Annotated in this window: 87 protein-coding genes and 5 pseudogenes; 64 read left to right on the forward strand and 28 right to left on the reverse strand. The window is 63.6% G+C overall.

The features are described 5' to 3' along the window. Positions 1 to 8: 8 nt before the first annotated feature. Positions 9 to 617 (reverse strand): hypothetical protein, encoded by a 609-nt coding sequence (locus tag HV796_RS06765; protein ID WP_175225696.1) that lies wholly within the window; start codon positions 615 to 617, stop codon positions 9 to 11. Positions 618 to 723: 106 nt separating this feature from the next. Next, entirely contained in the window at positions 724 to 2,475 is a 1,752-nt protein-coding gene (locus HV796_RS06770; RefSeq protein WP_246355723.1) for a cholesterol oxidase substrate-binding domain-containing protein, read from the reverse strand. A gap of 366 nt (positions 2,476 to 2,841) precedes the next feature. Between HV796_RS06770 and HV796_RS06775 the strand changes: the two genes are divergently transcribed. After that, positions 2,842 to 3,339, forward strand: coding sequence for a nuclear transport factor 2 family protein (locus tag HV796_RS06775; protein WP_175225697.1), 498 nt, complete (start codon positions 2,842 to 2,844; stop codon positions 3,337 to 3,339). A gap of 46 nt (positions 3,340 to 3,385) precedes the next feature. Here HV796_RS06775 and HV796_RS06780 read toward each other — a convergent pair whose 3' ends face one another. Continuing rightward, entirely contained in the window at positions 3,386 to 3,955 is a 570-nt protein-coding gene (locus HV796_RS06780) for a cytochrome b (protein WP_175225698.1), read from the reverse strand. A gap of 461 nt (positions 3,956 to 4,416) precedes the next feature. On the opposite strand from HV796_RS06780, the gene budA reads away from it, so the two are divergent. From budA to HV796_RS06795, 4 genes and pseudogenes are all read left to right on the forward strand, one after another. Beyond that, positions 4,417 to 5,166 carry an acetolactate decarboxylase gene (gene budA, locus HV796_RS06785; protein ID WP_175225699.1) on the forward strand — a complete coding sequence of 250 codons (750 nt, stop codon included), beginning with the start codon at positions 4,417 to 4,419 and terminating at the stop codon, positions 5,164 to 5,166. A gap of 13 nt (positions 5,167 to 5,179) precedes the next feature. Continuing rightward, positions 5,180 to 6,442: pseudogene (gene alsS / locus HV796_RS06790) on the forward strand (acetolactate synthase AlsS); the annotation flags it as partial. After that, positions 6,373 to 6,855 (forward strand): thiamine pyrophosphate-dependent enzyme, encoded by a 483-nt coding sequence (locus HV796_RS44030; protein ID WP_246355724.1) that lies wholly within the window; start codon positions 6,373 to 6,375, stop codon positions 6,853 to 6,855. The pseudogene alsS and the gene HV796_RS44030, both read left to right, overlap by 70 nt. 302 nt (positions 6,856 to 7,157) lie before the next feature. Beyond that, on the forward strand, positions 7,158 to 8,177 hold the full coding sequence (locus tag HV796_RS06795; RefSeq protein ID WP_175225700.1) for an AraC family transcriptional regulator: 1,020 nt from the start codon (positions 7,158 to 7,160) through the stop codon (positions 8,175 to 8,177). Positions 8,178 to 8,293: 116 nt separating this feature from the next. On the opposite strand, the gene HV796_RS06800 is transcribed toward HV796_RS06795, so the two are convergent. Continuing rightward, entirely contained in the window at positions 8,294 to 10,114 is a 1,821-nt protein-coding gene (locus HV796_RS06800; RefSeq protein WP_175225701.1) for a sensor histidine kinase, read from the reverse strand. Positions 10,115 to 10,651: 537 nt separating this feature from the next. On the opposite strand from HV796_RS06800, the gene HV796_RS06805 reads away from it, so the two are divergent. After that, entirely contained in the window at positions 10,652 to 11,317 is a 666-nt protein-coding gene (locus HV796_RS06805) for a response regulator transcription factor (protein WP_217477854.1), read from the forward strand. Between the two features lie 81 nt (positions 11,318 to 11,398). Here HV796_RS06805 and HV796_RS06810 read toward each other — a convergent pair whose 3' ends face one another. The 3 genes from HV796_RS06810 to HV796_RS06820 all read right to left on the reverse strand — a co-directional run bounded on the left by HV796_RS06810 (position 11,399) and on the right by HV796_RS06820 (position 16,711). Then, entirely contained in the window at positions 11,399 to 12,286 is an 888-nt protein-coding gene (locus tag HV796_RS06810; RefSeq protein WP_175225702.1) for a LysR family transcriptional regulator, read from the reverse strand. 265 nt (positions 12,287 to 12,551) lie between these two features. Beyond that, positions 12,552 to 14,285, reverse strand: coding sequence for a ubiquinone-dependent pyruvate dehydrogenase (poxB, locus tag HV796_RS06815; protein WP_175225703.1), 1,734 nt, complete (start codon positions 14,283 to 14,285; stop codon positions 12,552 to 12,554). Positions 14,286 to 14,770: 485 nt separating this feature from the next. Next, on the reverse strand, positions 14,771 to 16,711 hold the full coding sequence (locus tag HV796_RS06820) for a sensor histidine kinase (RefSeq protein WP_175225704.1): 1,941 nt from the start codon (positions 16,709 to 16,711) through the stop codon (positions 14,771 to 14,773). A gap of 267 nt (positions 16,712 to 16,978) precedes the next feature. Between HV796_RS06820 and HV796_RS06825 the strand changes: the two genes are divergently transcribed. The 5 genes from HV796_RS06825 to HV796_RS06845 all read left to right on the forward strand — a co-directional run bounded on the left by HV796_RS06825 (position 16,979) and on the right by HV796_RS06845 (position 23,006). Continuing rightward, a complete protein-coding gene (locus HV796_RS06825) occupies positions 16,979 to 17,962 on the forward strand; it encodes a substrate-binding domain-containing protein (RefSeq protein WP_175225705.1) in 984 nt (327 codons plus the stop codon). 551 nt (positions 17,963 to 18,513) lie between these two features. After that, positions 18,514 to 18,828: an H-NS family nucleoid-associated regulatory protein gene (locus HV796_RS06830; RefSeq protein ID WP_175225706.1), complete on the forward strand. Its 315-nt coding sequence runs from the start codon at positions 18,514 to 18,516 to the stop codon at positions 18,826 to 18,828. 188 nt (positions 18,829 to 19,016) lie between these two features. After that, the gene (locus tag HV796_RS06835) at positions 19,017 to 20,147 is read left to right on the forward strand and encodes an ATP-binding protein (RefSeq protein WP_175225707.1); all 1,131 of its coding nucleotides are present in this window, start codon (positions 19,017 to 19,019) and stop codon (positions 20,145 to 20,147) included. 286 nt (positions 20,148 to 20,433) lie between these two features. Beyond that, complete coding sequence (locus tag HV796_RS06840; RefSeq protein WP_175225708.1) at positions 20,434 to 22,182, forward strand: IlvD/Edd family dehydratase; 1,749 nt, start codon at positions 20,434 to 20,436, stop codon at positions 22,180 to 22,182. Between the two features lie 14 nt (positions 22,183 to 22,196). Then, complete coding sequence (locus HV796_RS06845) at positions 22,197 to 23,006, forward strand: GntR family transcriptional regulator (RefSeq protein ID WP_175225709.1); 810 nt, start codon at positions 22,197 to 22,199, stop codon at positions 23,004 to 23,006. Between the two features lie 36 nt (positions 23,007 to 23,042). On the opposite strand, the gene HV796_RS06850 is transcribed toward HV796_RS06845, so the two are convergent. Then, complete coding sequence (locus HV796_RS06850) at positions 23,043 to 23,936, reverse strand: LysR family transcriptional regulator (RefSeq protein ID WP_175225710.1); 894 nt, start codon at positions 23,934 to 23,936, stop codon at positions 23,043 to 23,045. A gap of 140 nt (positions 23,937 to 24,076) precedes the next feature. Between HV796_RS06850 and HV796_RS06855 the strand changes: the two genes are divergently transcribed. Together HV796_RS06855 and HV796_RS06860 are read left to right on the forward strand one after the other, a co-directional pair. After that, positions 24,077 to 24,514, forward strand: coding sequence for a VOC family protein (locus HV796_RS06855; protein WP_175225711.1), 438 nt, complete (start codon positions 24,077 to 24,079; stop codon positions 24,512 to 24,514). A gap of 30 nt (positions 24,515 to 24,544) precedes the next feature. Further along, positions 24,545 to 24,943 carry a hypothetical protein gene (locus HV796_RS06860; RefSeq protein WP_175225712.1) on the forward strand — a complete coding sequence of 133 codons (399 nt, stop codon included), beginning with the start codon at positions 24,545 to 24,547 and terminating at the stop codon, positions 24,941 to 24,943. Positions 24,944 to 25,017: 74 nt separating this feature from the next. Here the strand turns inward: HV796_RS06860 and HV796_RS06865 are convergent. Continuing rightward, positions 25,018 to 25,907: pseudogene (locus tag HV796_RS06865) on the reverse strand (alpha/beta fold hydrolase). A gap of 239 nt (positions 25,908 to 26,146) precedes the next feature. Here HV796_RS06865 and HV796_RS06870 point away from each other — a divergent pair. From HV796_RS06870 to HV796_RS06885, 4 genes are read left to right on the forward strand one after another with little or no spacing between them, the layout of a single operon-like run. After that, positions 26,147 to 26,782, forward strand: a complete 636-nt coding sequence (locus HV796_RS06870) for a hypothetical protein (protein WP_175225713.1) — start codon at positions 26,147 to 26,149, stop codon at positions 26,780 to 26,782. After that, the gene (locus HV796_RS06875; RefSeq protein ID WP_175225714.1) at positions 26,779 to 28,785 is read left to right on the forward strand and encodes an integrase; all 2,007 of its coding nucleotides are present in this window, start codon (positions 26,779 to 26,781) and stop codon (positions 28,783 to 28,785) included. The genes HV796_RS06870 and HV796_RS06875 overlap by 4 nt, the downstream gene beginning before the upstream one ends. Before the next feature lie 28 nt (positions 28,786 to 28,813). After that, entirely contained in the window at positions 28,814 to 29,794 is a 981-nt protein-coding gene (locus HV796_RS06880) for an AAA family ATPase (protein WP_175225715.1), read from the forward strand. Beyond that, on the forward strand, positions 29,760 to 30,410 hold the full coding sequence (locus tag HV796_RS06885; protein ID WP_175225716.1) for a TniQ family protein: 651 nt from the start codon (positions 29,760 to 29,762) through the stop codon (positions 30,408 to 30,410). The genes HV796_RS06880 and HV796_RS06885 overlap by 35 nt, the downstream gene beginning before the upstream one ends. A gap of 47 nt (positions 30,411 to 30,457) precedes the next feature. Here HV796_RS06885 and HV796_RS06890 read toward each other — a convergent pair whose 3' ends face one another. Further along, positions 30,458 to 32,155: a phage integrase family protein gene (locus tag HV796_RS06890; RefSeq protein WP_175225717.1), complete on the reverse strand. Its 1,698-nt coding sequence runs from the start codon at positions 32,153 to 32,155 to the stop codon at positions 30,458 to 30,460. A 491-nt stretch (positions 32,156 to 32,646) separates the two neighbouring features. On the opposite strand from HV796_RS06890, the pseudogene HV796_RS06895 reads away from it, so the two are divergent. Further along, a pseudogene (locus tag HV796_RS06895) lies at positions 32,647 to 32,775 on the forward strand (transposase); the annotation flags it as partial. Positions 32,776 to 32,909: 134 nt separating this feature from the next. Here the strand turns inward: HV796_RS06895 and HV796_RS06900 are convergent. Together HV796_RS06900 and HV796_RS44035 are read right to left on the reverse strand one after the other, a co-directional pair. Continuing rightward, the gene (locus tag HV796_RS06900) at positions 32,910 to 33,698 is read right to left on the reverse strand and encodes a hypothetical protein (protein ID WP_175225718.1); all 789 of its coding nucleotides are present in this window, start codon (positions 33,696 to 33,698) and stop codon (positions 32,910 to 32,912) included. Continuing rightward, positions 33,659 to 33,899, reverse strand: a pseudogene (locus HV796_RS44035) (hypothetical protein); the annotation flags it as partial. The gene HV796_RS06900 and the pseudogene HV796_RS44035, both read right to left, overlap by 40 nt. 974 nt (positions 33,900 to 34,873) lie before the next feature. On the opposite strand from HV796_RS44035, the gene HV796_RS06910 reads away from it, so the two are divergent. Further along, positions 34,874 to 35,278 (forward strand): hypothetical protein, encoded by a 405-nt coding sequence (locus HV796_RS06910; RefSeq protein ID WP_175225719.1) that lies wholly within the window; start codon positions 34,874 to 34,876, stop codon positions 35,276 to 35,278. Here the strand turns inward: HV796_RS06910 and HV796_RS06915 are convergent. Together HV796_RS06915 and HV796_RS06920 are read right to left on the reverse strand one after the other, a co-directional pair. Continuing rightward, entirely contained in the window at positions 35,251 to 36,642 is a 1,392-nt protein-coding gene (locus HV796_RS06915; RefSeq protein ID WP_175225720.1) for an FAD-binding oxidoreductase, read from the reverse strand. The two genes, HV796_RS06910 and HV796_RS06915, sit on opposite strands and share 28 nt — an antisense overlap. A gap of 374 nt (positions 36,643 to 37,016) precedes the next feature. Continuing rightward, positions 37,017 to 37,253, reverse strand: a pseudogene (locus tag HV796_RS06920) (flagellin); the annotation flags it as partial. A gap of 337 nt (positions 37,254 to 37,590) precedes the next feature. Here HV796_RS06920 and HV796_RS06925 point away from each other — a divergent pair. The 4 genes from HV796_RS06925 (at position 37,591) to HV796_RS06940 (ending at position 41,634) form a co-directional block, all read left to right on the forward strand. Next, positions 37,591 to 38,196: an AEC family transporter gene (locus tag HV796_RS06925; RefSeq protein ID WP_175225721.1), complete on the forward strand. Its 606-nt coding sequence runs from the start codon at positions 37,591 to 37,593 to the stop codon at positions 38,194 to 38,196. Position 38,197: 1 nt separating this feature from the next. Continuing rightward, a complete protein-coding gene (locus HV796_RS06930; protein ID WP_175225722.1) occupies positions 38,198 to 38,947 on the forward strand; it encodes a class I SAM-dependent methyltransferase in 750 nt (249 codons plus the stop codon). Positions 38,948 to 39,258: 311 nt separating this feature from the next. Next, positions 39,259 to 40,107: an SMP-30/gluconolactonase/LRE family protein gene (locus HV796_RS06935; protein ID WP_246355726.1), complete on the forward strand. Its 849-nt coding sequence runs from the start codon at positions 39,259 to 39,261 to the stop codon at positions 40,105 to 40,107. A gap of 1,224 nt (positions 40,108 to 41,331) precedes the next feature. After that, positions 41,332 to 41,634, forward strand: a complete 303-nt coding sequence (locus HV796_RS06940) for a DUF4148 domain-containing protein (RefSeq protein ID WP_175225723.1) — start codon at positions 41,332 to 41,334, stop codon at positions 41,632 to 41,634. 34 nt (positions 41,635 to 41,668) lie between these two features. Here HV796_RS06940 and HV796_RS06945 read toward each other — a convergent pair whose 3' ends face one another. From HV796_RS06945 to HV796_RS06975, 7 genes are all read right to left on the reverse strand, one after another. Further along, positions 41,669 to 43,768, reverse strand: coding sequence for an FUSC family protein (locus HV796_RS06945; RefSeq protein ID WP_175225724.1), 2,100 nt, complete (start codon positions 43,766 to 43,768; stop codon positions 41,669 to 41,671). A gap of 232 nt (positions 43,769 to 44,000) precedes the next feature. Continuing rightward, positions 44,001 to 44,876: an ABC transporter permease subunit gene (locus tag HV796_RS06950; RefSeq protein WP_175225725.1), complete on the reverse strand. Its 876-nt coding sequence runs from the start codon at positions 44,874 to 44,876 to the stop codon at positions 44,001 to 44,003. Then, entirely contained in the window at positions 44,863 to 45,660 is a 798-nt protein-coding gene (locus HV796_RS06955) for a taurine ABC transporter ATP-binding protein (protein WP_175225726.1), read from the reverse strand. Before HV796_RS06955 ends, HV796_RS06950 begins: the two co-directional genes overlap by 14 nt. A gap of 39 nt (positions 45,661 to 45,699) precedes the next feature. Beyond that, complete coding sequence (tauA, locus tag HV796_RS06960; protein ID WP_175225727.1) at positions 45,700 to 46,710, reverse strand: taurine ABC transporter substrate-binding protein; 1,011 nt, start codon at positions 46,708 to 46,710, stop codon at positions 45,700 to 45,702. Positions 46,711 to 46,779: 69 nt separating this feature from the next. Continuing rightward, on the reverse strand, positions 46,780 to 47,580 hold the full coding sequence (locus tag HV796_RS06965; protein WP_175225728.1) for an ABC transporter ATP-binding protein: 801 nt from the start codon (positions 47,578 to 47,580) through the stop codon (positions 46,780 to 46,782). Further along, entirely contained in the window at positions 47,577 to 48,497 is a 921-nt protein-coding gene (locus HV796_RS06970; RefSeq protein ID WP_175225729.1) for an ABC transporter permease, read from the reverse strand. Before HV796_RS06970 ends, HV796_RS06965 begins: the two co-directional genes overlap by 4 nt. Before the next feature lie 9 nt (positions 48,498 to 48,506). After that, entirely contained in the window at positions 48,507 to 49,532 is a 1,026-nt protein-coding gene (locus HV796_RS06975; RefSeq protein ID WP_175225730.1) for an aliphatic sulfonate ABC transporter substrate-binding protein, read from the reverse strand. 306 nt (positions 49,533 to 49,838) lie between these two features. On the opposite strand from HV796_RS06975, the gene HV796_RS06980 reads away from it, so the two are divergent. The 8 genes from HV796_RS06980 to tagH (HV796_RS07015) all read left to right on the forward strand — a co-directional run bounded on the left by HV796_RS06980 (position 49,839) and on the right by tagH (HV796_RS07015) (position 56,817). Continuing rightward, on the forward strand, positions 49,839 to 50,657 hold the full coding sequence (locus tag HV796_RS06980) for an ABC transporter substrate-binding protein (RefSeq protein ID WP_175225731.1): 819 nt from the start codon (positions 49,839 to 49,841) through the stop codon (positions 50,655 to 50,657). 108 nt (positions 50,658 to 50,765) lie between these two features. Then, positions 50,766 to 51,491, forward strand: a complete 726-nt coding sequence (locus HV796_RS06985) for an amino acid ABC transporter permease (RefSeq protein WP_175225732.1) — start codon at positions 50,766 to 50,768, stop codon at positions 51,489 to 51,491. Positions 51,492 to 51,493: 2 nt separating this feature from the next. Next, positions 51,494 to 52,231, forward strand: coding sequence for an amino acid ABC transporter permease (locus HV796_RS06990; RefSeq protein ID WP_175225733.1), 738 nt, complete (start codon positions 51,494 to 51,496; stop codon positions 52,229 to 52,231). Between the two features lie 259 nt (positions 52,232 to 52,490). Then, the gene (locus HV796_RS06995; protein ID WP_175225734.1) at positions 52,491 to 53,723 is read left to right on the forward strand and encodes a SpoIIE family protein phosphatase; all 1,233 of its coding nucleotides are present in this window, start codon (positions 52,491 to 52,493) and stop codon (positions 53,721 to 53,723) included. Between the two features lie 11 nt (positions 53,724 to 53,734). Continuing rightward, on the forward strand, positions 53,735 to 54,298 hold the full coding sequence (locus tag HV796_RS07000; RefSeq protein WP_175225800.1) for a SiaB family protein kinase: 564 nt from the start codon (positions 53,735 to 53,737) through the stop codon (positions 54,296 to 54,298). 19 nt (positions 54,299 to 54,317) lie between these two features. Continuing rightward, positions 54,318 to 54,710 (forward strand): DUF1987 domain-containing protein, encoded by a 393-nt coding sequence (locus tag HV796_RS07005; protein ID WP_175225735.1) that lies wholly within the window; start codon positions 54,318 to 54,320, stop codon positions 54,708 to 54,710. A 5-nt stretch (positions 54,711 to 54,715) separates the two neighbouring features. Then, positions 54,716 to 55,441, forward strand: a complete 726-nt coding sequence (locus HV796_RS07010; RefSeq protein WP_175225736.1) for a GGDEF domain-containing protein — start codon at positions 54,716 to 54,718, stop codon at positions 55,439 to 55,441. Positions 55,442 to 55,560: 119 nt separating this feature from the next. Then, on the forward strand, positions 55,561 to 56,817 hold the full coding sequence (tagH, locus tag HV796_RS07015; RefSeq protein ID WP_175225737.1) for a type VI secretion system-associated FHA domain protein TagH: 1,257 nt from the start codon (positions 55,561 to 55,563) through the stop codon (positions 56,815 to 56,817). Between the two features lie 98 nt (positions 56,818 to 56,915). Here tagH (HV796_RS07015) and HV796_RS07020 read toward each other — a convergent pair whose 3' ends face one another. Genes HV796_RS07020 through HV796_RS07030 form a run of 3 tightly spaced genes read right to left on the reverse strand, consistent with a single transcriptional unit; the run spans position 56,916 to position 60,218 of the window. Continuing rightward, complete coding sequence (locus tag HV796_RS07020) at positions 56,916 to 58,379, reverse strand: serine/threonine-protein kinase (protein ID WP_175225738.1); 1,464 nt, start codon at positions 58,377 to 58,379, stop codon at positions 56,916 to 56,918. Between the two features lie 25 nt (positions 58,380 to 58,404). Then, positions 58,405 to 59,295 (reverse strand): c-type heme family protein, encoded by an 891-nt coding sequence (locus HV796_RS07025; RefSeq protein ID WP_175225739.1) that lies wholly within the window; start codon positions 59,293 to 59,295, stop codon positions 58,405 to 58,407. Continuing rightward, a complete protein-coding gene (locus HV796_RS07030) occupies positions 59,292 to 60,218 on the reverse strand; it encodes a hypothetical protein (RefSeq protein ID WP_175225740.1) in 927 nt (308 codons plus the stop codon). Before HV796_RS07030 ends, HV796_RS07025 begins: the two co-directional genes overlap by 4 nt. A gap of 676 nt (positions 60,219 to 60,894) precedes the next feature. On the opposite strand from HV796_RS07030, the gene tssB reads away from it, so the two are divergent. The 20 genes from tssB to HV796_RS07130 all read left to right on the forward strand — a co-directional run bounded on the left by tssB (position 60,895) and on the right by HV796_RS07130 (position 90,261). Further along, positions 60,895 to 61,416 carry a type VI secretion system contractile sheath small subunit gene (tssB, locus tag HV796_RS07035; protein WP_175225741.1) on the forward strand — a complete coding sequence of 174 codons (522 nt, stop codon included), beginning with the start codon at positions 60,895 to 60,897 and terminating at the stop codon, positions 61,414 to 61,416. An 8-nt stretch (positions 61,417 to 61,424) separates the two neighbouring features. Then, positions 61,425 to 62,927 carry a type VI secretion system contractile sheath large subunit gene (tssC, locus tag HV796_RS07040; protein ID WP_175225742.1) on the forward strand — a complete coding sequence of 501 codons (1,503 nt, stop codon included), beginning with the start codon at positions 61,425 to 61,427 and terminating at the stop codon, positions 62,925 to 62,927. Between the two features lie 113 nt (positions 62,928 to 63,040). Further along, positions 63,041 to 63,544 (forward strand): Hcp family type VI secretion system effector, encoded by a 504-nt coding sequence (locus HV796_RS07045; protein ID WP_175225743.1) that lies wholly within the window; start codon positions 63,041 to 63,043, stop codon positions 63,542 to 63,544. Between the two features lie 142 nt (positions 63,545 to 63,686). Continuing rightward, on the forward strand, positions 63,687 to 64,499 hold the full coding sequence (locus tag HV796_RS07050; RefSeq protein ID WP_246355727.1) for a type VI secretion system accessory protein TagJ: 813 nt from the start codon (positions 63,687 to 63,689) through the stop codon (positions 64,497 to 64,499). 13 nt (positions 64,500 to 64,512) lie between these two features. Next, positions 64,513 to 65,019, forward strand: coding sequence for a type VI secretion system baseplate subunit TssE (tssE, locus tag HV796_RS07055; RefSeq protein WP_175225744.1), 507 nt, complete (start codon positions 64,513 to 64,515; stop codon positions 65,017 to 65,019). A gap of 5 nt (positions 65,020 to 65,024) precedes the next feature. Continuing rightward, complete coding sequence (gene tssF, locus HV796_RS07060; RefSeq protein ID WP_175225745.1) at positions 65,025 to 66,911, forward strand: type VI secretion system baseplate subunit TssF; 1,887 nt, start codon at positions 65,025 to 65,027, stop codon at positions 66,909 to 66,911. Continuing rightward, positions 66,875 to 67,891 (forward strand): type VI secretion system baseplate subunit TssG, encoded by a 1,017-nt coding sequence (gene tssG / locus HV796_RS07065; RefSeq protein WP_175225746.1) that lies wholly within the window; start codon positions 66,875 to 66,877, stop codon positions 67,889 to 67,891. The genes tssF and tssG overlap by 37 nt, the downstream gene beginning before the upstream one ends. 51 nt (positions 67,892 to 67,942) lie before the next feature. Beyond that, positions 67,943 to 70,684, forward strand: coding sequence for a type VI secretion system ATPase TssH (gene tssH / locus HV796_RS07070; RefSeq protein ID WP_175225747.1), 2,742 nt, complete (start codon positions 67,943 to 67,945; stop codon positions 70,682 to 70,684). 105 nt (positions 70,685 to 70,789) lie between these two features. Further along, a complete protein-coding gene (locus tag HV796_RS07075; protein ID WP_175225748.1) occupies positions 70,790 to 72,376 on the forward strand; it encodes a hypothetical protein in 1,587 nt (528 codons plus the stop codon). A 54-nt stretch (positions 72,377 to 72,430) separates the two neighbouring features. Next, on the forward strand, positions 72,431 to 73,774 hold the full coding sequence (locus HV796_RS07080; RefSeq protein WP_175225749.1) for a tetratricopeptide repeat protein: 1,344 nt from the start codon (positions 72,431 to 72,433) through the stop codon (positions 73,772 to 73,774). 214 nt (positions 73,775 to 73,988) lie between these two features. After that, positions 73,989 to 75,875, forward strand: a complete 1,887-nt coding sequence (gene tssI, locus HV796_RS07085; protein WP_175225750.1) for a type VI secretion system tip protein TssI/VgrG — start codon at positions 73,989 to 73,991, stop codon at positions 75,873 to 75,875. A gap of 11 nt (positions 75,876 to 75,886) precedes the next feature. After that, a complete protein-coding gene (locus HV796_RS07090) occupies positions 75,887 to 76,429 on the forward strand; it encodes a DUF6931 family protein (RefSeq protein ID WP_175225802.1) in 543 nt (180 codons plus the stop codon). Between the two features lies 1 nt (position 76,430). Continuing rightward, positions 76,431 to 78,125 (forward strand): type VI secretion system-associated FHA domain protein TagH, encoded by a 1,695-nt coding sequence (gene tagH, locus HV796_RS07095; RefSeq protein WP_175225751.1) that lies wholly within the window; start codon positions 76,431 to 76,433, stop codon positions 78,123 to 78,125. Positions 78,126 to 78,179: 54 nt separating this feature from the next. Further along, positions 78,180 to 79,535: a type VI secretion system baseplate subunit TssK gene (gene tssK, locus HV796_RS07100; protein WP_246355728.1), complete on the forward strand. Its 1,356-nt coding sequence runs from the start codon at positions 78,180 to 78,182 to the stop codon at positions 79,533 to 79,535. Next, complete coding sequence (gene icmH / locus HV796_RS07105) at positions 79,532 to 80,929, forward strand: type IVB secretion system protein IcmH/DotU (protein WP_175225752.1); 1,398 nt, start codon at positions 79,532 to 79,534, stop codon at positions 80,927 to 80,929. The genes tssK and icmH overlap by 4 nt, the downstream gene beginning before the upstream one ends. A gap of 4 nt (positions 80,930 to 80,933) precedes the next feature. Next, a complete protein-coding gene (gene tssM, locus HV796_RS07110) occupies positions 80,934 to 84,518 on the forward strand; it encodes a type VI secretion system membrane subunit TssM (protein WP_175225753.1) in 3,585 nt (1,194 codons plus the stop codon). Continuing rightward, positions 84,515 to 86,161, forward strand: a complete 1,647-nt coding sequence (tagF, locus tag HV796_RS07115; protein ID WP_175225754.1) for a type VI secretion system-associated protein TagF — start codon at positions 84,515 to 84,517, stop codon at positions 86,159 to 86,161. The genes tssM and tagF overlap by 4 nt, the downstream gene beginning before the upstream one ends. Continuing rightward, the gene (locus tag HV796_RS07120) at positions 86,158 to 86,907 is read left to right on the forward strand and encodes a PP2C family protein-serine/threonine phosphatase (protein ID WP_175225755.1); all 750 of its coding nucleotides are present in this window, start codon (positions 86,158 to 86,160) and stop codon (positions 86,905 to 86,907) included. The genes tagF and HV796_RS07120 overlap by 4 nt, the downstream gene beginning before the upstream one ends. A 10-nt stretch (positions 86,908 to 86,917) precedes the next feature. Beyond that, positions 86,918 to 89,962: a serine/threonine-protein kinase gene (locus HV796_RS44040; RefSeq protein WP_246355729.1), complete on the forward strand. Its 3,045-nt coding sequence runs from the start codon at positions 86,918 to 86,920 to the stop codon at positions 89,960 to 89,962. Then, entirely contained in the window at positions 89,959 to 90,261 is a 303-nt protein-coding gene (locus HV796_RS07130) for a hypothetical protein (RefSeq protein ID WP_175225756.1), read from the forward strand. The genes HV796_RS44040 and HV796_RS07130 overlap by 4 nt, the downstream gene beginning before the upstream one ends. Positions 90,262 to 90,292: 31 nt before the next feature. Here the strand turns inward: HV796_RS07130 and tssA are convergent, their stop codons facing one another. Together tssA and HV796_RS07140 are read right to left on the reverse strand one after the other, a co-directional pair. Further along, a complete protein-coding gene (tssA, locus tag HV796_RS07135; protein ID WP_175225757.1) occupies positions 90,293 to 91,336 on the reverse strand; it encodes a type VI secretion system protein TssA in 1,044 nt (347 codons plus the stop codon). Positions 91,337 to 91,510: 174 nt separating this feature from the next. Continuing rightward, positions 91,511 to 93,493: an APC family permease gene (locus HV796_RS07140; RefSeq protein ID WP_246355730.1), complete on the reverse strand. Its 1,983-nt coding sequence runs from the start codon at positions 93,491 to 93,493 to the stop codon at positions 91,511 to 91,513. Between the two features lie 288 nt (positions 93,494 to 93,781). On the opposite strand from HV796_RS07140, the gene HV796_RS07145 reads away from it, so the two are divergent. The 11 genes from HV796_RS07145 to HV796_RS07195 all read left to right on the forward strand — a co-directional run bounded on the left by HV796_RS07145 (position 93,782) and on the right by HV796_RS07195 (position 110,137). Then, entirely contained in the window at positions 93,782 to 94,144 is a 363-nt protein-coding gene (locus HV796_RS07145; protein ID WP_175225758.1) for a hypothetical protein, read from the forward strand. A gap of 111 nt (positions 94,145 to 94,255) precedes the next feature. Next, entirely contained in the window at positions 94,256 to 95,560 is a 1,305-nt protein-coding gene (locus HV796_RS07150) for a TolC family protein (RefSeq protein ID WP_175225759.1), read from the forward strand. A gap of 8 nt (positions 95,561 to 95,568) precedes the next feature. Further along, the gene (locus HV796_RS07155) at positions 95,569 to 97,122 is read left to right on the forward strand and encodes an efflux RND transporter periplasmic adaptor subunit (protein WP_175225760.1); all 1,554 of its coding nucleotides are present in this window, start codon (positions 95,569 to 95,571) and stop codon (positions 97,120 to 97,122) included. Next, positions 97,119 to 100,352: an efflux RND transporter permease subunit gene (locus HV796_RS07160; protein ID WP_175225761.1), complete on the forward strand. Its 3,234-nt coding sequence runs from the start codon at positions 97,119 to 97,121 to the stop codon at positions 100,350 to 100,352. The genes HV796_RS07155 and HV796_RS07160 overlap by 4 nt, the downstream gene beginning before the upstream one ends. Beyond that, the gene (locus tag HV796_RS07165; RefSeq protein ID WP_377693446.1) at positions 100,349 to 100,702 is read left to right on the forward strand and encodes a copper-binding protein; all 354 of its coding nucleotides are present in this window, start codon (positions 100,349 to 100,351) and stop codon (positions 100,700 to 100,702) included. Before HV796_RS07160 ends, HV796_RS07165 begins: the two co-directional genes overlap by 4 nt. 384 nt (positions 100,703 to 101,086) lie before the next feature. Beyond that, entirely contained in the window at positions 101,087 to 102,238 is a 1,152-nt protein-coding gene (locus HV796_RS07170; RefSeq protein WP_175225762.1) for a hypothetical protein, read from the forward strand. 374 nt (positions 102,239 to 102,612) lie between these two features. Then, positions 102,613 to 102,708 carry a K(+)-transporting ATPase subunit F gene (gene kdpF, locus HV796_RS07175; RefSeq protein ID WP_175225763.1) on the forward strand — a complete coding sequence of 32 codons (96 nt, stop codon included), beginning with the start codon at positions 102,613 to 102,615 and terminating at the stop codon, positions 102,706 to 102,708. Then, positions 102,705 to 104,513, forward strand: a complete 1,809-nt coding sequence (gene kdpA, locus HV796_RS07180) for a potassium-transporting ATPase subunit KdpA (RefSeq protein WP_175225764.1) — start codon at positions 102,705 to 102,707, stop codon at positions 104,511 to 104,513. The genes kdpF and kdpA overlap by 4 nt, the downstream gene beginning before the upstream one ends. Positions 104,514 to 104,598: 85 nt before the next feature. Then, the gene (kdpB, locus tag HV796_RS07185; protein ID WP_175225806.1) at positions 104,599 to 106,659 is read left to right on the forward strand and encodes a potassium-transporting ATPase subunit KdpB; all 2,061 of its coding nucleotides are present in this window, start codon (positions 104,599 to 104,601) and stop codon (positions 106,657 to 106,659) included. Positions 106,660 to 106,662: 3 nt separating this feature from the next. Continuing rightward, positions 106,663 to 107,244 carry a potassium-transporting ATPase subunit KdpC gene (kdpC, locus tag HV796_RS07190; RefSeq protein ID WP_175225765.1) on the forward strand — a complete coding sequence of 194 codons (582 nt, stop codon included), beginning with the start codon at positions 106,663 to 106,665 and terminating at the stop codon, positions 107,242 to 107,244. Positions 107,245 to 107,323: 79 nt separating this feature from the next. Further along, positions 107,324 to 110,137, forward strand: coding sequence for a sensor histidine kinase (locus HV796_RS07195; RefSeq protein ID WP_175225766.1), 2,814 nt, complete (start codon positions 107,324 to 107,326; stop codon positions 110,135 to 110,137). A gap of 93 nt (positions 110,138 to 110,230) precedes the next feature. Here the strand turns inward: HV796_RS07195 and HV796_RS07200 are convergent, their stop codons facing one another. Further along, positions 110,231 to 111,196: an AraC family transcriptional regulator gene (locus HV796_RS07200; protein WP_377693442.1), complete on the reverse strand. Its 966-nt coding sequence runs from the start codon at positions 111,194 to 111,196 to the stop codon at positions 110,231 to 110,233. Between the two features lie 100 nt (positions 111,197 to 111,296). Between HV796_RS07200 and HV796_RS07205 the strand changes: the two genes are divergently transcribed. Beyond that, positions 111,297 to 112,130 carry an oxidoreductase gene (locus HV796_RS07205; RefSeq protein ID WP_175225767.1) on the forward strand — a complete coding sequence of 278 codons (834 nt, stop codon included), beginning with the start codon at positions 111,297 to 111,299 and terminating at the stop codon, positions 112,128 to 112,130. A 181-nt stretch (positions 112,131 to 112,311) separates the two neighbouring features. After that, entirely contained in the window at positions 112,312 to 114,687 is a 2,376-nt protein-coding gene (locus HV796_RS07210; protein WP_175225768.1) for a DNA polymerase II, read from the forward strand. A 178-nt stretch (positions 114,688 to 114,865) separates the two neighbouring features. On the opposite strand, the gene HV796_RS07215 is transcribed toward HV796_RS07210, so the two are convergent. After that, positions 114,866 to 115,198 (reverse strand): hypothetical protein, encoded by a 333-nt coding sequence (locus tag HV796_RS07215; protein ID WP_175225769.1) that lies wholly within the window; start codon positions 115,196 to 115,198, stop codon positions 114,866 to 114,868. Between the last annotated feature and the right edge of the window lie 145 nt (positions 115,199 to 115,343).

The raw sequence follows: 115,343 nt of genomic DNA on the forward strand, positions 1-115,343 counted from the left end.
GTCGCCGGTCAGTCGCGAATGTCGACGCTGAACCTGCGTTCGCTGACCCCGTCGCTCACGTCGGCAAAGCGATGCAAGTCGATCGGACGGCTCGCCAGCGCAAGCTGTGTGGCGATACGCCGATCCGGGACGCTGTCATCGAAGCGATCGATACCGTACCCAGCCGGTGTGGAGACGCTGCGGGCGGACGTCCGCTGCACGCTCGACGTCGTGGCATGCATCGCCCCGTCGTTCGATGCGTCGAGGGTCTTCGACGGGGGCCAGGGGTGGCGACCCTTCAGACTCAGTCCGTTACCGTCGCCGGTTGGTTTGCCGTTATCAAGCCCTAGCCATTCATGCTCGAAATGAGTGTGGACTGCGCCCTTCTCGCCGAGCATATGGGCGAACCCTTCACCCATCTTCGACAGGATGTGACCGCCCATATCCGGTATGACATGAGCGATGGGCCCAACAATGGGCACATGGTTGAGAGCCTGCCCGAACGAGGAAAGAAAGGGGCCGTTCAGCGCGTCGTTGAACTTGTTGATGCCCTTGATCATCGGTCCATCGGACGAGTCGTCATCGCCGTAGTGGGTGCCGGAACTTGCGCGTTGACTATTCGAGAGTGCGGAAATCACGATCGTGTCCTTGTCATGGATTGCGCCAGATAGCCCGTCTGGCCGGGTAGGGCGGGCCGGCGACCGCGGCCTGCCAATTACGTTGCGCCGGGTTGTGCGGCGAGCGTCAGGGCAACAACCGGTCGAGCAGCGCAGACGAAAAGATGCGCTGCGGGTCGTACCGGTTCAATATCGTGCGCGCCGCATCCCACCTGCCGGCAGGCGGCTCACCGTCGCTCAGCAACGCCGGAATCGTCGAGCCGATCATCGCCGCGTCCTGCCACGCGGCGCCGTCGGTATACGCCCAGCCTTTCGACCACTCCGGCCGCACGGTCGCATACGAGCCCGCATAGTTCGACAGCATCCATTGCTCGATTTCACGGTAAAAGCGATTGGCGGCGGGCGTTCCCGGCATCGTCAGGATGTCGAAGTAAATTGCGATGTCCCAGTCCGGCCGGTCGGCGCGCGGCCTGAGCGGCGACAGCAACGGCACGGCGGCGCCGTTGCCTGCATCGGCCGGCTGGTCGAGGCCGGTCACGCGAATCTCGACCGGTCCGTTCATCGGGTACTCGCCGCGTGCGCGGTACACGTCGACGCGGTTCTGATAGAACTGCACGAACTCCGCGACGGCCCGCTGCACGTCGGCGCGCCGCGTGACCACCGCATAGCCATTGGCGGTCACGCGCAACGTCGACGGACGGATGTATTGCAGCAGATTGCGCGACCAGCCCCAGAGATCGGACGACAGCGTCAGTGCGAGCCCCGCGGTGACGATGGACATCTGCATCTGACCGAAGAGCGGCGTCAGGTTGCACTCGCCGCGCGTCACGATGCGCTTGACGAGCTCCGACAGCGGCTGCGGTATCGAATCAGAAAACGGGTAGTTGAATGGCTGCGTCACCGTGCGTGCAAAAATCGGCTTGACGGGTTGGACGGTCCACACCTTGAGCCACGGGCAGTTCGTGAACGGAAACCAGATCGCTTCCATGCGGCCCGACTGGTCGAGAAACGACGCGATCGTGCGCCCGCGCGACCCGCTCGACGCGAACAGTTCCGACGCGGGAATGTCGACGAAGCTCTGGCAGCGCAGCCGCTGGTTCGCACCGGCCGCGAGCGTCACCTCGACGATCAGAGCACGGCCGACATGCACCAGAAACGCGCCGATTTCCGGGTCGCTGCGCGTGAATGTGCGCAGTACGTATTGCTGCTTGCCCGCGTCGAACACCACGGCGGTCAGCGACAGGATCAGATTGCTGAGCGAACCGTATGTATGCCCCAGCAGCGGTGTTTCGCGCGCGGCGGGAATCGCGGTGCCGTGCGCGCCGATCGCAAGCGCGCCACCAAGCGTGATGTCGCCTGGCGCCGGACATGCGGTGACGCCGAGTCCGTAGGTCTCGAGCGTGGCGAGCAGCGTTTCGAGCGACACGCCGGTCTGCGCGGTCACGCGCGCGGGCCGCGCCGCCGCGTCGACCCACACCTTCGTTAGCGACCTCGTCATGTCGAGCAGCACGACCTGTGGCGCGGCGCCGCCCGGTTCGACCGTCAGTGGCGACCAGTTGTGCATATAGCCGCGCGGGCGCACGCGATAACCGGTCGCGCGTGCCCAGTTGACGATCGCGACGATATCCGCGGGCGTGGCGGGCGCCGCGGTCCAGACGTTCGCGATGGCGATCTCGCCGCTCCAGTTCTGGAACGCTTGCCGGTACAGTGCGATCCCCGACGGAAAGCCAGATGGCGTCGCGCCTGCACCTTGCGCGTGAGCGGCGATCTGGCCGATCGGCGTCCATCCGCTCACGACGCCCGCCGCGGCGAGCCGGGCCATGTCGGCGATAAAGGCGCGGCGCGGCGGCGCGGCATCGGTTGGGTGGTGTTGGGTCATTTTTCTTCGAATTCCGTTGGTTCGAATCAGTGAAGCGGTGCCAGCCGGCGCACCTTGGCGGTGCGCCGCGACGCGTTTCGCTCGATGTGCGTCGCGAATACATGCTAGGTATCGGTGCGCATTGATGGTGATGACTATGTATTGCGACGGCTTCGACGCATCGCCTGCGAGCACGGTGCCAAGCATGGGCGCGGCGTTCTGGAATAGCGTTCACGCTTCGCGTGTTTTGATAACGGAGGCACTTTGCGGTACGAGCGGGCGGTTAAGCTGCGCGGCTAGGCCCGCTCGCGCCTCCTCGGCGATCACGCAGCGCGGTGCACATGATGTGTACCGGCGTGGCGATGCGAAAGAGAGGAGGAGCAAACGATGATCGATCGGCAGGCATCCTGTGCCAACGGCGCGAGACGTGTCGACAGCGTCGATTCGATCCTGTCGCGCCGCGCGACAACGGAAACGGATGAGGATCGGCGCCAGTATGCCCTCGACCTCGTCGGCCTGGTCCTGCAGGAAGAGCATGCGCAGCGCCTCGACGAATGCTTGCGGCTTTACGCGTTCGACGCGGTCTGGGAAGCGCCGTTACGCAATGTCAGTTACAGCGGCGCGGTGGCGATCAGGGCGAACTATCTGCGGTTCTTTCACAACGTGCGCGACCTGCGCTTCAAATCGCTCGAGCAGTTCGCGACCGCCGAGCGCGTGTTCGTCGATTCGCTGGTGCGCTTCACGATCGCGGGCGACGCGCTGGACAATTGTCCGCTGCCGGTTGGCGCGCACGCGCGCGTGCGGCGTTTGAATACCTTCCACATCGGCGACGGACTGATCCGTCGCGCGACGGGCTATGAAATATGGGAACGGGACGACGCGTGATGCGCACGACGCGCATCACGATTAACGCATCGCCGCTATGCGTCGGTCACTGGTTCCGCGTGACGCGCAGCATGCGTACCAGCGTCGCATCCTTGAACACGGTGTGATGCACGATTGCAGCGAGCGCATGCAAGCCGATCAGCCAGAACGCCACATTGCCGATCAGAAAATGCGCGTCGTGCAGAAACTGATGCGCGAGCGGGTCCTTTGCGAAGAAGCGCAATTGCACGCTGGTGCCGGCCAGATGCACCGCGCTACCGCTGGTATTGATCATCGCAATGCCTAACAGCGGTTGAACCAGCACCAGCAGATACAGCGCAAGATGCGCGAGGCGCGCAAGAAACAGCTGGATGCGACTGTGCGGCAACTCGCGCGGCGTGCCATGCCACAACGTCCACAGCACGCGTAGCACCGACAGGCACAGCACGACGGTGCCGGCCCACACATGCACCGCGGTCCAGAATACGCGACTGTCGGACCCTTTGGGTCCGCGGATTTCGATCGCGAAGAGGCCCACTGCGATGGCGAGCGCGGTCGCCCAATGAAAGAAAATCGCGAGCCGCGACCATGAAGTGGCTGCGGAAGCGGAAGACGAACGGGTTTGGGATATATCCATAGGTATCTTATCGAAAGAGAACGAGGGTGCCGGCTCGCAGCAGCAACGCTGTGATGACGGTGATTGAAACGCAGCGGCGCCGGCTGTTATTCCCACGCGCTGTGCGGATAGCTGAACTGTTTTGTAATGGAATGTGTTGGCGTACTTCGCAATGGCATACACCCGCATCGCACGCGTCGCATGTTCTTCCCGCCAGGCCTTGGCGTACGGCACTGCGTGACGTACGCCAAGCCGTAACGTTCTGAAAACCCGGTGCCGTTCCGGTGCTTCGTGCCGCATTGAAATTTTCGTGCACGACGAAAAGCCCATCGTATTTCGCGAAGGCACACTTGCCCGCAATGCGGCCTGCAATCTTGCCGCATCTGTGGCTGCCCGCCCCGCATGAGATTCCGGTAAGCGTTGCGCTTCCTCTTCGTGCCAGCGGCGTGCGGCGTCCCTCTATTCGCAAGCATGAGGATGCAATGAGTCAAGCTATTGCGGACCGGGAGCCGCCGGCCGAACCTCCCGTTCATACGCTGTTCCAGGTATCGACGTCCGGCGCGCTCGTGTCCGGCCTGTTTGGCGGTGTAGTCAGCGCCGCAGTGATCTTGCAGCACGGCGACTTCGGTCTGGGCACGTTCGCGGGACTCGACGGCGAAATGATCATTCTCGAAGGACGCGTCTATCAGGCGAAAGGCGACGGCGAAGTGCTCGAAGCCGGTCCTGATGCGCAGGCGCCGTTCGCGGTTGTCACGCATTTCGATCCTGAGATCGACACCACGCTGGCCGCGGCGCCGACGCTCAAGCGGCTGTACGAGTTGTGCGATGCGCAGCGTGCGTCGAGCAATCTCTTTTTCGCGGTGCGGCTCGATGGCCGCTTCGATTCGGTGCGCACACGCGCGGTGTCGCCTGCGAAAAAGCACAGCCGGCTCGTCGATGCCGCGAAACAACAGCATGAGTTCATGTTCAACGATGTTGAAGGCACGCTGATCGGCATCTGGTCGCCGGGATTTTCGAGCGCGTTCAGCGTGCCCGGCTATCACTTCCATTTTCTGTCGGACGACCGGACCCAAGGTGGCCATCTGCTCGAATGCGCGAGCCGTGAACTGCGTTTGCGGGTCGAAAAGCTGACCGACTTCCATCTCGCGCTGCCATCGACGGAGCCGTTTCTGAAAGCGGACCTGAGCCGCAACGCGGCGGCCGAACTCGCCTACGCCGAACAATCTCACTGAGGAATCCGTCGTCATGTCAGATCAATCCAGACCGCAGCCGAAGACCGGCGCCGAAGTGGTCGTCAGAACGCTCGAGGAGCGCGGCGTGAAGCATGTGTTCGGCGTGCCAGGCGCGAAGATCGATGCGGTATTCAACGCGCTCGTCGATTCGTCGATCCAGACCGTCGTATGCCGTCACGAGCAGAACGCCGCGTTTATCGCCGGAGGAATCGGCCGGATGACCGGCAAGGCCGGGGTGGCGATCGCAACGTCGGGACCGGGCGTGTCGAACCTCGTCACCGGCCTTGCAACCGCCAGTTCGGAAGGCGACCCGGTGGTCGCGCTCGGCGGCGCGGTCGCTACGGCCGAGACGTTAAAGCAGATTCATCAGACGATGGATTCCGTGTCGATCTGCAAGCCCGTCACGAAGTTCAGCGCCGCGGTGGGCTCGCCGGAGAGCGTCGCCGAAGTGGTGTCGAACGCGTTTCGCGCAGCCGAATCGGGCCGGCCCGGTTCCGCATTCGTCAGTCTTCCGAAAGACATCATGGGAGCGCCGGCACAGGGGCGCCTGTTGACGCCGCCATCGTTTGCCGGTGCCGGCGTCGCCGATGGCGCCGCGATGCGCGAAGCGGCGCGCCTGATCAGCGCGGCGCGCACGCCGGTGGTGCTGCTTGGGCTGCTCGCCAGCCGGCCGGACCACGCGGAGGCGGTGCGTGCGTTTATCGCGCACAACAATCTTCCGGTGGTCGGCACGTTCCAGTCGATCGGCGCGGTCGGCGCGCATCTGATGGCGAACTTCGGCGGCCGGGTCGGCCAGCTCGCGAACCAGCCCGCCGACCGGCTGCTCGAAGCCGCCGACGTCGTGATCACGATCGGCTATGACCCGGTCGAGTACGATCCGTCGATCTGGAACAGCACATCGAAACGGCCGGTCATTCACATCGACGCGCTGCCCGCGGATCTCGACAACTGCTATTGTCCGGCGGTCGAACTGACGGGAGACATCGGACAGACGCTCGCGGCGCTGTCGCCGCGGGTGGACCGGCACGCGCGCCCGGCGATCGCGTCGAGCATGCTGGACGCGATCGACAAAGAACGCCGGCATCTGGCCGATGCGGCGGCGTCGAAAAGCGGTGCGCCGGTGCATCCGCTGCGGTTCGTCGCGGCATTGCAGCCGATGCTTGGCGACGACGTGACGTTGTGCCTCGACATCGGTTCGTTCCATTTGTGGCTTGCGCGGCATCTGTACAGCTTCCGTGCGCGCCAGGTGCTGATCTCGAACGGCCAGCAGACGCTCGGTGTCGCGCTGCCATGGGCGATCGCAGCGACGCTCGTGCGTCCGCACGAAAAAGTGTGTCGATTTCCGGCGATGGCGGCTTCCTGTTTTCGGCCATGGAACTCGAAACCGCCGTGCGGCTGAAGTCGAACCTCGTGCATATGATCTGGATCGACGGCTCGTACGACATGGTGCGCGTGCAGGAAATCATCAAGTACGGGCGCGGCTCCGGTGTCGATCTCGGGCCATACGATCCGGTTCTCTATGCGCAGGCATTCGGCGTGACCGGCCTGATGATCCGGACCGCGGACGACATCGTGCCCGTGCTCAAAAAAGCGTTTGATACGCCGGGGCCGGTGATTGTCGGCGTACACGTCGACTATAGTGATAACCATAAGCTCTTCGAGATGGTCGACGAAACCGGCATTCATTGAACGCGTCACGCACGCCGCGGTGATTGTTGCATGCGTTGAAGAACGACCAGGCGCGCGGTGCGGCGCTTGCGGCAGCCATACTGCGGCCGTTACGCTTTTGCGGACGGCCGCTTGCCGCGTTTGGCGCGGACCTTACACAGGTCTAACGGATAGACATGATTTGCGCATCGCGCTGTGTCGACTAGCATCGAAAGCCAGTGCTCGAGGTCATGCGACTGCGCTCGTGCAGGCTCACGCGGCGCAGTATCCGATGCCGCGTCCGCGGTTTCGCGTGGCTTCGATGCGTCGTCACGGAGGCCATCATGAACAACGAAGAACACCGCATCGGTATCGACACCGCCACGCAGATGCCCGCGTGCGTCGTCCAGCACGACGCGCGAGGCGAAGTCACCGCGCCGCCGCGCGAGCTGGTCGCGCTGGAGGATCGCTGGCGTGTGCCGCCGCCGCAGCATGCGGCGCCGGACGCGCGCGATGCCGACGCGCACGGCGCGCGCCGCGATTATGTGATCGCGTCGCGCTGGACGCAGCAGCACGTGGATGGCGTCGAACATCGATGCACGAGCGGAGCGGACCGGCATACGGTCGGCATCGTGCTGAAACCGACTACTGCGCGGTTTCGCTCGGGTTCGCTGCTGTTCGACGGACAGCTCGCGCCGGGTTCGATGCATGTGACAGGCCCTGGCGAGAGCGCCGAGGCGGTTTTTCGCGCCGCATGCGACGTGATTCATCTGTTCATTCCACAGACTCTGCTGGAGCGTCATTACGAAGAGGCGTTTGGGCGTCCGCACGCGGGCGAACTGGCGCTCGGCGTATCGCAGATCACGCGCGACACCTCGCTCGAACGCCTGAGCCGGGCACTCGCTGATATTCAATACGCCGATGCGACGTTCGCTTCGCTGTACGTCGACAGCATCTGCATTGCGATCGTCGCGCGTCTGCTCGAGCGGCACTTTACGCGACGCGCGCCGCCAGCGGCCGCGCGCGCGACACCGCTGCCGCAATGGCGGCTGCGCCGTGCGTTCGACTTTATCGATGCGCACCTCGCCGACCCGGTCCGCCTTAACGACATCGCGGCGAGCGTCGGTCTCACGCGCATGCACTTTGCCGCGCAGTTTCGCTGCTCGACCGGCTATACGCCGCACACGTATCTGCTGCGGCGGCGTGTCGAGCAGGCGCAGCGTCTACTGCAGCGGTCGGAGAAAACGCTGCTCGACGTCGCACTGGATTGCGGCTTTCGCAGCCAGGCGCACTTCACGACGGTATTCAGACGGCTCGTCGGTGATACGCCAAACCGGTGGCGCATCAAGGCGCGGCTCGACTGAACGCGCGCGTGTGCGGGCGCGGATTGACGCGCCGGGTGTGCGGCGAGGGCTGCGGGGGGCTCGATTCGCACGCTCGCGGCGCCGTTCGCGCCGCCACGACGCGACGTGACGGCGAATCACCGCGACTGTCCGTGCAGCTGACCGACCGGGATTGAATCGATCGGAATCAGCATCGTGTTGCGCTGCGCATGCGCGAACGGCAGCCGCAGATGCAACGTGGCGCCTTGTTTGCCGCGGCCCGGGTCCTCGCGATTGGTGGCCCACAACAGGCCGCCGTGCGCCTCGATAATCGAGCGGCAGATCGCGAGACCCATGCCCATGCCGTCCTGCTTGGTTGTGAAGAACGGCTGGAAGATGTGGTTTGTGTCGTCGAGGCCGGGCCCGTGGTCACGGATCTCGATCAGCAGATGATCGATGCCGTCGCGTGTCGAGCGGATCACAAGCCGCCGGCGGTGAACGGCGACGTGCCTGAGCGCGTCGATCGCGTTGTCAACCAGATTGAAGAGCGTCTGCTGGATCTGCAGACGGTCCGCGTTCAGCGCCGGCAGCGCTGCATCCAGATCGAGTTCGAGCGCGATCTGATGGTGCCGCAGTTCGCGGTGCATCAGCCCGAGCACTTCGTGAATGGTCGCGTTGATATCGAACGGCCCGATGATCGGCTGCGCCTGACGGAATAGCGCGCGAATGCGGCGGATCACCTCCGCGGCGGTGGTGCCGTCGCGTACGATCCGCTCGGCCGCGGTCGCGGCGCGCTCCAGATTCGGTTGCTTCGCGCGCAGCCAGTTGAGGCATGCGTGGCCATTCGTGACCATCGCGGCAAGCGGCTGGTTGACCTCGTGCGCAATCGACGCGGAGAGTTCGGCGACCGTCGCGATCTGCGAGGCGCGCGACAACTGTGCTTGCGTGTCACGCAACGCGTGCGCGGTCGTCATGCTTTCGTGCACGTCCATGTGCACGCCATACCAGCGCACGATGCGTCCTTGTGCATCGTGCAACGGCTGCATGCGCGTTTCGATCCAGCGGTATTCGCCATCGTGGCGGCGCAGCCGGTAGGTCGTGGTCAGCGCAATGCCCGTCTCATGCGAGCGGCGCCGCCCGGCGATCACGCGCGATGCGTCGTCGGCATGCAGCAGGTGCGTGCAGCCGCTGTCGATCAGTTCGCTTGCCTCTTTGCCGACGAACTGCAGCACTTGCCGGTTCGCGTACTGCAGACGCCCTTCGGCATCGGTGATGACGACCATGCAAGGAAAGCTGTCGATTGCGTTGCGCAACGCCTCTTCGCTCGTGTCCTGCACCTGCGCGGGCGGGTGGTGCACGCCGCTGTACGGGCCAGGCGCGGCGCCGGCGTCGCCCCGGGTGCTCGTGCTGGACGCTAGCACCGTCGTCGCAGGGATGGGGCCGGGCGACTGCGCGACGTTTTCGCGGGCGAACCCTCCGGCCCGATTGCCGACCGGGTCGCCGAACAGCGTGACCCGGTCGACGCGCGCGACACGCGTGAACTCGTCAGCGACACTAAACGTTGCTGGACCCGTGCGCGCTCGATCAGTCCATGGTGCGGCGGCGGACGTACCGGGCGCCTGCGAAGCCCGTTCGTGCAGTGCGCTGCGTGCCTTGCGCCGGGACGTGACCAGATCGTTGACGATCACACAGACGATCACGAACACAATCAGCCGGGGAATCTCACCTGCCGCGAGCACATTCGCGGGTGGCAGTGCGATCAGAAATATAAAACAGACGAGCGATGACGCAAGCGTGACGAGGCCCGCCGCGCGGCCGCCGTAGAGCGAACTCATGATCACGGCGAGCAGATAGCACGACGCATGGGCCTTCGTGAACCACGCGAGCAACGTCGCACCTGCGGTCAACAGCAGAGCGACGGCGTAGTGCCGCAATCCGGTTGTCGCAGCGGAGTACGAGTACGTGGGATGAGCAACCATGTTTGACCTCGCGAGATCGCGCTTCTGCTAACGGACCGATGCGCAAACATACGCAGTCTTTGCACGTCTGTGATGAGTGCAAGGCATTTGTCGGTAAAGGCGGCGTCGCCGGACCAAGGGGAAGGGCATCCCTATTATGAGGCAACTTACTGATGCCTGGTATTACGCCTGCGCCCATGCATGCGGGCTTGCGTGTGGCTCATTGAATATAAACGCGGCACTCACGCGCTCAAGCGCGCGATGATCGGGCGACCGACCGCCACGGATCGTTTCAGCGCTTGAAATACGCACGTCGTTACAGTGTGCTTTCATCGTTGCGGTTTTGGTAAAACACTTAGTAGCGCTAGCTTCACGCCGCTTCGTTACGCCGCGCGAACGGATTTCCATGGCTCGCGTTGCACGGCTTGAAACAATGGCCGTCGCGTAGCGGTCCGCGATGATTACCGCATCGTCCGCGATGAAAATTTTCAACGATGCGATTTGCCAATCTGCTCTACAGTGTCGCTTTCGATGCGATTTTGCTACTTGACGCACGCAATGGACATCAGTTGTGAAGAGGCGGTGGCTTATGTGGTCGACGACGACTCGCGCATTCGTGAATCGATCAGCGAACTGCTCGGGTCAGAGGGAGTTGCAACAATCGGGTTTGATTCGATCGCGCGCTACCGTGCGTTCGAACGTCCTCCGAAGAATGCGTGCCTGATTCTCGACATGCGCTTGCCCGACGGCACCGGGCTCAATCTGCAGACGCAACTCGCGGGCAGTGATCATCCGCCGATCGTGTTTATTTCCGGGTACGCGGATGTTGCATCGTCGGTGCGCGCGATCAAGGCGGGCGCAATCGATTTTCTGATCAAGCCGTTTGGCCATCACGAACTGATGCAAGCGGTCAGAACGGCGTTCGAACAGGACCGCAATGCCCGCGCGATGCGCGCCGAACATGCGCGGCTTCTGGGGCGGTTTTCGTTACTGACGCCGCGCGAACGCGAAGTGCTGCCGCTCATCGCATCAGGCTTCCTGAACAAGCAGGCCGCGGCAATACTCGGTATCAGCGAGGTCACGCTGCAGATTCATCGCGGGCACGTGATGCGCAAGATGGCCGCCAGGTCATTGCCGCATCTGGTGCGGATGGCCGACCGTTTGCGCGTATCGGGCGAGTTGCCCGCGCGCGAGCCGGACCGCGCGTCAGGTAATGCGGGTTAGGGGTGCGGGCCAGGCGTGCGAGGGCAGGTGCGGCATGCCGCGCCTTCTGCTGTGGGAGGCGCCGCGCGCAGCCGGCGCTGTTTACGCGAGGGCTTCGGAAATCGCCACGTCGTCGAACGCCTGGATCTGCTCGAGACTCATATCGACGAAGCGCAGCACTTTCGGTGACACATGCTTGCGGGTCGGATAAGCCACTTGCACATCGATGGACGGCAGTTTCGCTTGGTGCAGCACTTGCGCGAGCTGGCCTGCGGCGAGTTCATCGGCGACCGCGTAGGCCGGCAAAATCGCAATGCCGATGCCCTCGCGCACCAGTAGTTTGAGTGCCGCAACGCTCGAACTCACATGCAGCCTGGTACAGCCCGCGGCGCTCAGATGCCGCGCGAAGCCCTTGATACACAGGATGCGATGCTCGCGCACGTCGTCGAATGAAAGCAGTTCGCGCCCTTGCAACCAGGATGGCGTGCAACAGGCGATAAATTGGCAGCGGTTCGCGTCATGCGTCGTGACGTCGTCGGACAGCAGCATGTTTTCGTTGACGACTGCGACGTCGAAGCCTTCCTCGACCAGATCGATCGGGCGGTCGACCAGTGTCAGTTCGATCGATACGTCCGGATATCGCTTGCAGTAGGCGGCGACCAGCGGTGAAGCGAGCGCGATGGCGAGCGCACACGGCATCGCAATGCGCAATTCACCGGACGGCGTCGCGCCTGCGTTTCCCGCGCACGCTTCGGCCTCGGCAGTGGCGGCGAGAATCTCGTGGCAGCGTTGGGCGAACTCATAACCGATCGCGGTCGGCGTGACCTTGCGCGAACTACGCTGCAGCAGCCGTGCATTCAGGTGGGCTTCGAGCTGGGCGACCGCGCGCGTGACCATCGGCCTCGACAGCCCGAGGGTGCGCGCCGCCGACGCGAAGCTGCCGCAATCGGCAACCTGTAGAAACACGCGCATCGTAAAGAGGCGATCCAACCGGAACCTCGCGATCGATCCATGCAAAGGCGCTCTGCCCGGCAATACGCGCGGCAGGCGGACTGTCGCGGCGCAGTGGGGTGGCGGCAAGCGGCCCTGCCGCAGGACGTTTCAGCGTTCCTCGAGCATCAGCGTGATCGTAGTCGTTCGGCGAGGTCGCCCGCTTGTGCTAACGCACGGAAATTTGCATGACTGCCGGTGCGTATTCGCTGACGGGTCTTCGTGTAAGTGCGTTGAATTCACCTGGATGGAACACGGCCTCGCGCTATCGCCACAGGTTGGTTTGCGCGAGATCGATCACCTCGTCGGTATTGCCGTTCAGAATCGCCCTCAGCATATAGAGCGAGAAGCCCTTCGCCATTTCGAGGTTGATCGATGGCGGCATCGCGAGTTCCATCCGGTTGACCACTGCATCGATCAGGACCGGTCCATCATGCTTGAACGCTGCCGCAATACCCGCTTCGACCTCGGACGGCTTCTCGAGCCGGATCCCCTTGATGCCGATCGCTTCGGCCATGGCGGCGAAGTTCGGATTGTGCAGGTCGGTGCCGAATGGAATGAATGACGTGGACTTCTGTTCGAGTTCGATAAAGCCGAGCGCACCGTTGTTGAACACGCAGACTTTGACCGGCAGACCGAGTTGCGCGAGGCTCAGGAAATCGCCCATCAGCATCGCGAAGCCGCCGTCGCCCGACATCGAGATCACCTGGCGGCCCGCAAACGCGGACTGTGCGCCGATCGCCTGGCCCATCGCGTTGGCCATCGAGCCGTGCCAGAACGAACCGATCAGGCGCCGCTTGCCGGTCATCGTGATGTAGCGCGCGCCCCACACGGTGGGCAGGCCGACATCGCACGTGAAGATTGCGTCGTCACTCGCCTGATCGCTCAATGCCTTCGCAATCTGCTGCGGGTGGATCAGCGACGCGCGCGAACTCTCGATCGCGAGCGCGTCGAGCTCTTTGCGGGCCTTTTTGTAGTGCTGCTGCGCCTTTTCCAGATGCGCGCGGCTGGTTTTCTTCACGAGCCTCGGCAGCAACGCGCGCAGCGTTGCCTGCACATCGCCGACGATGCCAAGGTCAAGCGAGGCGCGGCGCCCGAGGTTGCCGGGCTGGTGATCGATCTGTGCGATCTTCGCATCGTACTTCGATGGATAGAACTGCATGTACGGAAAGTCGGTGCCGACCATCAGCAGCAGGTCGCAATCACGCATCGCATAGTAGCCCGATGAAAAGCCGATCAGGCCGGTCATGCCGACGTCGTACGGATTGTTCGCTTCGACATGCTCCTTGCCGCGCAGCGAATGCACGATCGGCGACTGCAGGGCTTCCGCAAGCGCCATCACTTCGTGATGCGAGCCTTCGCAGCCGGAACCGCACAGCAGCGTGACGCGTTCGTTATCGTTGAGCAGATCGGCGAGCGCGTCGAGGTCGTCGTCGGACGGCGTGAGCACCGCGCGCGGCGGGATGAGTCCGGCCGAGGTTACGATCGGCGCCTCGACCGCCTCCTGCAGCGCGACGTCGCCCGGAATCACAATCACGGATACGCCGCGCTTGCCGATCGCTTCGCGAATCGCGATTTCGAGCGTGCGTGGCATCTGGCCTGGAATCGACACCAGCTCGCAGTAGTGGCTGCATTCCTTGAAGAGCGCTTGCGGATGCGTTTCCTGAAAGTAGTTGCTGCCGATCTCGCGCGACGGGATATGCGCGGCGATGGCGAGGACCGGCACACGGTTGCGATGGCAATCGAACAGGCCGTTGATCAGATGCAGGTTACCCGGCCCGCAACTGCCCGCACACACCGCAAGGCTGCCGGTCAGATGCGCGTCTGCGCCGGCGGCGAACGCGGCGACCTCTTCATGACGCACGTGAATCCACTCGATCCCATCGGTTTTGCGGATCACGTCGGTCAGTCCGTTCAGACTGTCTCCGACGATGCCATAGACACGCTTCACGCCTGCGGCGAGCAAAACATCCACGAACTGGTCGGCTACGATCGTCATTGCTGTTCTCCGGTTTAACTCATTGAATCGGCACACGGCTTCGGTGCGGGTGAAGGCTGGGGTACTGGAAGGCAAGTGCAAGCAATCCGTCCGTTGACGTGGCGTCGTTTGGCGGCAGCGCATGTGCAACGGTACAAGCTGGCGTTGTAGACGATGGCCGCCACGTTTGCAAGGCAGCGGGGCGCGTGGCCGCCAGACCTGGCGCACTGGGTTTCGATGCCTATGACATGTTTACGTTATAGGCCTGCCTGACTGCCATTTTCCCGTGCGAAGTTGCAAGCGTACGAAGTTTTGCGGAAACGCGGACCTGCCCTCTGAGGCAGAGTGAGCGCGGCGAAACGGCACCGGACCGGTGACGCGACGCTCGACAAAAGTGATCTGCCAACGCGCCGGGATCGAGCCCGCGCGGCACTTAAGGAGAATGGGTGATGGGTACGACGACGGCTTTTTCCGCAAAGCATTTCAAAATGGCCGCGCGCGGCGTTCTATGCGCTGGCCGGCAGCGTGAACGTAAAGCGTGCGCCGCCCAGCGTCGACACGTTATCGGCGGCGATGCGCCCGCCATGGGCTTCGATAATGGTCCGGCAGATCGCGAGGCCCATGCCCATGCCGCCTTCACTAGTCGTGAAGAACCGCTCGAATAGCAGCGCAAGACTATCCTGCCGGATACCCGGGCCGTTGTCTTCAATCACGCAACAGACCATGCCGGGCGCCGGCACGACCACCGTCAGCGCGATCTTGCCGTTGCCTGCGCCAAGCGGCGCGAGCGCCTGCATCGCATTGACCGTCAGATTGACGACCACCTGTTGCAATTGCGTGCGGTCCGCCATGATGCGCGGTGCGGCTGGCGCTGGCCGATGGAAAATCTCCACGCCCTTCACCTGGATTTCGTGGCTGAGCAACAGCAACGCTTCGTCGATCACCTCGTCGAGGTGCAGCGGATCGCGGCGCGGCTTGCCTTTCGCCGCCATTGCCCGGGTGCGCACGATGATGTCGCTCGCGCGGCGTGCCGACGCGAGCGTTAGCGCGGTCAGTTCGCGCACCTCGTGAAGCGGCGGCTCCGGACGATTCAGCCAGTTCTGGATTGCCTGCGCGCTCGCGGCGACCGCGCCCAGCGGCTGATTGATTTCGTGCGCAATCGACGCCATCAGTTCGCCGAGCAGCGAAATACGACCGGCATGCGCAAGGTCTGTTTCGAGCTGCTGCAGCTTGTCACGCACGCGCACGCGCTCGGTGATGTCGATCAGGCCGAGCAGAGTCGGCGTGTGGCTGCCGATCGGTTGCGGCCGCGAGATCGTGCACAGCACGTCGATCACGCGGCCGTCGAGCGTCGCCACTTTCATTTCTTCGTCGAAACGGGTCTCACCGTGATAGCGGCTTTCGAACGCGCGACGCAGCGTACCGGGGCTTTCGGTCCAAAGGCGGCCGGCCGGGCCGACCAGTTGCGCGGCGTTGCGCGCGCGCAATAGTTCGACCGAGCGTGCGTTGACTTCGTCGATCGCGATCGCGCTCGTCAGACGGCGCAGCACGTCCGGATTCGCATCGAAATAGGCGTTCAGATCGGTGACGCCCGCTTCATGCAGCGCGGGGAAGATATCGAAGTTGCCGTGCATCTGCATCAGTGCGATCGGCATATCGTGGAACAGATGCCGATAACGCTGTTCGGCTTCTCGTAGCGCTTCTTCCTTGCGGATGCGCATCGCGACATCCTGCTCGAGCGCGTCGTTGGCGGCCCGCTGGTTGCGATACGAGAGTTGCAGGCTCGCACACAGATCGTTGAACGACATCACGACCTGATCGAGCTCGTCGGGCACCGGGGGCGGCCGGCGTTTCAGCGCGAGCGCGGCAGTGGGCCGATGGAAGTCGTAAACGCGCATGAATTGCGCGATCGTCGCGAGATGACGCGTGACGAGCCGCGAGAAGATGAAAAGGATGAACAGCGAAACGAGAAAGGTTTTTGCGCCCTGACTGACGAGAATGACGAGCGCTTCGCCCATCAGCCGCCGATAGACATCGGTGAGCGCCGCCTCGATGTAGAGCGTGCCGATCTGCTTGAGCTGGCCTTCGACAACGCGGTTGATCGGCAGCTCGCGGGTGAGCACCGGTGTGCTCTGCCGGCGCCGCGCCATGATCACGAGCGGATGGCCGGTGCCGGTTTCGCGTACGGTGACGGCCTGGATGTCGGGCAGCTTGAGGATGCTTTCCACCTCGATACGCAGCTGCTCGCGGTCCAGATGCCACAGGCTTTCGCCGATGATGTCCGGATAACCTTCGCCGATTTCGTTCAGGCGGTGCTCGATCAGACCGACATCGTAGCGGTAGTCCAGGTACAGCTGCACGGCGGTCATGATCAGTGTGATCACGGAACTGAAGATCAGTACGCCGATCAGAAGGCGCATGCCGACGCCGCGGCGCATGCCTGCCATGGTTTGCCATGGCTCGCGGGTCGCGCTGGGCGGCACGGTCGGCCGCCATCCTTCAGTGCGGTCCGCACCCGCCGCGGACGCGCAACCGGGTCCAGTCGCGTCACGCCGGAACGTGGTTTTTGCTCGCCGTGGCAAGTCGCCCCCCAGTTCGAATTCAGCCTACTAGTATAGTAAGTACGGCTGTGGGTAGCAGCGAGGGCATGCACGCTAAACATATGAAGCAAGCGGCTCACGCGGATATCACGGTGTCACGGAAGAGGTGCTGCGATGAGCTGCGAACGGGTGCGGCGCAGGTGGCTTCAGGTGGCGGCTGGTTTGATCGGTGTGCTTGGCCTGACCGGCCTCGCGTGCCTGACCGGTGCGAGCGGTATCGCGCGTGCCGCGGGTTACGGCGCGGTGCTGGCCGGCTCGCAAAGCGAATTCTGGAAGGCGATGGAGGACGGCATTACGCAGGCCGCCTCGGAGCAAAAGGTGCAGGTCGTGGTGCGCAGTCCGGTCGACGATGATCCGCAAACCACGTCGCAGAATCTGCAGCTGAAAATGGTGCAATGGATGATCGACTCCGGCGTGAAGTCGATCATCCTCGCGCCGATTCCGGTCAGCGGCGTGAAGACGCCGGTTCAATTGCCGGTGCCGGTGGTGTTCGTCGACAGGCCGAGCAACGACTATCGGTCGCTTGCAACCATCTCGACAGACAATTACGCAGCCGGGCGGGCGGCCGCGCATACATTGCAGGACGCGCTGCCGCGCGGCGCGAAAGTCGGCGTGCTGCGGCTTGCGCGCGACGTCGTGTCGACCAGCGCGCGCGAACAGGGTTTTATCGACGCAGCCAAAGAGATGGGCTTCGATATCGCTGTCGACGCGTATATCGGGCACGGCATCCACGAGCCTGAACTGGCCGCGGTCGATGCGATCAAGGCGTATGGCCACCCGCTCGATGCGATCTTCACACCGACCGACTTCACGACCCTCGCCGCCGTGCGCGCGCTCGAAGACCTTGCGCCGAAGCAGCGTCCGAAGCTGGTCGGCTTCGACTATCGGCCCATCTTCCGGCAATACCTGCAAACGGGCGTGCTCTATGCGGTGATTGCGCAGGACGCGTATCAGATGGGCTACGTCGCGATGCAGACGTTGCTGAAGGCGGAAGCGGGCGAGCCGGTGCCGCCGCGGATCAGCATCGACGTGCTGTCGCTGACCGCGACCAACATCGGCGATCCGACGATCAGCATGAAGCTGCGTCAGTACCGGTAGCGTCGCGCAACGCAGTGGCCGCGCAAGCGGCTCGCGACGGGGGGCTCGTGATGCGTGGCTCGCGTTGCGCGCGGCGGCCCACCCTTCAGCCAATCCGGCCCGGCATGTGGCCGCACTATCCGCCGCCGGTATGCGGCGGCATCAGCGAATGGCGGCGTATTGCGGTCGCGGCGACCGGAGTCGGCGCGACGATGCGTCCTCAATGGTTTCACGACCTGCATGTGCATCGGGTCGCGTCGACGGAAAATGCGCGCCAAGTCGAATTTTTTCCGGTTCGGCAACTTGAATTCGCCGATGGGATGTTGAAAGTGCCGACGGGGCAGGGTTGGGGTTCGGGTTCGATGAAGCAGCGCTGGAACGGTATGCGATCGATGCGTGGAGTTGATCCAGGCCGCGCGCCGCGCAAGTGCGGGGTCGGGACTCGCCGTGGTCGTTAGATAAGGCACCGGTGCGTTGAAACGGGCATGTTTTGCGATTCGTGAGCATCGCGGCAGGCCGTGGGTACGTTCAGCCCGTTATACTCAGGCGGAAATAACCACGATGTTGCGCACATGAACAAAAGAATTGCCGACGGCGAGGCTCGCGACCGCCTGATCATCTGGATCCGCCGTCGAATGGAAGAATTCGGCATCACGATCGACGCGCTGGCCGCATCGATCGAGCACGATCGACGTCATCCTCCGCTGTACCGGGACGCGCGCGGCAACGAGTGGAACGGCCAGGGGCCGATGCCCGGCTGGCTGCAGGCCGCGAAACACGCGGGCGTCGACCCGGATTTTTTCCGTATCGCAGCGAAGCCCGCTGCGCAGGACGCCGGCACGCAGGAAGCCACTGCGGCTTCCCGCCAGATGGACCTGTTTACCTAGCATTTCCGCTCGCCGTCCATGGGTGCGCGAGGCACGCCCGCGGTGCCGGTTCCTGATTCGTTTCGTTGAGCCGCCGGCGCGCACGAGCGTGATATTCAGCGCCGGTGCCCGTCCGTTTACCTGGGCTTCCGGCGCCGGTATCATCCGGTATCATCGATTTTGAAACTTCTCATGTTTGATGAAACTTCATGAAACTCGATGAAACTCTTCAACCGGATCCGTGGCATTTCGTCAGGCCCGAGCTGGCCGATGCCTATCTTGACGCGTTCGACCTGAAGCTGTCGTCAGCCCGAGGCCTGTTTGCTCGAAGGCGCATGGGCAAAACGGAATTCCTGCGGCGTGATCTGCTGCCGGCGGCGCAGGAGCGCGGCTATCTTGCGGCTTATACGAACTTCTGGGACAGCCGTTCGTCACCCGCGCCGTCACTCGTGTCGGCACTTGCCGACGCACTCGAGCCGCACGGCCTCAGGGCCGTCCTTGCGAAGCTGGGCAATCCGGTCCGCAAGATCAAGGCCAGTGCGAAAATTCCGGGTGGCGTCGAGGGTGCGCTCGAGGCGGAACTGTCGGCGCCAGAAGCCAACTCCGGCGTGGCGCTGCGTGAAGTGCTCAGGCAGCTGGATCGGCAGAAAAAGCCGTTGCTGCTGGTGATCGACGAGGCGCAGGTGCTCGCGCGCGCGGAGCACACCGAGTTCGCGCACGCGCTCCGCGCCGCGCTCGATATCCGCAAAGACCGCATCAAGGTCATTTTCGCGGGGAGTTCCGAAACGACCCTGCGCGAAATGTTTGCGCGCGCCTCCGAGCCCTTCTACAACTGGGCAGCGCTCGAACCGTTTCCGTTGCTCGGCGACGAATTCGTTGCATTCACCATCCGGCTGATGAACAGAATGGCGCGACGCCGGCTGACGCTCGAGCAGGGGAAGTATGTCTTTGAAGAACTGCACCGCACGCCGGAGTTCTTCAAACGATTCATCGAGCGATACATGCTTTATCAGCTTGATGGTCACGAGGCGGCCCTTGCGCATACGAAGGCATCCGTGTTTTCGGATGAAAACTTTCTCAAGCAGTGGACTGCGATGAAAGCCGCCGATCAGATCGTCATCGGTCTGCTTGCGCGCGGCGAGACGGACATCCATAGCGCCGCCGGCCTCAAACGTCTGACGCAACTGCTTGGCAAGATCGCGACGAAGAATACCTCCGCGCAGGCACTGCGCCGGCTGCAGGCCCATAACGTCGTCACGAGGCTCGCGATCGGCGACTACCGGATCGAAGACGAAGCGTTTGCCGAGTGGATTCGCCGGCGTACCGCCCCCGCACGCTGAACGGCCAGCACAAAGTTCAAACGACCGCTTCGATGCCCGGCATCACAAACCCGATGGCCGCCAGCGCGCGCTCCAGGTCCGTGCATTGCCTGTCGTTGAGCGCGACGAGCGGCGGCCGCACGGTATCCCATGCGCGGTCGCGCAGGTAAATTCCGATTGCCGTTTTTAACGCCGGAATAGAAAACGCTAAGAAAGCGCTTACTTGGAGTTCACTATAAGCGCCGATAGAATCGTCGCCAAGATTATTGATAATCTATCGAGCATCATCTGACCGAGGACATCCCCCATGGCTGACAACGCAAACCGCGGCGCAAAAAGGGGTCTGCGCAAAGGCTTGACGAACTACGGCGACGAAGGCTTTTCACTATTCTTGCGACGCGCTTTCATCAAGGGCGCGGGTTATACGGACGATGCGCTGTCGCGGCCGATCGTCGCGATCGCGAATACCGGCAGCGCGTACAACCCGTGCCACGGCAACGCGCCGCAGCTGATCGAGGCGATCAAACGCGGCGTGCAGCTCGCGGGCGGTCTGCCGGTCGAGTTCCCGACCATCTCGATTGCCGAGAGCTTCTCGCACCCGACGAGCATGTATCTGCGCAATCTGATGTCGATGGACACCGAGGAGATGATCCGCGCACAGCCGATGGACGCGGTCGTGCTGATCGGCGGTTGCGACAAGACCGTGCCCGCGCAGCTGATGGGCGCAGCGGCCGCCGGCGTGCCGGCGATCCAGCTCGTTACCGGCGCGATGCTGACCGGTTCGCATCGCGGCGAGCGGGTCGGCGCGTGCACAGACTGCCGCCGCTTCTGGGCGAGCTTTCGCGGCGATCAGATCGACGAGGCGGAAATCGACGCGGTGAATACGCAACTGGTCGCGACCGTCGGCACCTGCTCGGTGATGGGTACCGCAAGCACGATGGCGTGCATTGCCGAGGCGATGGGCATCATGCTGCCGGGCGGCGCATCGCCGCCCGCCGTGAGCGCGGACCGGATCCGCATCGCGGAGCGCACCGGCACGCAGGCGGTCGCGATGATCAGCGCGGGTCTCACGCCCGCGAAGATCCTCACGCCGAAGGCGATCGAAAACGCATTGCGTGTGCTGCTCGCGATTGGCGGATCGACCAACGGCATCATCCATCTGACCGCCATCGCGGGCCGCCTCGGGATCCGCATCGATCTCGATTCGCTTGACCGGATGGCGCGCGAGACGCCGGTACTCGTCGATCTCAAACCTTCAGGCCAGCACTACATGGAAGATCTGCATCGCGCAGGCGGTCTTGCCACGGTGATGCGCGAATTGAAAGACCTGTTGCACCTGGATACGCTGACGGTCACCGGCCGCACGCTCGGAGACGAGCTCGACGCAGCGCCGCCCGCATTCAAACAGGACGTCGTGCGGCCGATCGCGCAGCCGATCTATCCGCAAGGCGGGATCGCGGTGCTGCGCGGCAACCTCGCGCCAGGCGGCGCGATCATCAAGCAGTCCGCGGCGAATGCGCAATTGATGGAGCACGCAGGCCGCGCGGTCGTATTCGAAGACGCGGAGGACCTCGCGCTGCGTATCGACGACCCGGCGCTCGACGTCACCGCGCAGGACGTGCTGGTGTTAAAGCGGATCGGACCGGTCGGCGCGCCGGGCATGCCGGAGGCCGGCTACATACCGATTCCGCGCAAGCTCGCGCGGCAAGGCGTGAAAGACATGGTGCGCATCTCGGACGGCCGCATGAGCGGCACCGCGGCCGGCACTATCGTGCTGCATGTCACCCCCGAAGCGGCGATCGGCGGACCGCTCGCGATCGTGCGCAATGGCGACCGGGTCCGGCTTTCCGTGCAGCGGCGTTCGATCGAACTGCTGCTATCCGACGATGAAATCGCCGCACGGCTCGCCGCTTTGCCGCCGCGCGAAGCCGACCCCGACGCGCGCGGCTACCGCAAGCTATTTCTCGAAACCATCCTGCAAGCGGACGACGGCTGCGATTTCGACTTTCTGCGCGCGCCGAAGGTGGTGGCCACGGTCCCGGGCCGCAAGGATTGACGGAGATGGCCAACATGAATGACGCCGCAACGATCAGGCGCGCCGCGAAAGCAGGCAGGCGCAGCGACCGCGTGTTGAACGCGCATACGGCCGCCGCGCCCACCTTGGTAGCCACTCGCCGCGACCGCGATACCGACCAGCTATCGCGCCGCGTCGCCGAGCAGCTCGAGGATGACATCGTGCTGGGCGTGCTGCATCCGCGCGAACGGCTGATCGAAGATGACCTGTGCGAGCGCTTCGGCCTGAAACGTCATGTCGTGCGTCAGGTGCTCGTTGAGCTCGAGCGGCGCGGCGTCGTCGAGCGGCGGCGCAATATCGGCGCGCTTGTGAAGTCGTTTTCCGCTCGCGAGGTGTCCGAACTGTATGCGCTGCGCACATTGCTGGAGACCCATGCGGCTAGCCGTATTCCGTTTCCCGTCGAGCGCGCGAAGCTCGACGACCTGGAGGCGCTGCAGGCGCGGCATGACGAAGCCGCCGCCCGCGGCAACCTGCGTCGCGTGTTTCGCGTGAACATGGCTTTTCATCGTGCATTCTTCGCGCTATCGGGCGATCAGGCACTGGTTGATGCGATTCACGAGTACGAGCGGCGCACGCATGCGATCCGTTCGGTGTCGATCGTGTTCCCGCAGTATCTGGAAAAGGCCCGCAGCGAGCATCATCAGATCATCGACGCGTTGAAACACGGCGATCGCGAGCGCCTCGTCGATCTGTGCCGTGCGCACCTGCTGCCTTCGCGCGATGCCTATCTCGATGCGCATCATCGGCGCGTCGCCGCAACGGGCCCGCACGCCGACGGCGCCACGCATTCACTGCGAAAAGGGTAAGCAAAGGCCGAACGGCGGGCGGCATGCACGCCGCGCTCAACGTGCGCCGGTATTCTGTGCGGCCATGCTTGCCGCGTCGGCGACGCACTGCGCAAGGTGCCGCACCGCGGCCGGTACTTCGCGGCGGCGGCGCTCGATCAGCACGATGTCGCGGTGGAACGTGTCGGCGCCGAGTGTGAGCGGCACGACGGATTTCGGCAATTTCCCAAGACCCGGCGTGAGCGGCAGCAGCGCGACGCCCAGGCCCCGCGCGACCAGGCGCACGATGCCGGGCAGTTCGTCGAGCTCGATCGCGTCGTCGACCGCGATCCGCATCCGCCGCAGGAACCGGTCCACCTGGCCGCCGCCGAACGAGCGGCGGTCGTACCGGATAAACGGCAGCGACGCCAGCGCGTCGCGCCACGCGGCGCGCGCGTATGCGGCCGGCGCGAGCAGCACGAACGGCTCCCTCGCGAGCGTCTGGCTATCGAGTTCGGCCGGCAGCGCAAACGGCGGCTTGATCAGCAGCGCGAAATCGAGCTCGCCGGCGTCGACCTGGCCTAGCAACCCAAGCGACACGCCCGGCACGACACGCACTTTCCAGCCGGGCCATTCGCGGCGGAACGCGGCCAGCGCGTCCGCGAGAAACGACGTCTGCACTGACGCGATCGCGCCGACGCTCACTTCGCCAGCCGCTTTGAGCGCCGTGCCGCGATCGCCCAGGCGCGCGACTAGCGCAAGAATCTCTTCCGCGAGCGCGAGCGTTTCGCGGCCCGCGTCATTCAGCGTCGCGGAGCGGCCGGTGCGGTCGAACAGCGGATAGCCAAGGTTCGATTCGAGTCGCTGCATCTGCGCGCTGACGGCCGACTGCGTGAGGCCGATCTGTTCGCCGGCCGCGGCGAACGTGCCGTGCCTCGCGACGGCGACGAGGGTCGAAAGTTCGCGGAACATGCGTTCGATTCATCAATATTTTTGGAGCTGAGAATGAAATGATATCGCTTTCAAGCAATTTTGTTTGTAAGTAAACTAGGCTGTAAATACTGCTTTTGCTGTCCGTTTTTTTCTTCCACCGACCACCCACCGAGACTCCCATGACCGATACGACGCAAGGCGCGATGCCGCCGTTCCATCTCGCGTTTCCTGTTCATAGCCTTGCGGCTGCGCGCGCGTTCTACGGCGACCTGCTGGGCTGCCCTGAAGGTCGCAGTTCGCCCGAGTGGGTCGATTTCAATTTCTATGGTCATCAGATCGTCGCGCACCTGTCACCCGATGAAGCGGGTCACCGCGCGACCAACGCGGTCGATGGCGATGCGGTGCCGGTGCGCCATTTCGGCGTTGTGCTGTCGATGCAGCAGTGGGACGCGCTTGCGGGCAAACTGAAAGCGGCGGGCACGAAATTCATCATCGAGCCGCATATCCGCTTCAAAGGCGAAGTCGGCGAACAGGCGACCATGTTCTTCCTCGATCCGTCGGGCAACGCGGTCGAGATCAAGTCGTTTGCCAATATGGCGTCGTTGTTCGCGAAGTAACGAATCAGCGCTCGAAGGAGAGTCACTGTCATGCGGATTAGCGACAATGCAGCCGCGTCGTTGGCTAACGACCCTGCGCCGTCCGGTGCTAACGCGCGCAACGACGGGCCGTCGTTCCAGGACCTGCTGTCCCAACTGAACGACTATGCGGGCAGCGATCCCGGTCAGGGCCTGTTCAATTCGATACTTGCGCAGCTGGGCATCACGCCGCAGCAGTATGCGCAGATGACGCCGCAAGAGCGCGAGAAAATCGAACAGAAGATCCAGGATCTGATGAAGCAGGAAATGCAGGCACGGATCCAGCAGCAAAACCAGACGTTGCAACTGACGCAAGCGCAGCCGGCGGGCGCGCAAACCGGCACGCAGACGGGCACGCAGACGGACACGTCGTCGTCTGGCAAACGCGGCACGATCGACTTCGCGATCTGATCAGAGCAGTTATAACGGTTACAGCGAGGCCGCACGAACCGGTGCTTCGCCGGACCGTGCGGCAGGTCGACGCGTCATGATGACGGGTGCGTTGCACGCTGATGCATAAAGGTATCAATCAGCTTTGCGCACTGCTCGGCCTGTTCATCGAGCGCGAAATGCCCGGCGTCCAGAATATGAATCTCAGCGTTCGGCAGATCACGCCGATACGCGTGCGCCTCGGCAACCTGAAATGACGGATCGTATTTGCCCCACAGCACCAGCGTGCGCGGTTGCGTCTTTTTCAACCACGCCTGCCATGTGGGATACGACGCTACGTTCGTGCGATAGTCGTAAAAGAGGTCGCTCTGAATATCGACTTCGCCAGGCCGGTTCAGAAACGCGAACTCATCCATCCACAGATCCGGATCGTAAAGCTCGACATTCGGGCTCGAGCCGAGATGACGAAGCTTCGTTGCGTTGAATGAAATCAGGTTCTCGCGCAACGCAGCTTCGTTCGGTTCGCGGTTTGCCCAGAATTCCCTGCGCTTGTTCCACAGCGGTCCCAGCCCATCCTCGTGCGCGACCGCATTCTGGATGATCAGCGCATCGACACGCTCCGGGTGCGCAAGCGCCAGCCGGAAGCCGACCGGGCCGCCATAGTCTGCATAAACATCACGTAGTGCGACAAGCCGAGCTTCACGGTGAACGCATCGACCACCTGCGCGAGGTGATCGAACGTGTAGTCGAACTGCGTCGGCGGCGGCGCTGCACTATTGCCGAAGCCGGGGTAGTCGGGCGCGATCAGGTGATAACGGTTCGCGAGCCGCTGGAAGAGCGGATTGAACATCCGCGACGAAGACGGAAAGCCGTGTAGCAGTAACAGCGTCGGCGCATTCTTCGGGCCCGCCTCACGGTAGAACACCGACACACCATCGATGTCGATGGTGCGGTAATGGACCTGTGCATCGCCTGGTTGAGTCATATCGGCTCCATTGGCAGAAGAAAAGGGCGCAAGGCTCAGCGCGATGGAGGCGGCCGCCAGCCGTAGACCGTAATAAAAGCGTCAACGCCCCGAACTAGCAATGACGCGGCATGGCGCTCGCCGGTTGACACTTTTATATCCCGTTGAATCGTAGTAAAAGCGTCAATTCGCGTATGTCCGTATTAAATTCGTCAATTCGCCTCCTACACTTCGAATCCCGTCCGTAAGCTGTTGATCTTATGGAACATTCTCTGCACACCGCAGAGCCGGTCGCGCTCGCCCGTCCGCGCGGAGCACATCGGTTCGAAGCGTTCAGCCCCAAGCTCGCACGCCGGATGACGTTTTATTGCCGCGCCCTGGTTGCGCAGTGGGTGTTGCTCGAAGCCGATCCGTCGGTCATCGCCTTCTGTGAGCGGCCGGGTTACATACAGATTGACAGGCACAAGCGACTCGCGGACTTCTGGGTTCGTTATGTTGATCGGAATGAATTAGTTATCCTTCATGATCGGTCTTACGAAGTCGATGCAACGAAGCCAGATCGAGTTCTCGATGTAGACACATGTACGATCCGGCGGGTTGCGCCGGCTGACCTGGCTGCCGCACGAATCTGGATTGAGAACTGGCAGCGCATGTTGCCGTGCCTGGTTGCCAACCGGGATCTCGTTCCGTCGACGTTGCCGCAGGCGATCGCGCGCTTCGTGAAGGAGCCTCGAAGGTTGCTCGACATCGAGCGAGAGTTTTCGACGGGCGATCCGGTAGTGGTTCGCACGGCCGTGTTTGGCCTGCTGCACAACGGACGTGTCGGTGCACCGGAGCTTCGGACACAACCGCTGTCGCTGCTCACGTCGTTCTCGGCTTTGGACGCGCAGTCATGAACCGCCGCCGACCCGATTTTCAGGCGATCGACGTCGGCACCTGGCCGACCGTTACCAGCGCGGAACTCGATGAGGCCGCACGGCGCGATTTCGAAGCGCGTCGACAGGCCGTGGTGCGTTTCGCAGCCGGGGAGTCAGTTGCGACAATCGAACAGACGACCGGTGTGAATCGCCGGCAACTCTACCGCTGCATCGAAAGGGCAATGCTGCCGCATCCGGACGGCAGGCCGTTCGGTTTTCGTGCGCTGGTTCCCTACATGCGCATCGCGGAGTACGTGCGGATACACCAAGTGCGCGTGCATGGCGAGCGCGGTAGCCGTGGCGCGGCGGGTGCCTTGTCGCAACTGTTCGAGCGTCACCCCGCACTGGCGGGCTGGCTTGTGCTGCAGGTGAAGCAGCGCAAGGTGCTCCTCCGGCAGATCCATACGGATGGCCGGCTGCGGACGCGGCTGCGTGGTCTGCAGGCGCTGCATGACGATTTCCTACGGCAATGTCGCACAGTGGGACTCACGGCTGCGGACTATCCGTTCAATACCGCGGGACATGCGATCCGCTCGCTGTCACGTCACCTGACCGCGGAGATGCTGCGCAGTTTCGGGACGGCAGCCCACCTGGCGGGCGCATCGCACCTCAAGGGCTTGCCGCGCCAGGACGACGAGGCGACCACGCCGGCGGCGACGCGCCCTTACCAGGTGGTGGAATTCGACGGCCACCGGCTCGACATCCGGCTCAAGGTGGTCGTACGCGATCCGCTTGGATTCGAACACGAGTTCGAGATGGAACGCGTCTGGCTGCTTGTGATCATTGACGTGTGCACGCGTGCGGTTCTTGGCTATCACATTGTGCTGGCGAGGGAGTACAGCCGATACGATGTCATCAAGACCATCGAGAAGGCACTGGAGCCCCACCGCCCGCGCACCTTCACAATCGGGGGACTCGCATATGGAGCGCATGACGGCTTTCCCTCCCAACGGTTGCCGGAACTGGCGTACGTGACATGGGAGTGGATGCGGCTCGATAACGCGAAGGCCAATCTTGCCAATGAGACGCTGACCGCGTTGTGTGAATTCGTGGGCTGTCTTGCTGATGCGGGTCCGAAATACAGTCCGGACGAGCGGCCATACATCGAGCGCTTCTTTGGCACGATCGCGAGCCGTCTGTCATCGCGCCTTCCCGGGTACACGGGTTCGCATCCACGCGATCTGCGGCGGGCGCTGGCCGATCCGAAGGGCGACCTGCGTCTGTATGTGTCGATCGACGAGCTCGAGGAACTGGTCGAGTACGCGATCGCGAGCTACAACGGTACGCCGCACAGCGGTCTGAACAACGCGACGCCGCTTGAGGCCATCGAGTACTTCGTGCGCGGCAGGCAGACCATGGTCACGTGGCTTGCCGAACATCATCGCCGCTCCTTATGCCTGATGCAGTCCGCGCGGCGCTGCCGGGTACGGGCATATCTGGACCAGGGTGTGCGACCGCACGTCAACCTGCACGGCGTGCGCTACACGAACAGTGTGCTGGCGACCAGCGCCCATCTGATCGGCCACTACCTGTTGGTCTATCTGAACGCCGACGATCTTCGCTGTGTACGTGCATTTCTCGCCGACGGTACCGAACTGGGCGTGCTCGACGCGCAAGGCGCGTGGCGAGTGGTGCCGCACAACCTCAAGCTGCGCCAGGAAATACGCAAACAGAAGGACGGGCGACGCAGTCGCCAGCTGCCCGACGTCAATCCAATCGAGTCCTATGTTCGGGACAAGCTCGCGCAGGCGAAGAAGACCCGCAAGGCGGCCACAGAGCTTGCCCATACCGTGCGATTGCTTGCGTCTGCACCCAGCGCGCGAACACCCGTCGGCCCTCGAAATGCCCACGCAGTGGAAACAGCGTCGTCACCGGAAACCGCGCCGGCGATCGTCGCGCCGGCATCGACTGTTGTCGAGTCCGCGCCGCGTACACCTGTCCGGCCAAAGAAGCTGTCGATCGGTACCGGCCAGGTGTTCTGACCTGAAACCCTTCATTAAGAGGTGCGTCATGTCGCTAGAGATACCACGTCCCATCGACCCGTCACTTCATCCGCTAGTGTCCGGCAATTACCGTATCGCCACGCCGGCCATCGAGGCCTTCTATGAACTCGTCATGCGCTGCCTGCGCTACCGGATCATGGGAGCGCTCATCTACGGGCCGTCGCGCATCGGCAAGACCCGGGCGATCGAGTACGTGCGTCTGCTGCTGGCACGCGACTACCCAAAGATGACAACCTACCACGCCCAATGCGAGCACAAGCCGCGGCACGCGGAAGGGCCATTCTTCGCGAACCTGCTCGAGGCGGTGGGCGACTACGATCCGAACGCGGGCACGAATCCATCCAGGCGCATGCGCCTGGCGCTGAGGATTCGCGAGGCAGCCGCGAGAGCAGGAAGTGGTACGGTGCTGCTCTTTTGCGACGAGGCGCAGCGGTACAACGAAAACGAATACGAGTGGCTGCGCGACGTGCACGACGCGCTGGACCGGCAGCAGATCAAGCTGTTCACGTTTCTCGTCGGTCAGCAGGAGCTGCTCTCGCAGAAGACAGCGCTGCAGATCGCGGGCAAGACACAGATCGTCGCGCGCCTGATGGTCGAGGAACTGTCGTTCTACGGTATCCGGAATGCGGAGGACGTTGCCACGTGCCTGAACGGATATGACCAGACTGCGTATCCCGAAGGTGGCGAGTGGACTTTTACCCGCTTCTATATCCCGCAGGCCTTCGACTCTGGCTATCGACTCGTCAGCGATGCCGATACGCTCTGGCAAGCGTTCGAAGCGGCGCATCACAAGGCGAATCTGGCGGGTCGGCTGGCCATTCCGATGGAGTCGTTTGCGCGCGCCGTGGAGATTGTGCTGAAGGAAAGCGAACTCAGGGACAGTGCCGGCTATTGCCCGGAGGCTGCTTTATGGACCTATGCTGTGCAGCACTGCGGCTACGTGCAGTCACGCCATGCAACCGGCCGCGTCCTCGTTGCTGCCGCGTAGCGCCGCGTTGCCGCGGCCGCTGAGTTTTCCGATCCTCACACTCGACGAACGCAAACTGACGCCCGCGCTGGGCTACGTCTTCAGCAGGAAGTGGCTCGAGCCCTGCGAGTCGCTCGTCTCGATCCTGTGGAAATTCGAGCGGGCAAACGGTGCGCCCGGGCATACTGTCGCGCGACTGGCGAGACCGGACATCGACCCGTATGAAGGCATTGTTCCCGAACTGGGCGAGGTCGATATCAACCGGTTGCGGGAGAACCTTCTGGCGCCAGTCGGAACGCTGCAAATGGCGTTGCTACAGCCCTCACAGCGGCGACGTTATAGCAACGTCTTTCGCCACTGCCGGCGCTGCATGGCGCACGGTTATCACAGCGTGCTCCATCAGATGGAAAGCATCCGCACCTGTCCTGCCCATCATCGCGCGCTTGAAACTGAATGCCGGCGCTGCGGCTATGAAGCACCTTATCGGATCAGTGTGCAGCTACTGGAAGCACCCTATCGCTGTGCATCGTGCCGCGCGAGCTATGGCGGTCAAGGCTGGATGCCGGATAAACCCTTGATGAAGGCGGAGTACCGCAAAGCGTTCACGCGGCGGTATTTCGAGCGTCACCTGGGCTGACCATCGCGGCGATGGTCATCCCGAAAACGCCACACGGGTGTCGCCCGCTACTGCTTGTGGTCCCATGAACGAAATGCCTCATCGAACTGGCGGGCGCGCTGCGCTTCGTCGCTATGCAGATAAGTCGATGTCGTCGAGATTGACGCGTGCCGCAGGTTGTCCCGCACCATGATCAGTTCGGCACCACGCGCGAGCGCGTGCGATGCATGCGTGTGCCGCATCCAGTGTGGGCTTGCACACCTCAGCTTTTCGGCGGTCGCGGGCCGTTCGCCCTGGATCGCATCGGCCACCAGCATGAAGAATCGATGCAGCACGCGCCAGAGTCTTGTGCTTTCGATGTGCACGCCGTCTTCTGCGAGACTCGCTACCAGTGGCGTTGCCGGATTCCAGCGCTCCGGTGTGACTGGCAGGCGTCGCTGCAGGAGATATTGATCCAGCGCGGTTCGGGCCAGCGCCGGCAGCGCCACCTTGCCGGGTTTCCTACCTTTGCCGAGTATATGCAGCCAGCGATCGCCGTGTTCGTCGCGACGTATATCGCCGAGCCTCGCGCCGACCAGCTCGCTCGCGCGCAGGCCGGTCGCGTAGCCGAAGTCCAGCAGGAATCGCAGGCGCTGCGCGGCTGCCTCGCTCCAGCCATACGACCACTCGAGGCCGTCGGCGAGCGTGCGGATCAGCAGCCACTCGCCCTCGGAGAACCCGCGCGATGCGTCCAGTCCCGCGCGCTCTGCGTGGCTCCTGACCTTCACGCCGGAGAACGGATTCGCGAGCACGTAGCGTTGCTCGACCAGCCACCGAAACAGCGCCGACAGGACGTTCAGCGCGTACGCGGCTGAGCGGGGCGATAGCGGACCCGTGAGTGGCCGCCATTCGACACTGTGCCGCGGCCGCGATGGTCCGATCCAGCGTTCGCGCGGTGTCGGCCGGCGCAGAAAGCCGCGGTACGCGATCGCATCGTCGGTGGTGAGCGATGACAGTGCGCAGTCACGCTCGACAATTGCCCACAGGATCAGGCGCTCGGCTTCCTTCCGGTAAGCACGCTGTGTGGCAGCCGACTCATGCAGTGACAGCCAGGACTGAACCGCTTCATAGTCATTCGAAGCCTTGAGCAGGCAGGCGTCCGCCGGGGCGCGGAACTGACCACGCGAGCCGTCGACCTCGCGTGGCACCCTCAACTGCTCCCACGGCACGATGCTGCCCACTGGTGTCGCGGCAATCAGCGCGCGGGCGCGTTCGGTCAAGGCGGGGTAGGCGGCGAAAAACGCTTCGATCTGGCGCGCACCGGCGACGCCCAGTCCGGCGATGGCCAACCACCAGCGCCGCCGGCGCGGAATCCGCACGGTCAGGTCAGCGAGCGTCCGGATGCCGTGCGCATGCAGGGCCGCGGCGATGCGAGCGGGCAGCCACAGTTCGACCAGATCAGCGATCATCGGTGCGGGCACCGTCAGATTGCGCAGCGTCTCGATTGCGGCGGTTACCCGAGTAGCCGATGTTTCGGTTGGTCGATCGGCGAAGACGATCGCCAGATCCGCGCGATGACGCGCCTGCGCGTACGCGATGAGCTGCCGGCGAATCCGTCCAAGCAAGCCTCGCGAGGACGTGCCGGCGGCCCTTCGGTCGGCCAGATAGCGGGCTACGGCAGTCCGTGCATCCAGCCCGGCATACCAGCCGCGCAACGCGGCGAGCTCCGCGTCGTCGGGGAAGGCAGGGACAGTTCCGGCGGCGGTCATGGTGTCACGCGTTTCCATGACCACCAGTTTAGATGAAAATTGATGATGGACTGATAATAAGGTTTATCACGCCAGCAGCGGTTTTCACTGCGACATTCGCCGCGTGCGGCTCCGGGTGGCCGTTGTCGAGCGACGCGGAAGGCTCAGAATGACTCTGAACAGCCATTCGTGACTTGATCTGCCTCGATGACCACCTTCGAGCTGCGGATTCAACCCGTTGTCGTACTTGCTGTGTGTCCGCTATCACTGAACCATGTGCGCGATGACAATGTTGACCGCCCCCGACAATTTCGGTCACGCATCGTGATGCAATCATGAACCCACGCGTCGCATACAGCCTAATTTCGTCAACATGTGATTATCGTTGCCGGCCGACCGTCAGTCTTCATCCAGCATTGCTCTTGCGAAACCGCGCAAAACAACCCTCACGGCGCTTGTGTGGCGAAATCCCTCGTCAGATCATCACGGGACAGGCATGACTGGCAGTCCACAATAATCCCAACTGCAGATCCGTGATGGCGACGGTTCCGGGCATCGGTCAGACTCTGGCAACGGTCATCCTGCTGGAGGTTGGTCTGATGGAACGCTTTGCCAGCGACTTTGCTTCGTATGCACGCTGCGTGGGCAGCGAACACACCAGGTAGCGATGGTAATCCCCCGCTCCTGGCTGACCGGCTCGTACTCATCTCTACCACCACGTAACAGAAGTTGACCATCGCGAAAGCGCGGAACCGGCTGGTCAGCGAGGTCACTGGACTTGGTTGATATGATGTCAACGCCCGCTCAGTTCGTCGGCCACCACTGCCTGCAGTTCCTCACGGATGCTCTGCTTGCTTTCAGATGCGGCTTTCCATTGCGGATTTCTTTGCAATTCAGCGCGTACGGCCGCAATCGCTTCACTCCGGCGACTAAGTCCTTCATCGCCGTGGTATTGGTAAATGATCATCGACCGCCACGGCCGCGCTGCGCCGTACCGAGCTGTATACAAGGCGTAGCGGTCTACGATGCCCGCCTTGATCCAACCGTCAATTTCAGGCGCCACGTATGTGTCGAAATATTTCGCGTACTCTGTTTCAGACGGGCGAAAGCTATAAGGGATGACCAAATAGACAGGTTTTCGAGCTCCCGATCCAGGCGAACCCTCTTCGGAGCGAACTAGATCCGCAGGCGCACTATGGATGCTGCTGATTATTCTCAGGGCGATGACACTCAATCCAGCGGGAGCGGTTTCTTCTGTTCCGCGCCAGCTGGATAGTTGTGCGTTGGTCGAGAAACTGATGATGGCCATCATGTCCCAATTATCCGAATCAACATAGCGGTTAAACAGGATATGATAGTCAGCAATGGCGCCGTGTCTCCTCATTGCCTCGAAACGCGCCAGGCCAGTCCTCCTCATGTAATTTTTAAGTGCCACGCGGTTTTCCGGCTTAACGTGGTAATCGATAATTACTGTCGACGTGGCTGCGGTTGCAGAAGTATCGGCGAATGCCTTACTCACCAGCATCGACGTCAAGGTGACGCTCAATAAAACTGAGATTCGAATGGCGACGAACACTTGCATTTATGTCCCTTCATTTCTGTGAAAATTTCGAAAAATACTGAACACGTGTTACTTTGAAATAGGTGCAGGCCTGCGAGGGTTTCGGGCAAGCGCTTGTAATCGCGTGCAAATCGCCTGACGGCTAAGCCGGCCGAAGCTGCGCTCGACCACCCGGCGGCGGGGCAGAAGCACGAAGCTCTTCTTTGCCCGGGGCACTTTGATTCCGATCGGTTCTGGAGGGCCTCCGCGCGTCTTTCGGACCCTTTGTACTCGAAGGGGGGCTTGTCCAACTATTCCCGCTCACGCGGAAAGATCAATTCCATCCCGGTCTGTGTCCGGACCCTCGACCCAAGTGCACCGTAGGCCGACGCCTTCGATTCGCTCCCACTGCGCGCGAATTCGTGACGACTTTGTACTCTGGCCTGAAGAATCGGCTGACCACCTTGTCTGATATGCCCCGCCCGTGATACTGACGACGTTACTCCAGGAGCGATCGCCAGTTGGCCCAACATCGCTCCCTAACTTCTTCGGTTTACTAACAATATTGACAGAATATTTTCCATACCCTTGAATGTTTTTATTGTCTATTTCTTTTTTTACTGCCGCTGTTACTTCATACGTATCGGATTGCTCGCATATGTGGCCGATATATACACTTTCTTTGAAAAAGACACTTAGAGTTACGTTCCCTCTCTTACAGCACCGTAATTCACTCGATCGCATCGGCCGCTCCGGTTGTGGCTTTTACAGAACAAACAGCCTATTTGGCTTATTCCATTCATCCACGAATTCTGTCTGGCATGAAAGATCGGTTTGCGAAAAATACCGCATAGCAATCTGCGCCTGGTCTGCGCGGGGATGCATTGACGCAGATAGAAGACACGCGTGGATTACCGATAAGCGCCCATTTGATGACCTGCATTGCTGAACTTGACGGCCACTGGCAAGATGTGTTCAGCCTTGGGCAAGGGGCGAGCGTTACGCGCCCCTCGCTTATGCGAAACGCGGTGTGTCAGTTGCTGAGCAGCCGCGGCTGCACCGCCTAGTCGGCGCGGTAGACAGCACGTTTGATACTCGAGCGGTGGACACCGTAATGATGAGCGAGCGAGGTGAGCGTATAGCGGCCTGTCATTCACGATCGTCCTGATTAGCAATGCCTCGGGCCACCATAGTGGCCGAATGCGATCGAACTTCGAATGAGATCGGCAAGCGGCACGGCGGCAAAGGCCAAAGATCCATCAGGGACACTTGTTTTACCGGCGTATGCACAGGTCGCGGAAGTGCTGTTCGATGTCGCTTGCCCCGGTGCTGAAAATCGCTCAGCCTGTACGAATGAGGAACTGCAAATAGCTAAAGCATCACAATTCATTCCGGTTAGCAGTTTATCCTTGCGATGCTATGCCATCCAGAACGAGCATTGCACCAAGCTCTTCGGCGAGCCGCGCATCAAATGCATCGAGCAACTCGTCATTGGACCGCTTCCTCAATTCCGCGAACCTTGCTTTGTATGCGGACACGATTTTCTCCGGTACTTCGTGCTCAAAGGCCACGAATTTATCCTGGGGAGCGTGGGTCAAGTCTGCGTCGGCTTTACGTTCTGATTGAGGCTGAAGAAATTCGTCGGGTCATACTTCGCCTTCAGTTCGGCCAGTCGTGCATAGTTGCTGCCGTAAGCAATTCTGCTTTGATCGGGCACTTCGTCGCTGAAGAAATTTGGCAGGTATCCGCCGTTCGAGTGCGGCCGCAGCGCATCGAATAACGCTCTCGTCCAGCCAATGTGCTGGTCGCTCTCAGCGGGATCGCGCCACTTTGTAGCGATGTTGATGTTGTACAGCGGGGCACGCTGGGAAAATGCGGTGTCGGCACGATCGATACGCGTTGGCGCGCCGGCATAGTACTCGACCACGGTTGCCGTCAATGGCGACCTGGAGCGTTCCATATGTTCGATTAACAGATCGATCGTGTCGTCGCCGAGCGCCTTGACGAATGTCGATTTCCAATAGGCATGCGACACGTCCGGCGGGGACTGCTCGAGCAGCGATTGCATTACCGGGAATGGCATCGGCTCTATCGCATCCTGCATTGGTGTGCCAAATTGACGCAACGGCGCGAGTACACGCTCCCCTTCGGACACGTCGGAGCAGTAGCAGACAAGGAGCCCGACCGCAGGCACGCCTTCCGGGGTCGACATCAGGACCGCGTATGCGGTCAATTCTTCGGGGGCGGTTGTCATGAAGTCACGATAGTGACGCAATACCGAACGCGCATCGGCGCGCGGATACAAAAGAACCCCACCCAGTACCGTCTTCACCGGGTGTGCCCGGAACGTGAACGATGTCACGATGCCAAAGTTGCCACCCCCCCCGCGCAACCCCCAAAACAGATCTGCGTTCGTATCGGCGCTCGCTGTGAGGAATTCTCCGTTCGCGGTCACGACTTCACACGACAGCAGATTGTCGATTGTCATACCGTATCTGCGTACGAGCCAGCCCACGCCGCCACCCAGCGTCAACCCGGCGATGCCCGTCGCGGACACGACGCCAGACGGTACGGCGAGGCCATACGGATGCGTCTCCCGGTCCAGGTCGGCGAGTAGCGCACCGCCCTGTACATCGACCGTGCGTGCTGTCGGGTTCACCGACACGCGGTTCATTGCCGACAGATCGATCACGATGCCATCGTCGCACAGGGACCGGCCCGCGACATTGTGACCACCGCTTTTTACCGCGACGAGCAGGTCGTTCTCCCGGGCGAACTTCACTGAGTCGATGACGTCGGCTACGCTTGTGCAACACGCGATCAATCCCGGTCGCTTGTCTATGTTCGCGTTCCAGATGGCGCGAGCTTTCTCGTAGCCTTCGTCGCCTGACATGAGGGATTTCCCTTTGAACTGCTTACGAAAGGCGACGATCACTGCAGGATCGACACTCGTGCCATCAAGACGCTTGAGCGTGGCTGTACGCATTTTTTCTCCTTGACCAAATATGAACTGGTGGACGTTAAGGCTCGGACTGCGGCTTACTTAATAGTCAGAGCGGCGACAACTCGGAGCGGACCACGCGCCTCACTTACTCCGCGTGTATGTCGCTGTGAACGGAAAACACGTGAGAAGACCGCGCGACGAGATACCGGCGCAGTTTTGCGCGAGCACATCGAAGAAATATGGCAGTCGGCAGATCTTTCACAGTATGTTATGTTGTAGCAATAATATTTGTGTTCGACTTTTAGGAACTAGGGTTCGCGGCGCTAGATCCATACGCTCGTTTGTTCTTGACCATGTTGTTTCGGCCTTCTGCAAAACCGGTAGCGTACTTTCGTCTCCTACCGCTTGGGCTGTACTTACTGGAGAAGCTTCAGCATTTGCTGCGGCCGCGCGTTCGCTTGTGCGAGCACCGCTGTACCTGATTGCTCCAGCACTTGCACCTTGCCCAGGTTTGCCGTTTCCTGTGCGAAGTCAGCGTCCGTGATTTGCGATTGCGCGCTCGCCAAGTCGGTCAATTCGTTCTGCTGCGACCGCGAAATCGCCGTGAAGCGGGCTTGCGCGGTACCGAGCTTGGCCTGGAGGTTATTGATCGAAGACAGCGTCGAAGAAGCCCGATTAGATATTTGTCCGTTATGACATGAGTGGAGAAATCATGTCATTAGAATCGCGAGCGTGTACACACTAACACTATAGACGGACGTGCTTTATAAAAGCGAAGGGCAGCTCTATTAAACGAAACGCAGCTAGTTTTAAATAATACCCAATCAACAAATAATCAGGATAACAAAACACATACATAGGGATGCATTGCGATTTGATTACCGCTATTAATAACATCACATCGTGTTATATCATAACATTCGAGATAATTTTCGAGTTATGCTGGGGACGAAATGCTGCTGCCTTTGACCGTCTCTTCCCCGTGCAACCATGGCTCAGACCGTACTATCCGCACTACTTCCCGTCGTTTTTGTCGTCGCCATCGGATTGCTCGCTGTCAAATACTGCACTGTCCCTAAAACGTCCGCCCCCGTTTTCGCCGACTTTGTCGTGCGGTTCGCGTTACCGCTTGCGTTGCTAAACGGCGTCCTGAAAACGTCGTCATCTGTGATCGAGAACATTCCCTGTCTGATCTCGACGTTGCTCCGCGGCCTTGCTGAAAGCGCTCTGGTAGCACTGGTTTGCGCTTTCCCCAATATGGCCTATTCAGGCTCGCCCGTGCTTGATGCGGTCGTCGGACAGGAAGGCATTCTTGCGGTCATAGTCGGCAATGTCGTGACCAGCGTCATGACGATTCCGGTCACCTTGGTTCAGGTGCAGATTCGTCTGGACGCCTCGCCGCATGTGGTCGCACGCGTCGCCGGACATATCTTCGATAAGCACCTGGCGCGCGTGCCGGGTCCCATAGACATTGAGACTCATGTCAGGGAAGGTGCTCATAAGCCGGTGTACGAGGCGCAGCTCCGGAGCGCGAAAAATATCGCACTCCGCTATGCCACCCATTGTTCATCCCCCTATCCATCACTCGGGAGTTAGCATGGTTGACCAGACTCAGTTCACGGGTGCCGATCCCTACGGCGGGACCTTCCAGCTCGACGAAGAAACACTGGAGGCGATCGCGGCCCGCCTGGAGGGACGCGCCAGGCATTTATTCTTGATCGACTCGATCGCTGGGTATCTCGATATGCTCGAGTTGAGCGGAAACGAGTCGATTCTCGATCTCGGATGCGGCACCGGTATCGTGGCCCGCGCGCTTGCGAAGCACCCCGGATTCAAAGGGTCGATCACCGCACTCGACATCAGCGGTACTCTGATCGACATGGGGCGACAACTTGCACGCAGCGAGGGGGTGGAGGACCGCATCGACTTCCGCACCGGAGATGCGTGCAAGCCCGGTTTGCCGGAGGGAGGCTTTGACGTCCTCATCATGCATACGCTCGTGATCCACGTCGTGGACCCTGCCACGGTGCTCGCACAAGGCCGGCGCCTGTTGCGGCCCGGCGGCAGGCTCGTCGTGTTTGACGGCGAGTTCTCCTCGCTCTCGTACCTAACGGATGAATCCGACTGTGGGGTCGGGACGAACCGCAAGCTGCTCTCGGCGATGCTCGTGCACCCAACAGTCATGCGCCTGATGCCACGGCTGCTTGTCGACGGCGGCTTCGATCTCGACTGGTCGCATGCCTTCGTGGCGGCCCGACGTCGGCCGGGTCAATTTCAGGGCGTCGCACCTTCCTACGTTGCGCATCACGCTGCCGAAAATCGGCGTCATGTCGGAGCAGGATGCTAGCGCGTTTGTCGATGGCCTTGAGCGCGCGTCGGCGGGGAGTCGCTTCTTCGGCGCGTGCAACTACCACTGATTTGCGCGGAATCCTGACCCATCCGTGCGCAGTAGTTGTCAGCTTGCGCGAGCAGTTGCTTTGTTAACCCTTACCCGGACGCAATGAAATGAATACAGTGCAATATCCTGTGCCCCATGACTTTAGGCTAAGGTTGTCTGACCTGACATCCGTAGGCGTTGGAGTCAGCCGACCCGAGTGCGTCCTTGCGCTGGCAGACGGGGAGCTGGTGACAGGTCACGCTAGTGGAGGATATTCGGTCGTGGCGGTCGACGGCTCTGTCAGGCACGTGATGATAAAGAGCGACCGCCGATTCCTGCCGAACGGAATCGCTGTCACTACAGACGGCAAGGTCCTGTTTGCGCATCTGGGTGTCACGGATGGTGGCGTGTTCTCGATTGATCGCGAAGGAAATGTTGCTCCCGTCATCGAGGCCGTGGACGGCGTGGCGCTTCCTCCGACCAACTACGTGTCGGTCGAGAATAACGGCGGTATCTGGTTCACGGTCAGCACTCGCAAAACGCCGCGCAGCCTTGCCTGGAACAAGACGGTGGCCGATGGTTTTATCGGCTACATGGACGACCGTGGGGCGCGGATCGTTGCCGATGGCCTTGGGTACACCAACGAGATAGCGTTTTCTCCCGACGGGCAGTGGGTGTACGTCAATGAGACGTACGCACAGCGCGTGAGCCGGCTTCGCCTGGCGCCTGATGGGAAGCTTGGTCGGCAGGAGACGGTCGTACAGCTTGGCGGCGCAGACCTGCCCGACGGCTTGACGTTTGATGAATGGGGTGGACTGTGGGTGACGTGCATCGCCAGCAACCGGCTACTTGTAATCCGTCCAGACGGGGAGCTTCAGGTCGTGATTGATGAGCCGGATGAGCGCCATGCTGAACGGGTCGCAACCGGAATTCTCTCCGGCACCCTGACATGGGAAGACATGCAGGGACCTCCCGGGAATGCCCCACTCGGTAATGTATCGAGCCTTGCATTCGGTGGTGCCAACCGGCGGACCGCCTTCCTGGGAAGCCTGACGAGCGGAAACATCTGGGCGTTTCAGAGCCCTGTAAGTGGGGCTGAGACGACAAACCATCGACGCAGGCTTGCCTGAAAACGTACGTTTGTCTGCCCCTGTTCGATGTCACTAAGATCATAGAACCCGTCCGGCGACGCACTGTAGAGAGGCGATAAACGACACGTGAATGTATTGCGGGCGTTGTCATGTTGATGAGGCGGTCGCGTAAGATGGGGATATGAAGAAATCGAAATCGCCCTATCACGGTCAGCCGTTTTCCGGCCGGAAACAGGTTCCGCAGTAGGAGTCGCTGCAGGATCACGCCGAATAACATGAGCTGATGGCAGTATCAGAGTCCCGCATACACAAGAATCGTGCTTGGGGTGTGCGCCGCTGTGGGAGGCAGCAGCGACGTGACCCGTACGTGGCTCACCGGGTCCGCCTGATATGTGTTGTCTTGCTCGGGGCTATCGGTCGTGATGTCCCGTGTCCAGAATGGCTACATGGCTCGCCCCTGCGGATGTCGGCGGCGCCATCGGCTTTGCGTCGCAGGCTCAGCTCGTCTCGTTCATCCGCTCCATCATCGCGCACGATAGCTCTTTCAGGAGCGCGCAGCGCATCGCGGTTGCATGACAAGACTCCAGACCGCGACAAGCAGTATGTCCCAGCCAAAGGGAATCAAGCCGCGACCGCCACCGGCAGTGCCGAGCCACGAAAGCAGCCAAAGGCCGGCGAATCACGGCAACAGCCACGATATGTGCTTCCATCCAGATTCAGCGGCAGGCTTGCGCATCACGAAATGATAGTGCAGTGCAGCCGGATGATGCGGCGACGAGCCGCCTCGCCGGTAATACTTTTATTTCGCTCCCTCGAATCCTTATGCAGCAAGGCTCTTCAGGCGATAACGCACCGCACGACCGCAGATTGACAAATTTATTGTCGCAACGGTGACAAAATTAATACGGTCTACGCCAGCGCGACGAATTGTTTCCAGATCGGCATATTCAGCCCTTGACGGTGGTGCGAAAAATGCTGGTCCGACGATGGGGGCGTCTCGCCGGTCGGCATCGACGCGAGCCGACGCGATGTGCCTGCCTGATCATAAGCGCCATTGCGTCGGCGCGCCCGATCGCATCCTGGCGCCGCGCGGGCGCCCGGTTTCACGCAGACCGAATTCGGTACAGCCGGTCTCGACGAAGCGGGTGCACATGATGTGCGGGCGCATAATCGACGCGTGCTCGCCATGATCAGGCGCGCAAGGATGGAATTTGTGCGGTGTGTGATGTGTCGAAGAAGGGTTGAACCGCTGGAGGGACTGCCATGAAATCGTCGCTGTCATTACTGTGCGCTGTCGCCGCGACACTCGCGTGGCCTTTGGGGGCCTATGCGCAAAGCGACCACCCATTGACGCGCGAGGAGGTGGTTCAGGACCTGATACAGGTCGAGCAGGCGGGCTACCGTCCAGGTTGGGGCGACAACACCAATTACCCGGCCAACATTCTGGAAGCCGAAGCGCGCGTGGCGGCCCGGCAAGCCGCGGCGCGCGGCGGCGCTGGGGCGCCGGCAGGCGGCGCCGCGCAGGGCGGCACGGGGGCTGCGCCGACCGCGCCGGATCACCCGTGAGGTTCGCTGTCCGTAATGTTTCGGACAAGGTTTGTCACGTCGCCCAGCCGGCTTCTTTCATTGCTTTGCTTCTTTCGCTGGGTTGCTGCGCTGCGCGGTCGGTGTCGTGGCGGGCGGCGGTAATGCTTTTCAACAGCGAGGCCAGCTCAAGAACCCTTGCGCGGATGCTGAGTACAGTCTGATCGGCCAGCAGCGTCTCGTCTTGCAGTTCAGCATCGGCCGCAATAAGCCGCGGATACCATGTTTGAGGTTCGCGATCCCTCAGGTCCGCGAGCAAAGCGTCGGTCGTCTTTTTCGCGGCGGGTGAAAGCAATTCGCCATCGGCGCGCAAAGTATCCTGAATTCTGAGCAGTTCCACCCCGACTTCGATCCACGACATGCATTCGCTCACTTCCGCTTCAGAAGCGGCGGGCAAAGCAATCCGCATGAGCGTATCGATGCTTCGGGTTTGCCACGCGTGGTGCGTTGGCGCACCGTATGGCCCGACACGCGAAGGAATCAGTGTCCTGATTGCGCCGACCATCTGTTTAAGGCTCTGTTTGCGCCATCGGTTTTCGAGTCTGCGCGACGGAACAAGATGAAACGCGAGCACGGCCAGCGCGCAGCCTGACACCACGCCGAGCACATGCCCGCTTACGGCAGCTACGCTCGAATGAGCGATCGCGGCCGGGTCCGACATGGCGAAGAATGCCATGCAGAAGCCGGACGCCCAAAACCTGTTTGAAAGCCCGGACGCGATGACAATCGCGAGAAAAACGATGATGCCTTCCATCAGTACGATGCCCAACGTGTGCGATGACAGGTGCCGCGCAATCGTCACGTAGAACAGAAAGGCTACGCTTGCCCCAACCGCGCCTGACGCGAGAAAGTGAATGCCGGCGTGGCGGGGGTCGGGGCGAACGGCGAATAACGCAATCGTAATAGCCGTGAATGCGGCGCACAGGCGTCCATTTTCCCAGCCGGTGGCGATCCAGATGGCTCCCGCCAGCAGTAGCACCGAACCGGCGCGCAACGCTGCGGCGACCGCGTAGCGTTGGTCGACCGCGTAGACCGGTGCAGGATAGCCAGGTGGGTCGTTCTCGCGTTGTCCCGTAGCCAGAGCGGCATAGGTTCGCAGGGTCGCTTCCACTGCGTGCAGCAGCGCGGACAGGAGATCGATGCGCCGGCGTTCGAGCACGTTTGCCGCACGAATGGACGCGAGCGTGCTGTGCAGTGCCAGCGCCTGTGCGCGTAAGTCCGGGAGCTTGTCGCCCTCCCCGGGGAGAGCGCCGCGCAGCGCGCTCGAAATGGACGTCAGCAGCTTTCCGACGTCAGCGACGGCCATGTTGATTGCACCGTCAATCGGGTCAGTTCCAGGCGCCTTGTCCACAAAAATTCGCTCGACGCCGCGTGACACGACGAGCAGTTCGACTAGCGCCGACACGACGCCATGCAACGGGCGCGCACGGGTCCACAGCGCCGGCGACTCGGCCGCCGCGCTATGCACCGCGCCGTCGAGCGCCAGAATATCGTTCAGTTGTCCACGCAGCCTTTGCGGACCGCTGCCGTCTCCGGCCTTTGCGCGCGGCAGGCCGGCGAGCCGGTCGGCGCACCAGTCGCATGCTGCGGCAATCGCGACCCTTAGCCGTCGGTTTGCATGACCGCTTTGTGCGTCACGCGATAAAAGAAGCACAAGCAGTGCGCTGGCGATGCCGATAAGAATGGCCAGGCAGCGGTCTGCGCCCATCTCGAACAGTTGTCCGCTGTCGCCGGACACGGACATAGCAACGATGACCGCGCTGTAGCCGGCGAGTACCGTCGCGTACGCGCGGTAATTGCGCGAGGCGACGCCGGCGTACACGCACACGGCAAGCCATGCCGCCAGCAAGCCGATCAACCACGGTTCACTGCCGTGCGCGGCGAAAACGAGGAGGACGCCAGCCGGCGCGCCAACCGCCGTTCCGATCGCCCGGTAAAACGATTTAAGCAGACCGTCCCCGCGTGCGGCGTTGCCGACCGACACGACCGTCCAGGCGGCCCAATGAGGCTCGTGCAACCCGAGCAGGATCGCGCAGAGCAGCGCGAGCGTCGCCGCCAGTGCGGTACGACCCGAGAACGTCAGAAGACGACGAGAGGAGGGCGATATGGAACGCATTGTCGTGCGGTAGACGTTACACAGACTGTACCGATGGTACTCAATGTCGTGCGACGCCGCAGAAGGAGGACTTCACATTTCGTCGAACGACGTACCAGCAGGTTCGTGAGATGCCAGACTGCGGGTTGGCAACCGATTTTGCAAAGAGGTCGCCGCGGCCCGATAGGGCTGGGTAACCGCTTCGCCGTCGCCGCGTGTCCCGGGGTAATGCGTTAGCGCATCGGCGCGCCGGTCAATCGTCCGCGTGCCACGGCGTCAGTTTGCGCTGTAGCCAGCGCAGCCCCAGTTCGAGTATCAGCGCGATCGCACCGATCACAAGAATGCCCGCGATCACCACGTCCGTGACCAGAAAGCGCGACGCCGAGTAGACCATGAAGCCCAGGCCGCGCGTCGCGGCGATCAGCTCAGCCGCGACGAGCGTCGACCAGCCGGCGCCGAGCGCAATGCGCAGTCCGGTCAGGATGTCGGGGAGTGCGCTGGGCAACACCACATATCGCAACAGCTTGAAACGGGTTGCACCAAGCGAGGCGGCCGCAAGCAGCCGGCTCTTCGCGACCCGGCGCGCGCCGGACGCGGTGGCGATCGTCAGCGGCGCGAAAATCGTCAGATAGATGAGCAGCACTTTCGACAGCTCGCCGATACCGAACCAGATCACCATCAGCGGCAGATAAGCCAGCGGCGGAATCGGTCGATAAAACTCGATGACCGGATCGAGTACGCCGCGCGCGATGCGGTTGGTCGCGATGATGAGGCCTGCGGGAATCGCGGTAACCAGCGCGAGCACGAACGCGACCGCGATGCGCGACAGGCTCGCCAGCAGATGCTGGCCGAGCGTCGCGTCGTCGAACCCTTCGGTAGCCAGTTGCACGAGCTTGCCGGCGACCGTTTCGGGCGCCGGCAGCAGCACCATCGGCACCCAGTGCAGATGGCTCGCGAGCCACCACGCCGCCAGCAGCGTGAGGACGGTGACCACCGTGGCGGCCAGTCCGGCATCGATGCGCTGGAACAAGCGCCGCCCGACGGTGTCCGGCCGTGTGCCGCCTTGTATGCCGACGTGTGTGCCGCTGTTCGTCAGCGAGCCGGTGCGGTGAGGTTCAGCGGTCGACATCGCCGGTCTCCTCGGTTTCGCGCACGAGCTGGTCGAGCAGCTCCATATGAATGGCCGTAAAGGCCGGATCGGTGCGGATCGAGCGCAGCGGTTCGCCTGCCGCGTAGCGCCGCGCGAAGTCGAGCCGATGGCGGGCGACGACGCGTCCGGGCCTCGGCGACAGGATCAGCAGTTCGGTGGCGAGCAGCACGGCCTCTTCGATGCTGTGCGTGATCAGGAATACCCCTTTGCCGGTCTCCCGCCAGACGTCGAGCAACAGCGTCTGCATGTGTTCCCGCGTCAGCGCATCCAATGCGCCGAGCGGTTCGTCCATCAGCAGGAAGGCCGGGTCCGCAGCGAGCGCCCGCGCGAGTCCGACGCGCTGACGCATGCCACCTGAGATTTCACCGATCCGATGGCGCTCGAAGCCGGCGAGCCGCACGAGCCGCAGCACCTCGGACGCGCGCGCCTCGCGTGCCGCGCGCGCAACGCCGCGCATGCGCAGCCCGAAGCCGACGTTGTCGATCACGTCGAGCCACGGCATCAACGCGTCGTCCTGAAACACGACGCCGCGCTTCGCATCCGGGCCGGACACCGGTACGCCGTCGACCGTGACGAGGCCCGCGGTCGGCGTCTGAAAGCCGGCCAGCAGCGCGAGCAGCGTGCTCTTGCCGCAGCCGGACGCGCCCAGCGCGACCACGATCTCGCCGCTGCGCACCGAGACCGACACATCGTGCAGCGCGGTGAGCGGCCCGCGTGCGGTCCGATAGGTCACGGATACCTGTTGCGCACGCAGTTCAGCCATGTCGGGTCCGCTGTCTGTCAAGGTGTGCCACCAGCGCGTTCATTTCGACGCGGCGGCCGCGACGAACCGCGGCGTCACCGCTGCACTGTAGTCCGGCAGAACATGGTCGATCTTCTTCTGTTCCTGCAGGAAATTCGCCGTCGCCGCGATCGCTTTGGCGGTGCCGCCGCCTAACAGATCCGCCGACGATTGTTCGCTTGCTGTCGGGTAGACGTTCCCCGCGAGCAGTTGCGGCACGTCGGACGCATTGGCGCCGCTCAGCTTCGAAATCGCCGCGACTTCCTGTGAGCCGGCGTTCCACGCTTTGCCGTCGTGCCGATAATGGGAGATCGCGTTCAGCGTGACCGAGACGAATTTGCCGACGAACTCAGGATGCGCTTGCGCGAAGTCCTTGCGTACGGCCCACAGGTCGAAGGTCGGCGCGCCCCACTGGCCGACTTCAGTCGAGTCGACGAGCACGTGGCCGCTTTCCTTGGCCTTGCCCAGCGCCGGGTCCCACGTATACGCCGCATCGATATCGCCGCGCGTCCATGCGGCGACAATTTCGGTCGGCCCGAGATTGACGATCCGAACCTGGCTCGGCTTGATGCCCCAGTGCTTCAACGCGGCGAGCAGGCTGTAGTGGCTGGTCGACACGTAAGGTGTGGCGATGGTCTTGCCGATCAGATCCTGGGGCTTGTCAATGTGCGCGCCGTTGCGCACGACCAGTGCCTCGGAGCCACCGGTCAGCGCATTCAGCACGACGGCCTCGATCGGCACGCCGCGGCTCACCGCGGCCGCGAACGGACTGGAGCCGACGTCGCCGATCTGGATATCGCCCGACGCGAGTGCGGCCACGATATCGGCGCCGGTGTCGAAGCGGCGCCAGTTGATCGTCCAGCCGGTGGCTTTTTCATAGGCGGCGCTCGCCTGCGCGAGTTTTGCCGGATCCGCACCATACTGGTAAGCGATGTTGACAGTCTCGGCCTGCGCGGATGACAGACCATAACCGAGCAGCGACGCAAAGGCTGTGCTGGCAGCGAGCGTCCGGATAACGCGTTTGATGTCCATTGATGTTTCTACCGTGCATGGAGGGGTGGAAAGGAAAGCTTAGCGTCGCGCACGCGCGTGGCTAACCAATCAGATTTCACTTGGATATGCGTAACACGACGTAGGCGCGAGCGCGGCAAGGTCCGCCAACAGTTGGCTGCGCAGCCGTCCATCGACGATCGCGTCGCGCAAGCGAGGTTGCGGCGTATCGACAGTCGTTTCGCGCACGATGCGTGCGGCGTGGCTGCCGTCGGGCGGCGCCATCAGCAGCACGCGGTCGGACAGGAGCAGCGCTTCATCGAGATCGTGCGTGACAACCAGCGCGGCCATCCCGTGCGCACGCGTGATCGACAGCAACAGGTCTTGTAGCCGCATGCGTGTGATGGCGTCGACCGCGCTGAAGGGTTCGTCGAGCAGCAGCAGACGCGGTTGGGAAAAGAGTCCGCGCGCAAGCGCGACGCGCTGCGCCATGCCGCCTGACAACTGCTTGGGCCATCGCCCACCGATGCGCGCCAGTCCGACTTCTTCGAGGAGCCGTTCGGCACGCTTGCCGGATCCGTCCCGCGCCCGTGCCGGGAAGCAGACGTTGTCGGCGACAGTCAACCACGGCAGCAGGCGCGGCTCCTGAAAGATCACACCCAATTGCGCCGAAGGACCCTGCTGGACAACGCCGTCGAGCGCGACCGTGCCGGCGAAATCGCGATCGAGCCCGGCGACGATGCGCAACAACGTGCTTTTGCCGCTGCCACTCGGACCGACAAGACTGACGATCTCGCCATGCGCGATACGCAACAGGGTTTCTTCGAGCACCGTATGTTCGCCGAAACGCTTCGTTTCGATGACCGCCTCGAGCAACGGATGCGCTGCAACAGCCGGTTGCGCGGCGCTCATTGACGTGTGCCTGGATCGACGGTATCGCGCGACGCAAGCAGCCGCGCTTCGACGATTTTCAGCGCGCTGTCGGTAAGCTTGCCGAGCAGCGCGAGCAGCAGAATCGCGCCGAATACGATGTCGGGGCGACCGGTTTCGCGGCCGTCGCTCAACAGATAACCGAGTCCGCGCGTTGCCGCGATCAGTTCGGCAGCGACCATGAACATCCACGCGAGACTCAGGCCGGTCCGCAGACCGGTGAAGATCTGCGGTAGCGCCGCCGGCAACAGGATGCGCACGAACAACGCGCCACGGCTTAAGCGGTGGACCTCGCCAAGTTCGATCAGCTTGCGGTCCACGCCGCGGATGCCGGACACAACCGCGAGGTGCGCCGGAAAGAACGCGCCAATTGCGACGAGTGTGATCTTCGGCGCTTCGTCGATGCCCATCCAGAGCAACAGGATCGGCACCCAGGCGAGCGACGGAATCGCGCGCAGCGCCTGGAAGCTCGGATCGAGCAGCGCATCGAGTTGCCGGCTTAGTCCCATCGCCGCGCCGGCGACAAGCGCGAGTGCGACACCGCAGCCGAAGCCGGCGAACACCCGCAGCGTGCTCGCGACGACGTGCCGCAGCAACCCCGCAGCGCCGAGTTGCACGAGCGTCGTCACGATCGCGGTGGGTGCGGGCACCAGATGATCGGGCAGTACGCCGGTTCGGACCAGCGCTTCGACCACCGCGAGCAGCGCGAACGGCAGCAGCAGTCCCGCGAGACGCCAGCGTGCGATGCGTCGCGATGCGGCGTTCGTGCGTCGCGTGACAGACGCCGGCGCGCTCGCGGCCGGCAGGGTGCTGCCGCTAGCGGCCGCTTGCACGGTGGGCCGCGCAGCGGGTTGTGCACGGAACCTGAACGAATCCGTAAGCGTGTCTTCGGCGGCCATCGCTCGAACCTATTTCGAATCCGCTGAAGCGATCGCTTGCCGCGCAAGACGAACCTCGATCAACGAATCGATGACCTGGTTCAGGTCGGTGCCGGACCTGACGAGCTGCTCCTGGGCCAGAACGGGCGCCGCCGCCTTCAGGGCGGCGATTTGCTGCGCACCCGGTTGCGGCTGGCTAAAGTCCGTGCGGCTTAGTTGCAGCTTCGCGACCTCGAACGACACTTTCGATTCCTCGGCCACGATGCGCGCCGTTTCATCCGGATGCGAGCCGATCCATTGCCGCGCCTTTTCGTAAACTTTCAGGACGCGCGCGACAGTGTCGGGATAGTGCGCGATGAAGTCTTCACGGGCATTCAGGAATCCCCACGTATTGAAGTCCACGTTGCGGTACAGTAGACGCGCCCCGTTGTCGATCTGCGCGGCGGCCATGTGCGGGTCGAGTCCGGCCCATGCGTCGACCTGGCCATTGAGCAGCGCGGTGCGTCCATCCGGATGCTGGAGGTTCACGATCTCGACATCGTTGCGCGAGAGTTCGGCTTCGTGCAGCGCGCGCAACGTGAACAGGTAAGGATCGGTGCCCTTGGTCGCGGCGATTTTCTTGCCCTTCAGATCAGCGACCGTCTTCAAGGGTGAATCCTTGCGCACGACAAGCGCGGTCCATTCGGGGCGCGAAAAAATGTAGACAGTCCGGATCGGATTGCCGTTCGCCTTGCCTAGCACGGCGGCGAGGCCCGCGGTCGAGCCGATGTCGATCGCGCCGCTGTTCAGATACTCGAGTGCGCGGTTGCTGCCGAGGCTCAGTACCCACTCGACTTTCGTGTGATCGGCCGCAAACTCCTGCTCGAGCCAGCCGTTGCGTCGGATGACGAGGCTTTCCGGCGAATAGTACGCATAGTCGAGCTTCAGTTCCGCGGGCGCTGCTGCGGCCGCGGAAAACGCCGGGGGCGCGGCGGCGAACAGCAGCGTGAGCGCGGCGCATGCCGCGAGCGCGCGTTTGAGCGTGTGGATAAGCGTGTTTCGCCAGGTGTGTGACATGGTCTTTCTCGCGATGGGACGGGGCGCTTGTGTGCCGATCGACCACTCTAGGCCAGAGCGATTCGTCGAGAGAACCAAGAAAAGCTCACATCGAAAGCAGCAGCGCGCATATGTCGCCGCGCGAGCGCGCGGCGCACCGCAACGCGTTGGCTGCGGGTCCGCATATGACGCGTGGCGCTTAGCACCTGACGATTTATTCGTTCGCCGCGCGCGCCAGCGTTGATAAAGTCGCGGCTCGCCGCCACGGGAATGCACGATGCCGTGCCCCCGCGGCGCTTATCACCCGCTGCCATGACTCTTAAAAGAATGAAAATCCGCCCATTCGCCGCAATCGTCGTCGGCCTGCTGCTCGCCGTTTCCAGTGCCGCCCAGGCTGACCGGCTCGACGACATCAAAAAGGCCGGCGTGCTGCGCGTCGCGACATTCGACAGCAATCCGCCATTCGGCTTCGTCGATCCGAAGAGCAATCAGATTGTCGGACTCGACGTCGATTACGCACGCGCCGTCGCGAACCGTCTCGGCGTGAAGCTCGAGATTCAGCCGACCAACCCGGCCAACCGCATCGCGTTCCTGAAGTCGGGGAAGGTCGACCTCGTCTTCGCGAACTTCACGATCACGGACGAGCGCAAGAAGGAAGTCGACTTCAGCACGCCGTACTTTGCTTCCGGCACGCAGTTTCTGGCGAAAAAGGGCGTGCTGACGTCACCGCAGCAACTGAACGGATTGCGCGTGGGCGCCGCGAAAGGCACCACGAACGAGCAGCAGGTGCGTGCGCAGTTCCCGGGCGCGACGATCGTCACGTACGACGATACGCCGTTCGCTTTTGCCGCGCTGCGCACGGGCAACGTCCAGGCGATCACGCAGGATGGGCCGAAACTGGTCGCGTTGCTCGCCAATGTGCCCGACAAAGCCAACTACGAAATTCCGCCGTTCACCATCTCGAACGACTATGAAGGGGTAGGGGCGCCCAAAGGAGAGACGCGCCTCGTCGGCGTGGTCGATGAAACCCTGAAGGCGCTCGAGGCGGATGGAACGGCCGCGAAGATCTACGACCAATGGTTTGGTCCGACGAGCCGTGCGCCGTTGCCGCGCCTGTTCCGCATCGGCGATCCGCAGAAGAGCTGAGCGCTCGCGCGCATCAGAGGGACGCGTGCCGCGCTTAGGGACGCGTGCCGCGTCGACCGGGGCGGCAACGTCCACGGGCGGGCAGACAAACGGAAAGAACGGGCATAGATGGACGGCTGGCTGCAACCGAAGTACACCGGGTGGATCTTGCAAGGCTTCGCGACGACGCTCACGTTAAGCGTGGGCGTGATGGTCGCATCGACCGTGCTGGGTTTCGCGCTCGCGCTCGCGCATCAGGCGCGGCGACAACGCATCGCGCGTACCGCCGCGCTCTATGTACTCGTGTTTCGCAATTCGCCGCTGCTCGTGCAGTTGCTGTTCTGGTACTTCGGCGCCGCAACGTTGCTGCCGCCATCGTGGATGGACTGGCTCAACGCACCGCATGTGCTGCACGCCGGTGGATTCAGGCTCGCCTGGCCGTCTTTCGAGTTCGTTGCCGGTTGGATCGGCCTGACCTGCTATACCACGACGTTCATCGGCGAGGAGTTCAGGGCGGGCATGCGCGGTGTGCCGCGCGGCCAGTACCACGCGGCCGCGGCGTTGGGCTTGACGCCATGGTCGACCTTTCGCCACGTGATTCTGCCGCAGGCGGTACGGATCGCGATGCCACCGCTGGCGGGGCAGTACATGAACGTCGTGAAGAACTCGTCCCTGACGATGGCGATCGGTCTGGCCGAACTGTCGTATGTGTCGCGCCAGGTCGATACCGAAACGTTCAAAACGTTTCAGGCGTTCGGCGCCGCGACGGTGCTGTACGTCGCGACGATTGCGTTGATCGAAGCGCTCTTGCTAGTCGCGCGCCACGCGGGCAGGGATGAGCGGGGGCGGAAGTGACGATGAGCTTGCAGGAATGGCTGCCGACGCTCCGGTATCTGCTGCTCGGCGCGTTTCCCGATGGTCCGCTCGGCGGCGTGGCACTGACGGTCGCGATGTCGATCGTGTCGGCGCTGCTGTCCGCGTGCGTCGGATTGGCGGGCGGGATCCTGCTGTGGTGGACGCGCGGCGCCGTGCATCTGCTGCTGGTCGCCGTGATCGGCTTTTTTCGCGCGATTCCGGTGCTGATGCTGATCTTCTGGACGTTCTTCCTGATGCCGATATTGCTGCATGCCGACGTGCCGGGACTCGCGGCCGTGGTGTGCGCGCTGGTGCTGATCGGCGGCGCCTATCTGTCGCACTCGGTTCATGCCGGGCTCGATGCGGTCGGCGCGGCGCAAGAGGCGGCGGCGCTATCGCTCGGCATGACACGCTGGCAGGCGCTACGCTACGTGCAGTTGCCGCAGGCGTTGCGGATGATGGCGCCGTCGTTTGTCAATCAATGGGTGACGCTGGTCAAGGACACATCGCTTGCTTACATCGTCAGCGTGCCGGACTTTACGTTTCTTGCCACGCAGGTCAATAGCCGGTTGATGGTCTATCCGGCGCAGATTTTTCTGTTGGTGGGGGGCGTCTATCTTGCGTTGTGCTGCACGCTTCAGTGGTGTGCGAGCCGTCTTTTCAGGCACCGTCGGGAGAGCGCGGACGTGTCGTCGCGCGCGCCGCGCAATCCGGTTCTCCTGCCTGAGCGCGCGGAATGAGCATTCCCGCGTGCGCTTTTGCAACATCCGCTTTATCCGATTAATTTTTCTGAATCCCGAACAGCAAACGTTTGCATTAACTTATATCGCGCGATTTAAGCGATGACGGTCGAATGTAATTATTTTTCTTCCGCAAAAATGAATGTATCGAATGAAACGTTTGCGTTTAATATATGCCCGAATCCGTAGAATCTGTCACGTAAAGGACATAGAGAACTATTAGCGTGCTGGCTTCCTGTCACACCTTGGCCCGCTCGCCATGCACCCAGCGTTTTCGCGGTTTCGCCGCTCGTCCAGGCAGGGCGATCCCCATTCTGCCGGCGATTTATGTCAGGAAGTCCCGGCCGTCGACGCACAAGATTCCAACTCATTCGTGATGGAAATTTTTTCGTCCCGCGGCGATGTCGCCAGTCTGGCCGTCATTGAAGGGAACCGGCCAATTGGCCTGATCAACCGCGATATATTTCTGTCGCAAATGAGCAAGCCTTTCCACCGCGAACTGTACGACAGGAAAAGCTGCATCGCGTTTATGGACAAGGAGCCACTGGTCGTCGACGCCGGCATGAGCATTGAAGCGCTCACCTTCAAGGCGGTCGAGACCGGCGAAAAGGCGCTTATCGACGGTTTTATCGTGACGCGTGACGGCTGCTTCGCCGGACTGGGCAGCGGCCTGCAGTTGATGGGCGCGGTGGCGGAAATGCAGGCGGAAAAGAATCGCCAGATCATGCAAAGCATCGAATACGCGAGCGTGATCCAGCGCGCGATGCTGCGCGCGTCGCGCGAGACGCTGTCCGCGAGACTTCCGGATGCCGCGATGGTGTGGGAGCCGCGCGACGTGGTGGGCGGAGACTTCTATCACTTCGCCGCGTTTGCGCATGGCTGGTTCGGCGCGGTAGCCGACTGCACCGGTCACGGCGTGCCTGGCGCGTTCATGACGCTGCTCGCGTCGGCGTCGCTGTCTCAGGTCCTCGAAAAGCTCGGCCCGAGCGATCCCGCCGCGCTGCTGGCGGCCGTGAACCGGAACGTGAAGGGTTTGCTCGGGCAAGCGCAGCGTGCCGGTGAAGTGCCCCAGTCCAACGACGGCCTGGACGCCGCGTTCTTCTGGTTTGACGCAATCAGGAGCGAGCTGCATTTTGCCGGGGCGAGGATCGCGCTGCATATCCTGCAGCCGGACGCCGACCATTTCGAAACGATTGCGGGCGACCGCATGGGCGTCGGCTATGTCGACAGCCTGGTCGACTACGCGTGGACACCGCGCGTCGTCGCGCTGCGGCCCGGCAGCCTGCTATTTGTTTGCACCGATGGTCTGATCGATCAGATCGGTGGCGCGCGCAATATCTCGTTTGGCCGGCGCCGCGCGTTGGACCTGATTGTCGAACACCGCGCGCAAGCACCGGCGGCGATTTGCGAGAACCTGCGCCGGGCGCTGTCCGAATGGCAGGGCGGGCAGCGCCGTCGCGACGACGTCACCCTTTTTTGTGTCCGCATTTAGCTACTACTGAGATGTCCCAACTACTCGATCAAGACAGCGCATTTTTTGAACTGGCGCGTCGGCGTAACGTGCTTTTCTATCACAAAGGCTACTTCTCTCATAACATCGTGGCGGCGATGGGCGAGGTCGTGAAGCTGCAACTGGAAGTCGCGGGCGTGAGCGGCCCGACCCGCCGCAAGCTGTTTTCGTCCTTTGTCGAACTGTCACAGAATATCGTCCAGTATTCGTCGGGCACGCTGCAGCCGGACGACACAGGCGGAGGGACCATCCGTGAAGGCGCGGTATGCATCAGCACGGACGGTGAACGGCACCTGATGCTATGCGTCAATCCTATCGCGACCGCCGACGTCGATCATCTGCGCAACAAGCTGGAACCGCTGCGCAACATGTCCCTTGAGGAAATCAAGGCGGCCTACAAGGTCACCTTGCGCGCTGAAACCCCGGTGGACAGCAAGGGCGCGGGGTTAGGTTTCCTGACGATGGCGCGCGACGCAAGCGCGCCGCTCGAATTTGCTTTTCATCCGCGTGCCGACGAACCCGGAACCACGCTGTTTTGCCTCATGGCCATCATCTGAGTAAGGAGGCCCACGAGCCATGGATAATCTTTATATTGCCGCAACCGCGACGTCCCCGGAGGTCGATTTTCGCTTCGACCAGCACTCGTTGTTGCTCAGGGGCGAGTCCTATCCCGAGAACGCGGCAGCCTTTTACGCACCTGTCATTGAGCAGATGGGTCAGTACCTGGTGGAGTCGGTTGGCGCCGTGATCACCATCGATGTCGTGCTGACCTATTTCAACAGCTCCAGCACCAAGATGCTGTTCAGCATGTTCGACGCGCTGGACCAGGCGGCGCAGTCGGGAAGCCGTGTGTTGATGAACTGGTACCGCGACGAAGAAGACGAGACCATTTTTGAATTCGGCGAAGAGCTCAAGGCGGATTTTCATGCGATCGAGTTTACCGATCGCCCCGTCTCTCACCAAGGATAACAAAGGTGGCCACTCTTCCCTATCCGGACCCGCCTGTCGGCGATGTGCCCGATCTGTTCAAGAATGAAAACGAGGCGCTGGAGAAGGCACGCGCGATATATGGGGCCGTCAATGCCGATGCGCGGGAATACCGGCAGTCGCTCGGCGAGCTGATCGGGCATTTCGAGCGTCTGATGCGCGAGACGCGGCGCCTGATTGGCCGTAGCGACCGGGCCGAGCGTGAGATGCAGGTGCTCACGCAGCAGTTGGCGTATCGCGCGACGCATGACGCGCTAACGGGCGTATTCAACCGTAGCGCGGTGATCGAGCGGACCATCAAGGCACTGCGCACCAACAGCGCGGTCATGATCGTGCTCGATATCGACGAATTTAAACGGGTCAACGACGATTTTGGGCATCCGACGGGCGACGCGGTGATCCTGGGCATCGTCGACTGTCTGCGGCGCAACGTCGGCGAGCGAGGGATGATCGGACGAGTAGGGGGTGAGGAATTCACCGTGCTGCTGCCCGGGCACGAACTCGCCGATGCGCTGCGGCAGGCCGAGAACATGCGGGAGGCGATCGGCAGCTATGTTTTCGCGCCGCCTGTCAACCGTCGCATCACTGCGAGCTTTGGCGTGAGCGTCAATCCGGCTGGCACGGATTTCGACACCGCATACGGCCTGGCGGACGCTGCGTTGTATCGCGCGAAGCGCGGCGGGCGCAACCGGGTGGAGTTCGCCGGCCAGTAGACGACGCGGCAGGCGGCGTCCTCACCGTCGTGTCGAGTGGGGAATAAGCGGCGTCGACCGGCTGTTGTATCGGTTGAACTCAGCCAACCGCCGAACGACGACCGATCGAGGGCCGAACCATGTCCGCCATTCCTTCCCTGACGCTCAATATCCGTGGCCCATCGGCAAAACGCAGCGTGGTCGTCGATGCGCAGGGCGCGACGCTCGGGCGCGACTCCGCGTGCACGGTCGTGCTGGCCGATGGGCGGCGCGCGATTTCACGCGTGCAGGCGCGTATCGAATGGCGCGGCGAGCGCTATGTGCTGATCGACATCGGCGCGAATCCGACGCTCGTCAACGGCAACGCAGCCGATGCATCGCGCGAAGTGAGCTTGTGCGACGGCGACACGTTAAGCATCGGCGCGTACGTGATTGGGCTCGAGCTTGAACGTACGGGACTGATCGCCTCGCCGGAACACGCGCCGTGCGCAGATACCGCATCCGCGCGGCCGCCTGACGATACGCGAACCGGGCGTCATGCGCCCCCTCCGACGCGGCGCGGCAACCTGTTCCCACCGGTCGCGGACGAACCGTTCTTTGCGACGCCCGCCGCCGCGCTGACGGTGCTGCGGGGCGACGCGTCGCGCGATGACGCCGTGACGCGTGTCGCACCGCTCTTGCCGCCCGCACGGCCCGCGTTCGAAGCCGCGCCTGGGTTGGCTGGCGAGCCGGCTGCGGCGGTCCAGCAGCCCGCGCCCGCGGCGTCCGACGCGGTGCTGGCCGCGCTATTCGAAGGCCTCGGCGTCGACCGCCAGCGGATTAGCGACCACCCGCCGCACGAACTGGCGCGCCTGATCGGCTTGCTGCTGCGGGATGCACTGCACGGCACGATGGAAGTGCTGCGCGCGCGCCCGACGGCAAAGCAGCAGACACACGTCGCGATGACGATGATCGACACGCGCGACAATAATCCGCTCAAGTGCTTTCCGGACGCCGAAGGGGCGCTCACGCAGATGCTGTGCAACGACGGCGCCGCATGGCTCGGCCCGCGCGACGCGGTGCGGGAAGCCTTCAAGGATTTGCGCGATCACGAACTGGCGCTGATCGCCGGCATACGTGCGACGCTCGCCGAAGCGCTGTCCGGGCTTGCGCCTGAGCAGATCGAGGCGCGCCTGCGCCCTGCCGGGCGCATCGAAGCGGTGTTGTCGAGTCGCGAGGCGCGTCTGTGGAGCGTGTACGTCGATACGTGGCAGCAGACGAAGCAGCGCGCCGGCGACGATTTCCAGCACGCGTTTCGCGAACCGTTTACACGAGCGTACCAGGCACAGCTCAATGCTTTCGCAGAGCCTGACACGGCAGATCAGCGCGACAGCAGCGGCGATTCACGCGAGCACTGACGCACCGCGCTCCGCTCCAGCGGTCCACCGCCCGCGTGACACTCCGCCGTCGTGCGAGCAACATGCAAGGTTGCACGCGCAAGCATGCACCGGTCCTATCAGGTGGACGGATCATCGAGTTCGCGCAGAAACGCCGCCTTATCGACGGTAGCCGGCAACGCGTCGGCCAGCCGCGCATGGAAGGTCGCTGCATCGGCGCCGCGCGCGGCCCGCGCCGCGACGATTCGCGCAATCGGTCCGATGTGGCTTGCAAGCCGGCGCGTGGCGGCATCAATCCGTTCCGGATCGAGGGGCGCGCCGACCGTGGCATCGCCGGCAGTGGAGCCGAACACCGTACCGCGTGTCGCGCTACCCGCTGCGGGTGCCAAACCCGCCGATGTGGCGCGCGCATGCGCGGCATGGCGCGCGAGCAGCGCGTCGAACTCGCGCCGCGATGCATCGTCAGGCAAGTGCCGGGCAAGCTGCGCCGACAACATCTGCGAATCGCTGGACTGCGCGGCCGCGCGCCGGATCAGTAACGTCGCGACCGGCCCGACATAGCTCGCGAGCCGTTGTTCGAGTTGCGCGAGCAGTTCGGGTGGCCATTGCGTTACAGCAGGGGCAGGCGCAGCGGGCGCCGGCTGCGGCGGTTCGAGCGCCGCGCGCGTAAGGGGAGCGACCAGCACGGTGCGGTCCGGATCATCACCGGCTGTCAGCGTATCGAGTAGCGTCAGGAGCGCGATGCGCCAGCTTTGCGCCGACGCGTAGCGGTCGTCGGGCCGCTTCGCGAGTGCCTTCAGCACCATCGTGTCGAGCTCCGTGGGCAAGCCGGCCACGCGTTGCGACGGCGCCGGCGGCATCTCGTTCAACACCTGCTGCATCACGGCGGCCGGCGTGCCGGTGAACGGGCAGGCGCCGGTCAGCATTTCGTAGAGCACGACACCCGCGGAAAACAGGTCGCTGCGCGCATCGATTGCCGCGCCCGAAAACTGTTCCGGCGACATATAGCTCGGTGTGCCGATCATCATTCCCGCCCGCGTGAGCCGGGAGGTGTCGAGCTGCGCGATGCCGAAGTCGGTCACTTTGCATTCGCCGCGCTGCGCGATCATCAGATTGGCCGGCTTGATGTCGCGGTGGATCACGCCCAGCTCGTGTGCATACGCAAGCGCATCCAGCAGTTGTGCGAACCATACGAGTGCGCGTGCCAGCGGCATCATGGTGGCGCATTGCGCATGCTGCGCGAGCCGCTCGGCGAGACTTTCGCCGTGCACGTACTCGAGCGCGATATAGGCAACGCCATCTGCTTCGCCGTAGTCGAACACCGCGACGATATGCGGATGCGCGAGGCGTCCCGCCGCGCGTGCTTCATTGACGAAGCGCTCGGGCAGTTGCGCATCGGCGAGGCTGCTCGCGCCCGCCGGCCCGTCGCGCAGCAGCTCGGTGCGGATCGTCTTCAGCGCGACGTGCCGCTGGATGTGCGGATCGGTGGCCAGATAGACCACGCCCATCGCACCGCGCCCAAGCACACGCTCGACGCGGTAGCGGCCAATCTGCTGCGGCAGCGGTTCGGCTTGCCAGTTCATCAAGGTTACGCGCGACGCGCCTCGCTCAGTGTTTCGCTTCGTCGAGAATCTCGAATGCCGCGACGAGGCTCGTGCGCATCCGTCCGAACGAGACGGCCAGCGACGCGATTTCATCGCCGCCGCCGGTCGGCAGTGCCACGCCGTCGAGCTTGCCGAGGCTCACTTCGTCGGCGGCGCGCGACAGTGCCTGCAGGCGGCGTGTGACGAAAAAATGCACCATCACGTTCAACACGACCAGCACCACCACAAACACGACGGTCAATGACGCCATAAAGCTGCGCCAGACCGCGTGGCCGCGCGCGATCGACTGCGACATCGGCACCGAAACGAATTCCGCGCCGATCACATCATGCATGGTCCAGCCGAAGCCGTTCGCCGGCCCGTACTTGTCGAGCATTGTGCGCGGCGCCGCGGACGGCGTGCTGTGGCATTGCAGGCAGGCGGAATCGGTGATGCGGCTCGGCCGCGCCAGAAACAGCAGATGCTCGCCACCGGGCGTGCGCCGCTGTCCGGTGATTTCCTTTAGCTCCGGGTGATCGTGCAGATGCGCGATCACTTCCGTTTCCCAATCGGTCGGACGGTCGCGTGGGTTGGTCGGGTTCAGCATCGCCGACTTGTACGAAAAGTTCGGAAACGCGCCTTGTAACGTATTGAGCATTTCGATCGCGGAGAACGCGGGCACCGACTCCGGCACGAACGAGTACTTGATCTGGGTCGCAAGCAGCGGCGTAATGTGTTGCGCGGTGTAGTTCTGCATCGCGTTGGCCGCGCTGGCCAGCACATCGGCGTCGTGGCGCGTTTCGTCGAGCGCCTGCTGTTGCAGCACACGGTCCGCGACGACTCCCGCAGCGGCGAGTCCGATCGCGAACATCGTGATGAATACCAGATTGAATTTGATCGCGAGTGACAGCTTCATGGGCGAAGAAACAGTGAACGGTAAACAGGAGGCACGCTCGACGCCGGACTGCGCGGCGTGGCGCTCGGGACGATACGTGGCGCGGGCGGATGCAACAGCACGCGCCATTCGGGCAGCGTGCCCAGATGCGCGTCGACGTCGCGCCGGAATGCGGGGTCGGACAAGCGCACGCGAAACCGGTCCGTGAAACGGGTGCCTGGCTGCGTGCGCACGGTAAGGCTGCTCTGCAGCCAGTCGGACACGTCGTCGTATGCAACGGGCCGCGCGGTGCCGGAGGGCTTGTCGTGCGCGACCGGTGCAGGCGACAGCGCACGCAGTTCATCGCGAAACGCAACGGGCATCGCAGCGAGAAAGGCGCCGTCCGGCCGCGACGCTTCGATCATCGACGGGCTGGACGCGCGGCGCGCAGCAAACTGCCCGGCCGACAGTTGCACCGCTGCAAGCCTGCCGTGTGCGTTCGGTAAGGACAGCGCGCTGACCGAGCCGCTCTCGCAGAACACCGCGTCCGCATCGTCGTATCCGGGTGGCGATGACGCGACGACGATCGTCGCATGGTTGCCCAACGTGTATCGGCCGCGCTCGGTGTCGACCACGGGCGCCGCGCAATTCACGGCGGCGCTGCATGCATGGAGCGCTTTGATCCATCCACGCAGCAATGCGATGTGCGCATCGCGTGCGAGCAGCACGCGCGTGCCGGGGCCCAGCGCGAGCACGTTTTCTCCCGTCTCGTCCTGAATCTGCATGCCCGCATTCGACGGTGTCTCGACGATGTCGTTGATGGCCAGGCGCTGCCCGACCTCGACCTGAACCATCTGGGCGTCGTGGATCGCGGCGGCAGGCGTGTCCGCCTGCGCAACTGTCCAGCTTGCGTGCGCACGTGCGGCGATGGCAATCAACCCGAACAGCGCGAAACGGATCGGCATACGGAAGATCATTCGAGGGAATTGTCTGTGTAATGCCAAACGAATGGTTGTAAGAAATTGGCTGCATTAAAGGCTTGCGACAGCTATCGACACAACAGCCGTGCTCGCTTGCTTATTCCGTGCTTCGCATTCGTGCGCCGACATTCATGTCGCGCGTACGAGACTGGCCGCAACGTGTATTCGGCGTTGAGGAATCCAGACCTGATTCGATCAGGGAATGTGAGCCGGTCCTCGGATGTTCTGTCTCGCGCAGGCCAAACGCTGCCGTTGTTTAAATGGGTTGCGGACGCTCGGGCAAGGCGATCGGATGGGTAGCCGCAGTGGCCGGCGTCATATATAGCAGCCGTGTATCGGCACTCCGCAACACCGATGCAAGGTTCGAAAAATCGCGGAATAGATCACGAAGCCTTCGTGTTTTAGGTGCGTGGACAGCAGTCGCCACGGACCCCAAGCCTCTGGCGCGTCGTCCCGAATCCGCAATCCATCCGTTCACGCGCCATGCCGTGCACGTGTTGCACCGTGCGGCATCGCGAAGCGCGTGATGGAGCAACCCGGTGACTTACCCATGACGACGCGCAAAGCCACCAAAGGTCGAGACGTGCGCGAGCGCATCGACGGCCCGGGAGCTTGGCCCTTCGATTCCCCCGCACCTTACGCCTCTCAAAGGAGACAGCGCATGGCCACCAGACAGAGCAGTCAGAAATTTATCGCGCGCAATCGGGCGCCGCGCGTGCAGATCGAGTACGACGTCGAGTTGTACGGCGCCCAGAAGATGGTGCAAATCCCATTCGTGATGGGCGTGCTGTCGGACCTGTCCGGCGCCAACGCCGGCGATCTGCCGCCGATCGAAGAGCGCAAGGCGCTCGAGATTGACGTCGACAACTTCGACAGCCGCATGCAGGCGATGAAGCCGCGCGCGAATTTCACGGTGCCGAACACGCTGACCGGTGAAGGCCAGCTCGAAGTCGACATCACGTTCGAAAGCATGGACGACTTTTCTCCGGCGGCCGTGGCACGCAACGTCGATTCGCTCGCGAAACTGCTCGAAGCGCGCACGCAGCTCGCGAACCTCGGTACGTATCTCGACGGTAAGGCCGGCGCCGAAAAGTTGATTGCCGAGGCGCTCAAGGATCCGGCGCTGCTGCAGACGCTCGCTTCCGCACCGAAGTCTTCCGCATCCGAACCCGAGAAGGAATAAGGCCGACCATGGACACCGAAAAGCAAGTCGAGCACGCCCCGCTCACCGACGTAGCCGAAGCCGGCGACGGCAATGACTTTGCCGCCCTGCTCACGAAGGCTTTCAAGCCGAAAAACGAGCGCGCGAAAGAAGAGGTCGAATCCGCTGTGCGCACGCTGGCCGAGCAGGTGCTCAGCCAGTCGCACATCGTGTCGGACGATGTCACGCAGACGATCAATGCATACGTGGCCGAACTCGATCGCAAGTTGAGCGAGCAGCTGAACCAGGTCATGCATCACGCCGACTTCCAGAAGCTCGAAGGCGCGTGGCGCGGCCTGCATCATCTCGTGACGAATACCGAAAGCGACACGATGCTGAAGATCCGCGTGTTCAACATCTCGAAGAAGGATCTGGCGAAGAACCTGAAGCGCTTCAAAGGCATTGCATGGGACCAGAGCCCGGTGTTCAAGAAGGTCTATGAAGAGGAGTACGGCCAGCTGGGCGGTGAGCCGTACGGATGTTTGATCGGCGACTACTATTTCGATCACAGTCCGCAGGATATCGAGCTACTGCGCGGCGTTTCGCAAATCGCCGCGGCCGCGCACGCACCGTTTATCTCGGCAGCCGGTTCGAGCCTGCTCGGCATGGAGAGCTGGAACGAACTATCGAATCCGCGCGATCTCGCGATGATTTTCAGCACGCCGGACTATGCCGGCTGGCGTTCGTTGCGCGAGATGGACGATGCGAAATATCTTGCGTTGACGATGCCGCGCACGCTTGCGCGTCTGCCCTACGGCGCGAAGACCGACCCGGTCGAAGAATTCGATTTCGAGGAAGACACCGAAGGCGCGGATTCGTCGAAATACACGTGGCAGAACGCCGCGTATGCGATGGCGGTGAACATCAACCGCTCGTTCAAATACTACGGCTGGTGCACGCGCATTCGCGGCGTCGAATCCGGCGGCGCGGTGGAAAACCTGCCGGTGCACACGTTCCCGAGCGATGACGGCGGCGTTGACATGAAGTGCCCGACCGAGATCGCGATTACCGATCGCCGCTCGGCGGAACTGGACAAGATGGGCCTGATGCCGCTCGTGCATCGCAAGAACTCCGACGTGGCCGCATTTATCGGCGCGCAGTCGGTCGCCAAACCCGAAGAGTACGACGACCCCGGCGCCACCGCGAATGCCAACCTGTCCGCGCGTTTGCCATACATGTTCGCCTGCTGCCGTTTCGCGCACTACCTGAAGTGCATTGTGCGCGACAAGATCGGCTCGTTCAGCACGCGCGAGCAGATGGAAAGCTGGCTGTCGAACTGGGTGATGAACTATGTCGACGGCGACCCGGTGAACTCGAGCGAAGAAACGAAAGCGCGCAAGCCGCTCGCCGCCGCGCAGGTGGTGGTCGAGGAGGTCGAAGGCAATCCCGGCTACTACACATCGAAGTTTTTCCTGAAACCGCATTACCAGCTGGAGGGGCTGACCGCGTCGCTGCGGCTCGTGTCCCGCCTGCCGTCGGCGAAGTCCGCCTAACCCGCGGCGCGTATGCGCCGCCTCTGTCAACGGCTGGCTGAGGCGATCGCGCAGCGCGCGCCTATCGTTCGCCAGTCTGCGAGCACCTATCTGCAAACGAGGAGAGATGTGAAATGGCATTCGACATGCACTTGAAATTCGGCACCGGCGCGGTGACCATCCAGGGCGCTTCGAACCACTCGAAGCACAAGGGCGAAGTGCCGATCATCGCGTGGTCATGGGGCTGCAGCAACACCGGCAACCTGCATACCGGCGCGGGCTATGCATCGGGCGGGAAGGCCAACATCCAGGACATCACAGTCACGAAATACGTCGACAGCTGCTCGAATGCGATCCTGCAGGCGGTCTGCACCGGCGCGCGCGTCGATAACGCGTACCTGTACGTGACTAACGCGACCGGCCAGCAAACCGACTTCGTGACGCTCGAGCTCAGCGAAGGCGTATTGGTCACGTCGGTTTCGACCGGCGGCAGCGGCGGCGACGAGCGTCTGACCGAAAACATCACGCTGCACTTCGGCAAGTTCAAGTACTCGTTCCAGCCGCAGGACGACGAGGGCAAGGCAAACGGCGGCACGAAGGATTTCACTTACGACATCCAGCAGGTCGCCAAGCAGTAAAGCAAGCACGCTTCGTCCATGCGGTCAGATTCGCGTGCGCATTGATCGCGCATTGATCGCGCATTGATCGCATGGGCAGCGCCGGTTTCATGGCTCTGTTTCGTTGTTTCCCGTTGCAGCGAAACGCTCCCGACTCCCTATCGTGACGACTTCCACCGACGCCGCCGACCCCGAAACCCTGCTCAAGGAGCGTCGTCTGATCGACGCGTTGCAGGCCTTGACCGCACAGGTCAGAGCGCATCCCGCCGACGCGGCGAGGCGCGTATTCCTGTTCCAGTTGCTCGCGTTGCTGGGGCAATGGGAGCGCGCCGCCAATCAGCTCGAAGTGGCGGGTGAGCTCGATGCGCGCAATGCGCTGATGGTGTCCGCCTACCAGCTCGCGTTGCGCGGCGAGCGCGAGCGTGCCGAGGTGTTCTCAGGCGCCCGTACCCCGACCATGCCCGGCGAGCCATCCGGATGGCAGGCCCTGCTGCTGCAGGCGCTGCAATGGCAGCGGCAGGGCCGCATCGACGAAGCGCACGCGCTGCGAGAGCAGGCGTTCGAGGCGGCCGACGCGGTACGCGGCTCGATCGACGGTGCGCCGTTCGAATGGATCGCGGATGCCGACTCGCGGTTGGGCCCCTGTCTTGAGCTGATCGTGAACGGTGGCTATGCATGGGTGCCGTTTTCGCGCTTGAGCGCGTTGCATTTCGACGCGCCGACAGACCTGCGCGACAAGGTCTGGGCGCCGGTACGGATCACGTGGCGCAACGGCGGCGACGCCGTTGGCTTCGTGCCGTGCCGCTACGACGGCAGCGACCGCTCGGCCGATCCGGCGATCGTGCTGGCGGCGCGTACCGATTGGACCGGGTGCGGCGAGGTTTGCTACGTCGGCAGCGGCCAGCGGATGTTCGTGACCGAAGCGGGCGACTATCCGCTGCTCGACGTGCGCACGCTGACGTTCGAAACATGCTGAGCGGAGCGCACGAATGGCTGAATTGATGCCCCAGGAGCGGCTGCAGCCGTCGCTGCTCGACCGGCTGACCGATCAGCAGCCGGAGCAGTCCGAGGAAAGCCGCGAACAGCGCGTGATCACCGCGGCGCGCCTGCGCGAATGCGTGACCCGCGATATCGCGTGGCTGCTCAACTGCACGCGCCAATGGGACAGCGCGGAGCTTGCCGCGTATCCGGAAGTGGACAACTCGGTGCTGAACTTCGGCATTCCCGACCTGACCGGCGCCGCGTTGTCCGGGATCGACGCCGGCGTGCTGCAAAACCGCATCCGCGCCACATTGATCAACTTCGAGCCGCGGCTGATCGGCGGCACCGTGCAGGTGACCGTGGGCGTCGACGGTTCACGCATGGACAGCCGTTCGCTGAGCTTGCGGATCGAAGCGGAAATGTGGGCGCAACCGATGCCGCTGTCGCTGTATCTGCGCACGGAAGTGGATCTCGAGACCGGCGAGTTCGACGTGTCGCAGCACTACTACGGTTGACGCTCATGGACCCGCGCCTTCTGCGTTATTACAACCGGGAACTGCAGCACGTCCGCGAGATGGGCGCCGAGTTCGCACGCGAGTACCCGAAGATTGCCGGCCGGCTAGGCCTCGAAGGCTTCGAGTGCGCGGACCCGTATGTCGAGCGGCTGCTTGAAGGCTTCGCGTTTCTCGCCGGGCGCGTGCAACTGAAGCTCGATGCGCAGTACCCGGTGTTCACCCAGCATCTGCTGGAAATGATCTACCCGCATTACCTCGCGCCGGTTCCGTCGATGGCGGTCGTACAGCTCTCGCCGGATGTCGCCGAAGATCTGCCGCCTGCCGGACATGCGGTCGCGCGGCACACGGTGCTGCGCAGCCTGATTGGCTTTGGCGAGCGTACGCCGTGCGAATACCGCACCGCGCATGAAGTCACGCTGTGGCCGCTGGAGCTGAGCGAAGCGCGGTACTACGAAACACCAGCGGCGCTGGCGGCGGCGGGGCTGGTTGCGCCCGGCGCGCGCCCGGCGCGCGCCGGCCTGCGCCTGAAGTTCAGGACACTCTCCAGCGTGCCGGCGAAAATGCTCGCGCTCGACAGCCTGCCGGTTTTTCTCGCCGGCGCCGACGAACTGCCGAAGCTGCTTTACGAGCAACTGCATGCGAATGCAACCGGCTACACGGTGCGCGTGCCCGTAGCCGGCGGCGCATGCGCCGACGAGCATCGCGACGCGTCGGCGCTGCTCGCGCGAGGCTTCGACGAAAGCGATGCGCTGCTGCCGTGCGGCGATCGTTCGTTTAGCGGTTATCGTCTGCTGCAGGAGTATTTCGCGTGTCCGGAGCGTTTTCTGTTCGTGGAATTCACCGGGTTGCGCAGTGCGCTTGCGCGCGCGCAGGGCAATGAGTTCGAAATCGTCGTGTGGCTCGAGCGCAGTATCGCGCGCTTGCACAATGCGGTGGACGCGAGCCATTTCCGGCTCTTCTGCACGCCGGCCATCAACCTGTTCGAGCGCCGCTCGGACCGTATCCATCTGCAGCAAGGGCGCACCGAATATCACGTGCTCGGCGATCGCACGCGGCCGATGGATTTCGAGGTGCATGGCGTGAGCGAGGTACAGGGATTCGGTGACCGTCAGGAACCCGAACAGACCTTTCTGCCGTTCTATGACTGTACTGAACGCACGTGGCACAGCGCGCACGGCGCGTTCTACACGCTGCGGCGTGAACCGCGGCTGCTGTCGAGCCGCCAGAAGGAGCGCGGCGCGCGCTCGAGCTATGTCGGCAGCGAGACGTTTATCGCGCTCGTCGATGCCAACGATGCACCGTATTCGACGGCGTTGCGCCAGCTCGGCATGCGGCTGCTGTGCACGAACCGCGACCTGCCGCTGCATATGCCGGTCGGCAAGTCCTACACCGACTTCACGCTCGATACCGACGCGCCCGTGGCGGCGATCCGCTGCGTCGCGGGTCCGACGCGGCCGCGCGCGGCGAGCGCAACCGGAGAGACCGCGTGGCGGCTGATCAGCCATCTGCAGTTGAACTACCTGTCGCTGCTCGACGCCGGTGGCGAGCAGGGCGCTGCCGCGCTGCGCGAAATGCTGAACCTGTACTGCGACGAATTCGATGCCACCGCGCGGCGGCAACTGGAGGGCATCAAGCACGTCGCCGCGACGCCGATCACCCGTCGGGTGCCGGTGCCGGGACCGATTACCTATGGCCGGGGTCTGGAGATTACGTTGACCTGCGACGATGCCGCGTTCGAAGGCACCGGCGCCTTCCTGCTCGGCTCGGTACTGCGACATTTCTTTGCGCGTTACGTTTCGCTGAACTCGTTTACCGAAACCGTATTGCGCACACTCGAACGCAATGAGGTGGCCCGATGGCCCGCGACGCTCGGCAAGCGCCCGATCCTGTAGCGCTCGAAGACGCGTTGCGCACTCGCCCGCAGGACTTCGAGTTCTTCGAGGCGATGCGCAGGCTCGAATGCGCGTATCCCGCGCGGCCGCGGCTCGCGCATTCGACGCGCCCCGCGGAGGACCCGGTGCGCCTCGCGCACACCGCATCGCTCGGGTTTGCGCCGCGCAGCATCGATCGCTACGAGTCAGGTACGGCGCAGCGGCCGCCGAGACTCTACGGTCTGTTTCTGGGTCTATTCGGGCCGAACGGCGCACTGCCGCTGCATCTGACCGAGTACGCGATGGAGCGCCAGCGCAACGCGAAAGATCCGACGCTCGTCGCGTTCGCCGACATCTTCCACCATCGGATGATGAGCCTGTTCTACCGCGCCTGGGCGGACGCGCAGCCGACCGTGCAACTGGACCGCCCCGAGCAAGACCGATTCCGCACCTATGTGGGCGCGCTGATCGGCATGGCCACCCCGCATCTCGACGGACGCGACGCGCTGCCCGATCAGTTCAAGCGCTTCTTCGCCGGGCGGCTCGTGCCGCAAGCGCGCAATGCGGAAGGTTTGCAGCGTCTGCTCGAGCATTTCTTCAATGTGCCGGTACGCGTGCTCGAGTTCGTCGCCGAGTGGATGCGCTTGCCTGAGGACGCGCATCTGCGCATCGGCGTCGCGATGGCCGGCATCGGGCGGACCGCCGTGCTAGGCGCGCACGTGCGCGGCGCGCAGCAACGTTTCCGGTTGCGCGTGGGGCCGCTCAGTCTGCATGAGTTCAACCGCTTCCTGCCGGGCAGCGATGCGCTCAAGCAGTTCGCCGCCGCGGTGCGCACCTATGTCGGCGACGAGAAAGCCTGGGACCTGCAACTGGTGCTGAAGAAAGAGGACGTGCCGCTGACCCATCTCGGCCACGCAGGCCGTATGGGACTGAACAGCTGGCTTGGCCGCTACGCGAAAAGCGCCGATGCCGACGAAGCCGTACTGAACGCGGTCGGGTGAAGCCGATGCCAACCACACCGTTGTGTATTCAACCATCAAAGGGATAAACCCATGGCCGAGATCAGCCGCACTGCGTTGTTCGGCAAGCTCAATGCGCTTGCCTATCGGGGCATCGAAAGCGCCACTGTGTTCTGCAAGCTGCGCGGCAATCCGTATGTCGAGCTCGCGCACTGGATTCACCAGATCCTGCAACTGCAGGACTCGGATCTGCACCGCATCATCAGGCATTTCGAGCTGAATCCGTCGAATCTCGCGCGCGATATCACCGAGATGCTCGAGCGGCTGCCGCGCGGCTCTACTTCGATCTCCGATCTGTCCGGCGAGGTCGAGGAGGCGGTCGAACGCGCGTGGGTGTTCGCCACGCTGATGTTCGGCGAAACGCAGGTGCGCACCGGCTATCTGATGGTCGGTATGCTGCGCACGCGGCACCTGCGCCATGCGCTGCACGGTGTCTCCGGCGAGTTCGCGAAGATCGGGCCCGAGGCGCTGGCCGACCATTTCAGCGCGATCGTCGATGGCTCGCCGGAGGAACGTCAGCACGCGACCGACGGCTTCCAGGTCGGCGCCGCGGCGCCGGGCGAAACGAGCGGCGCGCTCGCGCCCGCGCAGATGGGCAAGGGCCAGGCGCTGCAGCAATTCACCGTCGATCTGACCGGGCAGGCGCGCAGCGGCAGGCTCGATCCGATCGTCGGACGCGACGCGGAAATTCGCCAGGTCGTCGATATCCTGATGCGCCGGCGGCAGAATAACCCGATGCTGGTCGGCGAAGCGGGCGTGGGCAAGACGGCGGTCGTCGAGGGGTTCGCGCTGCGCATCGCGGCGGGCGACGTGCCGCCGCCACTCGCCGACGTGCAGGTGCGCACGCTCGATGTGGGCTTGCTGCAAGCGGGCGCCAGCATGAAGGGCGAGTTTGAGAACCGCCTGCGCCAGGTGATCGACGAAGTGCAGGCCTCGCCGCACCCGGTGATTCTCTTTATCGACGAAGCACACACGCTGGTCGGCGCCGGCGGCGCGGCCGGCACCGGCGACGCGGCGAATCTGCTGAAGCCCGCGCTCGCCCGCGGCAATCTGCGCACGATCGGTGCGACCACATGGGCCGAATACCGGAAGCACATCGAGAAAGACCCCGCGCTCACGCGCCGCTTTCAGACCGTGCAGGTCGACGAGCCGGGCGAAGAGAAAGGCATCCTGATGATGCGCGGCGTCGCGAGCGTGATGGAGCAGCATCATCGCGTGCAAATTCTCGACGAGGCGCTGGAAGCCGCGGTCAAGCTGTCGCATCGCTACATTCCCGCGCGCCAGTTGCCGGACAAGGCGGTGAGCCTGCTCGACACCGCCTGCGCGCGGGTCGCGATCAGCCAGCACGCGGTGCCGGCCGAGGTCGACGATACTCGCAAGCGCATCGATGCGTTGCAGACCGAGCTCGCGATCATCGTGCGTGAAAAGAATGTCGGTGTCGACGTGGCCGGGCGCGAACAGGCGGCAAACGAGCGGCTCGCGGTGCAACAGGTTCGCCTCGAGCGGCTCGAAGCCGCATGGGCGCAAGAGAAGGCGCTGGTCGAACCGGTGCTCGCGTTGCGCGCGCAATTGCGCGGCGACGCCGCGCCGGTCGAAGGCACGGGCAGCACACTCGAAGCGGCCACCGAAGCCGGTTCGACGGCGCGCGGGCGCGACCAGACGCCACCGGCGCTGGACGGCGATGCGCGCGCAGCCGCCCTCGAGGAACTGAAGACGCTGCAGGCGAAACTGGCCGGGCTGCAAGGCGAAACGCCGCTGATTCTCGCAAGCGTCGACTATCAGGCGGTCGCCTCGGTGGTGGCCGACTGGACCGGCATTCCGGTGGGTCGCATGCTGCGCAGCGAGCTCGAAACCGTGATGAAGCTCGCGAGCGTGATGGGCCAGCGCGTGATCGGTCAGGACCACGCGATGGAGATGATCGCGAAACGCATCCAGACCTCACGCGCTGGGCTCGACAACCCCAACAAGCCGATCGGGGTGTTCCTGCTCGCCGGCACCTCGGGCGTCGGCAAGACCGAGACGGCGCTTGCGCTTGCCGAAGCGCTGTACGGCGGCGAGCAGAACCTGATCACGATCAACATGAGCGAGTTCCAGGAGGCCCATACGGTCTCGACGCTCAAGGGTGCGCCGCCGGGCTACGTCGGTTACGGCGAAGGCGGTGTGCTGACCGAGGCGGTGCGCCGCAAGCCGTATTCGGTTGTGCTGCTTGACGAGGTGGAGAAAGCCCACCCAGACGTGCACGAAATTTTCTTCCAGGTGTTCGACAAGGGCGTGATGGAAGATGGCGAAGGCCGTCTGATCGACTTCAAGAACACGCTGATTCTGCTCACCACGAACGCGGGCACCGACCTGATCGCGGGTCTTTGCAAGGACCCGGATCTGCTGCCTGACCCCGCCGGCATGGCGAAGGCGTTGCGCGAGCCGCTGCTTAAGGTGTTTCCGCCCGCGCTGCTTGGCCGCCTTGTGGCGATTCCGTATTACCCGCTTGGCGACGCAATGCTCGGCGAGATCGTCAAGCTGCAACTCGAGCGCATCCGCAAGCGCATCGAAGCGCACTACCGGGTGTCGTTCGTGTACGACGACGCGGTCGTGCAACTGGTCGTGAGCCGCTGCACCGAGAGCGAATCGGGCGGACGGATGATCGACGCGATTCTGACCAACACGATGCTGCCCGATATCTCGCGCGAACTGCTGACGCGCACGATCGACGCGCGCACGGTGAGCCGTATCGGCGTCACGGTGCAAAGCGGAGCGTTCTCGTATGCGTTCGTGTGACATGCGCGCACCCGAGGGCGCAAACGCCGGCTTCGTGTGCGGCGTCGCGCTCGTCAAAGCCGGCCCGTCAACCACCCCTTGAACCTGTCTGTCCGGAGCAAGATCATGCCCGAAATCCACACGACGCTGCCCAAGATACCGTTCACCTTCGAGCAATGGCTGCAGCGCACCAAAAGAACGATGCTGCCGCGCAGCGCCGAACTCCAGGTGCTCGACGGCCACCTGGATACGTACCTGCGCGTGCCGAGCGGCGACAGCCTGATTCGCCTGAAAACCGCGTTCAGCAACTGGCGCAGGAAGCACGGCAAAGGGGATGAATGGCTCAAGAGCAAGCGTAATGACGAGATGTACGCGTTCAGCGAGCTGCATGCGGTGCTTTACAAGGATGGCGACACCGATACGGCGTTCGGCGTGCCGTCGTTTATGGGCGCCGATCTTGCGCATTCGCGGCTCGGCCTGCTGTATCTGTTCGGCAAGCTCGACTGCGACGACGGCATCTTCAGCATTATCACGGGCGGCGTGCTCGATATGACCGACGCGGGGCTCACGTTCGGCAGCTCGGTCGGCAGCGCGGGCGCCCAGAACGTGATCGGCAAGGTGCAGCAGGGCCTGAGCTCAGGCGGCCGCTCCGCGATCGAAAAGGCCGCCGACAAACTCGACGAGCGGGCCGCCGCGAACCGGCCCGGTCAACCCGCCGCGGCGGCCGCAAGCCGTGCGCCGGCCGCCACCGAGCAGACGCGCACGGTCAGCTCGCGCAGCCTGCTGGACAAGCGCGGCCAGGCGCTCAACGGCAACGACAAAAAGCTCTCCGACACGATCTACGACTACTTCAGGAAGGCGTGGGAATACGTGGTCGGGCAGTGGGACGAGCACGGCGGCGCTGCGCTGCGCTCGCTGTGCGATTACCTGACCGGTCGGTTCCTGTCGGATGCGGTCGGCGAAATCCTCGGCGGGTCGTTCGAGCTCGCGACGAGTCTGTACAAGCTCATTGAATCGAGTTTCGAGCGCTACAAGGCGTGGGCCGGCAGCCGCAAAACGCAACTGATGCTCGGCACGCCGACCGCAATCGTCAACGGCATCGAGCGCGCGATGAATATCGGCGTCGCGACGAATCTCTACACCGCGTTGAAGTCCGGCGCCCAACTGGGCATGCAGATCGGCTCGGTCGGCGCGTCGACGATCGTCAATTTCGTCACCGCGATCGTTGAGATTCTGGTCAAGACCGCATGGCGGCTGTATGAGATCCGCAAGCTGAAGAAATTCTTCGCGGACGCCAAAGGCAAATGGGAGCGCCGCGAGGCGTTGCAGATTCATACCAGGCCATTCGAGTTCAACGCATGGTTCAGGGACTACGCGCTCGACGTGCCGGTCGTGTCCGCGCTCGCGTTGAATAGCGGACTGATCAGCAAAATGCATTTCCTGCAGATGTTCGCTGCGGAAAATACGCCGATCACCGAGGGCCAGTATGCGGCCGGCGTGAATCACCTCGACGAACTGCGCGGCTGGAGCGCGGAATACATCAGCGATAGTGGTTACAGCATCAGCAGCAGCGACGAGATCGTCGCGCACCTCGCGCAGCCCGGCGAGGCGCCGCCCGACGGCGCGCTGCGCAAGCATCTGCTGAAGCCGTTCGCGGCGTTTCTCGAGGGCGGTCTCGACAACCCGGTGCTCGGCGCGCTGGGTGTGAGCTGATGCCGCTTTCACGCAAGCCGGCGAAAGACGCAACACTCATTATCGGAATCGACCATGCAAAACCTGTCCAGCCATCGCAAGCCGACGTCCGCAAGGCCCGCATTGACGATCACCTTGCAGCAGGCCGTGCAGGCGCACCAGGCGGGCCAACTCGACACGGCGGAACGCCTATACCGCCGCGTGTTGACGTTGCGCGCGGCGCAGCCGGACGCGCTGCATTACCTGGGTGTGCTGCATCACCAGCGCGGGCAGAGCGACCAGGCCGTCGAACTGGTGAGCCGGTCGCTGCGTCTGACACCCGGTCACGCGGATGCGCACAGCAATCTCGGCAATATCCACAAGGAATGCGGCAGGCTCGAAGAGGCCGAGGCCTGTTACCGGCGTGCGCTGCACATCGCGGCGGCGCATCCGCAGGCATTGGGCAATCTGGCCGTCGTGCTGGAAGCGCAGGCGCGCGATGACGACGCGCGCAGCGCTTATCAGCAATGGCTCGACCGGCGGCCGGACGAGCCGCGCGCGCACTATCAGTTCGGGCGTTTTCTGTGCAATCACGCGCGCGCGCGTGAGGACATCGAACACGCGGTCGAGCGCTTCCGGCACGCGTATCGACTCGATCGCGGCAACGTGCAAGCGCTGGAGTCGCTCGGTGTCGCGCTGTACGGCCTTGGCAGCATCGACGAGGCCGCACAGGTATACCGCGACTGGGCATCGATCGATCCGCGCAATCCGATACCGCGGCATATGCTCGCCGCGTGCGGCACGACCGACGCGCCGCCGCGCGCCAATGACGACTACGTGCGGGAGCTGTTCGACGGCTTTGCCGCGAGTTTCGACGAACAGTTGCTGAAGAATCTCGGTTATCGCGCGCCGCAAGCGCTGGTGGACGCGCTCGGCGACATCGGCGACAGCCTCGACGTGCTCGATGCCGGCTGCGGCACCGGCCTGTGCGGGCCGTTGCTGCGCGCGCGGTCGCGAACCCTGGTGGGCGTCGATCTTTCGGAAGGGATGCTTGAACGGGCGCGCCTGCGCGGTTGCTACGACGAGCTGGTCAGCGGTGAACTGGGCGTGTACCTGCAAGCGCATACGCACGCTTACGACCTCATTCTGTGCGCGGATACGCTTGTCTATTTCGGCGAACTCGACGAGGTGCTCGCACTCGCGCGCCGGGCATTGCGCGCCGGCGGCCGCTTGGTTTTCAGCCTTGAAGCAAGGTTGGATACGCATGAAGGCGGCTACGCACTCACCCCGAGCGGCCGTTATCAGCACAGTCGCGCGTACGTACAGCAGTGTCTTGCCGCAGCGGAGTTTGCCGATGTGCGTATCGACGCGCAGGCCCTGCGTAAGGAAGCGGGCGAATGGGTGGGCGGCTGGGCCGTGCTGGCACGCTGCCCGCTTTGACTCATGCAATCGAAGCATGCAATCGCAACATGCACGCCATTGAAGCGACGCACTGTCATGTGACGCAAGCGGCGAATAAGGTACAGCGCAGCCACGCTCGCTCGATACGAATGCGAAGGAATAGAACGGCGCGGCCGACTGTTTTTCTAAACGCGAAGTGGCTGCGCATGACGAGTTCGGATTGTCTGCACTGCTTCGCGTGACCGGAGATTTCATGGCGCACGCAATCACGCTGACCTCGACACTGGGCACCCGTCTGCTGTTCGCGAACATGACCGCGAAAGAGTCGCTTGGAAGGCTGTTTTCTTATGAAATGGAGACGATCAGCCACGATGCAGAGGTCGATTTGCGCGCGCTGCTCGGCACGCCGATGACGGTGAAGCTGGTCACGCCGCAAGGCTATACGCGCTATTTCAACGGCATTGTCAGCGAAGGCGAGCAGAGCGGCTTCGTCAATATCGACGGCGTGCGCTACGCGGTCTATCGGTTCGTGCTCGTGCCCAAGCCCTGGCTGCTGACGCGCAAGCGCGATTGCCGCATTTATCGAAGCATGAGCGTGCCGCAGATCATTCGCACCGTGCTCGGCGAAATCGGCTACGGCGACCTCAAGCTGAGTCTCGCCGGCAACTATCCGGCGCGTGACTACTGCGTGCAGTATCGCGAGAGTGACTTCGATTTCATCAGCCGGCTGATGGAGCAGGAAGGCATCTACTACTTCTTCACGCATACGCAGGGCACGCACACGATGGTGCTGGCCGATGCGCTCGGTGCGCACACAACGGTGCCGGGCTTCGAGCAGATCCCGTACGCGCCGCCGACCGAACGGGGCAAGCGGATGAAGGCGTCGATCAGCGGCTGGCGCAGCGCGCGCACGGTGAACCCGACGAAGGTGCAACTGGACGACTACGACTATCTGAAGCCCAAGGCATCGCTGCTCGCCACCGAGGAACTGACCGACATGGCCGACGCGCATAGCGTGAGCGGGCTCGACATCTACGACTACTCGTATGACTACTTCGGCTACAACCAGCCGCTTGCCGACGGCCAGCGCTATGCGCAGGTGCGCGCGGACGCGCTGAACGTGCCGCAGGCGCTCTGCATCGGCAACACGGATGCGGTGGGCTTCGCCACCGGTGCGCTGTTTACGCTGAAAGACTTTCCGATGCAGCAAGCCAACCAGGAATACCTGGTCATCGACACGGTGATCCGTCTTGTCGAACCCGACTACGTGACAGGCGGCGGCGCGGACGACGGCGAGGGGCCGTTCGACTGCGACTTCGAAGTGATTTCGAGCCGCCAGCCGTTCCGCACGATGCCGACCACACCGCGGCCCAGGATCGCGGGTCTGCAGACCGCGGTGGTCTACGGCGATACGGCGGAAGACATCGCGGTCGACAAATACGGCCGCGTGCAGGTCACGTTTTTCTGGAATCAGCCCGGCAAGCCGAACGCGCAGAACTCGTGCCCGGTACGGGTGGCGCAGTGCTGGGCCGGCAAGCGCTGGGGCGCGCAATTCATTCCGCGTGTCGGGCAGGAAGTCGTGGTGAGCTTTCTCGACGGCAATCCGGACCGGCCGCTGATTATCGGCAGCGTCTATAACGCGGACAACATGCCGCCGTACAGCCTGCCGGACAACAAGACGCAAAGCGGCGTGAAGAGCCGCAGCCACCAGGGGGGCGGCAGTGACGACTACAACGAGATCCGTTTCGAAGACCGGATGGGCAGCGAGCAGGTGCTGATCCATGCGCAGAAGGACCTGCGCGAGGAGTCCGAGCACGATCACGATGTGCAGGTCGCGCACAACTACACGCTCACGGCGGGCAACCAGATCAAGCTCGTCACCGGGCTGGCGAGCATCACGATGAACAGTTCGGGTGAAATCGCCATCGAAGGCACCCAGATCACGATCAACGGCGAGATGAATGTGACGATGGCCTCGGGTCTCGCGATGGAGATCAGTTCGAAGGCCAATCTGAACATGACGTCGGTCGCGGCGATGGAGATCATGTCGGGGGCGGACGCGCTGATCCAGTCGACCAACCTGCAACTGATCGGCACCGCGACCGCCGTGCTCGGCGGCGCCGCGCCGATGATCCTGTGAGCCGCGCCGTGATGACACCCGTACTCGAAGCGGCCCGGCAGATGCGCGTGTCCGTGCGCGCACAGCAGCATCTGCGCTCGGAGATGGAGCCGCGCGCGGCGGTGCAGGCGTTGCTCGACGCCGACCTCGCCGCCGATGCGCTGAGTCTGCTTGCGCGTCTGTTGCCGCGCCGCTATGCGGTCGCGTGGGTGTGCCAGTGCGCGCGCCAGCAGGCGCTCGACGAACACGACCGCGCCGGCATCGCGCTCGCGCAAGCGTGGGTGCGCGAGCCCAGCGAGCCGAACCGCGCGGATGCGGCCGCCTTCGCGAAGACACACCGTTACCAGACAATCGGCGCGTGGACCGCCGCGGCCGCCGGCTGGACGGGCGGCAACCTGAATCCGCAGCACACGCAGCCGACGCCTGCGCCGGAGCATTTGACCGCGCTCGCCGCGATGGCTGCCATCACCTATATGGCCGCGCTGATCGCCGACCAGTTCGCCGCGCGCCGCGCCGGGTTCGTACGCGATGCGCTCGGTCTGCTAGGCATCCCTACGGTATCGACGGAGAGATGAAATGAGCAGTGAGCCAAGCCTGATTCTCGCGGTACGAGGCGAACAGGCCGAGCGCTTCGGTAGCGGCCGGCAGAAAAGCTTCGACGGCCACGACGGCAGCATCGGCCGCTCGGAAGAGTGCGACTGGGTGCTGAGCGCGGAAGGCGTGTCGCGTCTGCACGCGCTGGTGCGCTATCTGAACGGTATCTATTTCATCGAGGATCGCAGCACCAATGGCGTGCTGCTCAATGGCGCGCCATTGCGCAGAGGCGATCCCGCGGCGTTGAAAGATGGCGACCGTCTGCAGATCGATGCGTTCGAGGTCAGCGTGCGGATTGGGGCGCAGGGCGACAGCGAAGATCGCACGATGTGGCAGACGCCCGCCTCTGATCCGGCGCATCACGCGCAGACCGATGGGCGACACCCAGGCGAACGGCGAGACGTTCCGGCTGCGTCCGAGGCGTGGTCCGAGCCGGCGCCGTCGCGTGATCTGCAGGCGTCGCCGGGCGCTTCATCATCGTCGCCCGGTGAATTTCACGTCGAAGCACATGGGCAGCGCGGTGCGTCGTACGGAACAATGCCGCCCGACGCGATCGGCGCGGACGGGTTGATACCCGGAAGCAGCGGTATGCCGCTGCCGGGTGCGAGCGTTGATCCGCTTGCACTCTTCGATGCGCCGTCGTCATACATCGACGAGCCTGCTGCGTTCGCCCCGCCTGTGTCGAGCTGGAATCACACACCAACTGCGGCCGACCGCTTCCGTCCGCCGCAGGTCGAGGCCGTGCGCCACAACACGCCGCTTCTGCCGGAAGACTGGGATCTATCCGACAGCCAGCTTGCGCCGCCGCGCAAGCGGCCTGCGCAAGCGGAGCCGACTCTCGCGCCCGCGGTGGATGTCGAGCCGGCTTCGGCCACGCCACCGCCGGTGACGCCCGAGCCCGCGCCGCTGGCTGAGCCGCCCGAACCGTTGCAATCGCAACCATTCGCGCAGATGCCGGAGCCGGTATGGACCGAGCACGCCGAAGCGAAGGCCGAGGCGCCGTCGCCGGCGCTCGACCAGTCGTTCGTTGCGGCGCCCGCGTCGAGCGTCGAGCCTGCGATGCCAGACACAGCGGACACGCCGGCCTCGTTGGTTGCTGCCGCCCCAGCCGCTCAGCCGGAGCAGGCTGAGCGCACGGCCGTCCCCGTGCCGGCGCGAGTCGAGCCGCGGCAGCAGCAACTCGAAGCGATGTTCCACATCGTGATCGACGGCCTGATGGATGTGCTGCGCGCGCGTGCCGAGCTGAAAAATAGCTTCCGCATGCCGGCCACGCTGATCCAGCGCGCCGAGAACAACCCGCTGAAGTTCGCGCCGAACGCCGACGAGGCGGTCAGGAAGTTGCTCGCGCCGCCGAACAGCGCATTCCTGTCCGGCAACGCCGCGCTCAATGATGCTGTCTCGGACATCCGCAATCACCAGATGGCGATGCTGGCCGGCGTGCGTTCGGCGTTCCAGTCGCTGCTCGCGCAGTTCGACCCCGCTCGCATCGAGCGCGAGGCCGGCGGTGCCGCGCGGCGTTTGCCATTCGGCCAGGGGCAGCGCTACTGGGAACGCTACCGGGAGCAATTCGACGCGATGACCCGCAATCCCGACGAGAGCTTTCGCCGCCTGTTCGGCGACGAGTTCGCGCGGGCCTATGAAGAGCAGCTTGCGCGTCTGAAGAGCGGCCGCGGCTGAGCATGGCGACGCAGCCCTCGTCATGCCGGCTTGCGCCCGCTTGATGAAGAAACCTTGAGACAGTCCACCGACATGAGCCGCAACAACAAAGTGATATGGAGCGAAGGCCTGTTTCTGCGGCCGCAGCACATGCAGCAGCAGGAACGCTATCTGGAGCGCTACGTCGAGTTGCGCGCGGGCGGCCTGCGGCCGCATGCGTGGGGGTTCCAGGAGCTGGAGCTCGAACATGACCTGCTCGCGATCGGCAAGCTCGGCATCAAGCGCGCACGTGGCGTGTTCCCCGACGGCACGCCGTTCGACATGCCCGGCGACGACCCATTGCCGCCGCCGCTCGACATCGACCCGAACTGGCGCGATCAGATCGTGCATCTGACGATGCCGCTGCGTGCGCCGACCCAGGCCGACAGCAGTTGGCCCGACACGCGGCTCGACCAGTTGGTGCGCTATCGCGTGCGCGAGACGGAGGTGCACGACGCGTCGGGCAGCATCGAAGGCGCGACCGCGCTTGAGGTCGGCGGCATGAGCACCCGTCTCGTGCCGGATTCGCAGCCGACCGAAGGCCTGATCCGCATCCCGCTCGCGCATGTCGTCGAATGCCGCGCGGACCGGCGCGTGATACTCGATGATTCGTTCATCCCGACCGCGCTTGCGTTGGAGCCGGCAAACCGGCTGGTGACGTTTCTGTCGGAACTGCTGGGGCTGTTGCATCAGCGCGGCGAGGCGCTGGCCGGCCGCGTCGCCGAAACCGACCGAGGCGGCGCGGCCGAGATTGCCGATTTTCTGATGCTGCAGGTGATCAACCGTTATCAGCCGCTGGTCGCGCATCTTGCCGAAGCGCCGCTGCTGCATCCCGAAGCGTTCTACCAGCAGCTCGTCGGGATGGCCGGCGAGTTTGCCACCTTCACCGCGCCGGGCAAGCGCGCCCAGGCTTTCCCGCCGTATCGTCACGACGCGTTGCGCGAGAGTTTCGAGCCCGTGATCATGGCGCTGCGCATCGCGCTCTCCGCGGTGCTCGAGCAGAACGCGGTCGCCATCCCGCTGCAGCAGCGCAAATATGGCGTATGGGTCGGCGTGGTGCCCGATCCGACGTTGCTTGACACCGCGACCTTCGTGCTTGCCGCAAAAGCGGATTTGAAGTCCGAGGATATGCGCCGCCAGTTGCCGACGCAGTCGAAGGTCGGCCCGGTGGAGAAGATCCGCGACCTCGTGAACCTGCAATTGCCCGGTATCGGCGTCTCGCCGATGGCGGTCGCGCCGCGCCAGTTGCCGTACACGTCCGGCTTTATCTATTTCGAGTGCGACAAGAACTCACCGATGTGGCGGATGCTCAAGACGTCCGGCGGCATCGCGATGCATTTTGGCAGCGGTTTTGCCGGACTCGACCTGCAGCTTTGGGCGGTACGCACATGAGTAAAGAAAAGGATGACGAAACACGTGCGACGCGTAGCGACGCAACGCTCGTGCGTCCGCAGCAGGCGCGCACGCCGGTTGCCGGCGCCGCGGCGAGCCCCGCTGACGGCGCTGCCGACGCGACGCGCATCGGACCGCCGCCCACGCGGCAAACGGTGTCTGCCGCGCACGCCACGCCGGCGCCCGCGCGTGCGCCGGTCGGGTTGCGCGCGGAGCTCGGCGATTTCCTGAGCGGCGTTGTCAACCCGTTGGTGCGCGCGGCGAACCCGCTGCTGCTGCTGGCCGTGCAGTTGCGCCATAGCGTCGCACCGCCGGCCGATATCGCCCGCCTGCGCGAGCAGGCGGTCACCCAGGTGCATAGCTTCGAAAGCTATGCGCAGACGCTCGGCGTCAGCAGCCAGACGGTCGTTGCGGCGCGCTATGTGCTGTGCACGATGATCGACGAGTCGGTCAACAACGCGCCATGGGGCGATCTCAGCGGCTGGGCGCAGAAGACGCTGCTCGTGACCTTTCATGGCGAGACCTATGGGGGTGCGAAGTTCTTCCAGATTCTCGAGCGCCTCGCCGCCGACTTTTCGCGGCACCTCGATCTGATCGAGCTGATGTATATCTGCCTGGCGCTTGGCTTCGGCGGCCGTTATCTGGTCGAGCCGGGCGGGCTCGGGCGCCTCGCCGATATCCAGGATGACCTGTACCGGCGCATCCGCGCGCTGCGTGAAGCGCCTGCCGTGGAGCTCGCGCCGCACTGGCGCGGCATCGAGGACCGCCGCAATCCGCTGCTGCGCTATGTGCCGTTGTGGGTGATCGGGTTGGCCGCGCTTTGCATTTTGCTGGCCGCGTTCCTGTTCTTCCATACGCGGCTCAATACGCTGTCCGATCCGGTCAGCGCGCAGCTCGCGAAGCTCGGCCTCGAAGACGCGCCGCCGCCGCAGACCGTGGTACGGCCAAAAGTCGCGCGCAAGACGCTCAAGCAACTGCTCGCGCCCGAAGAGCAGGCCGGCAAGCTCACGGTCGACGAAAAGCCCGATGGCGAGGACACCGTGCGCCTCGCGGCCAACGCGCTGTTCCCGTCCGGCGGCGCGGACATTGCGGCCGACGAGATCGGGCTGCTGCACAGGATCACGTGGGCGTTAAACCAGGTCGAGGGCCGGGTGATCATTGTCGGCCACACGGACGACCAGCCGGTGCGCTCGCTGAAGTTCAAGGACAACTTTGAACTCTCGACCGCGCGTGCGCAAAACACGTTGCAGATCATCGCGCAAGGGCTGAACGATCCGCGCCGGCTCGAAGCAAGCGGCGCCGGTTCATCGCAGCCGATCGCGACGCCGGTCGATACGCCGGAAAACCGCGCGCGTAACCGGCGCGTCGAGATCCTCTACATTCCGGAGAACTGAGTTGATGAACCGGCTGAAAACATGGGTCAAGTCCCGCTGGTTCGTGAGCGCGGTCGGTTTGCTGCTGATCGCGGTGCTGATCTGGCTCGGCGGGCCGTATCTTGGCATCGGCGACAGCCAGCCGCTGGCCAGCGCGACCGCCCGCGTCGCGCTGATCCTTGCGATCGTGCTGCTGTGGCTGGTATGCCTGCAGATTATCCAGTGGCGGCAGCGCCGCAAGACCGCGCGGATGTCCGACGAACTCGCGAGCCAGGACGCGCAACTCGCGGCCGGTGAGCGCGGCGCGGCGGAGCGCGCACAGTTGCAGCAGCGCTTTCAGGAAGCGATCGACACGCTGCGCAAAACGCGCAAGAACGGCGGCAACCTGTATGCGCTGCCGTGGTATGTGGTGATCGGCCCGCCGGGCTCGGGCAAGAGTACGTTGCTGCAGAACTCCGGGCTCGACTTTCCGCTGTCGGAGCGCTTCGGCAGGCAAGCGCTGCGCGGCATCGGCGGCACGCGCGATTGCGACTGGTGGTTTACCGATGAGGCCGTGTTTCTCGACACCGCCGGCCGCTATACGACGCAGGACTCGGACGCGCTGGCCGACGCGTCGGCCTGGAGTGAATTTCTGAAGCTGCTGCGCCGTTATCGCAAACGCCGGCCGCTGAACGGCGTGATCGTCACGCTCAGCATGTCGGACCTGCTGACGTTCGACGACGGCGCACGCCAGCAGCACATCCGCATCGTGCGCAGGCGCCTCGACGAACTCGCGCAGCATCTGAAGGTACGCGTGCCGGTGTATCTCGTGTTCACGAAGTGCGATCTGGTCGCCGGTTTCGGTGAGTTCTTCGACGACCTCGGACCGGACCAACGCAGCCAGGTGTGGGGCATGACGTTTCCGGCCGGCAAGACGATCGACGGCAGCGCCTACGCGATGTTCGCCACCGAGTTCGACCTGCTGCTCGAACGGCTGAACACACGCTTGATCGAGCGCCTGCATGCGGAGCGCGATCGTGGCCGGCGCGCCGCGGTGCTGAGCTTCCCGCAGCAACTCGGCGCGCTGCGCGAGATTGCGCTGCAGTTCGTCGAAGGCGTGTTCGCGCGTCATGAATACGGCGAGCCGCCGCTGCTGCGCGGCGCCTACCTGACGTCGGGCACGCAGGAGGGCACGCCGATCGACCGGATGCTCGGCGCGGTCGCACGCACCTTCGGCGTCGACGCGGCGCGCGTGCGCCATGCGGGGGTGCAGCAGCGCACGTACTTCGTCGAACGTCTGCTGAAGGAAGTGCTGTTCCGTGAATCCGGTTTCGCCGGCACGAACCCGAAGCTGGAACGCCAGAAGATCATGCTGCAGGCGGCGTCGTATGCGGGTATTGCGCTCGTGACGGCGTTGCTGGTTGCCGGTATGGCGACCAGCTACGCGCGCAACCGCAGCTACGTCGCGCAGGTGCAGGACACGCTGAAGGATTTCCCGGCCGGCGACAGCCTCGCGGGCTCGCCCGATCTGAAAACCTACTTCGCGCGCGCACTCGAGCGTCTCGAAGTGATCGCCGGCGCGCAGGACGTGGCCGGCCAGTACCAGGGTCATGTGCCGTTGCTGATGCGTTTCGGGCTGTTCCAGGGCCGGGCCTTGCTGCGCGAGGTGCATGGCGCATATCTTCGCGAACTCAACGGCAGCCTGCTGCCGGGCGCCGGCGTGCGCTTTCGCGAAGGTTTGAGCGCGAGCGCGAGCGACCCGCAGGCGCTTTATGGCTATCTGAAGGGTTACCTGATGCTGGGCGAGCCGCAGCATCTCGACGCCGGTGAACTGAGCGCGCTGGCGCGCGTCGAGTGGCAGCGGCTGTTTCCGCAAGATCCGGCGATCCAGAAGGCGCTGGACAAACATTTCACCGCGCTGCTCAACGATCCGCAGAAGCCTCGTGCGCTCACGCTCGACCATGCGCTCGTCGATCAGGCGCGCGCGACGCTGAAGACCGCCGACCTGTCGACGCTGATCTACGGCAGCCTGAAAATTGATGCCGATCGCTCGGGCGCGCCGGGCATCCGGCTCGACCAGAGCCTCGGGTTGCTGGGCAACGTATTCACGCGCAAGAGCGGTGCGCCGTTGTCGCAGCCGTTGCCGGCGCTGTTCACGCGGCCGTATTTCGCGTCCGAGGTTGACAAGGGTGTCGACGATTCGGTTGACCGCTTTGTCAGGGACGACTGGGTGTTCGGTGCGACCCGTGTCGATCCGCTCGCGCGCTCGCGTTTCGAGCAGCAGGTGCTGACGCTGTACGAGCAGGACTACATCAACGCATGGGATGGTTTGCTCGGCGATCTGCAGTTGCAGCCGGTCGCGAATATTCAGGACGCCAGCGCGCTGGCCGCGAAGCTGTCGGGCCCGAGCTCGCCGCTCAAGGCGTTGCTGAACCTGGTGCGCGACAACACCAGCGATCTGCTGCGCGGCGCTGCAACTGGCGCGAGCGGTGCGTCCGGGGTCGATGCGGCCACGGCGCAGGCGAAGGCGCAGAGCAAGACCGTGGGCGAGAACCTCGCATTACGGCGCGCGTTGAACACGCATATTGCGCGCGAACTGCGCAACTCGGGCGCCGCGCTGCCGACGACGGTAAGCCCGAACGCGGCGGCGGGCGGGAGCGAAGCGCAAGCCGCGCCACCGGGCGCGGCGATCGAAGCGCATTTCGCCTCGCTCAATGCGTTGAGCGCCGGTACGCCAGGGTCGACGCCGCTCGACCATACGCTCGGCGTGCTCGACCAGCTCAGCAAGACGCTGCTGACGATGAACGACTTCAGCGATCCGGGCGCGCTCAATAGTCCCGCGCTGCTGAGCGCTCGTCAGGAGACCGGACAGTTGCCGCCACAGATCGGCACACTGGTCGCGAGCCTCACGGGCGCGAGCGCGCAACTGGTCGCAAGCGGCACCAGCGGCGCGCTGGCCGACCAGTTCCGCGCGGCGGCCGGCAGCGATTGCGCAAGCTTCGTCGACGGCCGCTATCCGTTCGCGGCGGGCAGTCCATCGGATATTCCGGTGCAAAACTTCGCCGACCTGTTCGGCAATGGCGGACGCTTCGACAGCTTTTTCAAAGGGACGCTCGCGAAACGGGTCGACACGAGCGGCCGCGGCTGGCGCTGGAAGGCCGGCGCGCCGGCCGGTCCGCCGTCGCTGCTCGCCACCGCGCAGACCGCCGACGATATCCGTCAGAGCTACTTCCGCGGCGGCGCCGCGCCGCAGGTCGGTTTCACGCTGCTGGCGCCGCAGCTCGATCCGGCCATCGCGAAGCTGACGGTCGAGATCGATGGCCAGAAGTACGACTACGCGGCCGGTGGGCAGCCCAGTGTCGCGATGACGTGGCCGGGGCCGCAGCCCGGCCGCGTGACGGTCAGCGCATTCGATACGGCGGGCCAGCCGGTCGGCGTGCCGCTGCAGTATCAGGGCGACTGGGCTTTCTTTCATGCGCTCGACGCCGCGCATCTGCAGAAGCAGGGTGATCTGCGTTATCTCGCGAGCTTCGATTTCGGCGGACATGTCGCGCAATTGCCGATCCAGCCGGCGAGCCTGAAGAACCCGTTCCTCAATGCCGAGGTTCGGCGTTTCCGGTGCCCGCGATGAACAGCCAGGTCGGTTTCTACGGCAAGCTGCCTGGCGCGGGCGATTTCGTGCAGCGTCGGCTGCCGGCTGCCTTCGTCGAGAGCTGGGATCGCCATTTCCAGCGCGCGATCGAAACCGGACGCCGCGAACTGGGCGCGCAGTGGACGGCGGCCTGGCGCGACGGTCTCGCATGGCGCTTCGTCTTGCCCGCGCGGGTGTGCGGCGACGGTGGGTGGTGCGGCTTGATCGGGCCAGCGGAAGACCGCGTGGGACGCGGCTTTCCGATGATGCTCGCCGCGCCGTGGGCGGGCGATCCGGCCGGCATGCCCGGCGATGCCGCGTGGTTCGACGCGCTGGAGCGCGTGTATCGCAGCGCGCAATACGAAGCGGTCAGCGTGGAGACGTTCGATGCGCGTGTCGCGGCGTTGCCGCACCCGCTTGCGAGCGCGCAGGATGTCGCGCAGTTCTGGCATGGCCTCGACTGGGGCGGCGGGCAATGGCAATTGACATCGGTGCAAGGCGCGAGCGCCGCCGCGCTGCTGACTGAAGCGTGGCAACAACTCAGCGCGCGGCCCGGCGCATGGTGCCTGTGGTGGACGCAGGGGGCGCAGCGCTTGCTGGCGACACGCGGTTTGCCGCGCAGTTATGCCGCGCTGCTCGAACCAGTGCGCGCGCCAGGTGGTGCGGCTTCAACGGCGCATGCAGTTGCGCACGATGACCGGACCGGCGAGCGGGGTCTTGCATCGGCATGGCCCGAACGGCTGGACGTGTCGTCTCACTCGCGCGTTCGTCTCGATGAATGGCGTGAGCCGCTTGAATCGGCAACGCAGCCCGATGCCGCGAGCGATCCTTCAGCGGCGACCCTCTGGCGAATGACCGGACAGACTTCGGGTGCGTCGAGCGCATCCTGGTCAAGCACGGAAAACATCGGCGCAAGTGCGATAACGACCGTGCACGCAAGCGGCGCAAGTGAGCGCCACTTCGAAGCCGGGACCCGGACCGGTCGGGCCGCGCTGCCCGAGCCTGTCCCGGCGCGGGTCGACGCGGCGGTGCTGTCGCTGGACCACGGCCGCACGTTGCTGATCAGCGCCGACGATGGGCTGCCCGATCCGCGCCGCCGGGCCGCGCTTGGGATCCGTGCCGCGGCGCTCGCGAGCGCGCCGGACCTGGCAAGTCTGCAAGCGAACCTGCTCGCACTGCACAGGCCGCTTTGCGCGATCAGTGAAGATCCGCTTGAGCCCGTGACGGAAGAGGGCGTGGCGCTCGTGGCGCGCTTTATCGAAGGCCGGGTGCAGCTGCTGCGAATCGGCACTGCGTGCGCGTGGCATTGGCGGCGCGGCGTGCTCAGGCCATTGTTCGTCGAGCGTGCGGAGGGGGCGGGCGGTGAGTTCGATGACCTGCTGTTCGGTACCGCGTGGCTCACGATGCCCGGCCTTGGCACGGCGCAGCCGCCGCATTGCGATGAAGCGAGCGGCGAGTTCGGCGCCGGCGACCGTCTGGTGCTGCTCGCGACGCGTGCGCTCGCGCCCTTGCCGCAGACGCTCGTCGCCGAAGCGCTCGGCCTGCCGGCCTGCGACGACGCGCGCGCGTATCTCGCCGCGCACGCGGGGCTTGACCCGCAGCCGTTACGTTGGCCGCTGGCGGTGATCGGGAGCGACGCATGAGCAGCACGAAAGACGCCCACGACCCGAGCACGCGCTGCGTGTCCGCGGGTCGCACCGAAACGGGCAAGGTGCGCCATCGCAACGAGGACGCGATTCTGGTACGTGATGACCTCGGCCTGTGGGCCGTCGCCGACGGCGTGGGCGGCCACGCCGCGGGCGATTATGCGAGCGCGCTGATTGTCGAGCGGCTCGGCGCGTTGCGGCGCGACGGCACGGTCTACGACTTTATCGAAGCGATCGAGGACACGCTGCAGCAGGTCAACGGGGAGCTGCGTGAGCTTGCGCTCGCGCGACAGGTCGATGTGATCGCGTCCACGGCGGTGATACTCGTGCACGACAGGGAGTTCGTGCTGTGCGGCTGGGTGGGCGACAGCCGTGGCTATGTCTATGAAGCGGGCAGCCTGCGCCAGCTTACGCGCGATCATGTGCACGGCCCGAAGCCCGACGTGACCCAGTTCGGCGCGTCCGCGCACAGCCAGACCGGCGCAGGGGTGCTGACCCGCGCGATCGGCGCGGAGGATCGGCTGTACCTCGACTGGGCGGTGGCCGGCAGCCGCGCCGGCATGCAATTCCTGCTCTGTTCCGACGGCATCAACAAGGAGCTGAGCGACGCCGAACTGGAGCTCGCGTATCGCGACACCGACGTCGGGCCGCATGAGCGGCTCACGCGGCTCTTCACGCAGGCGCTGGCGCGTGCTGCCCGCGACAACCTGTCCGCTGTGATCGTGCGGCTCGACGAGCCGTGAGAATCCCATCATGAAAGAACTCGAAGAACTCATCGCCGCTTTCCAGGCCAGGGCGCTCGGGCTGGTCGCACTGCTCGATGCGGTCGAAGCGCGCGGGGCGCAGCCGCCGGCGGACCATCTTGCGGAGCTGGCCGAGCTTCAGCGGCTGCGCGACGAGGGCGCGCTGGAGCCCGCGGTGGCCGCCGCGCTGACACGGCGCCTGCAGGCGTCGCAGCAGATGACCGGGTTGCCCGCGCCGCAAGCATCGGACGCGGCGGATGCGACACGGCTGAAGCCTGCGTCGCGCGCGTCGCCACAGGCGGCTGACGCGGCCACCGTCGTGCAGCCTGCGGTCGAGCGCGAGCCGGCTCACGACGATGCGACGATCGTGAAACCGGCCAGCCGCCATCAGACGGGGACCGGCACCAGCGGCACGGGCAGCGAAAGCAGCCGGAACCAGGCAAGCTGGCGCAAAGTGGCGCAGGCGGAGGGCGGCGTGCACGCGAGCATCGGCATGCTGTTGAAGGAACGTTTTCTGCTTGAGCGGGAACTGGGCCGCGGCGGGATGGGTGTCGTCTATCTGGCGCGTGACGAGCGCAAGGTCGAGGCGCGCGACCGCGACCCGTACGTCGCGGTCAAGGTGCTCAACGACGAATTCCGCCGCCATCCCGATTCGCTGATCGCGCTGCAGCGCGAAGCGCGCCGTGCGCAGCAGCTGGCGCACGACAACATCGTGCGGGTCTACGATTTCGACAAGGACGGCACGATCGTCTTCATGACGATGGAATACATCGACGGCACCGACCTGCGTACGCTGATTCGCGAGCGCGCGTATGCGGGCATGCCGCTCGACGTGGCGTGGCCGCTGATCAAAGGCATGGCTCACGCGCTCGAGCGCGCACACGCGAACGGCATCGTGCATTCGGACTTCAAGCCGGGCAACGTGATGGTGACGCGCGAAGGCGTCGCTAAAGTGTTCGACTTCGGTATCGCGCGCGCGGGCAAATATGGCGGTGAGCATGGCAATGGGCAGAGCGCCGGGCGCCGCCATGAAGCCACTCATGCGGCCGGCGATGAAGCGGGGTCCGAAGCCGGCCATGAAGCCGGCCATGAAGCGGGCCATGAAGCGGGCCATGAAGCGGCAGGCGACCAGACCGTGTTCGACGCGGGTACGCTCGGTGCGATGACGCCGGCCTATGCGAGCCTTGAGATGATCCAGGGCAAGCAGCCCACATCAGGCGACGATGTGTATGCGCTCGGCTGCGTGATCTTCGAATTGCTCACCGGCCAGCATCCGTTCGACAAGCTCAGCGCGCAAGTCGCGCTCGGCGAAGGCCGCAAGGTATCGCTGGTGCCGGGTCTCACGAAGCGCCAGAACAAGGCACTCGCGGACAGCCTCGCGTTTAGCGGCGAAGCACGCCTGCAGAGCGCCTTGTCGCTGCTCGAAGGCTTGCGCAGGCGCAGGCTGCACGAGCGGCTCGCGCCCTACGTAGCGGGCGCAGCCGCCGTCGTGCTGCTGGCTGTCGGCGGCTGGCTGCTGCACGCCTATGCACGGCAGCGGCACGTCGACAATGTGATTGCGCGTTTCTCGTACAACGACCCTCAGCATTTCTCGAACGAAGACCAGGCCGCGCAGGCGCTCAGCACACTGGGCAGCGAACAGCGCAGGCGCATCGTGCTGGAGCAGGGCGCTGTCATCCGGAATTTCCTGCTCGCGCGTCTGGACGAGTACTGGAACCCGGCGGCAGGGCGCATGAACTACGCGGCGGCTCAGCACGTGTTCCAGTTGCGCGACCGGCTCGAACTGTTTTCGACCGCGCTGGACGCGCGCCGCGAGCAGATCGACGAGCAGCGCACCGCGGTGCTCAACGATCTGAACAACCAGCTCGACGACACGTTCGACAACCACACGTTCGCCGAAGGACGGCCCCAGCAAGCGGCCGAGGTTGTCGATCGGATCCGCGCGCTGGACCCCAAAAGCGCACTGCTGAACAGCGCGGCGCTTGAAACGAAGTTCGATGCGTCGATCCAGCATTCGATCGCGAACGACGAGTTCGACGAAGCCCGTGCGTGGATTGACCTCGGCTTGCACCTGTTTCCGGACTCCGCGCGCCTGCAACATGCGCGCAGCGAGCTGGCGGCGGCCGCGGCGGCCGTCGCGGCCGGCCTTCCGGTGCCCGCGTCGCATGCGATGACGGTGGCGGATGCGCGCCGCGCGCTGGCGGACCTCGCGAGCCGGCCCGCACCCGATGACCCATGGCAGCACGCGGTCGCCAATGCGATGGCGGTGCTGCACAACGACCCCGCACCCGAAACCAGGCAGGCGATCGATGCGCTGGCCGACGGCATCGTCGTCGCGGTGGATCGGGTGAGCGACCCCGCGAAGCTTCAGCCGAGTCTCGATCTGGTCAACATCGGCCTGAAATACGACCCGCAGTCGACCGAACTCAACGAGCAGCGCGATCGTTTGCAGGGGTTGCTGCAGCAACAGAAGATCGACCAGCAGGTGGACGACGACGAAGTCGCGTCGGCCATCGATTCGCTGCGGCGCGCGGCCGGCGCCAACGATCCGGACACCGCGCAGGAGTCGTTCGACCAGATCAAGTCGTTGCAGCCCGACAATCCGTTCCTGACGGGGGCGGGGCTGCAACTGGTCAGCAATGCGTATCTGGGCGAGGCGCGTGCGCTATGCCGGCAAGGCAAGCTGTCCGAGGCGGCGAGCGTCGCCTCGCAGGGCGCGAAGGCCCTCGGCGCGCCGACTGAACTGAGTAACGCGGCGGAACGTTACGAGCTCGCGGCCGCGCTGGCGAATGCGCGCACGCAGCGTCTGACCGATGTCGAATTTCAGGGATTGCAGGCGCGCTACGAAGCAGCCGAGGCGATCGACCTCGACGCCATGAAGCAGCTGGAAAGCGATATTGGCGCGAGCCGCCAGTTGCCGCGCGGTGGCCTGCGCGGCTGGCTGGCGCAGATCAAGGCGCGCTTGCGCAACCCGCTGAACGGCGCTCGCATCGGCGCGTTGCGTATGCCTTATGGCGGTGACGCGCGATCGCGGCGGATGTGGGAACCGGCATGACGGAACGCGAACGGCGTGTCAATCTGCAGTTGAGCGCGCTCGACGACGCGCATCGAGTGGGCCGCGTGTCGCGCGACGAGTACCGGTTGCGCCGCCGCCGTCTGCTTGCGACGTTAAGCGATACGACGCGCGCGACAGGCCGCGACACGGTGCGCCGGCCGGCGTCCGCAGGTCAGGCGCCCGAACGCGCCGCCCGGCCGGTATCGCGCTGGCGGCAACGGATGCTATCGCTGGGTGTGCTTGGCGTGGTCTGCGCGGGGCTCGCACTGTTTTACTGGTTGATGCTGCGCACTGCATGAGTGCGCGCGTTTCGCGGTGCAGGCTATCGCGTCATGCTTCTTCCGGCCCGGCGAGCATCTGCAATTCGGCCAGCCCGCCCGGTGCGACGTTTTTCAGCACATCGGCGAAGCTCTTGCCGACGAGGTGCCGCGCCCGCCTCAATAGAACGGGGACCGGGCTCGACGGCTCGTGGCGAGCGTAGTACTCGCAGATTTCGTCGATGCGCAACAGCACGTCGTTCGAGCCGCGAATTTTGCCGTCGTCTCGCGCGGTCTCGGCTATTTCAGGCTGTGCCGCGTGATCGGGCGCCGCTTCGTCCGCGTGTTGCGCGGCCAGTTCGGGAAATCGTCGCGCGACCTGCGCATCGACAAACTTCTTCAGTTCGTAAAGGTCGGCGATCAGGTGCGTGAGGTCCGGGCCGGCCGTGCTCAGTCGCTCGACCAGCAGCGCGTCGATGGCCCGTGCATGCTCGAGCGCCGCGGCGAGTAAAGCGGCTGTTTCGGGAAGGTGATCGTCCGGGCAATCCATGCAGCACGCTTCGAGCTCGACGAGGGTCGGCAGCGGCGCGCCGTTGGCGGCCTGCGTGACCAGCAACGCACCGTTGGCGATGCGCAGATCGCGCAGCGAAAAGCGGCCGAGCCGCGTCGACCACACGAACGGCGCGGTGCGGAAATAGCCGAGCACGCTTTGCGGGTCGCCGAGCGGCATCAGCGCATTCGAGCGGGCGGTGGGATCGTTGTCGTCGTCGGCGTCCCGTTGCGGATGCACGATGTCCCAATAGCGGTCGAGCAGGTCGCGCACGAGACCCAGACCGGCGCTCCACCCGGACAGGCCGTCGCGCCGCGTCCAGGCGGCGGTCAGATGAATGGCCACGCGCAAGTCCTTGGTGCGCGCGAAGAGGGCCTCGGCGAGGCCGGCGACCTTGTCCCAGTCGGGCTCTTCGGCGGCTTTCACGTTGTCGCCGATCGAACGCTCGGACCTCGGTGTCGCGATGCGCTCGAGTTCGGCGAATTCAGGATCGTATTCGAGGTTCGGTCCGGTCGGCGCAGCGTCGTCGACGGGGGCAAGCAGGGGGCTCAGATCGATTGGCGTCATGTCGGTCCGGCTAGCGGAAAAGTCAGGGTTGGTGAGAAGTGGGCGCGCCGGACCGGGACTCTTCACTGCCGGGTCGCCGGTCGCGTGCGAATGCGCGGAGGCAAGCTCGCGTGTCTCCCATCAATCACAACAGCGACGCCATGCAGGTTATTCCCGTGGAACGCGTTGTCGTCGTCAACCGAGCATCATCGGTAGCAGCACCATCCGTTTGCCTTGCAACCGCAGCCGCTTTTGCAGTGCCGCTGGTGTTCGATCGTGCAGCCATGCGGACAGCCAGCGAGTCCGCTTGAAGACGAGCTGGCTGGCGAAACACACGCTGTGCGGGAACGCTTCGATGGTGGCTTCAGTCAGTCGCGTTAGTCCATCCAGCCGATGCGTCGCATAGTCGATCCGGCAATCGGCTGCGAATCCCAGGCTGCGGCTCTGGGCCACATAGTACGCAAGCGATGACGACATCTGTTGTTGCAATTGCTCCAGTTGCGCGTCGTCCCAGCTTTGCGTATCCAGTTCGCCGATTGCGAGGAAAATCATGTTATCGAACCTGCGGGGAAATCTGTGAGCAATCCAAAGCAATGCATGCATGCTCGTACTGCGATGTCGGTCGACGAGCACAATCGCGGTTGACCGGGATGGGTTTGGCCGTAGCGGCGTGTCGTCATCGGCCTCGGGCGCCGCGGCGGCAAAGCGTGCGTCATCTCGTGCCAGTTGCAGCGAGGTTGCTCTGTAATGACGCCTGCAGAGCAAGCACAATGCAATCAATAGGCCGGTCACGAGCACGGTGAGCCACGCGCCTGCGGTGAGCTTTTCGACCAGCATGACGGCTAGCATGGTGGCCGTCGTCGATAAGCCGAGCAAGGCCAGCGCAAACGATCGCAACCAGCGTCCGCGGTCGCGCTGGCGCCACCAGTGGATGCACAGGCCAAGCAGCGACAGGCTGAACGTCAGGAATACATTGATGCTGTACAGCACCACGAGCGTGCTCACCTCGCCGTGCGTCCATAACACGATCGCTAAATTGGTGATGCCGATCACGATCACGCCGTTGCGTCGTACCAGCCGTGACGACAGATGGCGGAAATGACGCGGTACCCACGAATCCGCTGCCATGTTCGACAGCACCGTTGGTCCATCGAGAAACCCTGTTTGAGCACCCACGAGCAGCAGTCCCGCCTCAAAGGCAAGCACTAACGCTAGCAACGCGTCGCGTGCCAGCGACGAGCCGATCCCAAGATGATCAATGATGTTGCCGAATACCACCGCGTTGAGCGTTTGGCCGTCGACCGGCTTTACTTGCCAAAGCATGTACAGCAGCACGATGCCTCCGGCCGTGAATGCGAGGGACGTCGCCATGTGGAACATAATCCATTTGGCATTGCGCACACGCGGCTCGACGAGCATGTTGACGTTATTCGATACGGCTTCGATGCCGGTGTAGGTGCCGCCCCCCAGCGAGAACGCTCGCATCAGCAACGCCATAACCACGAGCGGGCCGACCGTATGCGACATGTCGCGCACCTCGTTCAAAGCGGCCGGTGCGACCGCCGCCAGATCGCTGCTGTGGACCGCCACGCCATACACGATCAGTACCGCGTGAAGCACGACAAAGCCAATGAAAATCGGCAGCAACGCGACGATCGACTGCTTCATGCCGCGCAGGTTGAGGCCGGTCATCAACACGATCAGCGCTAGCTGCGTGACGAGCTTGAACGGCTGCGCGGTCGGCGGTAACAGACTGAACAGGGCGTCGACCCCGCTCGCGATCGAGGTCGCGACAGTCAGCATATAGTCGACCAGCAGCGCAACGCCTGACACCGCGCCAAAGCGCGGACCGAGCAATTCGGTCGCAACGCGATAGCCGCCGCCGCCGGCTGGAAATAACTCGATGAGCTGGCTGTAACCGTACGAGATGATGAAGACGGTAGCGGCTGTCGCGACGGCGAGAAATACCGCGAGTGGCGTGTGCTGACCCAGTGCGAGAAACGCCTGCTCGGGACCATAGCAGGCAGAAGATAGTGCGTCGGCGCTGAGACCGACCAATGCGAGCAGCGGCGCAATCGCAATGGCGCGGCGCGTGCGCGGGTCGAGCGGATCGAGTGCCTTGCCGGTAATCAGGCCCCTCACTTTCTGGACGGCGATGACGACGGAGGGGGCGAACACGATTGTCGTCTTTCGACTTGGAGTATTTGAGCGACGTAGCCGGTAGCTTCACAGGATACGGCTGGCGAAATATATTCGTCATAAAATTTTGCCAAACAAAATCAAAGCGGCGTATCGAGGCTTGCGACTCGTAATAAAAAAATTTGCGCGCCCCTCGAGTGTTCCTGTTGACATTCCCATTGCGGGAATGCTTAAAGTTCATACCGGTCACTTCATCGAACTGAATGGAACGGAGTCGCCACGCGATGCGCGGCATACGGTAAAATGCGGCCGCCTGCGGCACGAATCATGAAACTTCTTCGGACCCTTCTCCTGCTGTTGCTGTGCGTGATGCTGCCGATCACTGGGCTGGCAGCGAGCGGCCTTGCCGGCGAATGTCCGATGCAGCAGTCCGTCGCCATGCAGGACGACGGCAGTAGGTCCGCTGTCATGCCGGGCTGCGATTCGACGAAGCCGGCAGCGAACGGCAAGGCCAAGGCCGGGTTCTGCAAAATGTCGGCGCAATGCCAGTTCGGCAGTCTCTACTATTCCGGCACCTTGGCCGACGTCTCCCGTCCGGCCGCGCCTTACCACCGGGTCGTTTTCCACTATTCGCAGTCGCTTTCCATCCGTGCGCCGGATGGCCTCTGGCGACCTCCGCGCGCGCTGTAACGCTCCGACCTTCCGGCACACCGCCGATGCGCGGTGACGTTTGTCCTGACACAGGACATGAGCCGCTACGCCTGCTTTCACCGGGCGTTGGCTCGACCATTCGGGGTTGACATGGTTTTCCCATTTTCGCCGTCGGGCAACCGGCGGGTCGCGTCGCGTCTCGTCGCGCTCGCGGCATTCGTCATGTCCGCCGCTCCTGCAGCGTGGGCGCAGGGCACCGGCATGACACTGGACGAAGCACTGCAGGTCGCGCAAAGCCGCGCGTCGTCCATTCAGGCGTCGGAGGCAGGCGTGCAGGCGGATTCGGCCGTCGTCGTCAAGGCGGGACAGCTGCCGAATCCGACGTTGAAGCTAAGCGTCGAAGATTTGCCGATCAACGGATCGAAGGCGTTCACGATCGGCCAGGACGACTTCACGATGCGCGGCATCGGCGTCGAACAGGAGTGGGTGTCCCCGGCCAAGCGCCGCCTGCGCACCGCGCTTGCCAACCGCACCGTCGATCAGGACCGGTCGACTTACCTGGAAAAGCTCGCGCAAGTCCGGCAGCAAACGGCCATCGCGTGGCTGAACGCGGTCTATGCGAAGAAAGCCGTTGCGCTCGACGAGGCGCTGGTCGACCACCTGAACGAGGAACTGATGGCCCGTCAGGCGTCGTACCGGGGTGCGCAGGGCAGCGCGTCGGATATCGCGCAGGCACGCGTGACGCTCGGCAACGCCCGCGACGCGCTGCTCGATGCACAACAGGACGAAAAAACCGCGTTGATCGAACTGTCACGCTGGACCGCCGCCGGCAATGTGCTCGACGTCGCAGACGAGCCGCCGCCGCTCGATTCGACGGTATCCGGCATGAGCACCGAGCAGCTCGTTCAGGTTCAACCGGCTCTCGTTGCGGCGCGTGCGGCCATTTCCGTGGCCGATGCGGCGACCGATGTCGCCCGCAGCGACAGGAACCCCAACTGGACATGGGGGCTGACTTATTTCAAGCGGGGCGGCAATTTCTCCGACTACGTGTCGTTCGGCGTGTCGATTCCGCTGCCGCTCAACCGGAAAAATGTCGAAGACCGCGACGTCGAACAGAAATCCCAGATGGGCACGCAGGCGCGGCTCAACTACGAAGACACCGAGCGCCAGGTGATGGCGGGTATCCAGAGCCTCGCGACCAGGCTGGCGAGCGGCCGCGAGCGACTCGCCAATCTGCGGCAGACCGTGCTGCCCGCTGCGGGGCAGAACGTGCAACTGGCCAATGCGGCCTATCGGTCCGGCGCCGGCACGCTCGCCGACGCTTTTGAAGCGCGGCACAGGCAGCTCGAGGCACAGCTTCAGGTGCTCAATCTCGAACGGCAGATCGCGCTGGTCTGGGCGGGACTCGAATACCAGGTGCTGCCGCCCGAACTGATCGCGGCCGCGGGCCAATGAGGACAAACATGAACAGGAAGCTGATCGTACAGGCGGTCGCGTCGGTGTTTGCCGGCGTGGCGTTGCTTGCAGCAGGCTATTTTGCCGGCGCCCATCGCACGGTGACGACCCGTGCGATGCCCGCCATGGCCTCCGCTGCGGCCACGGGCGGCAACGTTGACCCGCAAAGCGGACGGAAGGTGCTGTACTGGCACGACCCGATGGTGCCGAACCAGCATTTCGACAAGCCGGGCAAATCGCCATTCATGGACATGCAGCTACAGCCCGTCTACGCAGATGAAGGCGGCGGCAGCGCCGGCATCAAGATCGATCCGGGTTTGCAGCAGGACCTTGGCATCCGGTATGCAACCGTGCGTCGGCGCGACACGACGGAAGGATTCGATGCAGTCGGCGCCACGCAGTTCGATGAATCGCAGGCCGACGTCGTGCAATCGCGCGTCACCGGCTATATCGACCATCTGTATGCGAGCGCACCGATGCAGCGCATCGCGAAGGGCGCGCCGATCGCCTCGCTGTTTGTGCCCGACTGGCTCGCGCCGCAGGAAGAGTATCTGTCGCTCAAGCGCGGCGGGATGGACAGCGCGCTGCTGCAGGCGTCGCGGGCAAGGATGCGCGCGATGTCGATTCCCGAAGGCGTGATCGCCAGCCTCGATCGCACCGGCGTCGCGCAAACGCATTTCGTGCTGGCGTCGCCGGAAACGGGTGTCGTCAGTGAATTGAATGTGCGCGACGGCGCGATGGTGGCGCCTGGGCAGACGCTTGCGAAGGTCGCCGGTCTGTCGAAGCTGTGGCTGATCGTGGAGATTCCCGAGTCGCTCGCACTCGATGCGCGGCCTGGCATGACGGTCGATGCGACCTTTAGCGGCGATCCGACGCGGCACTTCACCGGGCGCATTCGCGAGATTCTGCCCGGCATCAGTACCACGAGCCGCACACTGCAGGCGCGGCTCGAAATCGACAATGCCGACGGCCAGCTCACACCTGGCATGCTGATGCGCGTGCGCGTGAGCGGCACGAAAGCGGTGTCGAGCCTGCTCGTACCGTCGGAGGCGGTGATCACCACGGGCAAACGCTCGGTCGTCATCGTCAGGAACAGCGATGGACGTCTGCAACCGGCCAACGTCACGATCGGCAACGACGTAGGCAACGAGACCGAAGTGCTAAGCGGTCTGAACGACGGCGATACGGTCGTCGCATCCGGCCAGTTCCTGATCGACTCGGAAGCGAGCCTGAAATCGGTGTTGCCGCGCCTGGAAGGTGCGACCGCCAGCGGCGCAGCGGCGCCGGCGGCGAATTCGGGCTCAACGGCGAGTTCGGGTGCGGCCGCCACACAGACTTACGAAACGACCGGCAAGGTCGAACAGGTCACGCCCACCGGCATGACGTTCTCGCACCAGCCGGTTCCCGCGCTGGGTTGGCCCGCGATGACGATGACCTTTAACAAGCCCGCACCGAATGCCTTTGCCGGTGTGCAGGTCGGCGATACGGTGCACTTCGTATTCAAACAGTCCGGCGATGGCTATCAACTGACGAAGGTCGAACCTGCAGGAGGCGCCAAATGATCGCGCGCATTATCCGCTGGTCTATCCAGAATCGCTTCCTTGTGCTGTTGGCAACCGTGCTGGTGGTCGCGTGGGGCGTCTATTCGGTGCGCGAAACGCCGCTCGATGCGTTGCCTGACCTGTCGGACACCCAGGTCATCATCAAGGCATCGTATCCGGGCAAGGCGCCGCAGGTCATCGAGGATCAGGTGACCTATCCGCTCACCACGACGCTGCTCGGCGTGCCGGGCGCGAAGACGATTCGCGCGTATTCGTCGTTTGGCGATGCGTTCGTCTATGTACTGTTCGACGACAAGACGGATCAGTACTGGGCCCGCTCGCGCGTGCTCGAATATCTGAATCAGGTGCAAAGCCGTCTGCCGCCGGGCGCCACCGTGTCGCTGGGCCCGGACGCGACCGGCGTGGGCTGGGTGTACGAGTACGCGCTGGTCGACCGAACCGGTCACCACGATCTCGGACAACTGCGCGCGCTCAACGACTGGTTCCTGAAGTTCGAGTTGAAGTCGGTGCCGGACGTTTCAGAAGTCGCGAGCATCGGCGGCATGGTGCGCCAGTACCAGGTCGTGCTCGACCCCGACAGGCTGCGCGCATACGGCATCACACAGCGGCAGGTGGCCGATGCGCTCGGCAAGGCCAACCAGGAGTCGGGCGGGTCGGTGATCGAAATGGCCGAGTCGGAGTACATGGTGCGCTCGTCGGGCTATCTGCATTCGCTCGACGACTTTCGCAACGTCGTGCTGCGCACCAACGATGCCGGCACGCCCGTGTTGCTCGGCGATGTCGCGCGCATCCAGATCGGCCCCGAGATGCGCCGCGGCATTGCCGAGCTGAACGGCGAGGGTGAAGTGACGGGTGGCGTGATCGTCATGCGCTCGGGCAAGAACGCGCTGACCACCATCGAAGGGGTGAAGGCCAGGCTTGCCGACCTGAAGCGGTCGCTGCCGCCAGGCGTCGAGATCGTGACGACCTACGACCGCTCGCAACTGATCGAGCGCGCCGTCGACAACCTGAAGGACAAGCTGATCGAGGAGTTCATCATCGTCGGTCTGGTCTGTGCGGTGTTCCTGTTTCATCTGCGCAGTGCGTTCGTCGCGATCCTGTCCCTGCCGATCGGCGTGCTGGCCGCTTTCATCGTGATGCGCTATCAGGGCGTGAACGCGAACCTGATGTCGCTCGGTGGCATCGCGATCGCGATCGGCGCGATGATCGATGCGGCGATCGTGATGATCGAGAACGCGCACAAGCATCTGGAAGCCTATGAGCACGATCATCCGGGCGTGCCGCTGACGAACGCGCAACGCTGGGAGGTCATCGCAACCGCGGCGGCCGAAGTCGGACCGGCGCTGTTTTTCTCGCTGCTGATCATCACCCTGTCGTTTATTCCGGTGTTTTCGCTGGAGGGGCAGGAAGGCAAGCTGTTCGCGCCGCTTGCGTTCACCAAGACCTATACGATCGCAGCCGCGGCGGCCCTGTCCGTGACGCTCGTGCCCGTGCTGATGGGATACCTGATCCGCGGGCGGATTCCGCACGAGACGGCCAATCCGCTCAATCGCGTGCTGATCCGGCTGTATAAGCCATTGCTGGAGGGGACGCTGCGGCACCCGTGGCGGGTGATCGGCATGGCCGCCGTCGCGCTCGCGCTCACCACGATTCCGGTGTCGCGTCTCGGTAGCGAGTTCATGCCGCCGCTCGATGAAGGCGATCTGCTGTACATGCCAACCGCGCTGCCCGGTATTTCGGCCGCGAAGGCTTCGGAACTGCTGCAGCAGACCGACCGCCTGATCAAGACAGTGCCGGAAGTGAAGACCGTGTTCGGCAAGTCGGGACGGGCCGACTCGGCAACCGACCCGGCGCCGCTCGAGATGTTCGAAACGACGATCCAGTTCAAGCCGCGCAGCGAGTGGCGGCCGGGCATGACGCCGGAAAAACTGGTCGACGAACTCGATCGGACCGTGAGAGTGCCCGGGCTCTCGAATGTTTGGGTGCCGCCGATCCGCAATCGTCTCGACATGCTGTCGACCGGCATCAAGACGCCCGTTGGCGTGAAGGTCTCCGGACCGGACCTGACGCAGATCGACAAGGTTGCCGCACAGGTCGAAGCGGCGGTGAAGGATGTACCGGGCGTCACGTCGGCACTCGCGGAACGTCTGAACGGCGGGCGCTACATCGATGTTGATATCGACCGGCAGGCGGCGGCGCGCTACGGGCTAGCGGTGGGTGATATTCAGGAGGTCGTATCGTCGGCGGTCGGCGGTGACAACGTGGGCGAAGTGATTGCGGGCCGCGAGCGCTTCCCGATCAATATCCGTTATCCGCGTGAAGTACGCGATTCGATCGACAAACTGCGCGGGCTTCCTGTCGTCACCGACCGGGGCGCGCAGATCACGCTCGGCGATGTTGCGCATATCGCGATCGAGGACGGACCGCCGATGATCCGCAGCGAGAATGCGCGGCTTTCCGGTTATGTCTATATCGATATCCGGAATGTCGACCTGGATTCCGCGGTGATCGCCATGCAGCGGGCGGTCGCGCAGAAGGTGACGTTGCCGCCGGGTTATTCGATCGCGTGGTCCGGGCAGTTCGAGTACCTCGAGCGTGCGGCCGCCAAACTGCGCACGGTGATTCCCGTCACGCTCGTCGTGATCTTCGTGTTGCTGTTTCTGACGTTCAACTCCGCCGCTGACGCGCTGTTGCTGATGTCGACTGTGCCGTTCGCGCTGGTCGGCGGATTCTGGCTGATCTGGATGCTGGGTCATGCCGTATCGGTGGCGACTTCGGTGGGCTTTATCGCGCTGGCGGGTGTGGCGGCGGAGTTCGGTGTGGTGATGCTGCTTTATCTGAAGGAAGCGCTGCATCGCAGGTTGAAGGCCGGCGAACCGCTCAATGAAGCCACGCTCGTCGAAGCGATCCGCGAAGGCGCGGTGCTGCGCGTGCGGCCCAAGGCAATGACGGTCGCGGTTGTGCTCGCGGGCCTGATCCCGATCATGGTCGGGCATGGCGCGGGGTCCGAGGTGATGCAGCGCATCGCCGCGCCGATGGTCGGCGGAATGATCACCGCGCCGCTTCTGTCGATGTTCGTGATTCCCGCTGCGTGGCTGCTATGGCAGCGCCGCCGTCTGCCGCGCGGCCGGGCGCGACCGAAAGCTCAAGTTGTTCCTACCGGCACGCGAGTGCCATCGTCCCCCGTCGGCACGCCTGTGCCGCGATCCCACTCTGGAGAAACGCTGTGAACAGACTAACGATTCTTTCCGCTGTTTTTATGACTGCCGCTGTCGCGAGCGGCGTCGCTTTCGCGGATGACATGTCCGGCATGAAGATGAATAGCGGGGCAATGAGCCCCGCACCCGCGTCCGGCAATGCGGCGATGACTGACGCGGTTGTCAAACACATCGATGTGTCGGACGACATGATCACACTCAAGCACGGCGCGCTTGCGAATGTCGGCATGCCCGCGATGACGATGGCGTTCAAGGCGAAGGATGTGTCGATGCTCAACGAGGTCAAGGAGGGCGACAACGTGAGGGTACGGGTTGAAAACGTGAACGGCGCGTTGACGATTGTGAAGCTGGCGAAGCGGTAAACGTCGGGTGTGGTCGTGGATGCCTGTTCGGCGGGCGTCCACGGTCCCCACTCGGTGTGTCGGCGCGACTGACGTGGTCGAATTTGACCTCAATCCCACGGGGCTATGGGCGGAAAATCACCCAGCGCGATACGCATCCGCATTAAAAAGACGCGTGAAATCAGGCATTTTCCGGGCCGTTGTGCTGGCGCGGAACTTGAATGCGCACTGGGGGCCGTGCGTGTTGGGGCGCATGTTTGACGCGCCTGTGCGACCGCGGTTGGACCTCGACCGGAGCCACGGATGAATAAGTTGAATAACAAGCGCAAGACAACGGACACCAAACCCGCTGACCCAGCGAATGACGGACGCATAGCGCGACAGGTATCGCAATAGAGGGAGCAGATGATGGATAAGAAAAGACGGCGATCGGCGTCGATTGGCAATGACGAGAAGCAGTGGGCGAGCGAGAGGAGGGAGGAGCGCAAGGCCAGCTTTACCGCCGACATGCTGCAGCGAAAGCGGCCGATTAGTCATCAAGCCGAGCAGGAATTTCTGCAAGGGCAACGCGACGCACGCGCGGACGAACTGTCCGAGATGAAAGAACGCGCAACGTCCCGTAGAAAGGTCGCAGTCCATAACATGGACCTCGCTGGCTATATGGTGCGCCGGGCAGCGGATGGTCGCAGCGTCGAAGGGAACGATCTGCTGAACCTGTTTCGCGGGCATCAGACGGTGATGGAAACCAGGCAGAAGCTCGATCGTGGCCGTGGCAATGTGACCACCGACATCAGCAGTACACGGCATCTTTCGACCCGCTTCATGAAGGCAGGGCGGGCGCTCGATACGCATCTGCAAGGCAAATACAGTGAGGATTGGCGTATCAGCGGGGCATCGACGGCCGAATTCGTTCGAGCCGGCAATTGCCAGGAACATGCCGACGTCTCCACGCACGGGCATGCCCAGCGGCTCACGTCGAACCAGACGGTTCACACGCGCAGTCTGAAGGACCCGGGCGACCATGTCTGGTCCGAAGTCCGCGGAAAAGACGGGAAGGTGCGTCATAACGACGTCATCGTCGATGCGTGGGCCTACGGCCCTGCCGTATTGCGCGAAGACGCATACTTCGCAAAGGATCACACCGGATCGACAACGCAATATAGCTACAACAAACGGGAGGTAATGAAGGCGGCTGAACGGGTCTCGTCGCTCAACCAGGCTCTTGCAAAGGCACCGTGGGCGGATCGTTTCGTGGAAAAGCGCGTCGATAAGCTCAATAAAGAGAACTATAAGGCCGGTGGTACATTCGGCCCTACCTCCGTATTGCACGAACGCTTCATGCAACGTACTGACCGACTCATGAAGAAGCCTGTTGATCTGAATAAGGTTCTTTCGAATACAAGCCTGGAACAAGTCGGCGGTATCGATACCAGGCGCACCCTACGTAACGAGATTTGGTCCGTCGGCGTGGCCCGGAAACTTGGCAGCAACATCCGTCAGGCGATCAGGCAGGTGCCCGATATCTTCAAGGCAGCGAAGAAGCTTCCCAAGAACTGATCTTCCTCATCTTGCATCCATCAACCTGATGGTTGCGCTCGAAGACCGTAGCGGCCTGTCGAGGTCAATCGCCTGTTGAAAGTCGGCTTACATCCGCGGGATGCGTGGCCCCGACCAGGCATGACGTCGGCGCGCCGGCCACACCGCTCGATAAACGCTTGAGTTGCCAGCATTTTTACACATTTTTTATCTTTGCTCGCCTAGTTTTGTTTTGACCTTAACCGGTCCCCGCAGTTGCCCCGTTCTTTCTGAAAGGCAGGGAGAGCAGAGATGGATTTCGTCTACATCATCGGCGTCGCGGCGTTCTATGGGCTTATCGTGGCCCTGGTTCTGGGTTGCGAAAGGCTTCATAAGCGCGTCGCCGGAGGCAGGCCATGAATGCATGGATGCTATGGCTGGCCGGCGCCGCCACGCTGCTGCTGTTCATTTACCTCGTGTACGCGCTGCTGCGCGCGGAGGATCTCGAATGAACGCCAATGACCTGCTTCACCTCGTTATCTTCATCGTCGTCCTGATCGCGCTGGCGATTCCCCTTGGCTTATATATGACCGCCGTCTTCGATGGCTCGTCGGCCGTCGTCAAAAGGATTGGGCGGCCGTTCGAACATCTGCTGTACAAACTCTCCGGTGTCGACCCCGATGCCGAGATGTCATGGAAGCAGTATGTGTTCGCGGTCCTGATCTTCAACACGCTAGGCACGTTGGCGGTGTACGGTGTGCTGCGCCTGCAACAGTGGTTGCCTGCCAATCCGCAGAGCTTTGGTCCGATGACCCCGGATGCTGCATTTAATACCGCAGTAAGCTTCGTGACCAACACGAACTGGCAAAATTACTCAGGTGAGCAGACGGTGAGCTATCTGTCGCAGATGATCGCGTTCACCGTGCAGAACTTCCTGTCCGCCGCAACCGGAATTGCCGTGGTCATCGCGTTCATCCGCGGTTTCGTTCGCCACACGGCAAACACGATCGGCAATTTCTGGGTTGACCTGACGCGCAGCGTGCTCTACATCCTGATGCCGATCTCGTTTGTGATCGCGCTCGTGCTGGTCGGCCAGGGGGCGATCCAGAATTTCAAGGCGTACGTGGAGATTCCTACCGTTCAGGTCACGACGTATCAGGTGCCGAAAACCGATGCCCAGGGCAATCCGGTCAAGGACGAAAAAGGCGATCCGGTCATGCAGGACGTGAAGGCGGACAAGCAGACAATCGCGATGGGTCCGGTCGCATCGCAGGAAGCGATCAAAATGCTTGGCACCAACGGCGGTGGCTTCTTCAATGCGAACTCCGCGCATCCGTTTGAAAATCCGACACCGCTGACAAACTTCATTCAGATGGTGGCGATGCTCGTGATCGGCGCGGCGTTGTGCATCGTCTTCGGCAGGATGGTCGGCGACACGCGGCAGGGCTATGCGGTGCTGGCGGCGATGACCATCGCGTTCGCGCTAGCCTGTGTCGGCGCGATATCGGCGGAACAGGCGGGCAACCCGTTGTTCACTTCGTTGCATGTCGACCAGAGCGCGTCCGCGCTGCAGGCTGGCGGCAATATGGAGGGTAAGGAGACGCGCTTCGGCATTGCGGATTCGAGTATTTTCACGGTCGCGACCACGTCGGCATCCTGCGGCGCCGTCAACAACGCGCATGACTCGTTGACACCGATGGGCGGCTTCGTGCCGCTACTGATGATGCAACTCGGCGAGGTGGTGTTCGGCGGTGTCGGGTCGGGTCTCTACGGCATGCTCGTGTTCGCGTTGCTAGCGGTGTTCATCGCCGGTCTGATGATTGGGCGCACGCCCGAGTACATCGGCAAGAAGATCGAATCGTACGACATGAAGATGGTGGCGATCGCGGTGCTCGTCATGCCGCTGCTGGTGCTGGTCGGCACGTCGATCGGCGTGTTGTCGCCGCTTGGCACAGCAGGTATTGCCAACCCGGGCACGCATGGGTTCTCGGAGATTCTCTACGCGTTCACATCGGCCACGAACAACAACGGCAGCGCGTTCGCCGGGCTCTCCGTCAATACACCGTTCTACAACGTGTTGCTGGCGATTGCGATGTGGTTTGGACGGTTCGTCCCGGTGGTCGCGGTGCTGGCGATCGCCGGGTCGCTCGCGGCCAAGAAACGCATCGCGCCGACCGAGGGCACGCTGCCGACGCACGGCCCGCTGTTCGTTGTGCTGCTGCTTGGCGCGGTATTGCTGATCGGCGCGCTCACCTTCGTGCCGGCGCTTGCACTGGGCCCGGTCGCCGAGCAGCTGTCGATGATCGCCGCGCACTGATGTCGAGGAAAGCATGACCACCACCAGCCCACCGCCGGTTCATCGTCCCGACAATCTCGGCCAGGCACGCACCGCGGCGCGCTCGATGTTCGACCCGGCGCTCGTCAAACCCGCGATCGTCGATTCGTTCAGGAAGCTCACGCCGCGCACGCAGTTGCGCAACCCGGTGATGTTCTGCGTATACGTCGGCAGCATCCTGACGACGATCCTGTGGATCGCCGCGCTCGCCGGTCAGGCCGAAGCGCCGGCCAGCTTCATTCTGTCGATCGCGCTGTGGCTGTGGTTTACGGTGCTGTTCGCGAACTTCGCGGAGGCGCTCGCCGAAGGCCGTTCGAAGGCCCAGGCCGCGTCGCTGCGCAGTGCGAAGCACAACGTGATGGCGAAAAAGCTCAACGAGCCGCATCCGAAAGCGGCGGTGCGTTTAACGACGTCGACCGATCTGCGCAAGGGCGATGTCGTGCTGGTCGAGACCGGCGACACGATTCCCGCTGATGGCGAAGTGATCGAAGGCGTCGCATCGGTCGACGAATCGGCGATCACCGGCGAATCGGCGCCGGTGATCCGCGAGTCGGGTGGCGACTTTTCATCGGTGACGGGCGGCACGCGCGTGCTGTCGGACTGGATCGTCGTGCGTGTGTCCGTCAATCCCGGGGAGGCGTTCCTCGACCGGATGATCGCGATGGTGGAAGGCGCGAAACGCCAGAAGACGCCGAACGAAATCGCGCTGACCATCCTGCTGGTTGCGTTGACGCTGGTGCTGCTATTCGCGACGGCGACCCTGCTGCCGTTTTCGATCTTCTCGGTCGAAGCGGTGAAAGCGGGCCACGTGGTGACGATTACCGCGCTTGTCGCGCTGCTGGTTTGCCTGATTCCGACGACGATCGGCGGTTTGCTCTCCGCGATCGGCGTCGCGGGGATGAGCCGCATGATGCAGGCGAACGTGATCGCCACCTCGGGCCGCGCGGTCGAAGCGGCCGGCGATGTCGACGTGCTGCTGCTCGACAAGACCGGCACGATCACGCTCGGTAACCGCCAGGCATCGGCGTTCGTGCCGGCGCCCGGCGTTTCCGAACACGATCTCGCCGATGCCGCGCAGCTCGCGTCGCTCGCCGACGAAACACCGGAAGGGCGCAGCATCGTGGTGCTCGCGAAGCAGCGCTTCAATATCCGCGAGCGCGATATGGGCACGTTGCACGCGACCTTCCTCGCGTTCAGCGCGCAGACGCGTATGAGCGGCGTCGACCTGCAGAGCCGGGAAATTCGCAAAGGCGCGTCGGACGCCCTGAAGGCGTACGTCGAAGCGCATGGCGGCCGTTACCCGGCGGACGTCAACAACGCGGTTACCGACATCGCGCGGCGCGGCAGCACGCCGCTGGTGGTTGCCGAGAAGGCGGGCGGCGAGCCGGCGCGTGTGCTGGGCGTGATCGAACTGAAGGATATCGTGAAGGGCGGCATCAAGGAGCGTTTTGCCGAACTGCGCAAGATGGGCATCAAGACCGTGATGGTGACCGGTGACAACCGGCTGACCGCCGCGGCGATCGCCGCCGAAGCGGGGGTCGACGACTTTCTCGCGGAAGCGACGCCGGAAGCGAAGCTCGCGACGATCCGCTCGCATCAGGCAAAAGGGCGTCTGGTCGCGATGACGGGTGACGGCACCAACGACGCTCCGGCACTCGCGCAGGCCGACGTGGCGGTGGCGATGAACACGGGCACGCAGGCCGCGAAGGAAGCGGGCAACATGGTCGACCTGGACTCGAACCCGACCAAGCTGATCGAGATTGTCGAGATCGGCAAGCAGATGCTGATGACACGCGGTTCGCTGACCACGTTCTCGATTGCCAACGATGTCGCGAAGTACTTCGCGATTATCCCGGCCGCGTTCGCGTCGACGTATCCGCAACTGCGCGTGCTCGACGTAATGCACCTCGCGTCGCCGGCCTCGGCGATCCTGTCGGCGGTGATCTTCAATGCGCTGATCATCGTGTTCCTGATTCCGCTTGCGCTCAAGGGCGTCAAGTATCGTGCGCTCGGCGCCGCGTCGCTGTTGCGTCGCAACCTGCTGATTTACGGCCTCGGCGGCATCATTCTGCCGTTTCCGTTCATCAAGCTGATCGATATCGTGATTGCCGCTTTCGGATGGGTCTGAGCCATGAAATTCTATCTGCGCCCCGCGCTTATCCTGCTAGTGCTGCTTACGGTGCTCACCGGCGTCGTTTATCCGCTCATCGTGACCGCGGTCGCGCAGGCCGCCTTTCCGGGTCAGGCGAACGGCAGCCTGCTCGAGAAGAACGGCAAAGCGGTCGGCTCCGCGCTGATCGGCCAGCAATTCGATGCCCCGCGATACTTCTGGGGCCGGCTGTCCGCGACGACGCCGAACCCGTACAACGCGCAGGGCTCCACCGGCTCGAATCTCGGGCCGACGAATCCCGCGCTGGCGGACGAAGTGAAGGGGCGCATCGCGGCGCTGCGTGGTGCCGATCCGTCGAATCAGATGCCGATACCGGTGGACCTCGTCACCTCGTCCGGCAGCGGGCTCGATCCCGACATCAGTCCCGCCGCGGCTGCATGGCAGACCGCGCGCGTGGCGCGCGCGCGCGGCTTGACGCTCGACGCGGTCAATGGGCTGATTGCGCAACACACATCGGGACGGCAGCTTGGCGTATTCGGCGAGCGGCGCGTCAATGTGTTGCAACTGAACCTTGCGCTAGACGAAGTCAAACCGATGCAATGATCGTGTATGGCCGCGGCATCGCCGGTGACAGCCTGACATCGGCGTTGCGGGCCGTGTCGTTTCAGCAGGAGAGTGCGCTGTGGAGCGTCCCGATCCGGACGAACTGCTCGACCGAATCCAGCGCGACGAACAAAAGAGTCAGCGCGGCCGGCTGAAGATCTTTTTTGGTGCGTCGGCGGGGGTCGGCAAGACGTACGCGATGCTGCAGGCGGCACGCCGCCGACGCGACGACGGCGCCGACGTGGTGATAGGCAGCATCGATACGCACGGCCGCAAGGAAACGCTCGCGTTGAGCGACGCGCTCGAGACGATTGCGCCGGCGCGGCATGCATATAAGGGGCGCCTGCTCGCCGAGTTCGATCTCGATGCGGCGCTCGTGCGCAAACCGCAACTGATCCTCGTCGACGAGCTCGCCCATTCGAACGTGCAAGGCACGCGGCACCCGAAGCGCTGGCAGGACGTCATGGAACTGCTGGATGCCGGCATCGATGTGTACACAACGGTCAATGTCCAGCACCTCGAAAGCCTGAACGATGTGGTCGGGCAGATCACCGGCATCCGCGTGTGGGAATCCGTGCCGGACCGCGTGTTCGATCGGGCAGACGAAGTGACGCTGGTCGACCTGCCTCCCGAAGAGCTGCTGGACCGTTTGCGTGAAGGCAAGGTCTATCTGCCGCAGCAGGCCGAGCGCGCGGTGCGCAACTTCTTTCGCAAGGGCAACCTGATCGCGCTGCGCGAGCTCGCGTTGCGCCGCACGGCCGATCGCGTCGATGCGCAAATGCGCGAGTATCGTGCGGATCAGTCGATCGAGCGGATCTGGCATGCGCGCGAACGTATCATCGTTTGCGTGGGCTGCGCGGCGGAGAGCGGCGCGCTGGTGCGCGCGGCCGGTCGGCTCGCGGCGAGCCTGAAGGCCGACTGGCTGGCCGTCTATGTGGAGACGCCTGAAGCGCAGCGGCTGCCTGAGGCGATGCGTGCGCGAACCTTCGATGCGCTCAAGCTGGCCGCGGATCTGGGCGCGGAAACGGTCACGCTGCAAGGCGCAGATGCGCCGCAAACGCTGGTCGCCTATGCGCGCATGCGCAATGTGTCGAAGCTCGTCGCGGGCGGCGGCGTGGCGCCGGGCTGGCGCAGGTGGATCGGACCATCCACGACCGAACGCCTGATCCACGCGGCCCGCGATATCGACGTGACGCTGATCAGCGCGGGCGAACTGCGCGGGGCCGCGCGGCGTCGCGATAGCGTCGTGAGTTTTGCGGCGCCGGGCGAGGACGAGCGCCGTTCGACGGTCGTTTCGTATGCCTACGCGGTTGCGATCAGTGTGGTGACGACCGCCATTGCGAGCTTGCTGGTGGACTATATCGCGCTCGCGAACCTCATCATGCTGTATCTGCTCGGCGCGATTTTCGCGGCGTTGCGGCTGGGCCGCGGGCCGGGCGTGCTGTGTTCGTTTCTCGGCGTGGCGGCCTTCGATTTCTTCTTCGTGCCGCCGCGCTTCTCGTTCTCCGTGTCGGATACGCAATATCTGCTGACCTTCGCGGTGATGCTGGTGACATCGCTGACGATCAGTCATTTGACGTCGAGCTTGAGGCGGCAAGCTCATACGGCGATCGTGCGCGAGCGTCGCACGAGCGCGATGTTCGCGATGACGCGCGAACTCGGTACGGCGCTTGCAACGGATCAGATCATCGAAATCAGCACGCGGCATGTCGCCGAAGTCTTTCAGGCCCGTGCGGCGATCCTGCTGCCCGACAGTGGCGAGAAAATGAGGCAGAAGATCGATAACCCGAATCCGGCTGTCGTGCTGACCAAAACGGAACTTGATCTCGACATTGCGCAGTGGGTCTATGATCGGCAGCAGCCGGCGGGCCATGGGACCAATACGTTGCCCGCGGCAGCGGCGCTTTACCTGCCGCTGCGCGCACCGATGCGCACGCGCGGCGTGCTCGCGTTGCTGTCGCCGCATAGGGGCGAATTAGCGGTGCCTGAGCAGCGCCGCATGCTCGAGACGTTTGCCGCGCAGATCGCGCTTGCGCTCGAACGCGTTCACTACGTCGAAATCGCGCAGGATGCGCTCGTCAGCATGGAATCCGAGCGTTTGCGCAATGCGCTGCTGTCCGCGATCTCGCACGATTTGCGGACGCCGCTCACCGCTATCGTCGGCTTTGCGTCGATCCTCGCCGAGCACGACTGGGGCGGCAGTGAAAGCGCGCGGGGCACACAGGAACTCGCCGGGGGGATTCATGACGAGGCGCTGAGAATGACCCGCACCATGACGAATCTGCTCGACATGGCGCGTCTGCAGGACGGGAGCATGAGACTCAATCGCCAGTGGTCGTCGCTCGAGGAGGTGATCGGTTCGGCGCTGGCGGCATCGCGCCCGTTGCTCGCGGGGCGCAAAGTCGTGGCGCACGTGCCGCCTGATCTGCCGCTGGTCCGGCTCGACGCCGTGCTGGTGGAACGCCTGCTGGAAAATCTCGTCGAAAACGTCGCGACGTACACGCCGGCGGGTTCGCCGCTGACAATCGATGCGATGACGGTGGTGGAGGATAGCCGACGGTACGTGAAGGTGAACGTTGAAGACCGCGGGCCGGGTTTGCCGGCTGGCATGGAATCGCGGCTATTCGACAAGTTTACCCGCGGAGAGCGGCAGTCGACGCAGCCGGGGATGGGTTTGGGCCTGGCGATCTGCCGGGCGATCGTCGATGCGCATGAAGGAAAGATCGGCGCGTCCAGCCGTGTCGGAACGGATGGACGCAAGCTGGGCGCCTGCTTCTGGTTTATCCTGCCGGCCGACGAAACGCCACCGACTGAAATCGAGCTGGAGGCAATGGACGCGGATCGCGTGGATCCATCTCCCGACTTGTCCGGCGGCGCGGAGCATCACGAGTGACCGCGACGACGCGGTACGAGTGACGGGACGCGCGGCAGTCTTCACGACTGCCGCGCTCGCTGGTCACGGATGCGGTTGCGGAACGCGTCAAACTCAATGCGACGAAACATAACCGGCGTCAGTGAATGCGGGTGGCATCGCGAAGCGCTCACGCATACGCCTCGTCTCCGCGGCCGGCGTCAAACCAAACAGACGCTTGAACTCCCTGCTGAACTGGGACGGGCTCGTGTAACCCACCGCGTGGGCCGCCGCTTCCGCGCTCAGGTACTCGCGCAGCATCAACAGGCGCGCCTGATGCAGACGCGTCGACTTCACATATTGCATCGGCGACACCTGCGTGATTGTCTTGAAGTGGCTGTGGAAACTCGGAATGCTCATACCCGCCTGCTCCGCCAGTTGCGTTACGTCGAGGCGCTGCGCATAGCTTGCGTGAATCAGGCGAAGTGATCGACCTATCCGGCCGAACTGTCCTCGCATCGCCAAAGCCTCGCGCATCGAGCTCCCCTGAGCGCCGGTGAGCACACGAAAATACAGTTCACGCAGCAGGCCGGGGCCCAACACGGCCGCTTCGAGCGGCCGATGCATCGCCTCGAGGAAACGCAAGACGGACGCCTGCATCGTGTCGTCCATTGGTGTCGACATCATGCTCTGAGGCGCTTGCACACGCTCCGTTACGCCTGCGCGGTCGATCTGCTCGGCCAGCTCGGCGGCCACGGTGAAATCGAGGTGAAGGTACAGCGCGAGCAACGGACGCTCCGGCGTGGCGTCAGTCTCCATGCTGAACGGCACGGGCACGGACACGGCCAGGTAGTGACGCTCGTCATACAGATAAAGCTGGTCGCCGAAATAACCGCGTTTGCGGCCCTGGCAAACGATCACGATGCCGGGGTCGTATAGAACCGGTGTGCGGGACAGCGCACGGTTCGAACGCAGGATGCGCACGCTCGGCAGTGCGGTCAGGTTGTAGCCCTCGTCAGGCGCCAACGCGTGCAGCAGCGCAACCATGCGTGGCTGGCTGCGCGAGGATAGATCCGGATGCTGCATCAAAATGCGCTTCATGCTCATAGTTTTAGGCAATAAAATCCGCGTAATGTGGCTTATTGTGCCGTGCTGGTCAGACTAGTATGCACTCTCCAATCGACATCCAGGAGAAGCTTCAATGGCATCCCGCAAAACACTGCTCATCACTGGTGTTAGCAGCGGCTTTGGTCGCGCGCTCGCTCAGGAAGCGCTGGCGGTGGGTCACCAGGTTATCGGCACGGTGAGAAGTGCGCAGGCAAAGCGTGAGTTTGAGTCGCTGTCCACGCAGCGTGCGTCGGGACGTGTACTCGACGTGACCGACTTCGACGCGATCGACGGAGTCGTGGCGGAAATCGAGTCGAACGTGGGCTCCATCGATGTGCTGGTCAACAATGCCGGCTATGGACACGAGGGCATCATGGAAGAATCGCCGCTGTCGGCGATGCGCCAGCAGTTCGATGTGAATGTATTCGGTGCGGTCGCGATGATGAAGGCTGTGCTGCCGTTTATGCGTGAACGCCGCCGCGGCCACATTCTGAATATCACGTCGATGGGCGGTTACATCACCATGCCGGGAATCACCTATTACTGCGGCAGCAAATTCGCGCTGGAGGGCATCTCCGAGGCGCTCGGCAAAGAGGTCAAGCCGTTTGGCATTGCCGTGACAGCGGTGGCGCCAGGCTCGTTTCGCACGGATTGGGCAGGCCGTTCGATGACGCGCACGCCCCGCTCGATTTCGGATTACGACGATCTCTTCGATCCCATCCGTAAAGCCCGTGACGAGAAAAGCGGCAAGCAATTGGGAGACCCGAGGAAAGCAGCGCGCGCGATGCTGGCCGCCATCGCTGCGGTTCACCCGCCCGCGCATCTGTTGCTGGGTAGCGATGCGCTCGGGCTCGTGCGAGACAAATGGTCGGCATTGAACGATGAAATCGGTGCGTGGGAGGCGACGACCGTCTCGACGGACGGCTGAAGCCCACTACGACGGGGAATCGGTCAAGAACCGTATCCCGCACCGTGAGGCCCGAACTAAAAAGCGGGCGATGTCGGACGCGCGACGTCAGGACGTCATGCAGGCATCGGGAAACAGCGCGTACTCGATGTGGACGGTAAAATTCACGGATCGGAACAAACCGTCGTGTTGGAGTGGGTGTTTGACAGCGCAGAAACAGGGTTTCATTTTGACCCGTCACTGGCGGGACACACCGGCCGGCACGGAGGTCGTGTTCTGGCTGGCGACCGACGACGGGCCGCGCCAGCTCCGCCTGCGCCCGCAGGAATCCGTTGCGTTCGTTCCCGCCGCGCAACGCCAGCAAGTCGAGCTGATGCTGCGTCGCGAATCACCGTCCGTACGCATCGAACTACGGCCACTCGAGCTGCGTGACTTTCATCATCGACCGGTTCTGGGACTGTACAGTCAGCAGTACCGGTCGCTGACCCACGTCGAAAGGCGTCTGAAGCAAGCCGGTGCCGATGTCTACGAGGCAGACGTGTTCCCGCCCGACCGGTACATGATGGAGCGCTTTATCACGGCGCCCGTCTGGTTCAGCGGCCAACCCGACGGCAGGGGTGTGTTGCTGGACGGCGACATGAAGCCCGCGCCCGGCTATCGGCCGCAGTTGCGGCTGGTCTCGCTGGACATCGAGACCAGTGCCCAGGGGGAACTCTACTCGATTGCACTGGAAGGCTGCGGGCAGCGCCAGGTCTATATGCTTGGCCCGGCCAACGGCGACGGCAGCTCGGTCGATTTCGACCTCGAATACTGCGAAAGCCGTGCCCAGCTGCTCGAGCGGCTGAACGAATGGATGGTCCGGCACGATCCGGATGCAATCATCGGCTGGAATCTGGTGCAGTTCGATCTGCGCATCCTTCATCAGCACGCGGAGCAATATCGCGTGCCGTTGTGTCTGGGCCGCGACGGCAGTGTGATGGGGTGGCGGGAACACGGCCTCACCCAGGGGCATTTCTTCGCGGATGCGGCCGGGCGGCTGATTATCGACGGCATCGAAGCGCTGAGGTCGGCGACCTGGAGCTTCCCATCGTTCAGCCTCGAATCCGTGTCGCAGTCGGTGCTCGGCGAGGGCAAAGCCATCGACAACCCGTATCAGCGCATGGACGAAATCCAGCGCCGCTTCGATGAGGACAAGCCCGCGCTTGCGCGCTACAACCTGAAAGACTGCGAACTGGTGACGCGCATCTTCGCCAAAACCGAACTGCTCGCGTTCCTGCTTGAGCGCGCAACGGTGACCGGCCTGCCGGCAGACCGGAGCGGCGGCTCGGTGGCCGCGTTCACGCATCGCTACCTGCCGCTCATGCATCGGCTCGGCTATGTCGCGCCGAACCTGGGCGATGTGGCGGGCGCGCCGAGTCCGGGGGGCTTTGTGATGAACTCCCGGCCGGGCCTCTATGACTCCGTGCTCGTGCTGGATTACAAGAGCCTGTACCCGTCGATCATCCGTACCTTCCTGATCGATCCGGTCGGACTCGTGGAAGGCATGCGTAATCCGGATGCGGCGGACTCGGTTCCCGGCTTCCTGGGTGCGCGCTTCTCCCGTACCCGCCATGGCCTGCCGTCCATCGTCGCGCAGATCTGGGAAGCGCGTGAGGCGGCCAAGCGCGATCACGACAAGCCGCTGTCGCAGGCGTTGAAGATCATCATGAACTCGTTCTATGGGGTGCTGGGTTCGACCGGGTGCCGGTTCTTCGACCCGCGCCTCGCGTCATCGATCACGATGCGCGGACACGAAATCATGCGTAAGACGCGCGAGCTGATCGAGGCACAGGGCTACGAGGTCATCTACGGGGACACGGATTCGACTTTCGTCTGGCTGAACCACGCGCGCACGGAGGAAGAGGCGGCGCAGACAGGTCGGACACTCGTCGCGTCTATCAACGACTGGTGGAAGCAGGACCTGCGGGCACGCTTCGGGCTGGACGGCGCATTGGAGCTTCAGTTCGAGCGGCACTATCGGCGCTTCTTCATGCCGACCATCCGTGGCGCGGAGGAGGGCAGCAAGAAGCGTTATGCGGGCCTCACGCTGCATGAGGATGGCAGCGAGGAAGTGGTCTACAAGGGGTTGGAGACGGTACGTACCGACTGGACGCCGCTGGCTCAGCGGTTCCAGCAGGAACTCTATCTGCGCGTGTTCAGGCAGCAACCGTATCAGGACTACGTGCGGGATTATGTGCGCCGCACGTTGAGCGGAGAATTTGACGACCTGCTCGTCTATCGCAAGCGGCTGCGTCGTCCGCTTGCTGCGTATCAGCGCAACGTGCCGCCGCACGTTCGGGCAGCCCGTATAGCGGATGAGTTCAACCGGCAGCAAGGGCGGCCGTTGCAGTATCAGAGCGGTGGCTGGATCAGTTATGTGATGACCAGCGCCGGGCCGGAGCCGCTCGAGACCTGGCGATCCGCGCTCGATTACCAGCACTATCTGAGCAGTCAGTTGCAGCCAGTGGCGGATGCGATACTGCCTTTGTTTAATGACGATTTCGACACGCTGACGAGTGGTCAGAGGACGCTTTTTTAACGCGGGAAATGCGTTGCGCAAAGAGCGCGCTGTTTTGGGGCACGGGCGGGTGGTCACCTACCCGGTGCTGCAGCGCGCTTTCCTGCACGCATGACTCCAGCGCCTGCGAGCGGACACACGCCCATGCTGCATCGCGACCTAAGGATGAGCGCACCGGCGAGGATGGCCGCAAGCCGTGTCACATACGGCGCCTCACCTCTCGCGCGCCGCGAGAGGGATGTCCGGTCTCACGGCCAGGCTCAGCGGCGGCGCAGGATTGGGCAAGTGGCGTCCACTCGAGCACGAGCTTCGCGGCGTTTGCGCACCCGCGAATGTGAAGGCGGTTCGCAAGCGTTTTGCAAAACGACTGACAATCCTGCACGCCATGGGCGCGCGCAAAGTCCTGCAGCACTTCGTCGACACTTCGCATCGTCGATTCAGCAGTGATGCAGCTTGCGATGTGTGATGCGCCGCGCGCCAGTTCCAGCTGGTAGATCTCTTCGCATCGCCGACGGCGTTCGGTCTCTCTCATGTACTGGCTCCAAGGGTCGTCGATCTTTTTCACATTGAGATCTGTTTGTCGTGAAAGCGGCGCCTTACAGGGCTCGACGCCCCCACGGGCACCCATGGGGGGCGGTCGACGCCAACCGTCCCGATGCAATCGCAGCGCAAGAAAT

The sequence above is a fragment of the Paraburkholderia humisilvae genome (assembly GCF_902859855.1).
Classification (GTDB): Bacteria; Pseudomonadota; Gammaproteobacteria; order Burkholderiales; family Burkholderiaceae; genus Paraburkholderia; species Paraburkholderia humisilvae.

What these genes read in the sequence shown, in the direction of transcription:
- HV796_RS06770 (WP_246355723.1), bottom strand. Translation starts at nt 2,475, where the DNA reads ATGACCCAACACCACCCAACCGATGCCGCGCCGCCGCGCCGCGCCTTT.
- HV796_RS06775 (WP_175225697.1), top strand. Translation starts at nt 2,842, where the DNA reads ATGATCGATCGGCAGGCATCCTGTGCCAACGGCGCGAGACGTGTCGAC.
- HV796_RS06780 (WP_175225698.1), bottom strand. Translation starts at nt 3,955, where the DNA reads ATGGATATATCCCAAACCCGTTCGTCTTCCGCTTCCGCAGCCACTTCA.
- budA (WP_175225699.1), top strand. Translation starts at nt 4,417, where the DNA reads ATGAGTCAAGCTATTGCGGACCGGGAGCCGCCGGCCGAACCTCCCGTT.
- HV796_RS06795 (WP_175225700.1), top strand. Translation starts at nt 7,158, where the DNA reads ATGAACAACGAAGAACACCGCATCGGTATCGACACCGCCACGCAGATG.
- HV796_RS06800 (WP_175225701.1), bottom strand. Translation starts at nt 10,114, where the DNA reads ATGGTTGCTCATCCCACGTACTCGTACTCCGCTGCGACAACCGGATTG.
- HV796_RS06805 (WP_217477854.1), top strand. Translation starts at nt 10,652, where the DNA reads ATGGACATCAGTTGTGAAGAGGCGGTGGCTTATGTGGTCGACGACGAC.
- poxB (WP_175225703.1), bottom strand. Translation starts at nt 14,285, where the DNA reads ATGACGATCGTAGCCGACCAGTTCGTGGATGTTTTGCTCGCCGCAGGC.
- HV796_RS06820 (WP_175225704.1), bottom strand. Translation starts at nt 16,711, where the DNA reads ATGGCAGGCATGCGCCGCGGCGTCGGCATGCGCCTTCTGATCGGCGTA.
- HV796_RS06825 (WP_175225705.1), top strand. Translation starts at nt 16,979, where the DNA reads ATGAGCTGCGAACGGGTGCGGCGCAGGTGGCTTCAGGTGGCGGCTGGT.
- HV796_RS06830 (WP_175225706.1), top strand. Translation starts at nt 18,514, where the DNA reads ATGAACAAAAGAATTGCCGACGGCGAGGCTCGCGACCGCCTGATCATC.
- HV796_RS06835 (WP_175225707.1), top strand. Translation starts at nt 19,017, where the DNA reads ATGAAACTCGATGAAACTCTTCAACCGGATCCGTGGCATTTCGTCAGG.
- HV796_RS06840 (WP_175225708.1), top strand. Translation starts at nt 20,434, where the DNA reads ATGGCTGACAACGCAAACCGCGGCGCAAAAAGGGGTCTGCGCAAAGGC.
- HV796_RS06845 (WP_175225709.1), top strand. Translation starts at nt 22,197, where the DNA reads ATGAATGACGCCGCAACGATCAGGCGCGCCGCGAAAGCAGGCAGGCGC.
- HV796_RS06850 (WP_175225710.1), bottom strand. Translation starts at nt 23,936, where the DNA reads ATGTTCCGCGAACTTTCGACCCTCGTCGCCGTCGCGAGGCACGGCACG.
- HV796_RS06855 (WP_175225711.1), top strand. Translation starts at nt 24,077, where the DNA reads ATGACCGATACGACGCAAGGCGCGATGCCGCCGTTCCATCTCGCGTTT.
- HV796_RS06860 (WP_175225712.1), top strand. Translation starts at nt 24,545, where the DNA reads ATGCGGATTAGCGACAATGCAGCCGCGTCGTTGGCTAACGACCCTGCG.
- HV796_RS06870 (WP_175225713.1), top strand. Translation starts at nt 26,147, where the DNA reads ATGGAACATTCTCTGCACACCGCAGAGCCGGTCGCGCTCGCCCGTCCG.
- HV796_RS06875 (WP_175225714.1), top strand. Translation starts at nt 26,779, where the DNA reads ATGAACCGCCGCCGACCCGATTTTCAGGCGATCGACGTCGGCACCTGG.
- HV796_RS06880 (WP_175225715.1), top strand. Translation starts at nt 28,814, where the DNA reads ATGTCGCTAGAGATACCACGTCCCATCGACCCGTCACTTCATCCGCTA.
- HV796_RS06885 (WP_175225716.1), top strand. Translation starts at nt 29,760, where the DNA reads ATGCAACCGGCCGCGTCCTCGTTGCTGCCGCGTAGCGCCGCGTTGCCG.
- HV796_RS06890 (WP_175225717.1), bottom strand. Translation starts at nt 32,155, where the DNA reads ATGGAAACGCGTGACACCATGACCGCCGCCGGAACTGTCCCTGCCTTC.
- HV796_RS06900 (WP_175225718.1), bottom strand. Translation starts at nt 33,698, where the DNA reads ATGCAAGTGTTCGTCGCCATTCGAATCTCAGTTTTATTGAGCGTCACC.
- HV796_RS06910 (WP_175225719.1), top strand. Translation starts at nt 34,874, where the DNA reads ATGAGATCGGCAAGCGGCACGGCGGCAAAGGCCAAAGATCCATCAGGG.
- HV796_RS06915 (WP_175225720.1), bottom strand. Translation starts at nt 36,642, where the DNA reads ATGCGTACAGCCACGCTCAAGCGTCTTGATGGCACGAGTGTCGATCCT.
- HV796_RS06925 (WP_175225721.1), top strand. Translation starts at nt 37,591, where the DNA reads ATGGCTCAGACCGTACTATCCGCACTACTTCCCGTCGTTTTTGTCGTC.
- HV796_RS06930 (WP_175225722.1), top strand. Translation starts at nt 38,198, where the DNA reads ATGGTTGACCAGACTCAGTTCACGGGTGCCGATCCCTACGGCGGGACC.
- HV796_RS06940 (WP_175225723.1), top strand. Translation starts at nt 41,332, where the DNA reads ATGAAATCGTCGCTGTCATTACTGTGCGCTGTCGCCGCGACACTCGCG.
- HV796_RS06945 (WP_175225724.1), bottom strand. Translation starts at nt 43,768, where the DNA reads ATGCGTTCCATATCGCCCTCCTCTCGTCGTCTTCTGACGTTCTCGGGT.
- HV796_RS06950 (WP_175225725.1), bottom strand. Translation starts at nt 44,876, where the DNA reads ATGTCGACCGCTGAACCTCACCGCACCGGCTCGCTGACGAACAGCGGC.
- HV796_RS06955 (WP_175225726.1), bottom strand. Translation starts at nt 45,660, where the DNA reads ATGGCTGAACTGCGTGCGCAACAGGTATCCGTGACCTATCGGACCGCA.
- tauA (WP_175225727.1), bottom strand. Translation starts at nt 46,710, where the DNA reads ATGGACATCAAACGCGTTATCCGGACGCTCGCTGCCAGCACAGCCTTT.
- HV796_RS06965 (WP_175225728.1), bottom strand. Translation starts at nt 47,580, where the DNA reads ATGAGCGCCGCGCAACCGGCTGTTGCAGCGCATCCGTTGCTCGAGGCG.
- HV796_RS06970 (WP_175225729.1), bottom strand. Translation starts at nt 48,497, where the DNA reads ATGGCCGCCGAAGACACGCTTACGGATTCGTTCAGGTTCCGTGCACAA.
- HV796_RS06975 (WP_175225730.1), bottom strand. Translation starts at nt 49,532, where the DNA reads ATGTCACACACCTGGCGAAACACGCTTATCCACACGCTCAAACGCGCG.
- HV796_RS06980 (WP_175225731.1), top strand. Translation starts at nt 49,839, where the DNA reads ATGAAAATCCGCCCATTCGCCGCAATCGTCGTCGGCCTGCTGCTCGCC.
- HV796_RS06985 (WP_175225732.1), top strand. Translation starts at nt 50,766, where the DNA reads ATGGACGGCTGGCTGCAACCGAAGTACACCGGGTGGATCTTGCAAGGC.
- HV796_RS06990 (WP_175225733.1), top strand. Translation starts at nt 51,494, where the DNA reads ATGAGCTTGCAGGAATGGCTGCCGACGCTCCGGTATCTGCTGCTCGGC.
- HV796_RS06995 (WP_175225734.1), top strand. Translation starts at nt 52,491, where the DNA reads ATGCACCCAGCGTTTTCGCGGTTTCGCCGCTCGTCCAGGCAGGGCGAT.
- HV796_RS07000 (WP_175225800.1), top strand. Translation starts at nt 53,735, where the DNA reads ATGTCCCAACTACTCGATCAAGACAGCGCATTTTTTGAACTGGCGCGT.
- HV796_RS07005 (WP_175225735.1), top strand. Translation starts at nt 54,318, where the DNA reads ATGGATAATCTTTATATTGCCGCAACCGCGACGTCCCCGGAGGTCGAT.
- tagH (WP_175225737.1), top strand. Translation starts at nt 55,561, where the DNA reads ATGTCCGCCATTCCTTCCCTGACGCTCAATATCCGTGGCCCATCGGCA.
- HV796_RS07020 (WP_175225738.1), bottom strand. Translation starts at nt 58,379, where the DNA reads ATGAACTGGCAAGCCGAACCGCTGCCGCAGCAGATTGGCCGCTACCGC.
- HV796_RS07025 (WP_175225739.1), bottom strand. Translation starts at nt 59,295, where the DNA reads ATGAAGCTGTCACTCGCGATCAAATTCAATCTGGTATTCATCACGATG.
- HV796_RS07030 (WP_175225740.1), bottom strand. Translation starts at nt 60,218, where the DNA reads ATGCCGATCCGTTTCGCGCTGTTCGGGTTGATTGCCATCGCCGCACGT.
- tssB (WP_175225741.1), top strand. Translation starts at nt 60,895, where the DNA reads ATGGCCACCAGACAGAGCAGTCAGAAATTTATCGCGCGCAATCGGGCG.
- tssC (WP_175225742.1), top strand. Translation starts at nt 61,425, where the DNA reads ATGGACACCGAAAAGCAAGTCGAGCACGCCCCGCTCACCGACGTAGCC.
- HV796_RS07045 (WP_175225743.1), top strand. Translation starts at nt 63,041, where the DNA reads ATGGCATTCGACATGCACTTGAAATTCGGCACCGGCGCGGTGACCATC.
- tssE (WP_175225744.1), top strand. Translation starts at nt 64,513, where the DNA reads ATGGCTGAATTGATGCCCCAGGAGCGGCTGCAGCCGTCGCTGCTCGAC.
- tssF (WP_175225745.1), top strand. Translation starts at nt 65,025, where the DNA reads ATGGACCCGCGCCTTCTGCGTTATTACAACCGGGAACTGCAGCACGTC.
- tssG (WP_175225746.1), top strand. Translation starts at nt 66,875, where the DNA reads ATGGCCCGCGACGCTCGGCAAGCGCCCGATCCTGTAGCGCTCGAAGAC.
- tssH (WP_175225747.1), top strand. Translation starts at nt 67,943, where the DNA reads ATGGCCGAGATCAGCCGCACTGCGTTGTTCGGCAAGCTCAATGCGCTT.
- HV796_RS07075 (WP_175225748.1), top strand. Translation starts at nt 70,790, where the DNA reads ATGCCCGAAATCCACACGACGCTGCCCAAGATACCGTTCACCTTCGAG.
- HV796_RS07080 (WP_175225749.1), top strand. Translation starts at nt 72,431, where the DNA reads ATGCAAAACCTGTCCAGCCATCGCAAGCCGACGTCCGCAAGGCCCGCA.
- tssI (WP_175225750.1), top strand. Translation starts at nt 73,989, where the DNA reads ATGGCGCACGCAATCACGCTGACCTCGACACTGGGCACCCGTCTGCTG.
- HV796_RS07090 (WP_175225802.1), top strand. Translation starts at nt 75,887, where the DNA reads ATGACACCCGTACTCGAAGCGGCCCGGCAGATGCGCGTGTCCGTGCGC.
- tagH (WP_175225751.1), top strand. Translation starts at nt 76,431, where the DNA reads ATGAGCAGTGAGCCAAGCCTGATTCTCGCGGTACGAGGCGAACAGGCC.
- icmH (WP_175225752.1), top strand. Translation starts at nt 79,532, where the DNA reads ATGAGTAAAGAAAAGGATGACGAAACACGTGCGACGCGTAGCGACGCA.
- tssM (WP_175225753.1), top strand. Translation starts at nt 80,934, where the DNA reads ATGAACCGGCTGAAAACATGGGTCAAGTCCCGCTGGTTCGTGAGCGCG.
- tagF (WP_175225754.1), top strand. Translation starts at nt 84,515, where the DNA reads ATGAACAGCCAGGTCGGTTTCTACGGCAAGCTGCCTGGCGCGGGCGAT.
- HV796_RS07120 (WP_175225755.1), top strand. Translation starts at nt 86,158, where the DNA reads ATGAGCAGCACGAAAGACGCCCACGACCCGAGCACGCGCTGCGTGTCC.
- HV796_RS44040 (WP_246355729.1), top strand. Translation starts at nt 86,918, where the DNA reads ATGAAAGAACTCGAAGAACTCATCGCCGCTTTCCAGGCCAGGGCGCTC.
- HV796_RS07130 (WP_175225756.1), top strand. Translation starts at nt 89,959, where the DNA reads ATGACGGAACGCGAACGGCGTGTCAATCTGCAGTTGAGCGCGCTCGAC.
- tssA (WP_175225757.1), bottom strand. Translation starts at nt 91,336, where the DNA reads ATGACGCCAATCGATCTGAGCCCCCTGCTTGCCCCCGTCGACGACGCT.
- HV796_RS07145 (WP_175225758.1), top strand. Translation starts at nt 93,782, where the DNA reads ATGAAACTTCTTCGGACCCTTCTCCTGCTGTTGCTGTGCGTGATGCTG.
- HV796_RS07150 (WP_175225759.1), top strand. Translation starts at nt 94,256, where the DNA reads ATGGTTTTCCCATTTTCGCCGTCGGGCAACCGGCGGGTCGCGTCGCGT.
- HV796_RS07155 (WP_175225760.1), top strand. Translation starts at nt 95,569, where the DNA reads ATGAACAGGAAGCTGATCGTACAGGCGGTCGCGTCGGTGTTTGCCGGC.
- HV796_RS07160 (WP_175225761.1), top strand. Translation starts at nt 97,119, where the DNA reads ATGATCGCGCGCATTATCCGCTGGTCTATCCAGAATCGCTTCCTTGTG.
- HV796_RS07170 (WP_175225762.1), top strand. Translation starts at nt 101,087, where the DNA reads ATGATGGATAAGAAAAGACGGCGATCGGCGTCGATTGGCAATGACGAG.
- kdpF (WP_175225763.1), top strand. Translation starts at nt 102,613, where the DNA reads ATGAATGCATGGATGCTATGGCTGGCCGGCGCCGCCACGCTGCTGCTG.
- kdpA (WP_175225764.1), top strand. Translation starts at nt 102,705, where the DNA reads ATGAACGCCAATGACCTGCTTCACCTCGTTATCTTCATCGTCGTCCTG.
- kdpB (WP_175225806.1), top strand. Translation starts at nt 104,599, where the DNA reads ATGTTCGACCCGGCGCTCGTCAAACCCGCGATCGTCGATTCGTTCAGG.
- kdpC (WP_175225765.1), top strand. Translation starts at nt 106,663, where the DNA reads ATGAAATTCTATCTGCGCCCCGCGCTTATCCTGCTAGTGCTGCTTACG.
- HV796_RS07200 (WP_377693442.1), bottom strand. Translation starts at nt 111,196, where the DNA reads ATGAAGCGCATTTTGATGCAGCATCCGGATCTATCCTCGCGCAGCCAG.
- HV796_RS07205 (WP_175225767.1), top strand. Translation starts at nt 111,297, where the DNA reads ATGGCATCCCGCAAAACACTGCTCATCACTGGTGTTAGCAGCGGCTTT.
- HV796_RS07215 (WP_175225769.1), bottom strand. Translation starts at nt 115,198, where the DNA reads ATGAGAGAGACCGAACGCCGTCGGCGATGCGAAGAGATCTACCAGCTG.